At 69.4% G+C, this 110,854-nt stretch carries 116 protein-coding genes, 3 tRNA genes and 1 pseudogene (1 of these 120 running past the window's edge); 86 read left to right on the top strand and 34 right to left on the bottom strand.

The genetic code is table 11. From position 1 onward, the window contains the following. Positions 1 to 267: 267 nt before the first annotated feature. The 22 genes from BN1701_RS24215 (at position 268) to BN1701_RS24110 (ending at position 20,056) form a co-directional block, all read left to right on the top strand. On the top strand, positions 268 to 1,779 hold the full coding sequence (locus BN1701_RS24215) for an AMP-binding protein (RefSeq protein ID WP_054052497.1): 1,512 nt from the start codon (positions 268 to 270) through the stop codon (positions 1,777 to 1,779). A gap of 14 nt (positions 1,780 to 1,793) precedes the next feature. Continuing rightward, positions 1,794 to 2,009, top strand: coding sequence for a glutaredoxin family protein (locus tag BN1701_RS24210; RefSeq protein ID WP_054052496.1), 216 nt, complete (start codon positions 1,794 to 1,796; stop codon positions 2,007 to 2,009). A gap of 59 nt (positions 2,010 to 2,068) precedes the next feature. Beyond that, entirely contained in the window at positions 2,069 to 3,592 is a 1,524-nt protein-coding gene (locus tag BN1701_RS24205) for a molybdopterin-dependent oxidoreductase (RefSeq protein ID WP_231949688.1), read from the top strand. Between the two features lie 73 nt (positions 3,593 to 3,665). Then, entirely contained in the window at positions 3,666 to 3,980 is a 315-nt protein-coding gene (locus BN1701_RS24200) for a Fic/DOC family N-terminal domain-containing protein (RefSeq protein ID WP_054052494.1), read from the top strand. A 137-nt stretch (positions 3,981 to 4,117) separates the two neighbouring features. Then, complete coding sequence (locus tag BN1701_RS24195; protein ID WP_054052492.1) at positions 4,118 to 4,918, top strand: redox-sensing transcriptional repressor Rex; 801 nt, start codon at positions 4,118 to 4,120, stop codon at positions 4,916 to 4,918. Beyond that, positions 4,915 to 6,228 carry a glutamyl-tRNA reductase gene (locus tag BN1701_RS24190; protein ID WP_054052490.1) on the top strand — a complete coding sequence of 438 codons (1,314 nt, stop codon included), beginning with the start codon at positions 4,915 to 4,917 and terminating at the stop codon, positions 6,226 to 6,228. Before BN1701_RS24195 ends, BN1701_RS24190 begins: the two co-directional genes overlap by 4 nt. Continuing rightward, positions 6,228 to 7,163: a hydroxymethylbilane synthase gene (gene hemC, locus BN1701_RS24185; RefSeq protein WP_054052488.1), complete on the top strand. Its 936-nt coding sequence runs from the start codon at positions 6,228 to 6,230 to the stop codon at positions 7,161 to 7,163. The genes BN1701_RS24190 and hemC overlap by 1 nt, the downstream gene beginning before the upstream one ends. Positions 7,164 to 7,183: 20 nt before the next feature. Further along, complete coding sequence (locus BN1701_RS24180) at positions 7,184 to 8,716, top strand: bifunctional uroporphyrinogen-III C-methyltransferase/uroporphyrinogen-III synthase (protein WP_054052486.1); 1,533 nt, start codon at positions 7,184 to 7,186, stop codon at positions 8,714 to 8,716. 60 nt (positions 8,717 to 8,776) lie between these two features. Continuing rightward, entirely contained in the window at positions 8,777 to 9,748 is a 972-nt protein-coding gene (gene hemB, locus BN1701_RS24175) for a porphobilinogen synthase (RefSeq protein WP_054052483.1), read from the top strand. Continuing rightward, positions 9,736 to 10,149, top strand: a complete 414-nt coding sequence (locus BN1701_RS24170; RefSeq protein WP_054052482.1) for a hypothetical protein — start codon at positions 9,736 to 9,738, stop codon at positions 10,147 to 10,149. The genes hemB and BN1701_RS24170 overlap by 13 nt, the downstream gene beginning before the upstream one ends. Positions 10,150 to 10,348: 199 nt before the next feature. Then, a complete protein-coding gene (locus BN1701_RS24165) occupies positions 10,349 to 10,852 on the top strand; it encodes a hypothetical protein (RefSeq protein ID WP_157368194.1) in 504 nt (167 codons plus the stop codon). Next, positions 10,849 to 11,295 (top strand): hypothetical protein, encoded by a 447-nt coding sequence (locus BN1701_RS24160; RefSeq protein ID WP_054052479.1) that lies wholly within the window; start codon positions 10,849 to 10,851, stop codon positions 11,293 to 11,295. The genes BN1701_RS24165 and BN1701_RS24160 overlap by 4 nt, the downstream gene beginning before the upstream one ends. A gap of 36 nt (positions 11,296 to 11,331) precedes the next feature. After that, a complete protein-coding gene (locus tag BN1701_RS24155) occupies positions 11,332 to 11,856 on the top strand; it encodes a hypothetical protein (protein ID WP_054052477.1) in 525 nt (174 codons plus the stop codon). Positions 11,857 to 11,923: 67 nt separating this feature from the next. Further along, a complete protein-coding gene (locus BN1701_RS24150) occupies positions 11,924 to 12,307 on the top strand; it encodes a hypothetical protein (protein ID WP_157368193.1) in 384 nt (127 codons plus the stop codon). A gap of 4 nt (positions 12,308 to 12,311) precedes the next feature. Next, positions 12,312 to 12,623: a hypothetical protein gene (locus BN1701_RS24145; protein WP_054052473.1), complete on the top strand. Its 312-nt coding sequence runs from the start codon at positions 12,312 to 12,314 to the stop codon at positions 12,621 to 12,623. 28 nt (positions 12,624 to 12,651) lie between these two features. After that, a complete protein-coding gene (gene hemL, locus BN1701_RS24140; protein WP_054052471.1) occupies positions 12,652 to 13,974 on the top strand; it encodes a glutamate-1-semialdehyde 2,1-aminomutase in 1,323 nt (440 codons plus the stop codon). Positions 13,975 to 13,994: 20 nt separating this feature from the next. Then, the gene (locus BN1701_RS24135; protein WP_054056092.1) at positions 13,995 to 14,600 is read left to right on the top strand and encodes a histidine phosphatase family protein; all 606 of its coding nucleotides are present in this window, start codon (positions 13,995 to 13,997) and stop codon (positions 14,598 to 14,600) included. Then, positions 14,597 to 15,172, top strand: a complete 576-nt coding sequence (locus BN1701_RS24130; RefSeq protein ID WP_054052469.1) for a TlpA disulfide reductase family protein — start codon at positions 14,597 to 14,599, stop codon at positions 15,170 to 15,172. The genes BN1701_RS24135 and BN1701_RS24130 overlap by 4 nt, the downstream gene beginning before the upstream one ends. A 74-nt stretch (positions 15,173 to 15,246) precedes the next feature. After that, entirely contained in the window at positions 15,247 to 16,017 is a 771-nt protein-coding gene (locus tag BN1701_RS24125) for a cytochrome c biogenesis CcdA family protein (protein ID WP_054052467.1), read from the top strand. 38 nt (positions 16,018 to 16,055) lie between these two features. Next, positions 16,056 to 17,549, top strand: coding sequence for a cytochrome c biogenesis protein ResB (locus tag BN1701_RS24120; RefSeq protein ID WP_082860415.1), 1,494 nt, complete (start codon positions 16,056 to 16,058; stop codon positions 17,547 to 17,549). Further along, positions 17,549 to 18,487: a c-type cytochrome biogenesis protein CcsB gene (ccsB, locus tag BN1701_RS24115; protein ID WP_054052464.1), complete on the top strand. Its 939-nt coding sequence runs from the start codon at positions 17,549 to 17,551 to the stop codon at positions 18,485 to 18,487. Before BN1701_RS24120 ends, ccsB begins: the two co-directional genes overlap by 1 nt. Positions 18,488 to 18,601: 114 nt before the next feature. Next, positions 18,602 to 20,056: a MinD/ParA family protein gene (locus BN1701_RS24110; RefSeq protein WP_054052462.1), complete on the top strand. Its 1,455-nt coding sequence runs from the start codon at positions 18,602 to 18,604 to the stop codon at positions 20,054 to 20,056. A gap of 28 nt (positions 20,057 to 20,084) precedes the next feature. Here the strand turns inward: BN1701_RS24110 and BN1701_RS24105 are convergent, their stop codons facing one another. Beyond that, positions 20,085 to 20,408 carry a hypothetical protein gene (locus tag BN1701_RS24105; protein ID WP_231949687.1) on the bottom strand — a complete coding sequence of 108 codons (324 nt, stop codon included), beginning with the start codon at positions 20,406 to 20,408 and terminating at the stop codon, positions 20,085 to 20,087. Between the two features lie 635 nt (positions 20,409 to 21,043). Here BN1701_RS24105 and BN1701_RS24100 point away from each other — a divergent pair. Beyond that, the gene (locus BN1701_RS24100) at positions 21,044 to 21,919 is read left to right on the top strand and encodes a helix-turn-helix transcriptional regulator (protein ID WP_067520870.1); all 876 of its coding nucleotides are present in this window, start codon (positions 21,044 to 21,046) and stop codon (positions 21,917 to 21,919) included. Continuing rightward, entirely contained in the window at positions 21,885 to 22,067 is a 183-nt protein-coding gene (locus BN1701_RS38320; RefSeq protein WP_082860021.1) for a DUF397 domain-containing protein, read from the top strand. Before BN1701_RS24100 ends, BN1701_RS38320 begins: the two co-directional genes overlap by 35 nt. Before the next feature lie 147 nt (positions 22,068 to 22,214). Here BN1701_RS38320 and BN1701_RS24095 read toward each other — a convergent pair whose 3' ends face one another. From BN1701_RS24095 to BN1701_RS24080, 4 genes are all read right to left on the bottom strand, one after another. Beyond that, complete coding sequence (locus BN1701_RS24095) at positions 22,215 to 22,796, bottom strand: hypothetical protein (protein ID WP_054052460.1); 582 nt, start codon at positions 22,794 to 22,796, stop codon at positions 22,215 to 22,217. A 5-nt stretch (positions 22,797 to 22,801) separates the two neighbouring features. After that, a complete protein-coding gene (locus BN1701_RS24090; protein WP_157368192.1) occupies positions 22,802 to 23,377 on the bottom strand; it encodes a NucA/NucB deoxyribonuclease domain-containing protein in 576 nt (191 codons plus the stop codon). A 152-nt stretch (positions 23,378 to 23,529) separates the two neighbouring features. Continuing rightward, on the bottom strand, positions 23,530 to 23,712 hold the full coding sequence (locus tag BN1701_RS24085) for a hypothetical protein (RefSeq protein WP_054052456.1): 183 nt from the start codon (positions 23,710 to 23,712) through the stop codon (positions 23,530 to 23,532). A gap of 53 nt (positions 23,713 to 23,765) precedes the next feature. Then, positions 23,766 to 23,981 (bottom strand): BldC family transcriptional regulator, encoded by a 216-nt coding sequence (locus BN1701_RS24080; protein ID WP_172803305.1) that lies wholly within the window; start codon positions 23,979 to 23,981, stop codon positions 23,766 to 23,768. Between the two features lie 153 nt (positions 23,982 to 24,134). On the opposite strand from BN1701_RS24080, the gene BN1701_RS24075 reads away from it, so the two are divergent. From BN1701_RS24075 to BN1701_RS24020, 12 genes are all read left to right on the top strand, one after another. Continuing rightward, positions 24,135 to 24,602, top strand: coding sequence for an Lrp/AsnC family transcriptional regulator (locus BN1701_RS24075; protein ID WP_054052454.1), 468 nt, complete (start codon positions 24,135 to 24,137; stop codon positions 24,600 to 24,602). Beyond that, the gene (locus BN1701_RS24070; RefSeq protein ID WP_054052452.1) at positions 24,592 to 24,885 is read left to right on the top strand and encodes a DUF4229 domain-containing protein; all 294 of its coding nucleotides are present in this window, start codon (positions 24,592 to 24,594) and stop codon (positions 24,883 to 24,885) included. Before BN1701_RS24075 ends, BN1701_RS24070 begins: the two co-directional genes overlap by 11 nt. Further along, positions 24,885 to 25,238 carry a DUF1304 domain-containing protein gene (locus BN1701_RS24065; protein WP_054052450.1) on the top strand — a complete coding sequence of 118 codons (354 nt, stop codon included), beginning with the start codon at positions 24,885 to 24,887 and terminating at the stop codon, positions 25,236 to 25,238. Before BN1701_RS24070 ends, BN1701_RS24065 begins: the two co-directional genes overlap by 1 nt. Further along, positions 25,235 to 26,335: a PLP-dependent cysteine synthase family protein gene (locus BN1701_RS24060; protein WP_054052448.1), complete on the top strand. Its 1,101-nt coding sequence runs from the start codon at positions 25,235 to 25,237 to the stop codon at positions 26,333 to 26,335. The genes BN1701_RS24065 and BN1701_RS24060 overlap by 4 nt, the downstream gene beginning before the upstream one ends. Before the next feature lie 12 nt (positions 26,336 to 26,347). After that, on the top strand, positions 26,348 to 26,542 hold the full coding sequence (locus tag BN1701_RS24055; protein ID WP_054052446.1) for a hypothetical protein: 195 nt from the start codon (positions 26,348 to 26,350) through the stop codon (positions 26,540 to 26,542). Positions 26,543 to 27,105: 563 nt separating this feature from the next. Further along, positions 27,106 to 28,107 (top strand): ABC transporter substrate-binding protein, encoded by a 1,002-nt coding sequence (locus BN1701_RS24050; protein WP_231949686.1) that lies wholly within the window; start codon positions 27,106 to 27,108, stop codon positions 28,105 to 28,107. Continuing rightward, a complete protein-coding gene (locus BN1701_RS24045; RefSeq protein ID WP_082860019.1) occupies positions 28,104 to 28,976 on the top strand; it encodes an ABC transporter permease in 873 nt (290 codons plus the stop codon). Before BN1701_RS24050 ends, BN1701_RS24045 begins: the two co-directional genes overlap by 4 nt. Continuing rightward, the gene (locus BN1701_RS24040) at positions 28,964 to 29,779 is read left to right on the top strand and encodes an ABC transporter ATP-binding protein (protein ID WP_054052442.1); all 816 of its coding nucleotides are present in this window, start codon (positions 28,964 to 28,966) and stop codon (positions 29,777 to 29,779) included. The genes BN1701_RS24045 and BN1701_RS24040 overlap by 13 nt, the downstream gene beginning before the upstream one ends. Then, complete coding sequence (locus BN1701_RS24035; protein ID WP_082860018.1) at positions 29,776 to 32,649, top strand: nitrate- and nitrite sensing domain-containing protein; 2,874 nt, start codon at positions 29,776 to 29,778, stop codon at positions 32,647 to 32,649. The genes BN1701_RS24040 and BN1701_RS24035 overlap by 4 nt, the downstream gene beginning before the upstream one ends. Continuing rightward, complete coding sequence (locus BN1701_RS24030) at positions 32,646 to 33,077, top strand: roadblock/LC7 domain-containing protein (RefSeq protein ID WP_054052440.1); 432 nt, start codon at positions 32,646 to 32,648, stop codon at positions 33,075 to 33,077. The genes BN1701_RS24035 and BN1701_RS24030 overlap by 4 nt, the downstream gene beginning before the upstream one ends. Before the next feature lie 34 nt (positions 33,078 to 33,111). Further along, positions 33,112 to 33,423 (top strand): DUF742 domain-containing protein, encoded by a 312-nt coding sequence (locus BN1701_RS24025; RefSeq protein ID WP_054056086.1) that lies wholly within the window; start codon positions 33,112 to 33,114, stop codon positions 33,421 to 33,423. Further along, a complete protein-coding gene (locus BN1701_RS24020; RefSeq protein WP_054052439.1) occupies positions 33,401 to 33,994 on the top strand; it encodes an ATP/GTP-binding protein in 594 nt (197 codons plus the stop codon). The genes BN1701_RS24025 and BN1701_RS24020 overlap by 23 nt, the downstream gene beginning before the upstream one ends. On the opposite strand, the gene BN1701_RS34610 is transcribed toward BN1701_RS24020, so the two are convergent. The 5 genes from BN1701_RS34610 to BN1701_RS24000 all read right to left on the bottom strand — a co-directional run bounded on the left by BN1701_RS34610 (position 33,991) and on the right by BN1701_RS24000 (position 37,335). After that, positions 33,991 to 34,191, bottom strand: coding sequence for a DUF397 domain-containing protein (locus tag BN1701_RS34610; protein WP_082860017.1), 201 nt, complete (start codon positions 34,189 to 34,191; stop codon positions 33,991 to 33,993). The genes BN1701_RS24020 and BN1701_RS34610 overlap by 4 nt on opposite strands. Further along, a complete protein-coding gene (locus BN1701_RS24015; RefSeq protein WP_157368190.1) occupies positions 34,188 to 34,382 on the bottom strand; it encodes a DUF397 domain-containing protein in 195 nt (64 codons plus the stop codon). Before BN1701_RS24015 ends, BN1701_RS34610 begins: the two co-directional genes overlap by 4 nt. After that, the gene (locus BN1701_RS24010; protein WP_082860016.1) at positions 34,348 to 35,247 is read right to left on the bottom strand and encodes a helix-turn-helix transcriptional regulator; all 900 of its coding nucleotides are present in this window, start codon (positions 35,245 to 35,247) and stop codon (positions 34,348 to 34,350) included. Before BN1701_RS24010 ends, BN1701_RS24015 begins: the two co-directional genes overlap by 35 nt. 75 nt (positions 35,248 to 35,322) lie before the next feature. Then, complete coding sequence (locus tag BN1701_RS24005) at positions 35,323 to 36,195, bottom strand: 1,4-dihydroxy-2-naphthoate polyprenyltransferase (protein WP_054052434.1); 873 nt, start codon at positions 36,193 to 36,195, stop codon at positions 35,323 to 35,325. A 24-nt stretch (positions 36,196 to 36,219) separates the two neighbouring features. After that, entirely contained in the window at positions 36,220 to 37,335 is a 1,116-nt protein-coding gene (locus tag BN1701_RS24000) for an FAD-dependent monooxygenase (protein ID WP_054052432.1), read from the bottom strand. Between the two features lie 240 nt (positions 37,336 to 37,575). Here BN1701_RS24000 and BN1701_RS23995 point away from each other — a divergent pair, with 240 nt between their 5' ends. Continuing rightward, positions 37,576 to 40,863 (top strand): carbohydrate binding domain-containing protein, encoded by a 3,288-nt coding sequence (locus BN1701_RS23995; RefSeq protein WP_082860015.1) that lies wholly within the window; start codon positions 37,576 to 37,578, stop codon positions 40,861 to 40,863. A gap of 70 nt (positions 40,864 to 40,933) precedes the next feature. Here the strand turns inward: BN1701_RS23995 and BN1701_RS23990 are convergent, their stop codons facing one another. The 3 genes from BN1701_RS23990 to menE all read right to left on the bottom strand — a co-directional run bounded on the left by BN1701_RS23990 (position 40,934) and on the right by menE (position 43,452). Continuing rightward, complete coding sequence (locus tag BN1701_RS23990; RefSeq protein ID WP_054052429.1) at positions 40,934 to 41,779, bottom strand: carbohydrate kinase family protein; 846 nt, start codon at positions 41,777 to 41,779, stop codon at positions 40,934 to 40,936. A gap of 63 nt (positions 41,780 to 41,842) precedes the next feature. After that, positions 41,843 to 42,292, bottom strand: coding sequence for a YdeI/OmpD-associated family protein (locus tag BN1701_RS23985; protein ID WP_054056084.1), 450 nt, complete (start codon positions 42,290 to 42,292; stop codon positions 41,843 to 41,845). Positions 42,293 to 42,333: 41 nt separating this feature from the next. Then, positions 42,334 to 43,452: an o-succinylbenzoate--CoA ligase gene (gene menE, locus BN1701_RS23980; protein ID WP_054052427.1), complete on the bottom strand. Its 1,119-nt coding sequence runs from the start codon at positions 43,450 to 43,452 to the stop codon at positions 42,334 to 42,336. Positions 43,453 to 43,494: 42 nt separating this feature from the next. On the opposite strand from menE, the gene BN1701_RS23975 reads away from it, so the two are divergent. Then, the gene (locus tag BN1701_RS23975; protein WP_054052425.1) at positions 43,495 to 44,355 is read left to right on the top strand and encodes an arylamine N-acetyltransferase; all 861 of its coding nucleotides are present in this window, start codon (positions 43,495 to 43,497) and stop codon (positions 44,353 to 44,355) included. A gap of 158 nt (positions 44,356 to 44,513) precedes the next feature. Here BN1701_RS23975 and BN1701_RS23970 read toward each other — a convergent pair whose 3' ends face one another. Continuing rightward, complete coding sequence (locus tag BN1701_RS23970; protein ID WP_054052423.1) at positions 44,514 to 45,425, bottom strand: 1,4-dihydroxy-2-naphthoyl-CoA synthase; 912 nt, start codon at positions 45,423 to 45,425, stop codon at positions 44,514 to 44,516. 71 nt (positions 45,426 to 45,496) lie between these two features. Here BN1701_RS23970 and BN1701_RS23965 point away from each other — a divergent pair, with 71 nt between their 5' ends. Then, positions 45,497 to 46,813, top strand: a complete 1,317-nt coding sequence (locus BN1701_RS23965) for a hypothetical protein (protein ID WP_054052421.1) — start codon at positions 45,497 to 45,499, stop codon at positions 46,811 to 46,813. A 94-nt stretch (positions 46,814 to 46,907) separates the two neighbouring features. After that, positions 46,908 to 48,584, top strand: coding sequence for a 2-succinyl-5-enolpyruvyl-6-hydroxy-3-cyclohexene-1-carboxylic-acid synthase (menD, locus tag BN1701_RS23960; RefSeq protein WP_054052419.1), 1,677 nt, complete (start codon positions 46,908 to 46,910; stop codon positions 48,582 to 48,584). A gap of 83 nt (positions 48,585 to 48,667) precedes the next feature. On the opposite strand, the gene BN1701_RS23955 is transcribed toward menD, so the two are convergent. After that, positions 48,668 to 49,801 carry an alpha/beta hydrolase family protein gene (locus tag BN1701_RS23955; RefSeq protein ID WP_369800600.1) on the bottom strand — a complete coding sequence of 378 codons (1,134 nt, stop codon included), beginning with the start codon at positions 49,799 to 49,801 and terminating at the stop codon, positions 48,668 to 48,670. A gap of 146 nt (positions 49,802 to 49,947) precedes the next feature. Here BN1701_RS23955 and BN1701_RS23950 point away from each other — a divergent pair, with 146 nt between their 5' ends. Genes BN1701_RS23950 through paaE form a run of 6 tightly spaced genes read left to right on the top strand, consistent with a single transcriptional unit; the run spans position 49,948 to position 54,164 of the window. Then, positions 49,948 to 50,403, top strand: a complete 456-nt coding sequence (locus BN1701_RS23950; protein ID WP_067520866.1) for a DUF3592 domain-containing protein — start codon at positions 49,948 to 49,950, stop codon at positions 50,401 to 50,403. A gap of 42 nt (positions 50,404 to 50,445) precedes the next feature. Beyond that, the gene (paaA, locus tag BN1701_RS23945; protein WP_054052416.1) at positions 50,446 to 51,369 is read left to right on the top strand and encodes a 1,2-phenylacetyl-CoA epoxidase subunit PaaA; all 924 of its coding nucleotides are present in this window, start codon (positions 50,446 to 50,448) and stop codon (positions 51,367 to 51,369) included. Next, a complete protein-coding gene (paaB, locus tag BN1701_RS23940) occupies positions 51,366 to 51,653 on the top strand; it encodes a 1,2-phenylacetyl-CoA epoxidase subunit PaaB (RefSeq protein WP_054052414.1) in 288 nt (95 codons plus the stop codon). Before paaA ends, paaB begins: the two co-directional genes overlap by 4 nt. Beyond that, a complete protein-coding gene (gene paaC, locus BN1701_RS23935; RefSeq protein ID WP_054052412.1) occupies positions 51,650 to 52,528 on the top strand; it encodes a 1,2-phenylacetyl-CoA epoxidase subunit PaaC in 879 nt (292 codons plus the stop codon). The genes paaB and paaC overlap by 4 nt, the downstream gene beginning before the upstream one ends. Positions 52,529 to 52,584: 56 nt before the next feature. Continuing rightward, positions 52,585 to 53,088: a 1,2-phenylacetyl-CoA epoxidase subunit PaaD gene (paaD, locus tag BN1701_RS23930; protein ID WP_054056082.1), complete on the top strand. Its 504-nt coding sequence runs from the start codon at positions 52,585 to 52,587 to the stop codon at positions 53,086 to 53,088. A gap of 11 nt (positions 53,089 to 53,099) precedes the next feature. Further along, entirely contained in the window at positions 53,100 to 54,164 is a 1,065-nt protein-coding gene (paaE, locus tag BN1701_RS23925) for a 1,2-phenylacetyl-CoA epoxidase subunit PaaE (protein ID WP_082860411.1), read from the top strand. Between the two features lie 106 nt (positions 54,165 to 54,270). On the opposite strand, the gene BN1701_RS35965 is transcribed toward paaE, so the two are convergent. The 5 genes and pseudogenes from BN1701_RS35965 to BN1701_RS23905 form a co-directional block, all read right to left on the bottom strand. Continuing rightward, positions 54,271 to 55,125 (bottom strand): IS3 family transposase, encoded by an 855-nt coding sequence (locus BN1701_RS35965; RefSeq protein ID WP_054048734.1) that lies wholly within the window; start codon positions 55,123 to 55,125, stop codon positions 54,271 to 54,273. Beyond that, positions 55,122 to 55,493, bottom strand: a complete 372-nt coding sequence (locus BN1701_RS37535) for a helix-turn-helix domain-containing protein (protein WP_231949588.1) — start codon at positions 55,491 to 55,493, stop codon at positions 55,122 to 55,124. Before BN1701_RS37535 ends, BN1701_RS35965 begins: the two co-directional genes overlap by 4 nt. Before the next feature lie 24 nt (positions 55,494 to 55,517). Next, positions 55,518 to 55,616: pseudogene (locus BN1701_RS38315) on the bottom strand (hypothetical protein); the annotation flags it as partial. Positions 55,617 to 55,868: 252 nt separating this feature from the next. Continuing rightward, complete coding sequence (locus BN1701_RS23910; protein WP_054052409.1) at positions 55,869 to 56,213, bottom strand: hypothetical protein; 345 nt, start codon at positions 56,211 to 56,213, stop codon at positions 55,869 to 55,871. Positions 56,214 to 56,289: 76 nt separating this feature from the next. Further along, entirely contained in the window at positions 56,290 to 57,123 is an 834-nt protein-coding gene (locus BN1701_RS23905) for an inositol monophosphatase (RefSeq protein WP_054052407.1), read from the bottom strand. Between the two features lie 177 nt (positions 57,124 to 57,300). Here BN1701_RS23905 and BN1701_RS23900 point away from each other — a divergent pair, with 177 nt between their 5' ends. Genes BN1701_RS23900 through BN1701_RS23890 form a run of 3 tightly spaced genes read left to right on the top strand, consistent with a single transcriptional unit; the run spans position 57,301 to position 60,240 of the window. Then, entirely contained in the window at positions 57,301 to 58,422 is a 1,122-nt protein-coding gene (locus BN1701_RS23900) for a glycosyltransferase family 1 protein (protein ID WP_054052405.1), read from the top strand. Then, positions 58,422 to 59,531: a glycosyltransferase gene (locus BN1701_RS23895; RefSeq protein WP_054052403.1), complete on the top strand. Its 1,110-nt coding sequence runs from the start codon at positions 58,422 to 58,424 to the stop codon at positions 59,529 to 59,531. The genes BN1701_RS23900 and BN1701_RS23895 overlap by 1 nt, the downstream gene beginning before the upstream one ends. 22 nt (positions 59,532 to 59,553) lie before the next feature. Next, the gene (locus BN1701_RS23890; RefSeq protein WP_054052401.1) at positions 59,554 to 60,240 is read left to right on the top strand and encodes a demethylmenaquinone methyltransferase; all 687 of its coding nucleotides are present in this window, start codon (positions 59,554 to 59,556) and stop codon (positions 60,238 to 60,240) included. Here the strand turns inward: BN1701_RS23890 and BN1701_RS23885 are convergent. Together BN1701_RS23885 and BN1701_RS23880 are read right to left on the bottom strand one after the other, a co-directional pair. After that, positions 60,237 to 60,956 carry a DUF4328 domain-containing protein gene (locus BN1701_RS23885; protein ID WP_054052400.1) on the bottom strand — a complete coding sequence of 240 codons (720 nt, stop codon included), beginning with the start codon at positions 60,954 to 60,956 and terminating at the stop codon, positions 60,237 to 60,239. The genes BN1701_RS23890 and BN1701_RS23885 overlap by 4 nt on opposite strands. A gap of 59 nt (positions 60,957 to 61,015) precedes the next feature. After that, positions 61,016 to 61,747: a DUF4328 domain-containing protein gene (locus BN1701_RS23880; protein ID WP_082860014.1), complete on the bottom strand. Its 732-nt coding sequence runs from the start codon at positions 61,745 to 61,747 to the stop codon at positions 61,016 to 61,018. Positions 61,748 to 61,862: 115 nt separating this feature from the next. Here BN1701_RS23880 and BN1701_RS23875 point away from each other — a divergent pair, with 115 nt between their 5' ends. From BN1701_RS23875 to nuoN, 18 genes are all read left to right on the top strand, one after another. After that, on the top strand, positions 61,863 to 63,164 hold the full coding sequence (locus BN1701_RS23875; protein ID WP_054052390.1) for a geranylgeranyl reductase family protein: 1,302 nt from the start codon (positions 61,863 to 61,865) through the stop codon (positions 63,162 to 63,164). A 66-nt stretch (positions 63,165 to 63,230) separates the two neighbouring features. Further along, positions 63,231 to 64,091 carry a helix-turn-helix domain-containing protein gene (locus BN1701_RS23870; protein WP_197672137.1) on the top strand — a complete coding sequence of 287 codons (861 nt, stop codon included), beginning with the start codon at positions 63,231 to 63,233 and terminating at the stop codon, positions 64,089 to 64,091. A gap of 259 nt (positions 64,092 to 64,350) precedes the next feature. Next, the gene (locus BN1701_RS23865; RefSeq protein WP_197672136.1) at positions 64,351 to 64,791 is read left to right on the top strand and encodes a hypothetical protein; all 441 of its coding nucleotides are present in this window, start codon (positions 64,351 to 64,353) and stop codon (positions 64,789 to 64,791) included. Between the two features lie 9 nt (positions 64,792 to 64,800). Then, positions 64,801 to 65,556, top strand: a complete 756-nt coding sequence (locus BN1701_RS23860) for a phosphotransferase (RefSeq protein ID WP_157368188.1) — start codon at positions 64,801 to 64,803, stop codon at positions 65,554 to 65,556. A 393-nt stretch (positions 65,557 to 65,949) separates the two neighbouring features. Then, complete coding sequence (locus BN1701_RS23855; RefSeq protein ID WP_054056080.1) at positions 65,950 to 66,348, top strand: NADH-quinone oxidoreductase subunit A; 399 nt, start codon at positions 65,950 to 65,952, stop codon at positions 66,346 to 66,348. Between the two features lie 21 nt (positions 66,349 to 66,369). After that, positions 66,370 to 66,924 carry an NADH-quinone oxidoreductase subunit B family protein gene (locus BN1701_RS23850; protein WP_054052382.1) on the top strand — a complete coding sequence of 185 codons (555 nt, stop codon included), beginning with the start codon at positions 66,370 to 66,372 and terminating at the stop codon, positions 66,922 to 66,924. 4 nt (positions 66,925 to 66,928) lie between these two features. Beyond that, a complete protein-coding gene (locus BN1701_RS23845; RefSeq protein ID WP_054052381.1) occupies positions 66,929 to 67,687 on the top strand; it encodes an NADH-quinone oxidoreductase subunit C in 759 nt (252 codons plus the stop codon). After that, positions 67,684 to 69,009, top strand: a complete 1,326-nt coding sequence (locus BN1701_RS23840; protein WP_054052378.1) for an NADH-quinone oxidoreductase subunit D — start codon at positions 67,684 to 67,686, stop codon at positions 69,007 to 69,009. Before BN1701_RS23845 ends, BN1701_RS23840 begins: the two co-directional genes overlap by 4 nt. Next, positions 69,006 to 69,773, top strand: a complete 768-nt coding sequence (nuoE, locus tag BN1701_RS23835) for an NADH-quinone oxidoreductase subunit NuoE (RefSeq protein WP_054052376.1) — start codon at positions 69,006 to 69,008, stop codon at positions 69,771 to 69,773. Before BN1701_RS23840 ends, nuoE begins: the two co-directional genes overlap by 4 nt. Then, positions 69,770 to 71,074, top strand: coding sequence for an NADH-quinone oxidoreductase subunit NuoF (gene nuoF / locus BN1701_RS23830; RefSeq protein ID WP_054052374.1), 1,305 nt, complete (start codon positions 69,770 to 69,772; stop codon positions 71,072 to 71,074). Before nuoE ends, nuoF begins: the two co-directional genes overlap by 4 nt. Beyond that, positions 71,071 to 73,503 carry an NADH-quinone oxidoreductase subunit G gene (locus tag BN1701_RS23825; RefSeq protein WP_054052372.1) on the top strand — a complete coding sequence of 811 codons (2,433 nt, stop codon included), beginning with the start codon at positions 71,071 to 71,073 and terminating at the stop codon, positions 73,501 to 73,503. Before nuoF ends, BN1701_RS23825 begins: the two co-directional genes overlap by 4 nt. Next, positions 73,500 to 74,795 carry an NADH-quinone oxidoreductase subunit NuoH gene (nuoH, locus tag BN1701_RS23820; RefSeq protein WP_054052370.1) on the top strand — a complete coding sequence of 432 codons (1,296 nt, stop codon included), beginning with the start codon at positions 73,500 to 73,502 and terminating at the stop codon, positions 74,793 to 74,795. Before BN1701_RS23825 ends, nuoH begins: the two co-directional genes overlap by 4 nt. Beyond that, complete coding sequence (nuoI, locus tag BN1701_RS23815; protein WP_054052368.1) at positions 74,792 to 75,337, top strand: NADH-quinone oxidoreductase subunit NuoI; 546 nt, start codon at positions 74,792 to 74,794, stop codon at positions 75,335 to 75,337. Before nuoH ends, nuoI begins: the two co-directional genes overlap by 4 nt. A 5-nt stretch (positions 75,338 to 75,342) precedes the next feature. After that, complete coding sequence (locus BN1701_RS23810) at positions 75,343 to 76,176, top strand: NADH-quinone oxidoreductase subunit J (RefSeq protein ID WP_067521334.1); 834 nt, start codon at positions 75,343 to 75,345, stop codon at positions 76,174 to 76,176. Then, positions 76,173 to 76,472: an NADH-quinone oxidoreductase subunit NuoK gene (gene nuoK, locus BN1701_RS23805; protein ID WP_054052366.1), complete on the top strand. Its 300-nt coding sequence runs from the start codon at positions 76,173 to 76,175 to the stop codon at positions 76,470 to 76,472. Before BN1701_RS23810 ends, nuoK begins: the two co-directional genes overlap by 4 nt. A 9-nt stretch (positions 76,473 to 76,481) precedes the next feature. After that, the gene (nuoL, locus tag BN1701_RS23800) at positions 76,482 to 78,443 is read left to right on the top strand and encodes an NADH-quinone oxidoreductase subunit L (protein WP_369800598.1); all 1,962 of its coding nucleotides are present in this window, start codon (positions 76,482 to 76,484) and stop codon (positions 78,441 to 78,443) included. Positions 78,444 to 78,507: 64 nt separating this feature from the next. Further along, the gene (locus tag BN1701_RS23795) at positions 78,508 to 80,148 is read left to right on the top strand and encodes an NADH-quinone oxidoreductase subunit M (RefSeq protein WP_054052364.1); all 1,641 of its coding nucleotides are present in this window, start codon (positions 78,508 to 78,510) and stop codon (positions 80,146 to 80,148) included. Beyond that, positions 80,148 to 81,728, top strand: coding sequence for an NADH-quinone oxidoreductase subunit NuoN (nuoN, locus tag BN1701_RS23790; protein ID WP_054052362.1), 1,581 nt, complete (start codon positions 80,148 to 80,150; stop codon positions 81,726 to 81,728). Before BN1701_RS23795 ends, nuoN begins: the two co-directional genes overlap by 1 nt. A gap of 63 nt (positions 81,729 to 81,791) precedes the next feature. Here the strand turns inward: nuoN and BN1701_RS23785 are convergent, their stop codons facing one another. Then, positions 81,792 to 82,652 carry a hypothetical protein gene (locus BN1701_RS23785; protein ID WP_054052360.1) on the bottom strand — a complete coding sequence of 287 codons (861 nt, stop codon included), beginning with the start codon at positions 82,650 to 82,652 and terminating at the stop codon, positions 81,792 to 81,794. 219 nt (positions 82,653 to 82,871) lie between these two features. Here BN1701_RS23785 and BN1701_RS23780 point away from each other — a divergent pair, with 219 nt between their 5' ends. The 5 genes from BN1701_RS23780 (at position 82,872) to BN1701_RS23765 (ending at position 88,557) form a co-directional block, all read left to right on the top strand. Further along, positions 82,872 to 83,843 (top strand): polyprenyl synthetase family protein, encoded by a 972-nt coding sequence (locus BN1701_RS23780; protein WP_054056077.1) that lies wholly within the window; start codon positions 82,872 to 82,874, stop codon positions 83,841 to 83,843. 155 nt (positions 83,844 to 83,998) lie between these two features. Then, entirely contained in the window at positions 83,999 to 85,654 is a 1,656-nt protein-coding gene (locus BN1701_RS36935; RefSeq protein WP_054052359.1) for a hypothetical protein, read from the top strand. 207 nt (positions 85,655 to 85,861) lie between these two features. Then, a complete protein-coding gene (locus tag BN1701_RS23770; RefSeq protein ID WP_082860013.1) occupies positions 85,862 to 87,034 on the top strand; it encodes an OmpA family protein in 1,173 nt (390 codons plus the stop codon). Between the two features lie 10 nt (positions 87,035 to 87,044). After that, positions 87,045 to 87,224 carry a hypothetical protein gene (locus BN1701_RS35960; protein WP_157368186.1) on the top strand — a complete coding sequence of 60 codons (180 nt, stop codon included), beginning with the start codon at positions 87,045 to 87,047 and terminating at the stop codon, positions 87,222 to 87,224. A gap of 10 nt (positions 87,225 to 87,234) precedes the next feature. Next, positions 87,235 to 88,557: a LapA family protein gene (locus BN1701_RS23765; RefSeq protein WP_054052355.1), complete on the top strand. Its 1,323-nt coding sequence runs from the start codon at positions 87,235 to 87,237 to the stop codon at positions 88,555 to 88,557. Positions 88,558 to 88,620: 63 nt separating this feature from the next. Here the strand turns inward: BN1701_RS23765 and BN1701_RS37905 are convergent, their stop codons facing one another. From BN1701_RS37905 to BN1701_RS23740, 5 genes are all read right to left on the bottom strand, one after another. Beyond that, positions 88,621 to 91,167, bottom strand: a complete 2,547-nt coding sequence (locus tag BN1701_RS37905; protein WP_054052353.1) for an alpha-N-acetylglucosaminidase TIM-barrel domain-containing protein — start codon at positions 91,165 to 91,167, stop codon at positions 88,621 to 88,623. 264 nt (positions 91,168 to 91,431) lie between these two features. After that, complete coding sequence (locus tag BN1701_RS23755) at positions 91,432 to 92,490, bottom strand: 2-oxoacid:ferredoxin oxidoreductase subunit beta (protein WP_054052351.1); 1,059 nt, start codon at positions 92,488 to 92,490, stop codon at positions 91,432 to 91,434. After that, a complete protein-coding gene (locus BN1701_RS23750) occupies positions 92,487 to 94,385 on the bottom strand; it encodes a 2-oxoacid:acceptor oxidoreductase subunit alpha (RefSeq protein WP_054052349.1) in 1,899 nt (632 codons plus the stop codon). The genes BN1701_RS23755 and BN1701_RS23750 overlap by 4 nt, the downstream gene beginning before the upstream one ends. Before the next feature lie 310 nt (positions 94,386 to 94,695). After that, positions 94,696 to 95,457, bottom strand: coding sequence for an enoyl-CoA hydratase (locus BN1701_RS23745; protein ID WP_054052347.1), 762 nt, complete (start codon positions 95,455 to 95,457; stop codon positions 94,696 to 94,698). Between the two features lie 11 nt (positions 95,458 to 95,468). Then, on the bottom strand, positions 95,469 to 95,918 hold the full coding sequence (locus BN1701_RS23740; protein WP_054056076.1) for an Lrp/AsnC family transcriptional regulator: 450 nt from the start codon (positions 95,916 to 95,918) through the stop codon (positions 95,469 to 95,471). Between the two features lie 74 nt (positions 95,919 to 95,992). Between BN1701_RS23740 and ddaH the strand changes: the two genes are divergently transcribed. Then, positions 95,993 to 96,859, top strand: coding sequence for a dimethylargininase (gene ddaH, locus BN1701_RS23735; protein WP_369800597.1), 867 nt, complete (start codon positions 95,993 to 95,995; stop codon positions 96,857 to 96,859). Positions 96,860 to 97,079: 220 nt separating this feature from the next. Here ddaH and BN1701_RS37900 read toward each other — a convergent pair whose 3' ends face one another. Then, on the bottom strand, positions 97,080 to 97,205 hold the full coding sequence (locus tag BN1701_RS37900) for a hypothetical protein (protein ID WP_255364649.1): 126 nt from the start codon (positions 97,203 to 97,205) through the stop codon (positions 97,080 to 97,082). Positions 97,206 to 97,224: 19 nt separating this feature from the next. On the opposite strand from BN1701_RS37900, the gene BN1701_RS23730 reads away from it, so the two are divergent. Together BN1701_RS23730 and htpX are read left to right on the top strand one after the other, a co-directional pair. Continuing rightward, positions 97,225 to 98,013, top strand: coding sequence for a siderophore-interacting protein (locus BN1701_RS23730; RefSeq protein ID WP_067520863.1), 789 nt, complete (start codon positions 97,225 to 97,227; stop codon positions 98,011 to 98,013). Between the two features lie 69 nt (positions 98,014 to 98,082). Then, complete coding sequence (htpX, locus tag BN1701_RS23725; protein WP_054052340.1) at positions 98,083 to 98,931, top strand: zinc metalloprotease HtpX; 849 nt, start codon at positions 98,083 to 98,085, stop codon at positions 98,929 to 98,931. A 111-nt stretch (positions 98,932 to 99,042) separates the two neighbouring features. Here the strand turns inward: htpX and rfbA are convergent, their stop codons facing one another. Beyond that, positions 99,043 to 99,924 carry a glucose-1-phosphate thymidylyltransferase RfbA gene (gene rfbA, locus BN1701_RS23720; protein WP_054052337.1) on the bottom strand — a complete coding sequence of 294 codons (882 nt, stop codon included), beginning with the start codon at positions 99,922 to 99,924 and terminating at the stop codon, positions 99,043 to 99,045. 96 nt (positions 99,925 to 100,020) lie between these two features. After that, positions 100,021 to 100,512, bottom strand: a complete 492-nt coding sequence (locus tag BN1701_RS23715; protein ID WP_054052336.1) for a YajQ family cyclic di-GMP-binding protein — start codon at positions 100,510 to 100,512, stop codon at positions 100,021 to 100,023. A gap of 132 nt (positions 100,513 to 100,644) precedes the next feature. Here BN1701_RS23715 and BN1701_RS23710 point away from each other — a divergent pair. Together BN1701_RS23710 and BN1701_RS23705 are read left to right on the top strand one after the other, a co-directional pair. Continuing rightward, a tRNA-Tyr gene (locus BN1701_RS23710) sits at positions 100,645 to 100,725 on the top strand. A gap of 687 nt (positions 100,726 to 101,412) precedes the next feature. After that, the gene (locus tag BN1701_RS23705) at positions 101,413 to 101,982 is read left to right on the top strand and encodes a hypothetical protein (protein ID WP_054052334.1); all 570 of its coding nucleotides are present in this window, start codon (positions 101,413 to 101,415) and stop codon (positions 101,980 to 101,982) included. Positions 101,983 to 102,038: 56 nt separating this feature from the next. Here the strand turns inward: BN1701_RS23705 and BN1701_RS23700 are convergent, their stop codons facing one another. Then, positions 102,039 to 103,238, bottom strand: coding sequence for a hypothetical protein (locus BN1701_RS23700; protein ID WP_054052333.1), 1,200 nt, complete (start codon positions 103,236 to 103,238; stop codon positions 102,039 to 102,041). After that, positions 103,235 to 103,756: a sigma-70 family RNA polymerase sigma factor gene (locus BN1701_RS23695; protein WP_054052332.1), complete on the bottom strand. Its 522-nt coding sequence runs from the start codon at positions 103,754 to 103,756 to the stop codon at positions 103,235 to 103,237. Before BN1701_RS23695 ends, BN1701_RS23700 begins: the two co-directional genes overlap by 4 nt. A 125-nt stretch (positions 103,757 to 103,881) precedes the next feature. Here BN1701_RS23695 and BN1701_RS23690 point away from each other — a divergent pair, with 125 nt between their 5' ends. After that, positions 103,882 to 104,865 carry a winged helix DNA-binding domain-containing protein gene (locus BN1701_RS23690; protein ID WP_054052329.1) on the top strand — a complete coding sequence of 328 codons (984 nt, stop codon included), beginning with the start codon at positions 103,882 to 103,884 and terminating at the stop codon, positions 104,863 to 104,865. Here BN1701_RS23690 and BN1701_RS35955 read toward each other — a convergent pair. After that, the gene (locus BN1701_RS35955) at positions 104,842 to 105,777 is read right to left on the bottom strand and encodes a GNAT family N-acetyltransferase (protein WP_054052327.1); all 936 of its coding nucleotides are present in this window, start codon (positions 105,775 to 105,777) and stop codon (positions 104,842 to 104,844) included. The two genes, BN1701_RS23690 and BN1701_RS35955, sit on opposite strands and share 24 nt — an antisense overlap. A 266-nt stretch (positions 105,778 to 106,043) precedes the next feature. Here BN1701_RS35955 and BN1701_RS23680 point away from each other — a divergent pair, with 266 nt between their 5' ends. From BN1701_RS23680 to BN1701_RS23645, 8 genes are all read left to right on the top strand, one after another. After that, the gene (locus BN1701_RS23680; RefSeq protein WP_054052325.1) at positions 106,044 to 108,716 is read left to right on the top strand and encodes a bifunctional diguanylate cyclase/phosphodiesterase; all 2,673 of its coding nucleotides are present in this window, start codon (positions 106,044 to 106,046) and stop codon (positions 108,714 to 108,716) included. A gap of 64 nt (positions 108,717 to 108,780) precedes the next feature. Continuing rightward, positions 108,781 to 108,853, top strand: a tRNA-Thr gene (locus BN1701_RS23675). 85 nt (positions 108,854 to 108,938) lie between these two features. Then, positions 108,939 to 109,011, top strand: a tRNA-Met gene (locus tag BN1701_RS23670). Positions 109,012 to 109,089: 78 nt separating this feature from the next. Then, positions 109,090 to 109,254 (top strand): 50S ribosomal protein L33, encoded by a 165-nt coding sequence (gene rpmG / locus BN1701_RS23665; protein ID WP_054052323.1) that lies wholly within the window; start codon positions 109,090 to 109,092, stop codon positions 109,252 to 109,254. A 77-nt stretch (positions 109,255 to 109,331) separates the two neighbouring features. Then, entirely contained in the window at positions 109,332 to 109,790 is a 459-nt protein-coding gene (locus BN1701_RS23660; RefSeq protein WP_054056074.1) for a MaoC family dehydratase N-terminal domain-containing protein, read from the top strand. Continuing rightward, positions 109,787 to 110,185, top strand: a complete 399-nt coding sequence (locus BN1701_RS23655; RefSeq protein WP_054052321.1) for a MaoC/PaaZ C-terminal domain-containing protein — start codon at positions 109,787 to 109,789, stop codon at positions 110,183 to 110,185. The genes BN1701_RS23660 and BN1701_RS23655 overlap by 4 nt, the downstream gene beginning before the upstream one ends. A 103-nt stretch (positions 110,186 to 110,288) precedes the next feature. Next, positions 110,289 to 110,504 (top strand): hypothetical protein, encoded by a 216-nt coding sequence (locus tag BN1701_RS23650; RefSeq protein ID WP_054052319.1) that lies wholly within the window; start codon positions 110,289 to 110,291, stop codon positions 110,502 to 110,504. 62 nt (positions 110,505 to 110,566) lie between these two features. Then, positions 110,567 to 110,854, top strand: partial view of a PLP-dependent aminotransferase family protein gene (locus tag BN1701_RS23645; protein WP_054052318.1) — the 5' end (the start) only. 819 nt of this gene lie beyond the right edge of the window; 288 of the gene's 1,107 nt are visible here — the first part of the coding sequence; the start codon lies at positions 110,567 to 110,569; the stop codon falls past the right edge of the window.

Raw genomic sequence — 110,854 nt, 5'->3', positions numbered from 1 at the left:
GCCCGGTCCCCTGCGGGACGGGCTTCTGGCACGGCCGGGGCCCGGCTCGGTCGCGTCGGACGGGTCATCAAGCAGCCGCACACTCCTCATCACGGTAGATCGCCGAACAGTCAGGAACCGCTAAGTCGTTGTTACTTTCTAGTAGGTATTGGCTGAAAGTCCAAGGATGAGACGTAGTGGGTAGTTAACCGTGACGTTGGTGATCCGTGCCACACTGCGTTTCCCTGTGATTTATCCCTTGGTTCCCCGCGAGATGAGGTCGAAAACATGACCAGAACGCAGACCGGCACGGTCGCGGACCTGGTGTCGCAAGCCTGCGAGAAGGTACCCCGACACCTCGCCTTGGTCGACGTTTCGGCCGCGCGTTCACTCACTTGGCAGCAGGTGCAGTCGCAGGTAGACCGGTGTGCGGCGGCTTTCGCCGAGGCCGGGGTTGCCCCCGGCGACCGGGTCGCGCTGCGGCTGCCCAACACCGCCGACGCGGTCGTCTCCCTCTTCGGCGTGCTGCGCGCGGGCGGGGTCGTGGTGCCGGTCGGGCTCGACGCCGCGCCGCGGGAGATCGAACGTGTTCTCGCTCACAGCGGGGCCAGGTTTACCGTCGGCGATCTGGCGTCCACTGAGGTCATCGCGCTGGCCACGCCCGACCCGGACGGGCCGGAGGTCGCGCCGCCCGCCCAGACCTGGGGCGGGGAGGACTTGGCCGTCCTCGCCTCCACCTCCGGCACCGGCGGCACCCCGCGCGGAGTGATGCTGTCGCACCGGGCGCTGCTGGCCAACGTCGAGCAGTGCGCCGCGCTGAAACCAGCGCCGGTCACCGCGGCAGACCGCGTGCTGCTCACGGTGCCCCTCTCCCACGCCTACGGCCTGTCCGGCCTGTGGCAAGTGGCCTCGGCGGGCGCTACTGCTGTCCTGCTGGACAAGTTCGGCGTCGACCGGGCCCTCGACGCCTGTGCCGAGCACCGGGTCACCAACGTCATCGGCGTGCCCGCGATGTACCAGGCCTTCGCCGCCGCGGGCGCCGACCGGCTCGGCGACGCGTTGGCCACGGTCCGGCTGTGCACGTCCGGCGCGGCCCCGCTGGACGCCGCGACGCTGGCCCTGTTCCGGCAGGAGACCGGGCTGGCCATCTTCGAGGGCTACGGCCTGACCGAGACCGGCCCCGTGCTCACCTCGACGCTGGTCGGGGGCACCGTCAAGGCGGGCTCGGTCGGCCGCGCGATCCCCGGCGTCGAGTTGCGGCTGGTCGACAGCGACGGCCTGCCGGTCGCCACGCTCACTGACCCCGACGAGTTCGCCGCCGACCTCACCGATGAGGCCACCGACACCGGTCTGGTCGCCGCGCGCGGGGCCAACCTGTTCAGCGGCTACTGGCCAGACGGCGACCACGGCCCCGACGCCGACGGCTGGTTTCGCACCGGCGACGTCGGCTACTTCGATGACGAAGGCGACCTGTACCTGGTCGACCGGGCCAACGACCTGATCATCGTCAACGGCTTCAACGTCTACCCGCACGAGGTCGAGGCCGTGGTCGCCGAACTGGCCGAGGTCGCCGAGGTGGCGGCGGTCGGGATGCCCGACGAGCGGACCGGCGAGCACGTCAAGGTCGTCGTGGTCCTGCGCCAAGGCGCCGAGCTGACCGACGCCGCCCTGCGCGCGCACTGCGCGGAGCGGCTGGCCAGGTTCAAGATCCCGGCCACGGTCGAGTTCGTCGAGTCGCTGCCGCACTCGGTCATGGGCAAGCTCCGGCGCGCGAGCCTGCGGGGTACCGTTCGGCCGTGACCAGGGTGACGGTGATGACCAGGCAGGGCTGTCACGCGTGCGAGGTGGCCGAGGCCGACGTCGAGCGCATCTGCGCCGACCTGGGCATCGGCTGGGACGCCGCCGACGTCGACAGCGACCCGGAACTGCGCGCCGAGTACGGCGACCGGGTCCCGGTGATCCTGGTCGACGGTGCCGAGCACGGGTACTGGAAGGTCGAGGAGGCCCGGCTTCGGGCCGCGCTGACGTAAGACTTCCGTAGCAGGCGAAACCGTTCCATCCGCGCGGTCCGCAGGTTCGAATAGCAGGTGTGGACAACACCTTGAGCAGGCGGACAGCGGCGCTGATCGGCGTACTGGCGGTGGCTTCGGCGTTGGCGGCGGGCCACCTCGTCGCCGGGTTCGTCGGGCCGAACGCCTCACCTTTCCTCGCCGTGGGCAACTCGGCGATCGATCTGACGCCGCACCCGCTCAAGGACTTCGCCATCCGGACGTTCGGCGTCTACGACAAGCTCGTGCTGCTCGGCGGCATGGCGGCGACGCTGGTGGCCGTCGCGGTCGTCGCGGGCCTGCTGTCGCGGCGCAAGCCGTGGCCGGGCCAGGCGCTCGCGGTGGGGCTCGGGCTGCTGGCCGTCGTCGCGGTGTTCAACCGGCCCGACCTGGGCCAGCTCGCCCTGCTCGCCCCGGTGGTCAGCCTGATCGCGGGCGTTGGCGTGTTCACGTGGCTGCACGGCCTAGCGTCGGCCCCGCGCGACCCGGCCGACGAACTCTCGCGCCGGTCCTTCCTGATCACCTCGGCGGGCGTGGCGGTCGGCGCCGGGGTGTTCGGCGGCTTCGGCCAGTTCTTGTCCGGCCGCGTCGACGTCGAGGGCTCCCGCGCCGCGGTCGGCAAGCTGACGCCGAGCAGCCCGGCCCCCGCGGTCCCCGCCACCGCCGACTTCGCCGGGGCCGGGACGCCGAAGTTCATCACCAGCAACCGCGACTTCTACCGGATCGACACCGCGCTGACCGTGCCCCGCGTGCGCGCCGAGGACTGGCGGCTGCGGCTGCACGGCATGGTCGACACCGAGCTGACCTTCGACTACGGCGACATCCGAAACCGGCCGCTGGTCGAGAAGACCATCACCATGACCTGCGTGTCCAACGAGGTCGGCGGCCCGTACATCTCCACCGCCACCTTCATCGGCGTGCCGATGCGCGACCTGCTCGACGAGGCGGGCATCCGCCCCGGCGCCGACCAACTGTTCTCCACCAGCATCGACGGCTGGACCTGCGCCACCCCACTGGCGGACCTGCGCGACCCGAAGCGCGGCGCGCTGTTGGCGATCGGCATGAACGGAGAGCCCCTGCCGGTCGAGCACGGCTTCCCGGCCCGCGTCGTCGTCCCCGGTCTCTACGGCTACGTCTCGGCGACCAAATGGGTCACCGACATGGAGGTCATCAGGAAGGGTGAGAAGACCTTCTACTGGGAGGACCGCGGCTGGGCCAGCGAGGCGCCGATCAAGGTCCAGTCCCGCATCGACGCACCCGCGGGCTTCGCCACCGTGCCCGCCGGGAAGGTGACCATCGCCGGGATCGCCTGGGCCCAGAACGTCGGCATCGACAAGGTCGAGGTCCGCGTCGACGGCGGCGAATGGCGTACGGCCACGTTGGCGACCGAGGTCAACGACCAGACCTGGCGGATGTGGAAGGTCGAGATGGACCTGCCTTCCGGCGGCCACCGCGCCGAGGTCCGCGCCACCAACCGCCGCGGTGAGACCCAGACCGACAAGCGCGTCCCCCCGATCCCCGACGGTGCGACGGGCTGGCACTCGACCCAGTTCACCGTGGCCTGACAAACCTTGCATGCGCGAGCGCTCCATTAAAGGATATGCCGTTAACCTTTGATGGAGCGCTAACGCTGTCGAAGTGCGTGTTCGCGATCTGTCCTCGAACCCGGTGTCGGCGAGTCACGAGGGACTGGCCAGGTTCCTGCTGCGGTCGGAGGCGATCGCGTCATCGAAGATCGAAGGACTGCGGGTGTCGGCGCAGCAGATCGCACTCGCCGAACTCGCGCAGACAGACGACTCAGTGGTCAAGGGCTTGAGCGCGAACGCGCAACTCGTGGCGAACAACATCACAGCCCTCCGAGGGGCGACAACCGAAGTGGCGAGGCGGCCCGACTCGCCAACCGCATGCCAGGAGATGAGTCGGCCCCGATGTGGGGCGACTGTTGGGGCATGACTCAAGGCTGCGACCGCCCACCGCGCGCGGGTCGAAGTGTGGGGTACGTCAAGTGCCTGGCCAGCGACTTTGTGCACGCGTTCACAAGCGGTACCGTGTTCACATCCCGGAGACGAAATCTGTCGAGGAGTACCAGCGTGGCGGCACAGCGAGGCCAGCGGAACGGGGTCGGCGACACCCCGCCCGCCCCGACAGCCGCCGAGCTCACCACCCCCATCCCGCGTGTCGTGGCCGAAGTGCCCGCCGCGCGGGAGCGGGCGCGGGCCATCCCTGAGGCGGCGGTCGCGCGGCTGGCGGTCTACCTGCGCGTGCTCTCCGGCATGCAGGACGGCGGCGTGGGCTCGGTCTCCAGCGAGGAACTGTCCGCCGCCGCCGGGGTCAACTCGGCGAAGCTGCGCAAGGACCTCTCCTACATCGGCTCCTACGGCACCCGCGGCGTCGGGTACGAGGTGGCCGTCCTTATCGAGGAGATCGAGCGGATCCTGGGCCTGACCAGGAAACAGAGCGTCGCGGTCGTCGGAATCGGTAACCTCGGACATGCCCTCGCCAACTATGGCGGGTTCCCCGGACGAGGTTTCCCCGTGACCGCATTGTTCGACGTCGACCCCGACCTCATCGGCGTGCCCGTCGGCGGGCTGCCGGTGGAGCACATCGACGACATCCCGACCATCTGCGCCGAGCGCGAGGTGTCCATCGGGGTCATCGCGACACCCCCGCCCGCGGCCCAGGCGGTCTGCGACCGTTTGGTCGAAGCGGGTGTTCAGTGCATCCTGAACTTCGCCCCCGTCGTGCTGCAGGTCCCCGACCATGTCGAGGTCCGCAAGGTCGACCTCGCGGTCGAGCTGCAGGTGCTCTCCTTCCACGTGGCTCGCCGGGCGGACAACGCCGCGGCCATCGAGTCGCTCAACGGACAGGTGAACGGGGTGATCGTGTCGTGAGTATTTTGGCGATCGGCATGTCGCACCACACCGCTGACCTGCGGGTTCTTGAGCAGGTGACCGTCGCCGCCGTCGACGTGCCCAAGGTGCTCGACGAGCTCCTTGCCTGTCCGAACGTCTCCGAGGCGCTGCTGGTCTCCACCTGCAACCGGGTCGAGGTCTACGCCGTCGTCGAGGCGTTCCACGCCGGACTGACCGACGTCGTCGGCGTGCTGGCCCGGCACTCGGGCCACCCGGTCGCCGACCTGCACGACCACCTCTACGTGCACTACGCCGCGGCCGCCGCGCAGCACCTGTTCACCGTGGCCGCCGGGCTCGACTCGATGGTCGTCGGCGAACCACAGATCCTCGGCCAGGTCCGCGCGTCCTACAACGTCGCCCGCGAGCTGGGCACCGTCGGCCGGACCCTGCACGAGCTGGTCCAGCAGGCGCTGCGCATCGGCAAGCGGGTGCACACCGACACCGGCCTCGACCAGGCGGGCGGCTCGGTGGTCACCGAGGCGCTGGCCGACGCCGAGCACGTCCTCGACGGGCTCGCCGGTCGCTCCGCGCTGATCGTCGGCGCGGGATCCATGGGCGGGCTGGCCGCCGCGGCGCTGCGTCGGGCGGGCATCGGCGAGGTCGTCATCGCCAACCGAACCGAGGCCAACGGCGCGCGCCTGGCCGCGTCCCTCACCGAGCAGGGCGTCCCCGCCAGCTCGGTCGGCCTCAACGACCTGCACGACCGGATCTCCGCCGCCGACATCGTCGTGGCCTGCACGGGCGCGGTCGGCGCGGTCATCCCCATCGACGCGGTGGTCGCCCGGCCCGCCGACCGGCCGCTGGTGATCTGCGACCTCGGTCTCCCGCGCGACGTCGCTGACGGTGTCGCCGATGTCGCGGGCGTGCGCGTGGTCGACCTCGACAGCCTGCAGCGCAGGCTCGCCGAGGCGCCCAGCGGCATCGACACCCGCCGCGCGGCCGAGATCGTCGCCGAGGAAGTCCGCGCCTACCTGGCCGCCCAGCGCTCCGCGGGCGTCACCCCCACGGTGACCGCCCTGCGCAAGCGCGCCGCCGAGGTCGTCGACGCCGAGCTGCTGCGCCTGGACGCGCGGCTGCCCGACCTCGACGCCCCGGTCCGCGACGAGCTGGCCCGCACGGTCCGCCGCGTCGTCGACAAACTCCTGCACACGCCCACGGTCCGGGTGAAGGAACTCGCCTCCGGACCCGAGGGCTCCGGCTACGCCGAAGCGCTGCGCGAGCTGTTCGCGCTCGACCCGCAGACGCCCGCGGCCGTGAGCTCCCTGGATCACCTGGACGGTGGAATGTGATGCCCCGGACGATTCGCATCGGCACGCGCGGCAGCGCCCTCGCCCTGGCGCAGACCGGCACCATCGCCGACGCGCTGGAGCGGGCCGGGGCGTTGGTGCAGATCATCACGGTCTCCACGCCCGGCGACCGCTCGTCGGCCCCGATCCCCGAGATCGGCGTCGGCGTGTTCACCTCCGCGCTGCGTGACGCGCTTGCCAACGGCGAGATCGACGTGGCCGTGCACTCCTACAAGGACCTGCCGACCGCGCCCGACCCGCGGCTGTCGATGGCGGCCGTCCCGCTCAGGGCGGACCCGCGCGACGCGCTGATCGCCCGCGACGGCCTCACCCTGGGCGAGCTGCCGCCCGGCTCGACCATCGGCACCGGCTCGCCGCGCCGTGCCGCGCAGCTCAACGCCTTGGGCCTCGGCTGGGACATCGTCCCGATCCGGGGCAACGTGGACACTCGCATCGCGATGGTCACCGACGGCAAGCTCGACGCCGTCGTGCTGGCGCGCGCCGGTCTGGCCCGCCTGGGCCGCACCGACGAGATCACCGAGACACTCGACCCGATCCAGATGCTGCCCGCACCCGCACAGGGCGCGCTGGCCATCGAGTGCCGGGTCGACGACGTCGACGTGGAACACCTTCTTCAGTCCACTGTGGATGACGAACACACCAGGGCCGCCGCGGCCGCCGAGCGCGCCATGCTGGCCGCGCTCGAAGCGGGCTGCAGCGCGCCGATCGGTGCTTTGGCCGATGTCGTCGAGGACTTCGACGCTGATGACAAGGTGGTCTTCCGCCTGTCACTGCGCGGGGTCGCGGCGACGCCCGACGGGGACATCCTCCGTGCGTCGGCCGTCGGAGACCTGACCGCAGGAGAGCAGCTCGGTCGTGCGCTGGCCGCCGAACTGCTGGAACTCGGGGCCGGAGTGCTCTCCGGTCCCGAGGCGTAGTTGATGGGAAGTGGCCTGACATGACCACCCGTGCACGAAAGTCCCCCGGCCGCGTCGCGTTCGTGGGATCCGGACCCGGCGACGCCGGCCTGCTCACCGTGCGGGCGAAAGAGCTGATCGAGCGCGCTGAGCTCGTGGTGACCGACCCGGACGTCCCGTCCGGCGTGCTGGCGTTCGCCGCCGAGGACGCCGAGGTTCGCCCGGCCGTCGGCGAGCCCGCCGACGTGGCCAAGGACCTGGTGACCGAGGCGAAAGCCGGTCGCGTCGTGGTCAGACTGGTCGCGGGCGACCCGCTGACGCACTCCGCGGTCGTCGCCGAGGCGCAGGCCGTGGCACGGACCACCGCGGTGTTCGACGTGGTTCCCGGAGTCTCCGCCGCCACCGCCGTCCCGGCGTACGCGGGCATCGCGCTCGGCTCCACGCACACCGAGGTCGACGTGCGCGGCGACATCGACTGGGCGGGTCTGGCGGGCGTGCCCGGCCCGATCGTGCTGCACGCGACGTCGAGCCACCTCGCTGAGGCGGCCTCCGCGCTGGTCGAGCACGGCCTGGCCCCGCAGACCCCGGTCGCGGTGACCGCCGACGGCACCGGCTCCAGCCAGCGCACCATCGACACCACCCTGGCCACGCTGGCCGCCGATGCGGGCGAGGTGTCCGGCCACCTGGTGGTGACCGTGGGCGCCGCCGTCGCGGCGCGCTCCAAGCTGTCGTGGTGGGAGTCGCGGGCGCTCTACGGCTGGCGGGTCCTGGTGCCGCGCACCAAGGACCAGGCCGGTGAGATGAGCGACCGCCTGCACATGCACGGCGCGATCCCGTCTGAGGTGCCGACGATCTCCGTGGAGCCGCCGCGCAGCCCGGCGCAGATGGAGCGCTCGGTCAAGGGCCTGGTCGACGGCCGCTACCAGTGGGTGATCTTCACCTCGACCAACGCCGTGCGCGCGGTCTGGGAGAAGTTCGCCGAGTTCGGCCTCGACGCCCGCGCGTTCTCCGGCGTGAAGATCGCCTGTGTCGGCGAGTCGACCGCGGAGAAGGTGCGCTCGTTCGGCATCAACCCAGAGCTGGTCCCGTCCGGCGAGCAGTCCAGCGAGGGCCTGCTGGCCGACTTCCCGCCGTACGACGACATCCTCGACCCAGTCGAGCGGGTGCTGCTGCCGCGCGCCGACATCGCCACCGAGACCCTCGCCGCCGGTCTGCGCGACCGCGGCTGGGAGATCGACGACGTGACGGCGTACCGCACCGTTCGGGCGGCCCCGCCGCCCGCCGACACCCGCGAGATGATCAAGACCGGCGGCTTCGACGCGGTGTGCTTCACCTCGTCGTCGACCGTGCGGAACCTGGTCGGCATCGCGGGCAAGCCGCACACCCGGACCCTGGTGGCCTGCATCGGCCCCAAGACCGCCGAGACAGCCCGCGAGTTCGGCCTCCGGGTCGATGTCCAGCCGGAGAACGCGACCGTGCCCGCGCTGGTCGACGCCTTGGCCGAGCACGCGGCCAGGCTTCGTGCCGAAGGCGCGCTTCCGCCGCCGCGCAAGACCAAGCGCGCGCGGCGTTAATCCTCCAGCGGGCGGTGTGCTTCGGCACGCCGCCCGCTCTTGTTTCGTCGGGAGTCATCGATGTTCCCCACCCACCGGCCGCGCAGACTGCGCACCACGCCCGCGATGCGGCGCCTGGTCAGTGAGACGGCCGTGCGCCCCAACCAGCTCGTGCTGCCTATGTTCGTCAAGGAGGGCGCGGTCGAGCCGGTGCCGGTGGCGAGCATGCCCGGCGTCGTCCAGCACTCTCGCGACTCGCTGCGCAAAGCCGCGGTCGAGGCCGTCCAGGCAGGCGTCGGCGGCATCATGCTGTTCGGCATCCCGACGGTTCGGGACGCGGTCGGCTCCGGCGGTATCGACCCCGACGGCGTGCTGAACCTGGCGCTGCGCGACCTGCGTTCGGAACTCGGCGACGACACCGTGCTCATGTCGGACCTGTGCCTCGACGAGTTCACCGACCACGGCCACTGCGGCGTGCTCGACGAGCGCGGCAACGTCGACAACGACGCGACCCTGGCCGTGTACGCGGAGATGGCCGTCGCCCAGGCCGACGCGGGCGCGCACCTGGTGGGCCCCAGCGGCATGATGGACGGCCAGGTCGCCGTCGTGCGCGAGGCGCTCGACAGCGCGGGCCACCTGGACACCGGAATCCTGGCCTACTCCGCCAAGTACGCCTCGGCCTTCTTCGGCCCGTTCCGCGAGGCCGTCGAGTCGCAGCTCACCGGCGACCGGATGACCTACCAGCAGGACCCGGCCAACGTGCGCGAGGCGCTGCGCGAGGCCACTTTGGACCTGACCGAGGGCGCCGACCTCGTCATGGTCAAGCCCGCCCTGGCCTACCTCGACGTGATCCGCGCGGTCCGCGAGATCGCCGACGTGCCGGTGGCGGCCTACCAGGTCTCCGGCGAGTACGCGATGATCGAGGCCGCCGCGGCCAACGGCTGGCTGGACCGCCGCCGCACCATCCTGGAGACCCTGACCTCGATCCGCCGCGCGGGCGCCGACGTGATCCTCACCTACTGGGCCGCCGAGGCCGCCGGATGGCTGGACTGACCTGCGAACACTGCGACACGCCGGTGGCCGTGCTGCTGGCGCTGCACCTGCGCGGCGTCCCGCACGGGGAGTCGGGGCACAACACGGTCCATGACTACCGCGACATCCACGCCTGCGAAGGCGGCCACGGCTGGCTCAAGGTGTTCTCCCACGACTGCTTCCACCTGCCGTGGGACGAGGAATGGGACATGGCGTGGTCATGGGAGCTGACCGAGGGCTCCCTGGACGTGCTGCGGTCGGGGTTCGCCGAGTGCCCGGACTGGCTCGACCCGGACTGCGTGTGCCCGGCGCACGTGGGGCTGCGGGACCGGTGGGGCTGGAACGGCCACAAGCCCGGCGTCACCACGGTCGCGATCCGCCTGATCGACGACCTCCCCAAGTTCGTCGACGCCCAGCGATAGTGCTGTGCCCACGAACGTTGCCGGGCTCTCGACGGCCCAGCTTCCCGCTGGCCGCACCGCCGAAACGCCCAACTACACCCAGTACGAGCGGCGTTCCGGCGGCACGCCCTGCGGAAACCTGGATCCGCCGATAGCCCGACAACGCTCATGGACACAGCACTGATCAGACGTGGCCATCGCGGCCTTGTATGGTCGCGCCGTGACTAGCGACGAGTCCAAGCCCGAGCCCCCGGTCATGCCCACCGCCGACGAGGCGACGGCGGCCGGGGAGAACCGCGTCGACGCACCTGGGGTGGTGCGGGCGGCGTTCTGGGTGTGGGTGGCCGCCGGGGTCGCCGGAGTGATCGGGTCGGTGTTGTTCTTCGCGCTGCGGTCGCGGTTGATCGCCGAAACGCTCAAGCAGCGGCCCGAGCTCAGCCAGGCCGAGCTGGAGCGGACCGCGACCGGGCTGTCCTGGTGGCTGCTGCTCGGGTCGATCATGTTCCTCGGCTTCTTCGTCCTGCTGGCCCACAAGGCCCGCGGCGGCACGCGCAAGGCGCGCACGCTGCTGGTCACGGTGGGCGTGTTCGCGGCGATGTTCCAGTACACGATCGGCCGGGTCGGCATCCTCGGCCTGGTCAGCGCGCTGTTGATCGTCGTGGCGCTAGGCATGCTCTACATGCCCAAGTCGCGGGCGTTCTTCAAGGTGAGCGACGAGCGATGACCGGCGAACCGGTCCTCTACGCCGAGCCGGGGTCGACCTGGTGGCCGGTGCTGTGGGGACCGGTCTTCGCCGCCATCGGGGCCGCCCTCGAACTGGGCACCGGGCCGGTGCACTGGGTCGCGTGGACGGTCGTCGCGGTGGGGCTGGCGGGGCTCGCCGCCGGGTGGGTCAACGCGCGCCGTCGGGTGTGTTCGGTGGAGCTGACCGCGCGCACCCTTCGGCAGGGTTCCGAGACGTTGGCCGTCGAGCGGATCGCCGGTGTCGCCGAGGAGATCCCGGACGCGGGCGCGCGGGCGCTCGGCGGTGGCTGGACCGCGCCGCGCAAGACCGATGAGGTGCCGTTGGTGCTCGACGACGGGACCACCGTCCTGGCGTGGGCCCGCGACGGCGCCGCGCTGCGGTCCACTCTGACTAGCCTGGTCGAGTCAAGCCCGCCGTCCTGACGTGCGGGGACCTGGCGCCGGGCTTACCGTCGGATCATGTCGACACCCGGACCGTACCCCAGCTACCCGGACGGACCGTTCGAGCCGCCGCGGGCGGCTCCGAACCGCCCGCCGTCGGTCGATCGGTCGTTCCAGCTGTGGCTGGCCAACGGCGTACTCGGCCTGATCGGGTTCATCCTCGTCCTCACCGTTGGCAAGGACACCTTCCGCGATGAGGTCGTCAAGACCCTGCGCGAGGGCGGCACGGCTTACACAGACGCCGATATCGACGCCGCTCTCACCATCGGCCTCGCGTTCGCGGGCATCGTCGCGGCGATCTTCTTCGGCCTTTATCTGCTGTTCGCGTTCAAGATGCGCGCGGGCCGCAACTGGGCGCGGGTCGTGTTGGCAGTCCTCGGTGGCCTCGCCCTGCTGCTCAACATCATCGGGCTTGCCGGCGGCGGCAACATGATCGAAACGATCGTCACGATCGTCCAGATCGCCCTGATCGGCGGCGCCGTGTACTACATGTTCACCAAGGAATCGGCTGAATACTTCGACGCCGTCAAGCGCCACCCCTAGCCTCCCCCATGACACCGGGTGATCTTCCCCAAGTAACACGACCCGCCCCGGCGGCTACTTAACTTCCGTGAGCGTCCCCTTACCTGTCCACCGGCCGCGAGCGGTCAATGGCGCCTTCGCGGGCGCGTTGACGGGGTCCGCGCTGGCCGCGCTGCTGCTCGGTGTGTCCGACCGCGATCTCGGCTACCTCGGCCTCGGCGCCGCGGTCTCGGCCCTGGTGTCGGTCGTGCTCGCGTTCCCCATGCGCACGGGCAAGGCGTGGGCCAGGGTCGCGCTGTTCGTCTCGGCCCTGGTCGGGGCGCTGTGCGCGCCCGCCGTGGCCAACTCGACCGGCTCGGCGCTCACCTTCGCCGTCGGCGGCGCGCTGGTGCTGGCGTGGGCGGTGGTGGTCTGCCTGCTGGCCCGCTCGGACGTCCGTGAGTACACGGTGCTGCAGGGCATGAGAAGCTGACCGAATGACCGACGTCGTGACCGAGGACACCGACCTGGCCTGGCCCGCGCGTGAGGGCGCGGTCAACCAGCCGCGCCGGGCCGTCTTCGCCGCTGTCGACGTCGTCGTCGCCGGGCTGCTCGGCTGGCTCGCGGTGTGGATGTGGGGGCAGGGCATCGATGTGGTCGGCGTGGTGCGCGACCGCCCTGACCTGGTCGTCGACCGGTTCCAGGGGCAGTGGATCGGCGGCTCGGTGGCGGTGGCCACGCTCGGGTTGATCCTGATTCTCGACGCGGTGCGGCAGCTCGTGCTGGCGGTGCGCTCCCGCTCGCGGTGATCGCGGCGCGGTTTGAAACACTGGTGCGGTGACTTCCGAGGTCAGCCAGGCACACGTCAGCAGCTCGGCCGCGTTGTTCGACCGGGCCAAAGCCGTCATCCCCGGCGGGGTCAACTCGCCGGTCCGCGCGTTCAACGCCGTCGGCGGCACGCCGCGGTTCATGGTCAGCGGCACCGGTCCCTACCTGTTCGACGCCGACGACAACCGCTATGTCGACCTGGTCTGCTCGTGGGGCCCGATGATCCTGGGCCACGCGCACCCGGCCGTGGTGGAGGCCGTGCGCCGCACCGTGGGCGCCGGGCTGTCCTTCGGCACGCCGACCGCCGGTGAGGTCGACCTCGCCGAGGAGATCATCGCCAGGGTCGCGCCGGTCGAGCAGGTCCGGCTGGTCAACTCCGGCACCGAGGCCACGATGAGCGCGATCCGCCTGGCCCGCGGGTTCACCGGGCGCAGCCGAATCGTCAAGTTCGCGGGCTGCTACCACGGCCACGTCGACGCGCTGCTCGCCGAGGCGGGCTCCGGTGTGGCCACCCTTGGCCTGCCCACGACGCCCGGCGTCACGGGCGCGCAGGCCGAGGACACGATCGTGCTGCCCTACAACGACCTCGACGCCGTGCGTGCCACGTTCGCCGAGCACGGCTCGACGATCGCCGCGGTGATCACCGAGGCGGCGGCGGGCAACATGGGCGCGGTCGCCCCGGTAGACGGGTTCAACGCGGGCCTGCGCGAGATCACCCGCGAGTACGGCGCGCTGCTCGTCATGGACGAGGTGATGACCGGCTTCCGAGTGTCGGCCTCGGGCTGGTTCGGGCTGGAGGGTGTCGCGGGCGACCTCTACACCTTCGGCAAGGTCATGTCCGGCGGCCTGCCCGCCGCGGCCTTCGGCGGCCGGGCCGACGTGATGGCGTCGCTGGCCCCGGTCGGGCCGGTCTACCAGGCCGGGACGCTGTCGGGGAACCCCGTCGCGGTCGCCGCCGGGCTCGCGACCCTCCGCGCCGCTGACGCGTCGGTCTACGCGGCCCTCGACGCCAACGCCAAGCGACTCGGCGCGCTGTTCACCGAGGCGCTGACCGCGGCGAGCGTGCCGCACCGGGTGCAATTCGCCGGGAACCTGGTCAGCGTGTTCTTCACCGAAGACGAGGTCATCGACTACGCGGGCGCCAAGGCCGCGCAGACCTGGCGCTTCCCTCCGTTCTTCCACGCCCTGCTCGACCACGGCGTCTACGCCCCGCCCAGCGCGTTCGAGGCGTGGTTCGTCAGCGCCGCCCTGGACGAGGCCGCGTTCGCCGAGATCGAGGCCGCCATGGGACCCGCGGCCGCCGCCGCTGCCGCCGCCAAGGAGCCGTCGTGAGCAAGACGATCGTCCACCTGATGCGCCACGGCGAGGTCCACAACCCGACCGGCATCCTCTACGGCAGGCTCGCGGGCTTCCGCCTGTCCTCGACCGGCGAGCGCCAAGCCCTGACCGTCGCCGAGCACCTGCGCGACAACGACATCGTCCACGTCGTGGCCTCACCGATGGAGCGCGCGCAGCAGACCGCGACCCCGATCGCGGCGTCGCACCGCCTGGAACTGGCCACCGACGACCGGCTCATCGAGGCGGCCAACGTCTTCGAGGGCAAGAAGGTCTCGGTGGGCGACGGCGCGCTGAAGTCGCCTGCCAACTGGCCCCACCTGCGCGACCCCTTCACCCCGTCCTGGGGCGAGCCGTACCTGGAGATCGCCCACCGCATGCTCGCCGCGGTCTACCGCGCCCGCGCGGCGGCGGAGGGCCACGAGGCGGTGTGCGTGTCGCACCAGCTGCCGGTGTGGACGATCCGGCGGTACCTGGAGGGCAAGCGGCTCTGGCACAACCCGGCGTACCGGCAGTGCTCGCTGGCCTCGCTCACCAGCCTGGTCTTCGATGACGAGGAACTCGTCGCCATCCGCTACGCCGAACCCGCGGGCACCAGCGACCCGAAGGCCACGGGCGCATGAGGACCCTCCTGCTCGCGGTCGCGTTCGTGCTCCTCGCAGGCTGCTCGACGGGCAAGGACGCGGTCGCGTCGGGCACGGAGTTCGTGTTCGTCTCCCCGAACGGCAAGACCGAGATCGAATACCCGGTCGCCGAACGCAAGGTCCTGCCCGAGGTGTCGGGCGAGGACCTGTCCGACGACGCCAAGACGATCAAGCTGTCGGACTACCGGGGCAAGGTCGTCGTGCTCAACGTCTGGGGCCAGTGGTGCGGCCCCTGCCGGACCGAGGCCCCTGAACTGCAGAAACTCCAGGACGAGTACGGCTCGCGGGGGGTGCAGGTACTGGGGATCGCCGTCCGGGAGGTCAGCAAGGCCGACCCACGGGACTTCATGAAGGACCGCGGCCTCACCTACCCGTCGATCTACGACCCACCCGGCCGCAGCCTGCTGCCGCTGAAGGGCTACCCGCGCTCGGTCGTCCCGGCCACCTTCGTGATCGACAAAGAGGGCCGGGTGGCGGCGGCGTACCTGCGGGACCTCCTGGCCGCCGACCTGACCCCGGTGATCGACAGGCTGCTCGCCGAATCGAAGTGAGCGGCGGTGTGAGCCGGACCGCATAGCTGACGGCCGCTCGCATAGACCGGATACCCACTGCCTACCCTGATCGGGTGGATCCCACCGCGCTCGCCACGTCCGGGCCGCTGTTGCTGGCGGCCGGTGTCGCGCTGCTCGCCGGGATGATCTCCTTCGCGTCCCCCTGCGTGGTCCCGCTCGTTCCCGGCTACCTCGCCTACCTCGCCGCCCTCGTCGGCGCCGACGCGCCGGCGGTGAGCACCGATGAGGACCGCAAGCAAGGCCGTTACCGCGTCCTCGGCGCCGTGGCCCTGTTCGTCCTCGGGTTCACCGTCGTCTTCGCGGCGGGCGTGGGCAGTCTGGTGTGGCTGGCCGACGCGCTGCTCATCAACCAGGAACTGCTGCAGCGCATCGGCGGGGTACTCACCATCGCGATGGCGCTGGTCTTCATCGGGCTCGTGCCCGCACTGCAGAAGGACCTCCGCCCGCACAAGGTTCCTCGGATGGGCCTGGCGGGCGCCCCGATCCTCGGCGGCATCTTCGGCCTGGGCTGGACGCCGTGCCTGGGGCCGACGCTCACCGGTGTGCTGTCCATGGCCGCGTCGACCGGCGGCAGCGCGGCCCGCGGCTACCTGCTGGTCCTGGTCTACTGCCTCGGCCTCGGTGTGCCGTTCCTGCTCATCGCGGTGGGCGTGCGCTGGGCGGTCAAGGCATCCGGGTGGCTGCGGACCCACGGCCGCACGATCCAGCTCGCGGGCGGCGCGCTGCTCCTGGTCGTCGGGATCATGCTGGTCACCGGCCTGTGGGCGGACGCGGTGGGCTGGCTGCGCAACGCCGTCGTCAACGATGTGAAGCTGCCGCTGTGACCGCATTCCTGCGCAACACCTGGCGCGGCCTGACGTCGATGCGGACAGCGCTCATCCTGCTGTTCCTGCTCGCCCTGGCCGCGATGCCCGGCGCCCTGTTGCCGCAGCGGTCGCTCAACCCGCCGAACGTCACCGCCTACATCGCCAGTCATGGCTGGTGGGGCACGCTGCTGGACCGGATGCAGTTCTTCGACGTCTACGGCAGCGTCTGGTTCTCGGCGATCTACCTGATGCTGTTCATCTCACTGGTCGGCTGCCTGCTGCCGCGCACGTTCGAGTACGCCAAGGCCCTGCGCGCCCAGCCCGTGCTCACCCCGCGCAACCTCGCCCGGCTGCCCCACCACGAGACCGCCACCCAGGTCGACACCCCCGCCGACGTGATGGCAAGGGCGCGCGCCCGGCTGCGCGGCTGGCGGCTGGTCGAGCGCGAGGAGGCCGACGGCGCGCGGAGCCTCAGCGCCGAGCGCGGCTACCTGCGCGAGACCGGCAACCTGATCTTCCACTTCGCCATGCTCGGCCTGATCGTCGCGCTGGCGCTGGGCAAGATGTTCAACTACGAGGGCCAGGTCATCGTCAAGGCCGACGGCTCCGAGTTCTGCAACTCGGGCACCCTCAACTACGACTCGTTCCGGCCCGGCCTGCGTGTCGACGGCACCGACCTGAGCCCCTTCTGCGTGCGGGTCAACGACTTCAAGGCCAACTACCTGCCCACCGGCCAGGCCGACAGCTTCACCGCCAAGATCGACTACCAGGCGGACGACGACCTGGCGACCAACACCTGGCGGCCCTACGACCTGGAAGTCAACTCGCCGCTGCGCACCGCGGGCGACCGGGTCTACCTGCTCGGCCACGGCTACGCGCCGACCTTCACCGTCACCTGGCCCAACGGCGAGCAGCGTCCGCAGACCATCCAGTGGCGCCCGGTCGACAACCTGACCCTGCTCTCCGAGGGCGCGGTCAAGTTCGACCCGCCGGGCGTGACCGACTCCGAGGAGCGTCGCAAGCGCCAGCTCGTGGTCACCGGCCTGCTCGCGCCGACCGCGCTGATGCACGACAAGCTGCTGACCTCCGGCTTCCCCGACCTGCGCGACCCGGCCGTCGCCGTCGACGTGCTGCGCGGGGACTCCGGGCTGGACTCCGGGCGCGGCCAGTCGATCTTCGGCATCGACCAGTCGATGGTCGACAGCGGCAGGCTGACCAAGGTGGCCAGGGAGAACCTCAAGCCGGGTGAGGCCATCACCCTCGACGACGGCACGAAGATCCGGTTCGACGGAGTCGAGCGCTGGGTGTCGCTGCAGGTCTCCCACGACCCGACTCAGCTCTGGGTCCTCGTCAGCTCGGTCTTCATGATCTTGGGCCTCGGCGCCTCGCTGACGGTGAAGCGGCGCAGGCTGTGGGTGCGTGCGGCCCCTCAGGACGAGGGTCGTACCGTGGTCGAGGTCGGCGGCTTGGCCCGAACCGACCAGGCGGGATACGGCGAGGAGTTCCGGACGGTCGCCGCCGAATTGCTCAGTCCCAGGAGGGGTACCTGATGCCGGTCAACGAGACGCTGTCGACCTACAGCGACTGGACCTACAGCGCCGCAGCGCTCGTCTATGTCTTCGCGATGATCGGCTACGCCGTCGAGCAGGCGTTCAACCGCGCGGCGAAGAAGTCCGAGGCCAGGGAACTGGTCGGCGCGGGCGCACCGGTCATCGGCCTGATCGAGCAGCCCCCCGGCCGCGACAAGCCCGAGCGCTTCGGCCGGGGCGCCGTCGCGCTGACCGCGCTCGGCGCGCTGCTGCACCTGTCGGCCCTGGTCCTGCGCGGCGTGGCGACCCACCGCGCGCCCTGGGGCAACATGTACGAGTACGGCATGGCCGTCACGCTCGTCGCGGTCACCACGTGGATCGTGCTGATGACCAAGTTCGACGTGCGCAGGCTCGGCGTGTTCGTGCTCACCCCGATCGTGATCCTGATGTTCCTCGGCGGCACGGTCCTCTACACCGACGCCGCGCCGGTCCAGCCCGCGCTGCAGTCGTACTGGCTGATCGTGCACGTCTCGGCCGCCATCATCTCCAGCGGCCTGTTCCTGATCCCCGGCGTGGTCAGCGTGCTGTACCTGATGCGCACCCGGCACGACGCGAACCCGGCGAAGTTCGCCAGGTTCGGCCCCAAGCTCCCCGACGCGGACACCCTCGACCGGCTCGCCTACCGCACCACCATCTTCGCCTTCCCGATCTACACCTTCGGCATCATCTGCGGCGCGATCTGGGCCGAGGCGGCATGGGGCCGGTTCTGGGGCTGGGACCCCAAGGAGACCGTCGCGTTCGTCGCGTGGGTCGTCTACGCGGGCTATCTGCACTCGCGGGCGACCGCGGGCTGGCGGGGCACCCGGGCCGCGGTGATCAACACGGTCGGCTTCGCGATCGTCGTGTTCAACCTGTTCTTCATCAACTTGGTGATCGCGGGCATGCACTCATACGCGTAGGCGCCGGACTCGCAGGACCGCGCCTAGTGCCCCTCACCTGCGGTTGCTCATGCGAAGTGCGTTACGGTCGCGCTTGAGGGATTCAGCGGTCTGGGTGCAGGAGGAGTCGCGCGGGTGACTGGACGTCGAGAAGAGTCAGACCTGGCCTGGCGGCCACCTGCCGACACCTCCGATGCCGACTTCGGGCCCGCTCCGGAGAAGGATGTGTCCCACCTGGAAGAGGAGGCCGTCACGGACTCGACCCGCCACCCCGACCCCGCCTCATCCGGCCCCCACCACGACCCCGCGGCGCTCTCCGGCCCGCACCAGGTCGGCGGCGGCCAGTCCGGCCCGCACGCGGTCAACCCGAACCAGTCGGGCCCGTATTCGGTGAACCCTGGCCAGTCGGGTCCGCACGCGGTGAATCCCGGTCAGTCGGGTCCGCACGCGGTGAATCCCGGCCAGTCGGGCCCGTATTCGGTGAACCCCGGTCAGTCGGGTCCGCATGCCGTGAACCCCGGTCAGTCGGGTCCGCATGCCGTGACACCAGGTCAGTCGGGTCCGCACCCGGTGAACCCCGGGCCGTACGGGCAGCCGGGATACGGCCAGCAATACGGCCACCCGCAGGGCCAGCCGCAGCCCGGCCACCCCCAGCGCGGCCCTCAGGCCGCCGAGCAGCCGCACGACCTGTCCTCGGCCCGCCTGCTCAAGCAGGCCAAGCGCGCCCCGCAGTCGGGCTGGCGCAAGGCCGTGTACGTCGCCAGCGGCCACCTGATCAACGTCGGTGAGAGCCCGGCCGACGTCCGCAGGCGTGAGCTGATCGCCAGGGTCAACCAGCCCCTGCGCGGCTGCTACAAGATCGCCATGCTCAGCCTCAAGGGCGGCGTCGGCAAGACCACCACGACTACCACCCTGGGCAGCACGTTCTCGTCGCTGCGCGGCGACCGGGTGATCGCGGTGGACGCCAACCCCGACCGCGGCACCCTGAGCCAGAAGATCCCCCTTGAGACCACCGCGACCGTCCGCCACCTCCTGCGCGACGCCGACCGCATTCGCCGCTACAGCGATATCCGCGCGTACACCTCGCAGGGGCCGTCCCGGCTGGAGGTGCTCGCCAGCGAGCAGGACCCGGCCGTGTCGGAGGCCTTCAGCGAGGCCGACTACCGGCGCACCGTGGCGTTGCTGGAGCACTTCTACAACATCGTGCTCACCGACTGCGGCACCGGCCTGATGCACTCGGCGATGAAGGGCGTTCTCGACATCGCCGACTCACTGGTGATCGTCTCATCCGGTTCCGTAGACGGCGCCCGAAGCGCTTCGGCCACGCTGGACTGGCTGGACGCGCACGGGTATCGCGATCTGGTCGCCCGATCGGTTGCTGTGATCAACTCGGTGCGGCCCAAGTCGGGTTCGGTCGACCTGGACAAGTTGGCCGCGCACTTCGGTTCTCGGTGCCGGGCGGTGTGCCGGATTCCGTTCGACCCACACCTGGAAGAGGGCGCGGAGATCGAGCTGGACCGGTTGGCCCCGGAGACCCGGATCGCCCTACTGGAACTGGCCGCCACCGTGGCCGACGACTTCCCCCGCTGACACCTGTCACACTCGTGCGCCGCGCCGCTCACCATGCGCTGCCCACGGCCGGGAGGGTGGCCGCGCGCAGCCGAGCACCTTCCGGGGACGCGGAGTGCGACATGCAGCGCTCGCACGGCATCCCGCCCAGCCCAGGCAACACCTCCGCGACCCCCGGAGCGACGGTGAATCCGCACAGCGCGGGCAACACCGCAGGCGGTGTCCCAATGGCCTGCGGCACCGGAGCGGCCACCAGGTGCACCATTCGCTGGGTTTCGCGCACCCCTGGCCCCGATCGCAGGCGCACCAACAACAAGGGCGCCGTTTGCGCGTCGCCGGTCATCGGCTGCCCCGGCACAGCCACCGTGTCCACCAACGCTCATGACGCTCCGGCGCACTCGGCCGAGAAGGCTGTCCCCACGCAAATACGAACCGGCCACACGTCGGACACGGTGGACGCGGCGCGCAGTGCGAGGACGCAGGCGTCACCGAGGCGCCACACACCGCCCCGAACACACCCGAAGGGTTGGTCGCGAACTCCTCGTCCCGCACCGCGTGATCCAGCCTGTCCAGGCAGGTCAACCACAACACCGGGGGCCTTGTCCCCGCCCGACCGCTCATGACCTACCCCGCCGATCGCGGAGATCCCTGCGGATATCGCGCACGGTCAACCTGATCACCAACACCGCCGCGACTCCCAGAATCACCACCGTCCACACCGACCCGCTCACGACGCACCCACTGGATCGGGCGCTGGCGTGGTGTTCATGTTTGTTGTCCTTCCCCTTGTTTTCGCCGCAGCGCCCAACGGACCGTTTGGCGCAAGAGGTGACCTCGGAGAATGAGGCCGCTGCGGCGAGGTTGGCTACCTGGTAATTTCGGCCTGATACCAGAAGGTTCCGACAACATGGCAACTATCGCAATCGTGTTGCGCTAGGCACAACGGGTGATGGTTTCATCGGTCGCGGTGACACTAGGCTGTTACCGCCAGGACAACACGAGGACGACATGGGAAAGAGGACGCCCAAGGCGCTGGCGCTGGGCAACGCGCTTCGGCAGGCGCGGTTGGAGAAGGGGTTCACCTTGCGGGATTTCGCCGGACAGATTCAGCGTGATCCTGGTGTGCTGTCTCGGTGGGAGACGGGTGACCGGATTCCGCGACCCGAACAGGTGGCCCAGATCCTGACCTCCCTGGGCGTCGCCGGGGAACAGTACGACGACGTGATGACCTTGGTGTACGGGACAGATGAGCCGCAGTGGGTGGCCACGACGCTGCCCGAGCAACGGCAACAGTTGGCCGCCTACATCGAATTCGAGCAGAGCGCACAGAAGATCACCGAGATCACGCCGCTGATGATTCCCGGACTTCTACAGACGACCGACCACGTGCGGGCGATCATGACAGCCGGGGGCGTTCCGCCCGTCGACATCCCTACCCGAATCGCCGTTCGCGCGGGCCGCCGAGAGGTCATCACGCGACCCAACCCGGCTCGACTGCTCGCGCTGGTCGGCCAGGCCGCGCTGTACCAGAACATCGGCGGACACTCAGGGATGCTCGCGCAGTTGCATCACCTGGTGGAGGTGAACCGGCTTCCCAACGTTGACGTGCGGATAGTGCCGTTCGGCGTCGGCTGGCACCCCGGACTGGAAGGCGCATTCAACCTCATCGAGTCTGACAACGCCCCGGCAGTCGTGTTTCTCGACACTCGACGTTCGACCCTGTGGCTGCACAAGGAAGTCGATGTGAACGCGTACAAGCAGGCTGCGGAAATGGTGGCGCGGGTCGCGCTGGACGCCGAGGAATCCATGCGACTCATTACCGATTTGATACAGAGAATGGAGAACAGAGATGTCCTTCCCGGACACCCCGACAACCTGGCGTAAGTCGAGCCGCAGCCAGTCCGGCGCAACGTGCGTCGAGCTACATCGCACCATGGGGGAAGTTCGCGACTCCAAGAATCCGAACGGACCGACGATAAACGCGAACATGGCCGCGCTCGTTCGCCTCATCCACGTAGGCGAATTCAACTAGGTCAGCTTTGTCGCGACCGTCCCGTCTAGGGTACGCGGCCAACAGCTCGACCACGGCGGGATCTCTCAGGCGATCCGACCGAGGGATTTGGCCCAGACCGATGCCCCGCGCCGACAACTCGCCCGATTGACGAGCCGCCTGCGCACGTCACGAGGGTGTGACGGTCGTCTTGGCGGGCTTCGTGAACCACTCTTCGGCGATGTCGACTCGCATGACCTTGCCTGCGAGCGAGAGCGCGGTCGTGGTGATCGCACCCGGACGCCATTCGGCGGTGTGCGCCCATTCAGGAACGATGCCACCGACGTCGGTACCGTTGATCATCAATGTCGGCTCGAAATCGGCCAGGGTGTGTCCGTCGGCGGTGTGGATGATGACGGTTCGACCTTGCCCTCCACGATAGACCGTGAAGAACTGGCCTTTCTTGGCGTTGCGGGCGACGTCGAGCGCGGCCCATCCGTTGTTCTCGATCGCGATGACGACGGTTTCCTTGTCGACGCGGTCGTTGGCGACGTGGATTCGGGCGATCGCGGTGAGAGTACGCACGCGGTCAGGCGATGTGCCGTCGTGCATGTTGAAGGATTCCTCGAATGTCATCATGTCGCAGTCGCTCGGGTCGCCGCCGTAGAGAGCGATGACGTCGTCTTCGTTCACCCCGTCGGCGATGGTGAGGGTGAATCCGCCGTAGACGGCCTGGTCGTTGATCCAGGAGTAGCGGTTAGAGTCGACCATCGGTGTCATCCCTTGTATGCGTCCCTGGCGATGTCGTGCGGATTGAGGATGACCACAAGGAATTGATCGCCATCGGCCATCTTGTTCACGTAGTAGAACGTGTTCATCGTTTCCCCCTGGCTGTTGTTCTCATTCTCGGGCACCTCTTCGACTCTCGCCCCCTTTCCGCCTTCGCCTGTTGTCGCCATAGGGTACTCGTCCAGGCTTGTCCGACTGAAGGCTCGCGCACGCCCGGAGAGCGCGGCGGCGCGGTTGGCGTCCGCATTCGCGCGCATAAGAGTCAACAACGCGGGTTTACCCGCCGACCACGCGATACTGATGTTGCGCGCGATATACGGCGTGGCCTTCGCGTCGATCGGCAGCACCGGCAACTCGCCACACCGACGATCCCGTTTGATCACGGTAGGCGTGCATTCCTCCAGTCGGTGTCTCCACGGCTCGGGCACGGCCATCCCGTTGGGAGCGCCTGCGAACAGTTCGACCACGGCGGGGATCTCGCTGACGATCCCACCAATGACCGGAATGCCGACCACCGCGTCGCGCACCGGAGGAACCTGCGTCACGACGACCACCACGACCACCGCCGTGATGACCTTGGATCTGATCCCTGTCCGAGTCCGCGAGCCCATCGACAAACCCCCAGGTTGTCAGGTGAGTCGAACCTGTCACTCTGAGTATCGCAGAGATCGCCGACAGTTCCCAGGGTGGCGCCAGGAGGCCACCTGGGTCGAAGTCAGGCCGGGGGCTCGTCCTCCGGACGGGGCTTCTTCTGGTCCAGCTTGCGCAGGAAGTCCGGGTCGTCGTCCGGCGCCAACGTGGTCCGGCGGGACGGGACCTGCGCGGCTTGGGGACCGAACGCACGCCAGAGGAGGACCGCGACCGTGAGAGCGCCGACCACGGCGAGTAGGTAGATCATCGAGGCACCTCCGAAACAACCACTGAGATGTTCGAGGTTAGCCGGTTTGTCCGTTACATGGGTGTTGACTGGTCGCCTGCTTCGGTGGTCAGTTCGGCCAGCAGGGCCTTGACCTCCGATTCGCGGAAGCGGCGGTGGCCGCCCGGGGTGCGGATGGAGCCGATGCGGCCCGCTGTCGCCCAGCGGGTGACGGTCTTGGGGTCGACCCGGAACAGGGCCGCGACTTCCCCTGGGGTCAGCAGCCGCTCTCCGACGTGCCCAATGGTCACCTTCGCCGCCTCCTTGGCCGAAAATCCGCCTGAACCAGGAGCATCGTGGCATCTCGCCCTTCGAGTACTCGAACGGTTGGGTGATGGTAAAGAGGTAGTAAGGGACAAAACGGCCGGTTCGGACACGTACCGCACTCGTCGTACGCTTTGGCCGTGGACACCGTCGATCGTCGAATTATCGCTGCCTTGCGCACCAATGGCCGGGTTACCTACGCCGATCTAGGCAGGCAGGTGGGGTTGTCGGCGTCGGCGGTGCACGAGCGGGTCGGCAAGCTGGAGACCGCCGGGGTGATCACCGGCTACCACGCGGTGGTCGACCCGAGGGCCGTCGGCCTTGGCGTCACGGCCCTGGTGTCGATCCACCCGACCGACACCGCCGACGACGAGGACGTCGCCGACGCGCTGGGCGAGCTGCATGAGGTCGAGTCCTGCTACCGGGTGGCCGGGGACGAGTCGTTCGTCGTCAAGGTCCGGGTGGCCACGGTCGACGACCTGGAGCGCGCGCTGAGTCGCCTGCGTCGGATCAAGGGCGTGGCCAGGACCCGCTCGACGGTGGTGCTCTCGACCCGGTTCGAGGGCAGGCCGAACACCGTCGACGAGGAGCGCGGGCATGCCGAGTAACGTCCAGGACGTGCAGGAACACAAGCACCTGGGCCGCGACATCGCCCTCTACACCGCCGCGCGGGTGGCCATTGTGGCGGCCGTCACGGGCGCGCTGGCGTTGTTCGACATTCCGCTGCTCGTGGCGCTGGCCATCGGCATCGTGGTGGGCTTCCCGCTCGGGCTGCTGCTGTTCCGCGGCCTCAACGAGCGGGTCACCGCGGGCCTGGCCGAGCGCTACGCCGACCGCGACCGGCTGCGCGCCGAGCTGCGCGGGGACACCGAACCGGATGAGGAGAAGTAGTGGCCGTCGCCGCCGCGGTGCTGGTCGGGCTGGTCGCCCTGATCCACATCTACATCCTGGTGCTGGAGATGTTCCTGTGGAAGACCCCGCGTGGGCGGGCCGCGTTCGGCACGACCAAGGAGTTCGCTGCGGAGTCGGCGACCCTGGCGGCCAACCAGGGCCTCTACAACGGCTTCCTCGCCGCGGGCCTGATCTACGGCCTGGTCGCCGACTCGACACCCTTCCAGGTGTTCTTCCTGATCTGCGTGGCCGTGGCGGGCCTCTACGGCGCGGCGACGGTGTCCAAGCGGATCCTGTTCGTCCAGACCGTCCCGGCCGCGTTCGCCCTGCTGACGGTGCTGCTCGCGCGATGACCGCGACCGATCGCCGCGGCGCGCGGACCCGGGCCTGGGTCTGCCAGGCCATCCGGATCATCGAGGCCGACGCGAACCGCAGCGCCGACACCCACCTGCTGCCCTTCCCGCTGCCGGTCGACTGGAACGTCCAGCTCTACCTCAAGGACGAGTCAACCCACCCGACCGGCTCGCTCAAGCACCGCCTCGCGCGGTCGCTGTTCCTCTACGCCCTGTGCAACGGCTGGATCGTCGACGGCACCCCGGTCATCGAGGCCTCCAGCGGCTCCACCGCGGTCTCCGAGGCGTACTTCGCCCGGATGCTCGGCCTGCCGTTCATCGCGGTCATGCCGCGTACGACCAGCCCGGAGAAGGTCGAGCTGATCGAGCGGCAGGGCGGCCGCTGCCACTTCGTCGACGAGCCCGGCCAGATCTACGCCGAGTCCCGCAGGCTGGCCGACGAGCTCGACGGGCACTACATCGACCAGTTCACCCACGCCGAGCGGGCCACCGACTGGCGCGGCAACAACAACATCGCCGAGTCGATCTTCGAGCAGATGGCCATGGAGCCGCACCCCGAGCCCGCGTGGGTCGTCGTCGGCGCGGGCACCGGCGGGACCAGCGCCACCATCGGCCGCTTTATCCGCTATCGCGCCCTACAGACCCGCCTGGCCGTGGTCGATCCCGAGCACTCGGTCTTCTTCGACGCCTGGCGCGACGGCGAGCCAGGGCTGACCGGCAGCCGCGGCTCGCGGATCGAGGGGATCGGCAGGCCGCGGGTCGAGCCGTCTTTCCTCGGCACCGTGATCGACCAGATGATCAAGGTGCCGGACGCCGCGTCGATCGCCGCGGTCCGGATGGCCGAGCGGGTCACCGGGCGCCGGGTCGGCGGGTCCACCGGCACCAACCTGTGGGGCGCGCTGCGGCTCGTCGGCGAGCTGCGGGCGGCCGGGGAGTCGGGCAGCGTGGTGACGCTGCTCTGCGACGGCGGCGAGCGCTACTCCCACACCTACTTCGACGACGCGTGGCTGGCCGCCCAGGACCTCGACATCGAGCCGCACCTCGCCGTCCTGGACGAGTTCTTCGCCACCGGGCTGTGGCCCGCGGGCGCGCTGTAAACCGGAGGGCGCATGGACGAGACGTGGAAGAGCGAGCGGCTGCTGGCCGCCGAGGCCCAACTCGACGCCGCGCTGGCGAGCCTGGCCGCGGCCGAGGCGAAGGTCGCCGAAGCCGGTGCGACCTCCGACACCACTGAGCCGGACACCCGGCACCGTGACGATGACGACGAGTCCGGCTACACCGTGCGCAGACACGACGCCTGGTAGTCGAGCCGTCTCCCCGGGTGGGGGTATTTCGGCGAAAGTGGAACTAGCGTGAAATTCCAGGTGGCCCGCACCCCCCGACTGCGCAAGCGGTGAGACGCTATTAGCGAGAACTTTGCGGGCCGGTAATCCGCTTAGGCTATTCGGAGTAATATTGTAGTGATCTGCGCGACAATTGCATTGAGTAACATACGGTCTAGTCCATTACTCCGATCAGGTGATATCGGTATCCCGCTATCCAGGGTCGGCGGCGGGTCCCGTTATGGTCTGGCGCGCAGGGTTGTGCCAGGTCAGGTGGAGGGCGTGTTCGATGTCGGGGTTCGGCGACGCGGGGAGTGCGGCCTCCGCGCTCCGGGGGAGCGCGCGGACGAACGCGACAACGGTCCGGTCGTCACCCAACGGGGAGGGGAGTCCCCAGCGGCCTGGAAATGGGTGGTCCAGCGGCGGCGAAAGTCGACGAAGAACCAATACCCGCGTTTTCCACGAGATATCTCCCGGGTAACCGGAGAAATTCTCAGAACCGCAGCACCGTTCTCCCATCCTCGTCCCCCAGGAGTACGACAGTGGTGTCTCGCCCGCTCACGAGACTGTTCGCCGCCATCGCATGCGTTGTGGCGGTCGTCGGTGTCACCTCGGCCTGTTCGTCCAGCACCGCCGCATCCGGGACAAAGGTCACGCTCGGATTCAGCGCTTGGCCCGGCTGGTTCCCGTGGCAGGTCGCCCAGGAACAAGGGTTGTTCGCCAAGAACGGCGTCAACGTGGACTTGAAGTACTTCGACAGCTACACCGACAGCCTCAACGCCCTGTCGACCGGCGCGATCGACGCCAACAGCCAGACCCTCAACGACACGCTCGCCTCCGTCAGCGGTGGAGCACAGCAAAAGATCGTCCTGGTGAACGACAACTCCACCGGAAATGACAAGATCATCGCCGCGGAGGGCATCACCAGCGTCGCGGGTCTGAAGGGCAAGAAGGTGGCGGTCGAGCAGGGCACGGTGGACCACTACCTGCTGCTGCTCGCGCTCGCCGAGGCCAAGCTGACCGAGAAGGACATCGAACTCGTTCCGATGGCCACCGACGCCGCCGCCGCAGCGTTCGCCGCGGGCCAGGTCGACGCGGTCGGCGCGTTCGCGCCGTTCACCACCACCGCGCTCGAGCGCAAGGGCAGCACCGCCATCGCCACCTCCGCGGAGTTCCCCGGCGCCATCCCCGACCACCTGGTGTTCACGGCCGACTTCGTCAAGGACCACCCCAAGGAGGTCCAGGCGCTGGTCACCACCTGGTTCGAAACGGTGAAGTGGATCAAGGACAACAAGGACAAGGCCGTGGAGATCATGGCCAAGCGCGGCGGCGTGAGCGCTGACGACTACAAGTCCTACGACGCGGGCACGACGATCTTCACCCGCCAACAGAACCTGGACGCCTTCACCCCCGGCACCACCCCGGCGCACCTGAACCACCAGGCCGACCGGATCATCGACTTCATGCTTGAGACCGGCCTGGTCGGCGAGCGGCCGAAGATCGATGGGCTGCTCGATGATCAGTTCGTGAAGTCGGTCAAGGAGTGAGTCAGCTGCTGGAGACCGACGCCCACCCCTCCCGGCCCGGCCGGGAGGGGTGGGCGCCGTTGCCGCGCAGGCCCAAGCCACGCCGTACCTCCGCGCTGCTCACCATCCGCACGTCCATCTCGAACCGGTCCACCTTGGCGCTGGGCGTCGTGTCGCTGGCGCTGCCCGTGATCGTGTGGGTCGCGGTGTGGGCGTTGGGCGTGGTGCCGGGCAAGTTCCTGCCGTCACCGGCATCGGTGCTCGACGCGGGCCTGGAGATGGCCAAGTCGGGCGAGCTGTTCACCGACCTGTGGGCCACCGTGCAGCGGGTGCTGCTCGGGTTCGGTCTCGCGGTGCTGGTCTCGGTGCCGCTCGGCCTCGTGATGGGCACGTTCGCGGCCGGGCAGGCGCTGTTCGGCCCGGTGATCAGCGTGCTGCGGTATCTGCCCGCGAGCGCGTTCATCCCGCTGCTGATCATCTGGCTGGGCATCGGGGAGCCGTCGAAGGTCCTGCTCCTGTTCATCGCCACGGTCTTCTTCAACACGCTGATGACCGCGGACGCGGTGCGCCGGGTACCGCGCGCGATGATCGACGTCTCCTACACGCTCGGCGCCCGCCGCGGCGAGGTGCTGCGCAAGGTGATCGTGCCGTACTCGCTGCCTGGCATGCTCGACGCGATCCGGGTCAACGCCGCCGCGGCGTGGAACTTCGTGGTCGTGGCCGAACTGATCGCCGCGACCGAGGGCCTCGGCTACCGGATCGTGCGCGCCCAGCGGTTCACGCAGACGGACAAGATCTTCGCGGTGCTCATCGTGATCGGAATCGCGGGCGTGACGTTCGACGTCATGATCCGCTTGCTGCGGGACAGGGTGGGCAGATGGTCGATGTGACTCCGCTGGCGGGGACGCTGGTTATGCGCGGGGTGAGCAAGGACTTCCGGGAGCGCGGCCGGACGGTGCGCGCCCTGGAAGGGGTCGACCTCCGGGTGGAACCGGGTGAGTTCGTGTGTGTCGTCGGCGCCAGCGGGTCGGGAAAGTCGACGCTGCTGGCCATGGTCGCGGGGCTGCGGACGCCGACCGAGGGCACGATCACCCTCGATGACGCGCCGGTCGACGGGCCTGGTCCCGACCGCGGGCTGGTCCCGCAGGCCGGGACCCTGTATCCGTGGCGCACCGTCGAGCGCAACGTCGCCTTCGGCCTGGAACTGCTCAAGGTCGACGCGGCCGAGCGCGCCCGCAGGGTCGACTGGTACCTCGCCGAGACCGGCCTGACCGACCTGCGCGACGCCTTGCCTCGCCAGCTCTCCGGCGGCCAGCAGCAGCGCGTGGCCATCGCGCGCGCGTTGGTCTGCGAACCCGAGGTGCTCCTGCTCGACGAGCCGTTCGGCGCGCTCGACGTGCAGACCAAGGAAGACATGCAGGTGCTCATCCGGCAGGTGTGGCAGGACACCGGGAAGACCGTGCTCATGGTCACCCACGACGTCGAGGAAGCGGTCTTCCTCGGTACCCGGGTCGTGGTCCTGGCCTGCGACCCCGGTCGGATCGCCGCCGACCTCGCCGTCGACCTGCCCGCCGACCGGGACCTCTCGGTCAAGCGCACCCCCGAATTCCTGGCCCTGCGCGCGTCCATCGAGGACCTCGTCCGGGCCCAACACAACGCGCACACGGCCCGCGCGACGGCAGGTGACCGATGATTCTCAGCAGGCTAGGCATCCGGGGCAAGCTCAATGTGCTGCTCCTGGTGCCGCTCACGGCGGTGCTCGTCGTGGCCGTCCCGTGGGTGATGGGCCAGATCGACACCGCACGGTCCTCCCGCAGCACCGCCGACGTCGCGGGCCACGCGCGCGACTTCAGTGGGCTGGTGTGGGAGTTGCAGCGCGAGCGGCTGCTCACCGCGGCCTATCTGGCGAACCCGGAGGCGGACAACACCGACCTGGTCCGCCAGCACCGCACCGTCGACGACGCGGCCAACACCGCGATGGGCGTGCTGGGCGCGGACGGTTCCGACGAGCTGGCCTCCGCCCTGGTCCGCATCGGCTCGCTGCGCGAGCTGCGGCAGAACGCGCTGCGCCACGGTGTCTCCGCCGACGCCGTCGCCCGTACCTACCACGCGGTCATCGGCGCGGTGATCGACGGACTGCGGCTGGTCCTGCAGTCCGACACCGACGCCGAGGGCACCCGCCAGCTCACCGTGCTGGACTCGCTGCTGCGCGCCAACGAGGAGGGCGAGCTGCGCGGCATGGCGTTCATCGCCGCCGCCATCGACCCGACCACCGGCCAGGTCCTGGTGGACAACGCGACCGCCCAGTCGCGGATGCTGACCGAGCGGTTCGTCGAGCAGGCCGACGCCGTGCACGCGGGTCTCGTGGTCGAGGTCGCCCAGGGTGAGGCGGCGCGCAAGGTCGACACGCTGGCGGGCAGGCTGCCCGTCGACGCGAGCGCCCGACCGGACTTCGTCTCCGACGCGCTGGAGGCCGTGCGGGAGCAGTCGCGACTGCGGCGCGGCGTGCAGGACCAGGTCACGGCCCAGGTCACCAAGGCCGCGGCGGACCGGGCGTCCGGCGCGCAGGCGTCCGCGTGGACGGTCGGGGTCGGCGCGGCGCTGCTGTTCGCGCTGGTCGCGTTCCTGGCCCTGCGGGTCAGCCGCTCCATCGCCGACCCGCTGCGCAGGCTCACCAACGCCGCTGTGTTGATCGCCGACCTCGCCGAGAACGAACTGGTCCGGGTCGCCGACACCGAGGAGGCCGAGGACCAGGCCCCGCAGTTCGCCGAGATCGAGGTGGTCTCCAGCGACGAGGTCGGCCAGCTCGCCGCGGCGTTCAACCGCGTGCAGTCGACCGCGTCGGCGCTGGTCGAGCGGCAGGCGGTCACCCGGCGCAACGTCGGCCTGATGTTCGCCAACGTCGCCCAGCGCACCCAGAACCTGGTCGGCAGGCAGATGGCCCTTGTCGACGAACTCGAGCGCGACGAGCAGGACGTGCGCCTGCTCGAACGGCTCTACCGGCTCGACCACGTCTCCACCCGCCTGCGCCGCAGCGCCGACAACCTGCTGGTCGTCGCGGGCGCGCAGGAGCAGGGCAGGCTGTCGGGGCCGATCGAGCTGGCCATCGCGCTGCGCTCGGCGCTGGCCGAGATCGAGGAGTACCAGCGGGTCGACCTCGGTTCGATCGCCGACCTCACGCTGCCCGCGCCGATCGGGTCGGACCTCGTGCTGGTGTTCGCCGAGCTGATGGACAACGCGACATCGTTCTCCCCGCCGGGGGCCACGGTCGAGGTGGGCACGTCGTTCACCGCCGACGGGTCCTGTGTGGTCAGTGTCGTCGACCACGGCATCGGGATGCCCGCGCAGAAGCTGGCCGAGGAGAACCGCCGACTCGTCGAGCGCGAACGCCTCGACATCGTGCCGACCACGGTGCTCGGCCTGTTCGTGGTCGGTCGCCTGGCCCGGCGGCATTCGCTGCGGGTGCGGCTGGTCCCGACCGAGGGCGGCGGCATCACCGCGCAGGTGGTCATCGTCCCCGAGCTGTTCTCCCGGCCGGTGGAGGAGCCGCGCGACGAGCCCGGACCTCCGGTGGTTCCGGGGCTGCGCATCCCCGGCGCGGCCCCGGCGTCCGGGTTCAGCTGGTTCCCGAGTTTCGAGGGCGAGGAACCCGACTGGGCGGCGATGGGCCGCGCCGAGCCCGCCCCGGCACCCGTCCGCGCGTCCGGGCCCACGGTCCCGGACCTGGTCGCCCCGACGGTTCACCCGGCACGGGAGGGTGCGGCGCAGGACGGCCGCCAAGGCCTGCGTCGGCGGGTCGCGGGCGCCCAGCTCCCCGGTGGCGTGGTGCCTGCCCCTGAACCGACCGTGGTGGTCCCGCCGGTCCAGGCCGACGCGCCGCGGCACGACCCGGAGGCGGCCCGCGCCGCCCTCGACGCGTTCGGCTCGGCCTTCGCCCGCGCGGCGGATAGGGCGGAGAGCGCAGAGGAGACGACGCTGTTCACCACCTCCGCGGCCCGAGCCCCCGAGGGTGGCGACTCGCGGTCGGGCCTGACCCGCCGGGTCGCGGGTGCGCAGGTGCCGCCGCGGGCGGTCGTCGAGCCACCCGCTCCGCAGGCTCCGGCCAGGGCTGGGCTCAACCGCCGCGTGGCGGGTGCGCAGCTGCCGGGGACGGGCGCCCCGGAGACGCCGGGCACGGTGCCGCCGATCGAGCCGCCCCGGCCCGACCCGGAAGCCGCCCGCAAGGCCCTCGACGCGTTCGGCACCGCGTTCGCCCGCGCGGGCGGTTCGTCCACAGCGGACTCACTGGGCGGGGACCTGCGCGACGAGTCGCGGGCCGGGCTCAGCAGGCGGGTGCCCGGCGCGCACCTGGCACCCGGACTGCGCAAGGCCGGGGCCACCCCGGACGTGCGGGCCGCGCCGGTGGCCACCGAGCGGCGCGAGCGCGACCCGGAGGCGGAGCGTTCCGCCCTGGACATGTTCACTACAGGATTGGCAAGGGCGGCCAAGGCGACCGCGCTGGACGCCGCGAAGGACGGAGCCTCACGGCGTGAGGCGTATCCGAGGAGAGAGAGCAAAACATGACCAGGCCGGCACCCACGATCAGCGTAGATGCGCAGAACTTCAACTGGCTGGTCAGCAGGTTCACTCAGAACACCGCGGGCGCCATCGGGGCGATCGCCGTGTCCGCCGACGGTCTGCTGATCGCGATGTCGGCTGACCTGCAGCGGGCCAACGCGGACAGGCTGGCGGCCATCTCGTCGGCGATGCTCGGCTTGGCCAACGGCGTGTCCGACAGCCACCCGCTCGGCGCTCCCGACAAGGTCATCATCGAATTGGAGCGCGGCTACCTGCTGGTCTGCACGATCAGCATCGGGTGCTCGCTAGGGGTGCTCGCGACCAAGCAGGCCAGCTTAGGCACCATCGCCTACGAGATGGCGATGTTCGCCAACCGGGCCAGCGCGGTGCTGACCCCGCAACTCATCGAGGAACTCAAGAACAGTGTCGGATAGCGATCCGGACGTGTCGCTGCTGCGCCCGTACCTGATGACGTCGGGACGCACGCAGCCGGTCGACGACACCCTGGAGATCGAGGCGCAGGTCATGTCCAGCCGCCTCGGCGCCGCGGCCCACCGCGACCTCGCGTTCGAACGGCGCGAGATCATCACCTTGTGCCGCACCACCATGTCCGTCGCGGAGGTCGCCGCCTCCCTCGGATTGCACATCGGCGTAGCGCGAGTACTCGTCGCCGACCTCGCGGCGCTTGGATACGTCGAAGTCCGGCGGCCGGGAACCCGGCTCGCCCAGGACCTCAGCATGATTGAAAGGGTCATTCGTGGACTCGAAGCCATTCGCTGAACCCAGCGGGCGGCCGCCCACCCCCGTCAAGATCGTCATAGCGGGCGGCTTCGGCGTCGGCAAGACGACCGCGGTCGCGTCGATCTCCGAGATCTCGCCCCTGACGACGGAAGCGGCCATCACCTCGGTCGGCGCCGAGATCGACCGGGCGGCCCAGGTCCCCGCGAAGACCACCACGACGGTGGCCATGGACTTCGGCTGCATCACCATCGACGAAGAGGTCAAGCTGTACCTGTTCGGCACCCCCGGCCAGGACCGCTTCGGCTTCATGTGGGGCGACCTGGTGCGCGGGGCCTTGGGTGCGCTGGTCATTGTGGACACTCGCCGGATCGATGATTGTTATCCGGCGGTGGACTACTTCGAGAAGGCAGGCTTACCGTTCGTCGTAGGCGTGAACAAGTTCGACGGTTCGCTGGCGCATGATCCGGCGGACATCCGGTGGGCGTTGGCGGTGGCCGATGACGTGCCCTTGGTCATCTTCGACGCCCGCGACAAGCTCTCCGTCCGGGATGCCCTGTTGGCCGTGCTCCGCAATACCTTCGCCCGCGCCCGCCAGGCAGCGGTCAGCTAGCCAGGACTGTTGTCGCCTACTTCGTGCGCGGAGTAGGCGACGAACACACGCCAAGCGGCCGGTTGGATGGAGAGGGCCGGTCCGTTGGTGTTCTTGGAGTCGCGAATGCCGGCGTGGTCGGTGCTGAGCGAGACTTCGACGCAATCGCCTTGGGGTACGTGACTAAAGCTGCTTTTGCGCCACTGTCCGCGCGTCATCGCGGATCGGATGTCGTGCGAACGGAGTGGGCGACCAAGGCCGCCCAGGCGGCCGGGTTGATGGAGAGGGCCGGTCCGCAGGCGTTCTTGGAGTCGCGAATGCCCGCGTCGTCAGTGCCGAGCGAGACTTCGACGCACGAGCCCTGCGGCACATCGCTATAGCTGCTCTTGCGCCACCTTCCACGTGTCATCCCAGCTGCCTTCCGACCGGTCGTACTCATCGGCCAAGCTGGCGATGAGCGCCCGCGATTCTCCCGCATCGAGGGCAATGCCGGCTAGCTCACGGTTGAGCTTCAGGAAGGGGGCGACGTACTTGGGTTCTTCGAGGAAAACACCGCCGAACGGTCCGTCCAGGTATGCCAGGGTCGGGCACCGGTCGTAGGCGAGCAGTTGGAACGGGCCTCCGAACAGAGCGAGTTCGCGCGCTTTGGCGGGCACGATTCGGATCGAGATGTTCCACCGGTCGGCGAAGAACAGCATGGCCAGCAGCTGCTCGGCCATGATCCGGTAGTCGCCGACCTCCAGCTTCAGCGCGCGTTCCTGGATGAAGAACGTGAACTTGGCCGGGTTGTTCCGGAACATCACGTGCTGTCGTGCCAGCCTTGTCTGAATCAACGCCGTTCGGCCCTCGTCCGGCATGTCCACGCGAGCGAACAGGGCTCGGACGTAGGGCTCGGTCTGCAGGAGGCCGGGAATCAGTTCGGATTCGTAGATCACCGTCTTGCTGGCGCGGGACTCGTGGAAGATGAACGAACGCAGCGAGTCGCTCATCCATCGGTCGTGCGGTGAGAGCCAATAGCCGCGGTACTCGGTGGTCTCTCGACAGACGTCGATGGCGCGGAGGACATCCTTCGGGCTCGCGCCGCAGGCCGCCATGTAGTGGACCACCTCGCTCTCCGAAGTCGCCCCGCGTACGCCGGTCTCGATGCGGTGCAGGCTTGTCAGGTTGCGGCCGATGCGCTCGCCGAGTTCGCGCATGGTCAGACCCGCCGCCTCGCGGTAGGTGCGCAGCAGCTCGCCCAATTCGCGCGTGCTGGCCCGATTCCGTGCTCCCATTGGGCCAACAATAGGCAGGAAGACGCTACGTAGCGGGCAGTCTCGCTGGAGTCCACCCCATCGCGCTAGCAGTTCCTAACCGTGGAACAAGCCGAGCGCGAGTGCCGTCACGACCGCCCACAGCAGCATCCCCAGCCCTGTCGCCTGCAACACGGGAATCAGGCCAGGCCCGGTCTGCTTCCCCAAAACCCGTTTCACCGCAGGCACAACCGGCCCCACCGCCACCAGTCCAACCACTGCCCACGGCGTATCTAGAGTCAGAGCCAGGCTCACCAAGAACGGAACAGCCACCAGCGACGCATAAAGCACCCGAGTCCGTGCCTCACCCAGCCGAACCGCCAGCGTCAGCTTCCCCGCGACCCGATCCGTCGGCACGTCCCGCAGATTGTTGGCCACCAACACCGCCGCCGAGAAACACCCCATGGCGACCGCACCAAGCAGCCCGACCCATGTGACCCGCTCAGCCTGCACGTACTGCGTCCCCAACACCGCCACCAGACCGAAGAACAAGAACACCGCGATCTCGCCGAGACCCGAGTACCCGTAAGGCTTGTCGCCGCCCGTGTAGTACCAAGCCCCCGCGATGCACACAGCTCCGACCGCCAGCAGCCACCACTGTCCACTGGCGACAACCAACGCCAACCCCGCGAGCGCGCCCACGAAGAAGCAGATGAAGGCGGCGAGGCGGACCGAGGACGGCGTGGCCACCCCCGATCCGACCAGTCGCAGCGGGCCGACCCGGTTGTCGTCGGTGCCGCGGATGCCGTCGGAGTAGTCGTTGGCGTAGTTCACCCCGACCTGCAACGACAGGGCGACAACCAGCGCGAGCAGGGACTTCCACCAGGAGAACGCGCCCATGGCCGCGCCCGATCCGACCAGGACCGGGGCGACCGAGTTCGGCAGCGTGCGCACTCGCGCGCCCTGGATCCACTCCGCGACTGTTGCCATGGGCCTATCTTGGTCGATGGCCGACTACCGCCGCGTGCCGTAGTCCTTCAGTGTGATGCCCGACGCGGCGGCGGCCACGGCTTCGGGGGCGGGCGGGCCGCCGGGGTTGGCGGTGGCAAGGGCCTGGTTCTGCTCGACGTAGGTCCGCAGCTCCCGCTCGTAGGCGTCGAACGCGGTCGTCGGGTCGGCCTTGGCGAGTTCGCCCGCGAGGACGTACGCCCCGACCAGCGCGGCACTTGTCCCCTGCCCCGACAGCGGCGCCGGGCAGTACCCAGCGTCGCCGACGAGTCCGACGCGGCCCTTCGACCAGCGGTCCATCTTGATCTGGCTCATCGCGTCGAAGTAGAAGTCCGGCGCCGCCCACATGGCCTTCACGATCTGCGGCGTCTCCCAACCTGCGTCGCCAACGCGCTCCTCGACGATCCGCTTCTGCGCGTCGAGGTCGCGGTGGTCGAAGTCGAGCACGTCGGACTCGAACCCGAGCATGCCACGCGTGACCGTGCCGCCGCGGGCGTTGTAGACCATCGCCATGAGGTTGTCGCCGTGCAGCATGGTCTGCCAGTCCTCGATGCCGAGGTGGTTGTCCATGGAGAAGATCGCGAGATAGACGCCGAGGTGGCTGCGGAACTTCGCCTCGTCGCCGAACACCAGCTTGCGCACCCGCGAGTGCAGCCCGTCGGCCCCGATGACCAGGTCGTACCGGCGCGGCGGCGCGTTCTCGAAGGTGACGAGGACGCCTTCGGGGTCCTGTTCGAGGGCGGTGATGGTGTCGTCGAACAGGTACTTGGTGTCGTCGGTCAGCCGGTTGAGGATCGACACCAGGTCGTCGCGCATGATCTCGACGTCGGGGCTGTCGATGAGGCCGCCGGTGAGGGTCTCCTCGGTGGTGGACATGAGTTCGTTGCCGTCGCGGTCGACCACGGTCATCCCGCGCATGCCTGTCTTGGCGGCCTTGATCTCCGCGAGCACCCCCATGCGCTCGACCACGTCGAGCGCGGCGCCGCGGATGTCGACGGCCTGACCGCCTAAGCGGGGTTCTGGCGCGCGTTCGACGATCGTCGTCTTGAAGCCGTGCCGGTTCAGCCAGTAGGCGAGCGTGGCGCCCGCGATGCCGCTGCCGGAGATGAGAACGGTTGGCATGGTGGAGATCCCCCTCTGTGTATGTCGTACGCAATAACCATACACAGATCTTGGGGTCGGGGTCCACCTCGGACATCAACGACCCAGAGCGTGGCGCGACTCCCGGCCGACCCCAGCCTTGCAAGCTCTTGCGAAAGATTGGTCAATTCGGGCTCTCGGGCCGTTTACAGTCTCGTGACCTCGGGTCTAGTCTGCAAAGAATTGCAGGTCCTTGCGCAAGGACGCGTGACGGGAGCAGTGATGCGAGGAAGATCGCGACAACTGGCCGCCTTACTCGTGGCAGCGGGGCTGGCCGCGGCCACCTGGGCCGCGCCGAGCGGTTCCGCCGGGGACTCGATACCCATACCGGCCGTCGTGCCGGTCGCAGCCGAGACCACGACCGTTTTCTACCGCCTGCCGTCCGGCTGGCCGGTCGCCAATCTGCACTACCAGCCGAGCAATGGGCCGTGGACCGCCGTGCCGGGCGAACGCATGGAAGCGGCGTGCGCGGGCTGGGTGCGCCGGACCGTCGCGCTCGGCACCGCCACTGGCCTTGTCGCCGTGTTCAACAACGGCTCGGGCACCTGGGACAACAACAACGGGCGGAACTACAGCCTGGGCACGGGCGACGTCACGGTCGCCGCCGGAGTCGTGGGCACCGGCGACCCCTGCGGACCCCCACCGCCTGCCGAGAACGCAGAGGTCTACTACTTCACCAAGACCCGAAATTGGACCACCACCAACATCCACTACCAGCCCACGGGCGGTGCTTGGACCACCGTGCCCGGCGTGCGAATGGAGCAAGTCTGCGCGGACTGGGCCCGCGCGTCGGTCAACCTGGGCACGGCCACCAGCCTGAAAGCCGCGTTCAACAACGGTTCTGGCCAGTGGGACAACAACAGCAACGCCAACTACACCATCGGCACCGGCCGCAGCACCGTCAAAGACGGCGTGGTCACCGCGGCCGCGGCCGACCCCTGCGGACCCCCACCGCCGACCGAGGACGCCGAGGTCTACTACTTCACCAAGACCCGCGCCTGGACCACCACCCACATCCATTACCAGCCCACCGGTGGCGCTTGGACCACGGTGCCGGGCCTGCGAATGGAGCAAGTCTGCGCGGACTGGGCCCGCGCGTCGGTCGATCTGGGCACGGCCACCAGTCTGAAAGCCGCGTTCAACAACGGTTCTGGCCAGTGGGACAACAACAATAACGCCAACTACACCATCGGCACCGGCCGCAGCACCGTCAAAGACGGCGTGGTCACCGCGGCCGCCGAAGACCCCTGCGGACCCCCACCGCCGCCGGACACGACCGCGCCGAGCGTGCCGACCAACCTGACGGCCACGGCGTCCGGGCTCACCGTCGCGCTGATGTGGACCGCCGCCACCGACAACGTCGCGGTCGCGGGCTACGAGATCACCCGAACCGGCGGCGAGTTGGGCACCGTCGTGCGCAACACCGGCTCAGTGGGCTTCACCGACGGCCCGCTGACCGCGAACACGACCTACACCTACACCCTCAAGGCCTACGACGCGGCGGGCAACAAGTCCGCCGCCACCACGTCCGTCGCGGTGACCACGGGCGACGCGCCGCCCCCACCGACTGGCGGCACCCCGTTGGGTGGCGATCCGCGCGAGGACTCGATCTACTTCGTGATGACCGCCCGCTTCAACGACGGCGTCCCGGCCAACAACCGGGGCGGCAGCCAGCACACCCGCTCCGGCAACGCGGCCAACAACGACCCGATGTTCCGCGGCGACTTCCAGGGCCTGGTCGACAAGCTCGACTACATCAAGGGCCTCGGCTTCTCCGCGGTGTGGATCACCCCGGTCGTGCTCAACCGCTCGGACTACGACTTCCACGGCTACCACGGCTGGGACTTCTACCGCGTCGACCCGCGTCTGGAGACACCCGGCGCGACCTATCAGGACCTGATCAACACCGCGCACGCCAAGGGCATGAAGATCTACCAGGACGTCGTCTACAACCACAGTTCCCGCTGGGGCGCGAAGGGCCTGTTCCAGGCGAAGGTGTTCGGCGTCCGCGACAACCAGTGGTCCTGGTACTACGACCAGCCGGTGCAGGGCTTCGAGTACGACGGCCTGACCATCGATCCGACCACCGGCAAGTCGTACTACAACGGCGATCTGTGGTCGACCACCGAACCGACTGGCAACACGTGCGTCGACTGGGGCAAACCCACCCAGTTCTCGAGCCCGGAGGGGCACCGGATCTACAGCTGCCAGTGGCCAAGCCCCACCTCGGGCATGTTCCCCGCCCAGCTTTACCACCGCTGCTGGATCGGCAACTGGGAGGGCGAGGACTCGCGGTCGTGTTGGCTGCACGAGGATCTGGCCGACTTCAACACCGAGAACCCGATCGTGCAGAAGTACCTGATCGACGCCTACAACCGGTTCATCGACATGGGTGTGGACGGCTTCCGGGTGGACACCGCCGTGCACATCCCGAGGGTGACGTGGAACCGCCGGTTCCTGCCCGCGATCCAGCAGCACGCCACCGCGAAGTTCGGCGACAAGGGCCGCGACTTCTTGGTCTTCGGCGAGGTCGCCGCGTTCGTCAACGACAAGTGGAACCGAGGCTCGGTCAACCACTCGGCGCAGTTCTTCACTTGGAAGGAGCGCCGCGAGTACAGCGCCGACGACGCCACCGCCGCGCTGGAGCAGTACGAGTTCGAGCAGGGGCAGGGCCCGGCCGCGCAGCCGACGAGCCGCAACGCGTTCCTCGACGGCAACACCTACCACGCCCCGGACCACTCGAAGTTCTCCGGCATGAACATCATCGACATGCGCATGCACATGAACTTCGGTGACGCGAACAACGCGTTCTGGAACGCCAAGGACTCCGACGACTCCACCAACGACGCCACCTACAACGTGACCTACGTGGACTCGCACGACTTTGGGCCGAACAAGTCCAGCGTGCGGTACTCGGGCGGCACGGACGCGTGGGCGGAGAACATGAGTCTGATGTGGACGTTCCGGGGCATCCCGACGCTGTACTACGGCTCGGAGATCGAGTTCCAGGCGGGCAAGCCGATCGACTGCGGACCGACGTGCCCGTTGGCCACCACCGGGCGGGCCTACTACGGCGACCAGATCGCGGGGCAGATCACCGCCTCGGACTTCGGCGTGGTGTCGTCCGCGTCCGGCATGGTCGCGACCACGATGCAGAAGCCGCTGGTCAAGCACGTGCAGCGGCTCAATCAGATCCGCAGGGCGGTGCCCGCGCTGCAGAAGGGCCAGTACTCGACCGACGGCGTCTCCGGCGGCATGGCGTTCAAGCGCCGCTACACGGCCGGGTCGGTGGACAGCTTCGCGTTGATCACCGTCTCCGGGTCGGCGACGTTCAGCGGCATCCCCAACGGCACCTACCGCGACGTGGTCACCGGTGACACGAGGGTCGTCACCGGCGGCAGCCTGACCGCGTCGGTGGGCGGCAAGGGCAACCTGCGGGTGTACGTGCTGGACCTTCCCGGCAACCCCGCGCCGGGCAAGGTCGGCGTCGACGGGACGTACCTGAAGTGAGTTCCGGCGGGCGGGCGTGTTCTCCGCACTGCCCGCCCGCCGGTTCCTTGCAAACTCTTTCTGCAAGCCGTCATTTCTCCGGCGCCAGGTTCGGTGAGCCCAGGCAGCGGGCGGCCTGATCGGCCCCGGCGGCCATCGCCGCGGGCACGTCCGCGCCCGCGAGGTGGGCGATCAGGAAGCCGGAGAAGAACGCGTCCCCGGCGCCGTTGGTGTCCACGATCTTCTCGATCGGCACGGCGGGGACGCGGTGGACGGCGCCATCGGCCACGCCCAGCGCGCCGTCGGCCCCGAGCGTCGCCACCGCGGGCTTGTCGAGCGAGGTCAAGAACCGCAGCAACGCGCTCTCGCCCACGAAGCCGTCGTTGTTGAGGAACACGTGGTCGGCGGCTTCCACGAAGTCGCGGTGGAAGTCCGCCACACCGTCGTAGTCGTGCAGGTCGCACCACACCGGCACCCCGGCCTCCCACGCGGCGGCGAGCAACGGCCGGGCGTGGTCGGCGAGGTCGATCACCGCCGCGTCGGCCGCGGCGAGTGCCGCCGCCGCCCGCTCGTCGTGCCTGATGGCGCGCGGTCGCGGCACCTCAAGGTAGATCGACACCCGCCCACCGTGCGGGTCCATCAGGTTGAGGTGCTGCTCGGTGGCGCCGTCGGCCACCTCGGCGATCACCTCCACCCCGGCCCGCGCGAGCACGTCGAGCACCGCCCGCCCGGCAGCGTCGTCGCCCACCACGGTCCGCACCGTGACGTCCGCGCCGAGCGAGGCCAGGTTCAACGCCTTGCCCGCGGAAGTGCCGCCGACCGCCATCCGGTGCCCCGACGCGAACACGGTGTGCGGCCGAGCCTCGGGCAAGCGGTCCAGGAACACCAGCCGGTTCCACGACACCGGGCCTGCGACGAACACCTTTGGCTTTCGCATACCTCCATTGTGGAGCATGATCATCGAAAGGACAGCGATGATCGGACGAACCGGCCGTCGCGTTCAGCGGGCCTGGCCCGCGCGAAGCATCGTGATCGACTTCTCGACCCGGGCGGCTCGCGTCTCGACTTTCTTGGCGCTGGTCACCTGGTGGACGTGCCACGACTGTTTGCTGTGGGTCAGTGTGTCCCAGAAGTCCTTGGCTTGGGCGTCGGCGGCCAACGCGGCGGAGAGGTCGTCGGGTACCTCGATCTCCCGGGGCGCGGTGTCGAGTTCCACGTCGACGTCGAAGACCTGCCCGGCTTCGATGCCTGCCGCGGCCCGCCGTTCGGCGCTCACTCCCAGGAGGAACCGGCCGCCCATCTTGGCGATCGAGGTTCGGAACGTGAAGCCGTTGACCGTGGCGGACACCTTGGGGTGGCCGCCCCCGCCGAGGCTTTCAACAACCTGCTCGGGCACCTCGAAACCCGCGGCGGTCTTGCCGGTCGACTCCAACTCGGCACGAAATCTCATGGCGGATCCCTTCTGAGGGATGAACGTCGGTTGGCACGACACTAGGCGGGGAACAGGCGTTCCACCGCCAGCCGGTCAACCTTCCCCGGCCCGGTCAACGGCAGTTCATCCACCACCGCGATCACCTTCGGCACCGCCGCGGGTCCCAGCGCCTCCCGAACCGCCGCCCGCAGCGACTCCGCGTTCGCCCACCCGTCGGACCCGACCGCCACCGCCGCCGCGACTCGCTGGCCCCACTCCGGGTCCGGCAGCCCGAGCACGCAGGCGTCGGTGACGCGCGGCTGCGCGGTCAGCACCCGCTCCACCGCGGCCGCCACGACCTTCACGCCGCCAGTGTTGATCACGTCGTCCAGCCTGCCGAGGACCCGCAGCGCACCGCCTTCCAGCGTCCCCGTGTCCGACGTCCGGAACCAACCATCCACAAAGGACTCCGCGGTGCCCGCCGGGTCAAGTCGATAACCGTGGGCGAGCATCGGCCCGCGCAGCGAGATCACGCCGTCGACCACCCGCACGCCGACCCCGGACAGCGGTGCGCCGGCGTACACGCATCCGCCCGCCGTCTCCGACATCCCATACGTGGTCACGATGCGTGCCCCCGAGCGCTCCATGATCTCCGGGGACACCGCCGCCCCGCCGACCAGCACCGCGTCGAAGGAGCGCAGGGCGGCCAGCGCGTCGCCGCCGTCGTTGACGATTCGGGTGAGCTGGGTCGGCACCAGCGAGGTGTAGACCGGCCCGATGGAGCCCAGCGCGTCCGACGCGGCCTCCACAAAGGCGCGTGGGCGGAAGTTCTTCGCTTGCAGCACAACAGGTTCCGTACCCGCGAGGATCGAGCGGACCAGCACCTGGATTCCCGCGATGTGATACGTGGGCATCGCCAGCAGCCACACGCCAGGCCCGCCAAGCCGCTCGTGGGTCGCCGTCGCCGACGCGCGCAGAGCCGACGCGGACAGCAGAACTCCCTTGGGTGTCCCCGTCGAACCGGACGTCCGCACGACCAGCGCCGTGTCCGGTTCGACCGGTTCGTCGAGGCCCATCCCGTCCGCTGTCTGATCAGGACCGAGGGGCAGCACCGCCGGGCCGGAGCCGTCGAGCGCCGCGCGCAGGGCACGGATCAGCTCGGGGACCGTGTCCGTATCGAGAACTCGAAGGCGGTGCATACGCATAGTGTCTCCCACCGGGGCATGCCCTAGCCTCTGCCAATGGCGAAACCCTGGGTGCGACAGGTGAACGAACCGCTGCGCGACGCGTACTTGGCGCGTCTGGGCTGGCGTTCGGTGCCGCCACCCACGCTGGAGACGCTCAGCGCTCTGCACCGCGCGCAAGTCGAGCGCGTTCCTTATGAGACGGTGTGGATCGCCCTCGGCGAGGCCCGCACCATCGATCCGATCGACTCCGTGCGCTACCTGGCGCGCGGGCGCGGCGGCTACTGCTACCACCTCAACGGCGCCCTCGGCGCGCTGCTCGACTGGCTCGGGTTCGACGTGCACTGGCGGGTCGGCGGCGTCCAGGGCACCGCCGAGCACCCGCGCGGGGCCACCGGCAACCACCTCGTCCTGGAGGTCCACGGCCTGGACGACGCGGTGTGGCTGGTCGACACCGGCCTCGGCGACGGGCTGTACGAGCCCGTGCCCCTGGTCGAGAGCGCCTTCACCCACGCGCCGTACGACTTCGCGCTGCGGCCGTCGGAGACCGGGTGGCGGTTCGACCATGACCCGCAGGGGTCATTCCTCGGCATGGACTTCGCCCCGGCGGAGGCGGCGGTCGAGGACTTCACCGCCGAGCACGAGCGGCTGTCGACCTCGTCCGAGTCCGGCTTCGTCCGAGTCGTGACGGCCGCCCGGCGCGACGCCGACAGCCTCAGCGAGCTGCGCGGACGGGTCCTCACCACCACCGACAAGTCCGGCCGGGACAAGACCATGCTCGACACCAGGGCCGACTACTTCGACCTGCTCGCCGACACCTTCCGGCTCCCGCTGCACGACGTCTCCGCCGACCGCAAGGCCGCCTTGTGGGAGCGTGTGAGCGCCGACCACGAGGCGTACCTGGCAACGCGCGCTTAGGCGCGTCCTGTGGATCACGGCAGGCGCTATCCGCGCCCGCGCGGCCCCTGGACGCACCGCGGGAACGGCCACGGACAACCAGTACGCGACCGTCCCCGCGGCACGCCCAGGAACCACGCGGATCACGAATCCCACCTGCCGTGATCCACAGGACCCGCCTAGTAGTAATAAGGAAAGCGCGACCAGTCCGGGTCGCGCTTCTCCAGGAACGAGTCGCGGCCCTCGACGGCCTCGTCGGTCATGTAGGCCAACCGGGTGGTCTCGCCCGCGAAGATCTGCTGGCCAACGAGCCCGTCGTCGATGGCGTTGAACGCGTACTTGAGCATCCGCTGCGCCGTCGGCGACTTGCCGTTGATCTCCCGCGCCCACTCCAGGGCGGTCGCTTCCAGCTCCGCGTGTGGCACCGCCTGGTTGACCGCGCCCATCTTGACCATGTCCTCGGCGGTGTACGTGCGGCCGAGGAAGAAGATCTCGCGGGCGAACTTCTGGCCGACCTGGCGGGCCAGGTAGGCCGAGCCGAATCCGCCGTCGAAGCTGCCGACGTCGGCGTCGGTCTGCTTGAAGCGGGCGTGCTCGGTGCTGGCCAGGGTCAGGTCGCAGGTCACGTGCAGGCTGTGCCCCCCGCCCGCCGCCCAGCCAGGGACCACGGCGATGACGACCTTGGGCATGAACCGGATCAGCCGCTGGCACTCCAGGATGTGCAGGCGGCCCGCGCGGGCGGGGTCGACTGTCTCGGCGGTCTCGCCGCTGGCGTACTGGTAGCCCGTGCGGCCGCGAATGCGCTGGTCACCGCCGCTGCAGAAGGCCCAGCCGCCGTCCTTGGCCGACGGGCCGTTGCCGGTGAGCAGCACGCAGCCCACATCGGAGCTCATCCGCGCGTGGTCGAGTGCGCGATACAGCTCGTCCACCGTGTGCGGGCGGAAGGCGTTTCGGACCTCGGGCCGGTCGAACGCGATCCGGACGGCTCCGGTGTCCACGGCGCGGTGGTAGGTGATGTCGGTGAAGTCGAACCCGTCGATCTCGCGCCACTGCGCCGGGTCGAACAACTCGGATACCTCGCGGTCAGCCACGCGCCGAGCATGCCGGCGGACCTGTGGACAGTCGTTCGCGGGGTTGGGGGTCGGCGTGTAAAGCTGGGCTGGTGCACGACCTGGACTCGGCTCTGGAAGTGATTCGCAGGCGGGACGACACCGCCGCGAAACACGCGCACGCCCTCTGGCAGGTGATGCGCGCGACCGCGGCGCACCCGACCAAGGTCACCCGCTACGAGGTCCAGCAGATGGTGTGGGGCACGCTTCCGCTGGCCGCCCGCCGCCCCGACGGCGCCGACGCCTTCGCCGACGTCCACGACACGTGCGCGGCCTTCGCCGAACTGCTCGACCTGCTCGGCCACACCGGCTACGCCGACCTGTGCCGCGGCGAGATCACCCGCGCCATCCTCGACGCCGAGGACGCCCGCTACCGGGTCCTGGTCGAGCAGGCGTGGCGGGCCTCGGGCGTCCATCCGCCCAACACGCCCACGCTGACCTGGTCAGACCGCGCGGGCGACGTCGAACAGGCGCTGCGCGCGGCGGCGGGCCGGATGCTGGAGGAGGCCATCGACGCGGGCACCCTGCGGTCCGACGGCGACGACGAGTCCGATCGGGTCGAGCTGGTCATGCGGCTGCTGATGAGCCCGGAGACCGACGGCACGGACACCTGGTTCGGCAAGCTCCTCGATGAGCGGCTCGACTCGTGGACCCGCGGCCGGGGCAGCCAGACCCGCCGCGAGCTGCTGGTCCGGCTGCGCCCGGACGTCCGCCGCGCCCCCGATGCCGAGGGCCACGACCTGCCCGCGCTGGAGAGCCTGCTCGACGCGTGCCGCGGCCCCGGAGTCCGGCTGACCGACCACGGCTACCTGCCCACCGACCTCGTCGCCGACCTGGCCGCGATCATGCCCGCGTGCCGCGAGAACCCGTCAACCGGCCGCGGCGAGTCCCGCTGGCCCCCGGTCCGGCTGCTCCGCGAACTGGCCTCCGACCTTGGCCTGGTCGAACGCGACAACCGCAGGCTCCGGCTGACCGACCGCGGCGCCACCGTCGTCGACGACCCGGACGCGCTGCTGATGGCCGTCGGCGAGGGCATCGTCGCGCTCGACCGGCCCGCGCTGGCGGTGATCCAGGAGGTCACCTTCGCCGCGCTGCTGCTGGAGGACCGGATGTCCCCCGACCGGATCTTCGGCAAGATCACCTATGTGCTGGGCGAGGAACAGTGGACCGATCCGAACGGTGCCCCCTTGGGCGCCGCCCACGCCGAGAAGGTCGGCTCCTGGCTCCTGCGCAGACTCCGCACCCTGGACGCGCTCGACGCCGACTGGACCGCGCGCCGGGTCGGCCTCACCGAGGCGGGCGTGTCCATCGCCCGCTGGGCCCTGCGCACCCGCGTCCTGTTCCCCCAACGCACCCTGGCGATCCCATGACCGCGCGCCCGGCCCACGTGCGACAGCGAGCGGCCGCGCTTGCCGGTGACCGCGTGGCCGCCGTTCCCTCCGATCAAACCCGAAGGGTCGCCTGGTGAACCCGTCCACCGCGATGGCCACCGTCATCGTCGACGAGTTGATCCGCAACGACATCCGCCACGTCGTCCTCTGTCCCGGCTCCCGCGACGCCGCGCTGTTGCTCGCGCTGCACAAGGCCGAAGGTCGGATCACCCTGCATGTCCGCGTGGACGAGCGGTCCGCCGCGTTCCTCGCGCTCGGGCTCGGCCGGGCCACCGGCAGGCCGGCGGCTGTCGTCTGCACCTCCGGCACCGCCGTCGCCAATCTGCACCCGGCGGTCCTCGAAGCCCACCACTCCGGCGTCGGCCTGCTCCTGCTCACCGCCGACCGCCCCCCGGAGCTGCACGGCACCGGCGCCAACCAGACCATCGACCAGCGCAACATCTTCGGCAGCTCCGCCGTCGCGGTCGACTTCCCGGTCGCCGAGGCGCGCGCCGGGCTCAACCCGGTGTGGCGGGGGCTGGTGTGCCGCGGGGTTGCCCGCGCCGAGACCGGTCGCCCGGTCCAGCTCAACATCCCGTTCCGCGAACCCTTGGTGCCGACCGACGTCGCCCCCTGGCCCGACAGCCTCGACGGCCGCCCCGACGGTGCCCGCTGGACCACCTCGTCGGCCGCGCGAACGGTCCCCGGCAACCGCGTCGACTTCCCGCTGCCCGCCCGGTCCCTCATGGTCGTCGGCAGCGGCGACCCGGCCCGCGCGCTGGCGGCGGCCGGGGTCGCGGCGAAGGTGGGCTGGCCCGTCATCGCCGAGCCCGTCGGCGCCGCGGCGGCCGTGGTGAGCGGCGCCCACGTCCTGCGCCGGGGGCCGCTCCTGCTGGGCGGCGGCGCCCTCCCCGAACACCTCCGGCCGGACGCCGTCATCGTCGTCGGCCGCCCGACCCTGTCGCGCGGGGTGCGCGGGCTGATGGACCGAGTGGCGGTGTACGGCATCGGCGACCATCCACAGTGGACAGATCCGCAGTATGTGGCCACCCACGTGCGCGGCTGGCTGGACGAGGACGACCTCGCCCACGTAACCGACCACGACCCGGCCTGGCTCGCGGGCTGGCGCACCGCCGAGGAAGCCGCCGCCGACGCCGTCGACACCGTGCTCGACCAGCACGGCTGGCCCACCGGCGCCCACATCGCCCGCGACCTGGTCGCCGCCCTGCCCACCGGCGCCACCCTCTTCCTCGGCTCCTCCAACCCGGTCCGCGACGTCGACATCGCCGCCGACCCCCGCGCCGACCTCACCATCCACGCCAACCGCGGCGTCGCGGGCATCGACGGCAACGTCTCCACCGCCGCGGGCATCGCCATCGGCTCGGCCACCCCGACCTACGCCCTGGTCGGCGACCTGACGTTCCTGCACGACCTCAACGCCCTGCTCATCGGCCCCGCCGAACAGCGCCCCGACCTCACCGTCGTAGTCCTGAACGACGACGGCGGCGGCATCTTCTCCCTGCTCGAACAGGGCGCCCCCGAACACGCCACCAGCTTCGAGCGAGTCTTCGGCACCCCCCATGGCGCTGACCTCGCCCGACTCTGCGCGGGCTTCCACGTCCCCCACACCCTCGCCGACTCCCCGACGACGTTCGAGAAGGCACTGTCTCCGGCTCCCGGCCTACGGGTGATCGAGGTCCGCACCGACCGAAGCCATTTGCGCGCGACCCACGCCCGCCTCCGCGACGCGGTGGCTGAAGCGGTCGGCTAGTGACGGCGGCCGACCACGGTGACCGCATTACGCGCCGTCACCAGATAGGCGACCAATCGTAGAGGTTCGGGGAGGCGGAACAGTCACTCGATGAAGCGGGCCTGCGGGTGGCAGGGCGAATCACCGTCGAACAGGCCCCGGTCGCGGCCCTTGAGGTGCAGGTCGAAATACGCGGCCAGGTAGTCGTGCTGAACTGCCAGCGACGCCGCCGGGTTGATCGTTCCGACCAGTAGGTCCCGCCGAGCCTGCTCGATGAGGTCATCGAGTTGAGGGACAGCGAACTGCAGGTCGGTGAAGCTGTAGTGCGTGCTGTCGTCGAGGTGCAGGTCCCGCTTCCACCCGCGCTGGCTCGGCCAGAAGTCCACCCAGGTCGGATCGGTCGGGTCCACGTGTGAGTGCTCCCTGTCGCCCACGAAGTCGGCGCCCACCAGCAGGAACGGCCGGTCCAAGCCCTGAACGACCTTGCCCGGCAAACCCGGGCCGTAGCCCATCGTCCCGTCCAGGTTCACCCCGGCGTCGATGCGGCTGTCGTGGACCATCGTCTCGCCCGCCGTGTAGCCGCCGTAGGAGTGCCCGACCATCCCGACTCTGGACAGGTCGACCCCGCGCTCGCCCAGTTCGGTGAGCACGAACCGGGTGTCGGCGACCCTGGCGTCGATCGCGGTCTTCTTGTCGGCGAGGTCGCCCTGGTCGGCGACGGCGAATTCGATCCGTCCGCCGGGGAACTCTACGGCCGCCGACTCGTAGGTGTGTGACATCGACACCACGACGTACCCGCGGCTGGCCAGGTCGTCGGCCAGGCCCGCGTGCATTTCGCGCAGGGAGCCGAAGCCGTGGGAGAACAGCACCATGGGCCACCGGCCGGGCCGTGTCTCGACGCCCTCCCGCGCCTGTCGCCGCGTCGCCTTCCAGTCGACCGAGCCGGGTGCGACACCGAGGAAGTCGGGGCTGGCGGCGATCATGTCGACCACGCCCGCGATGCCGGGAGTCATCCAGGGCGCGCGCCTGCCGCCCGGACGCTCGGTCGGGTAGCTGACGCTGACCATCACCTCGCGCCGCCGGTCGGGTTTCCACGGGTCGGCGCGCGCGGGGTCGACCAAGTGGAGTTCGGTCGCGCCGACCGGATAAGGGCCGGTCAGTGCGGGCATGGTGATCCGCACGCCGGTCTGGGCCTGGGCTGGTACCGCGGTGACCAGCGTGGCCGCGACCGCGGTCACGACCGCCAGTCTGTGCATTGTGGACATTCGATTCGCCTCCCGGTCGACTGCCGCAATGCTCTCGGCGCGTGGGCGCCGGGCGCGTCAGCCTTCGGGCTGAGCCGAAGATCCTCCTGAGGTCGCAGGAGGTGGTTTACCCTCGACGGGTGAACCTGACCCTGCGGGCCCGCCGGATCGCCGCGATCGTGCTACTCGGGGTGGCGGTGACGGTGACCCTGCTCGGGGTCCTGCTGATGATCGCCGCAGGCACCGAGGACGCGGCCATCGAGGGCCACACCGGGCGGGCCGACGCCGACGTCGTCAGCGTCACCGCCGGTCGCACCCTGGTTCGCTTCCACACTCCCGACGGCGGCGAGCACCTGCCCAGCGTCGGGGTGCTCTACCCGGATCAGCTCGAAGAAGGCCAGGTCGTCCGGGTCGAGTACGACACCCGCAACCCCGACCTCGTGCGCGTCGCGGGCCGGGGCGCCACCCTCACCATCCTGCCCGTCGTGACCACCCTGCTCGCGGTCTGGGCGGTGGTGTCCGCGCTGGTCTGGTGGCTGCGCAAGCCCGGCCCTCTGCACCTGCGCAAGCTGCGACCGCGCAGGATCGCGGTGTAACACCTCTCTGCAAATTCGGCGTCCAGGTGTAACATCTATCGGGTGGACCTGGAACGCGAGTTCGAACGCGTCGTCGCGGCCGACCATCGGATCGAGCCGCGCGACTGGATGCCCGACGGCTACCGCCGCACGCTGATTCGCCAGATCGCCCAGCACGCGCACTCCGAGATCATCGGGATGCAGCCGGAGGGCAACTGGATCAGCCGCGCGCCCAGCCTGCGGCGCAAGGCGATCCTGCTGGCCAAGGTGCAGGACGAGGCTGGACACGGCCTCTACCTCTACGCCGCCACCGAGACCCTCGGCGCCGACCGCGAGGACCTCACCACCAAGCTCATCGAGGGCAAGCAGAAGTACTCCTCGATCTTCAACTACCCCACCCTGACCTTCGCCGACGTCGGCGTCATCGGCTGGCTGGTCGACGGCGCCGCGATCTGCAACCAGGTGCCGCTGTGCCGTACGTCGTACGGCCCGTACGCGCGCGCCATGATCAGGGTCTGCAAGGAAGAGTCGTTCCACCAGCGTCAGGGCTATGAGCTGCTGATGACCATGATGCGCGGCACCGACGCGCAGAAGGCCATGGTCCAGGACGCCGTCGACCGCTGGTGGTGGCCCGCGCTGATGATGTTCGGGCCGTCGGACGCCGAGTCGTCCAACACCGAGCAGTCGATGGTCTGGCGGATCAAGCGGCACACCAACGACGAGCTGCGCCAGCGGTTCGTCGACATGTCGGTGCCGCAGGCCGAGAAGCTCGGCGTCACCTTCCCCGATCCGAAGATCGCCTGGAACGCCGACCGCGGCCACCACGACTTCGGCGAGATCGACTGGGACGAGTTCTGGCGGGTCGTCAAGGGCGATGGCCCGTGCAACGCCGAGCGCGTCGAGAACCGGCGCAAGGCCCACGAGGACGGCGCGTGGGTCCGCGAGGCCGCGGCCGCGTACGCCGCGAAGAAGGAGCAGGTGGCATGACCAGGTCTTCGTGGCCGCTCTACGAGGTCTTCGTGCGCGGCAAGCGCGGGCTCAACCACGTCCACGTCGGGTCGCTGCACGCGCCCGACGACGAGATGGCCGTGCGCAACGCCCGCGACCTCTACACCCGGCGCAACGAGGGCGTGAGCATCTGGGTGGTCCGTGCGGACGCGATCACCGCGTCGAGCCCGGACGAGAAGGACCCGTTCTTCGCGCCCGCCGGCGACAAGGTCTACCGGCACCCGACGTTCTATGACATTCCGCAGGATGTGCCGCACCTATGAGTTTCGATAACGCATACGAGTCGCTGATCGAAGGCGGCGAGGAGAAGCACTGGGCCTTCGGTACCGGCTTCGCTGACGCCTTGGCCGGGGTCAACCGGGAGATCCCGGACGTCGACCACGCCGACCTCGCCACCTACTGCCTGATGCTCGGCGATGACGCACTCGTCTACGCCCAGCGACTCGCCGAGTGGTGTGCACGCGCGCCGGAGCTGGAGGAGGACGTCGCGCTGGCCAACATCGCGCTTGATCTGCTCGGCCAAGCCCGCATGCTGCTGTCCCGCGCGGGCGAGATCCAGGGCACCGACGAGGACACCCTGGCCTACCTGCGCGACGAAACCGAGTTCCGCAACGTCCGGCTCGCCGAGATCGACTGCGGCCCCGGCCCCGGCGGCGACTTCGCCACCACGATCGCGCGCCTGCTGGTCTTCGCGACCTGGCGGCTGGCCCTGCTCGACGCGCTGACCGGCTCGGCCGACCCGGTGATCGCCGCGGTCGCCGCCAAGGGCGTCAAGGAGGTCGCCTACCACCGCGACCACGCCGCCCAGTGGGTCCTGCGGCTGGCGGGCGGTACGGACTACTCGCGCGAGCGGATGGTCGCAGGCCTGGCCAAGGTGTGGCCGCTGCTCGATGAGCTGTTCACTCCGCACCCGATCGAATCACGGCTGGTCGAGGCCGGTGTCGCGGTCGACCCGGCCCAGCTCCGGTCCGAAGTGGACAGCATCCTGGACATCGTCCTCGGCGCCGCTGACTTGGTCCGACCGGAGGTCTCGCGGTGGCCGGGGACTGGTCGCGACGGCGTGCACACCGAGGAACTGGGTCCGCTGCTGGCCGAGATGCAGCAGGTCGCGCGGGCGTTGCCGGGAGCGGTCTGGTGAGCGAGCTTGCGAGCGAGCCCATTGACACAGTGCGCCCGCGAGCGGTGGCCCGGAGCCTGCGAGGGCGCGCCAACCTCGCGCAGCAGGTCGCCGAATCGGTGCTCGATCCCGAGCTCCCGGTGCTGACCCTGGCCGACCTCGGCGTGCTGCGCGAGGTCCGCCAGGACGACGACCGGGTGGTCGTGACCATCACGCCCACCTATTCGGGCTGCCCCGCCCTCGACGAGATGCGGGCCGACCTGCACACCAAGCTCACCGAGGCGGGCTACGCCAAGGTCGAGATCCGCACCGCGCTGCACCCGGCGTGGACCACCGACTGGATCAGCGAGGACGGCCTGCGCAAGCTCGCCGACCACGGCATCGCCCCGCCCCAGCGCCTCGGCCCCCGCGCCGTCGGCCCGATCCCGCTCAACCTGGCTCCGCCCGCGCGCCGGGTGGCGTGCCCGCGCTGCGGCTCCGCGCGCACGACCGAGCTGTCCCGGTTCGGCTCCACCGCGTGCAAGGCGCTGCGCCGCTGCGAGGACTGCCGCGAACCGTTCGAACAAGTCAAGGAGATCTAGTGACGGCCGCCATGACCCGCCGGTCGACCTTCCACGCGCTGCCCGTGGCGCGGGTCGACCGACTCTGTGACGACGCCGTCGCGGTCACCCTCGACGTGCCCGCCGAACTGGCCGACGAGTTCGCCTTCCGCGCCGGGCAGTACCTGACCCTGCGCCAGACCGTCGACGGACACGAGGAACGGCGCTCGTACTCGATCTGCGCCCCGGTCGGCGCGGCCCCGCGGATCGGGGTACGCCGGGTCGAGGGCGGGCTGTTCTCCAGCCAACTGGTCGACTCGCTGGCACCGGGCGACGTGCTGGAAGTCCTTGCCCCGCTGGGGAACTTCACCCCCGACCTGGCGGTGTCCGGCCACCACGCGTTCGTCGCGGCGGGGTCCGGCATCACGCCCGTACTGTCCATTGTGGGCACTGTGCTGGCCGACCCGGACAGCCGGGTCACGCTGGTCTATGGCAACCGGCGGTCGGACACGGTGATGTTCGCCGAGGAACTGTCGGACCTCAAAGACCGCTACCAGACCCGGCTGCAGCTGGTGCACGTGCTCTCCCGCGAACCCGGCGACGTGGAACTGTTCTCCGGCAGAATCGACGCCGAGCGGTTCGCCGCTCTGTGCGACCGGGTCGTGCCCGCGCAGGACGTCGACCACTGGTGGCTGTGCGGCCCGTTCGGACTGGTCCAGGACGCTTTCCAGGTCCTCAAGGAGCGAGGCGTCGGCGCCGACCGGATCCACCGCGAACTGTTCTATGTGGACGAACCGCCGCCGGAGCCCAAGCGAGCCGAGGACCGGCTGACCGGCGGGCCGACCGCGGCGGTCACGATCGTCCTGGACGGCCGCGAGACCACCCTGCCCCTGCCTTACGACACCCCCATCCTCGACGCGGCCCAGCGGGTCCGCGCGGATCTCCCGTTCGCTTGCAAGGGCGGGGTGTGCGGCACGTGCCGGGCCAAGGTCGTCACCGGCACGGTCGAGATGCGCCGCAACTACGCGCTGGAACAGCACGAACTCGACGCGGGCTTCGTCCTGACCTGCCAGGGTCTCCCGGTCACCGAAACCGTCACGGTCGACTTCGACGCCTAGCCCGCCACCATCCGGGGACGGCCAGGCCCGCCCAAGCCCGCACGGAACGCAAGGGGCCCAACAGAAACTGAACCGCTCCCCGGAAGTTGGACTGCGTAAGTAAAGGTTAGGGCGCGAGGGCCTGGGCTCGGTATTCGACCGGGCTCAGGCCCTTCAGCGTGGTGGAGATGCGGGTGTTGTTGTACCAGTCGAGGTACTCGTCCAGGGCTGTGGTGAACTCCTCGACGGTGCCGAACGTGTCATGGTTGAACATTTCCTCCTTGAGGTGGCCGAAGAAGTTCTCGGCGAGTGAGTTGTCCAGGCAGTTGGCTCGCCGGGACATCGACTGCGGCAGACCCGCGTCGGCCAGCAGCGCGCGCCAGGAGGCGTGTTGGTACTGGAAGCCCTGGTCGGAGTGCACCAGCGGTGTGGCCCCGGCGTTCAGGGTGGCGATGGCCTCGCGCAGCGAGGAGTTCGTCAGTTCCAGCGACGGGGACGGGCCGTGGGTGTAGGCGATGACGGATCGGTCGAACAGGTCGATCACCGGTGACAGGTAGATCTTGCGGTCCGCGATGCGGAACTCGGTGACGTCGGTGACCCACTTCGTGTCGGGGGCCTGGGCGCTGAACTGGCGGTTCAGCACGTTCTCGGCGACCGTGCCTGCCTGCCCGAGCCAGGACCGATACCGCCGCGGCCGCCGCACCTTGCAGACCAGGCCCAGGGTGTTCATCAGCTTGAGCACGGTCTTCTTGGCCACCCGCCGGCCCTGGCGGGCCAGCACGAGGTGAATCCGCCGATGCCCGTATCGGCCACGAGCCTGCTCGAACGCCTCGGTGATCGCGGCCTTGAGACCCGCGTGCGGATCGGGGCGCGACAGCCGGGCCTGCTGGTAGAAGAACGTCGACCGGGCCACACCGGCGACCTCCAGCAGCACCGGCAGCGGATAGTCGGCCTTGAGAGTGGCGATGACCTGGGTTTTCACCCTCGCCCCTGCTCCCTCAAGGCCCGCAATTTTTTTAGGTAGGCCACCTCCGCGGACAGCCGCAGGTTCTCCCGCCGCAACCGCTCCAGCTCGCTTGGCGCCGGCGCGGGCGATCGCGTGTCACCGGCGGGCGGCCGCCCTTTCGGCTTGGGCCGCAACGCTTCGGCGCCCTCACGCCGATACAGCCGCACCCAGTTCTCGACCAGCTTGGGCGAGGACAGGTCATGCTCGCGCGCGAGCTCGATCGCGGTCGCCTCACCGCTGACGAACCGCCGCACCACATCGAGCTTGAACTCGAACGTGAACGACCGCTTGCCCGGCACCATCACCAGCGCCCCCGCGCCTCGCAGCCTCCAACGATCATGCAAGCGTCCCACCGCGTCCGGGGACACACCCAGCCGGGTCGCGACCGCGCCTCTGCCATACCCGGCCTCGAACAACGCGACAGCAGCCTCCCGCTGCCGCTCCGACAACGAACTACCTGGATACACCAAACCGCTCCCCGGAAGACGGAACTGGATTACCAGTCCAACTTCCGGGGAGCAGTTCAAACGGCCTGTTTGGGTGGTTCGCCTTGATTTGGGGTGAATGGGCCTAAACTTTCGGCGCGGGTGGGCTTCACCTGGCCCACCTTTTAGACCCGCGCAGGCCCATTCGAGGGGCCCCAAATCAAGGCGAATCACCCAAACAGGCGCCCCACCCCAAGCAGGCCGTTCTGTCGATCACGCGCAAATCGGCACCGCCTAGAGCCATGCCGCGACCCCGAGAACGACCGCGTCAGCAGCCAACAGCACCGTCGCCGCGAGGAAGAACGAACGCGGCCGATCCGGCGCTTTCAGCTCGGCAGGCCTGGTCGCCTTGGCTGGGAATAGATCGCCCCAGCCGCGGGCGTGCTCGTCGACATACCGGTCCACGTCCTGCCTCGCGATGCTGAACCCAATGTACGCCCGGCCCAGCCAGGCCGCACAGACCAGGGCGAAGATCGCCAAGCCGCCGAGACCGCCCGCCGAGTAGACCGTCACGTGCTCTTGGCGCTCGAACTCCTGGCGCCTGCGGAACGGCGCGGGGGTCGTTCTCGAACTCGACAAGCCCCCGAGCCTCGTTCAGGGTGGGTCCGACTTGCTCCATGGGCTCGCCGTCGACGTCCACAGCGCGGCTGTTACCTCAGCCGATCGCCGTCTCCTGCCACCAGCCGAGGACCTGGTCGGCCACCCCCGGAGCCGCCACCAGCAGGCCGTCCACCGGGAGCGGGTCATCCTCCCCATGCCGGTCCAGCACCGCCGCCCCCGACTCGATGGCCAGCGCGACCGAGCCCGCCACGTCCCACTCGTGGTAGCTGTGCAGCACCGCCGCCGCCGCGTGGCCCAGTGCCACCTGGGCGATCGCCAGCGCCGCCGAACCCAGCACCCGGACCCCCGCGTGCGCCAGCGCCGCCCGTTCGATGAAGCCGCCCATCCCGGGCCACGGACCGTTGCGGGCCAACTCCGTGCAGACGATCGCCCCCGCCGTGGAAGTCCGGTCGGTCAGCGACACCCGCACCCCGTTCGCCCGCGCGCCCCGGCCGCGCGCCGCGGCGTAGATCTGGCCGCGGTAGGGGTCGGCCACGACTCCGACGACCGGGCCCTCGGCGTCGACCAAGGCCAGGCTGTAGGCGCACCAGGGGACCCCGGCGACGTAGTTGGCCGTCCCGTCGACCGGGTCGACCACCCATCGGTACTCGGCCTCGTCGGCGCCGACGTCGGCGCCGAACTCCTCGCCGATCACGGGGATGCCGGGGAACTCGGCGGTCAGCACCCGGCGGGTGTGGCGTTCCAGGGTGCGGTCGGTGTCGGTCACCCAGTCGAACGGCGAGTCCTTCACCCCGGGCCTCGCCCCACGTCCGGCTGTCGCGGTGATGACATCCGTGGCGTCGTTCGCGAGGCGTCCCGCCACCTCAAGGGCTCGGGACAGCAAGCCGGGATTGACCGGCTTGCGGGGACGAGAGGACAAGAGCGTCATGCCAACCTAGAGTGACCACCCCGGGTGTCCGCGACACGACGCCGAGATGTCCTCTTGACGAGGATGAGACCAAGGTTGGTCGCCTCGGCGGTACCCCCCTCTTGTTCCGGTGTAGTTCGCCAGACGGTCACACGACCTACTACTTCAGGGTAAAGGCCGGGTGCGACGTTTCCACCCGTGCGCGTAGCGATCGTGACCGAGAGCTTTTTGCCGCAGGTCAACGGTGTCACCAACTCCGTCCTGCGGGTAGTCGAGCACCTCCACCAGCGTGGCCACCAGGCGATGGTCGTCGCGCCCGGCGCCGGGCCGGACCACTACCTGCACGCGAGTGTGCGCAGGGTCAGAGCGGTGGACCTACCGGTCATCACCTCCCTGCCGATCGGGGTGCCGACGCCGAAGATCCTGACGGACCTGGCCGAGTTCGACCCGGACGTGGTCCACCTCGCCTCCCCGTTCGTCTTGGGCGCGGGCGGACTCTGGGCGGCCAGACGCCTCGGCGTGCCGACCGTGGCGGTCTACCAGACCGACGTGGCCGGGTTCGCCGCGTCCTACGGCCTGAGCCGGGGCTCGCGGGCGGCGTGGCGGTGGATCCGCCGCATCCACGCCAACTCCGACCGCACCCTGGCGCCGTCCAGCGCGTCTGTGCGCGACCTGACCGAGCACGGCATCCCCCGCGTGCACCGCTGGGGCCGCGGCGTCGACACCCGGCGGTTCGCCCCCGAGCACGTCGACCGCGCCCTGCGCGCCGAGTTGGCGCCCAACGGTGAGCTGCTGGTCGGCTATGTCGGCAGGCTCGCGCCGGAGAAGCAGGTGCAGCACCTCGCGGTGCTCAACGACCTGCCCGGCGTGCGGGTCGTCGTGGTCGGCGACGGTCCTGACCTGGCGAGCCTGCGCGAGAAGATGCCCACCGCGGCGTTCCTCGGCTTCCGCGGCGGTGCCGAGCTGGCCGCGGCCTACGCCAGCCTCGACGTGTTCGTCCACACCGGCCCGCACGAGACCTTCTGCCAGACCGTCCAGGAGGCGATGGCCTCCGGGCTGCCGGTGCTAGCCCCCGACGCGGGCGGTCCGCGCGACCTTGTCGATCACGGTCGCACGGGGTTCCTGCTCGACCCGAACCGCTTCGGGGTAGAACTTCGCCCGACCGTCGAGCGGATGGCCGACGCGCTGCTGCGTCGCCGGATGGGCGCGGCCGCGCGAGCGGACGTGCAAGGCCGCACCTGGGGTGCGGTCTGCGAGGAACTGCTCGGACACTACGACGAGGTCGCGCTAGGAAGACGGCGGCGGCCCAAGGCGGCTTAGTGCGCATCGTCCAACTCGCCAACTTCTACGGACCGCGCTCAGGCGGGCTGCGCACCGCGCTGCACCACCTGGGCGCGGGGTACGTCGCCGCCGGGCACGAGGTCACCCTTGTGGTCCCCGGCCGTGCGCGCGACGACGAACTGTTGCCCTCCGGGGTCCGGCGGATCACCCTGCCCGCGCCCTGCATCCCCGGCACCGGCGGCTACCGCGCCGTCGACCCGGTGCGGGTGAAGGCCCTGATGCCACACCTGCGGCCAGACCGGCTGGAGGTCTCCGACCGGCTCACCCTGCGCGGGATGGGCGCGTGGGCGTGGAGCAACGGCGTGCCGAGCGTGGTGATCTCCCACGAGCGGCTCGACCGGCTGCTGGAGCAGTTCCTGCTGCCCGCGCCGGTGGCTCGCCGCTTCGCCGACTTCGCCAACCGCCGGATGGCCGCCTCCTACGACACGGTGGTGTGCACCACGGCGTTCGCGCGCGGCGAGTTCGACCGCATCGGCGCGGCCAACGTGCTCCGGGTGCCGTTGGGGGTCGACTTGGCCACCTTCGCCCCGACCCGACACGACGGCGCGCTGCGCTCGACGCTGGCCCAGGGCGCGGAGGCGCTGCTGGTGCACTGCGGTCGGCTCTCGCCGGAGAAGCACGTCGAACGTAGCGTCGACGCGCTCGCCGAACTGCACGGCGCGGGCCACCGGGTCCGGCTGGTCGTCGCGGGCGACGGCCCCCGCATGTCCGCGCTGCGGCGGCGGGCGGTGGGGCTGCCGGTGACCTTCCTCGGCTTCGTCGCCGACCGCTCCGACGTGGCCAGCCTGCTGGCCACCGCCGACGTGTCGCTGGCCCCCGGTCCACATGAGACATTCGGGCTGGCGGCGCTGGAGGCGCTGGCCTCCGGCACGCCGGTCGTGGTCTCCCAGTCCTCCGCGCTGGGCGAACTGGTCCAGCCGGACTGCGGCGCCGCGGTGTCCGACCACGCCCCGGCCTTCGCGGGCGCGGTCGAGGGACTGCTGTCGGTCCCCGAGCGCGACCGGCGCGCGGCGGCGCGGGCGCGGGCCGAGCAGTTCGACTGGCCGACGTCGGTGCGGGGAATGCTGACCGCGCTGAGCCTCAACTGAGGGGTTCTCGTACGCTTCGGCCATGGCTCGCGCCGGTTTGGACAAGGATCCGCACGACATCGCCGAGATGTTCGACGGGGTCGCCAAGGGATATGACCGGACCAACTCGGTCATGACCCTCGGCTTCGACCGGCGATGGCGCGAACAGACCCGCAGGGTCCTCGACGCGGTGCCGGGGGAGAAGGTCCTCGACCTCGCCGCCGGGACCGCGGTGTCCACCGTCGAGTACGCCCGCTCCGGCGCGTGGTGCGTCGCCGCCGACTTCTCCCAGGAGATGCTGCGCGGCGGCAAGCGGCGCCCGGTGCCCAAGGTCGCCGCCGACGCCTTTCACCTGCCGTTCGCCACCGGCTCGTTCGACGCGGTGACCGTGTCCTTCGGCCTGCGCAACATGAACGACACGGTGGCCGCGCTCAAGGAGATGGCCCGGGTGACCAGGCCGGGCGGCCGCCTGGTGATCTGCGAGGTCGCCCAGCCACCGTGGCGCCCGCTGCGCTGGCTGTACCACAACACGGTGCTGCGCGGCCTGCCCTTGGTGACCCGGCCGTTCTCGTCGAACGCCGAGGCCTACCGCTACCTGGCCGAGTCGATGCGCGACTGGCACGACCAGCGCACCGTCGCCGAGATGATCGCCGCCGCGGGCTGGGGCGAGGTCGAGTGGCTCAACCTCACCTTCGGCGTCGTGGCCCTCCACCGAGCGGTAAAGAATTAGCGGACCGCGACCTGGTTCGTCTGCCAGCGATCGATCCGCCACATGATCGCCAGCGCGAACACGGCCGCCAGGCCCGCCAGCCCACCGCTCACCGCGTTGGCGATGAGCACCTGCTCGAACGCCTTCTCGGTGCTCTCGTCGGCGAGGAAGTTCACCGCGTAGAGGTCGACGGCGTTCATCGCGAGGAACAGACCCCACCACACACTGACCGTCTTGCTCGGCGGCACGTCCCGCAGGTCGGCGCCGCGGGCGGGCACGTCCGGCCTGCTGGCCCGCCACACGTCACCCACCACCATCTGCGGCCACCACAGGTTCGCCACCGGCACGAACCACCCGAACACCGCCCACCGAATCCGCAACCGCTGCGGCGCGTCACACATCCGCGCCGAGTTCACCCGGGCCCGCCACAGCCACGCGATGAACGCGATCCCGGACAGCGTCAACCCCGCCAACCATCCCCATGACAGGTATTCGGCGTTGCGCTCAGCGGTGTCGAGCTGCTCCGCGGTGACCGTCGGAATCGCCGACAGGGCGTCACGGACCAGGAAATACGAGCGCCACGCCTGCCAGAACGCCAACCCGGCGACGGCCGCGGTGATCAGGATCAACAACGAGGCGACGAACCGCGCGGCTCGCGCGGGCCGGATGAGCGGCCGCTCGTCGGGCAGCACTCTGGCGATGCCGTAGGCGGGGGTGTCGTCGTCGGGATCGGTCATCGCTCGTGGGCCTCCTTGGCTCACCCGGTGATCGCTGGTTCGGCTGAGCCCGTTTCAGGTTACGACGCGGGTACGCGGGCGAGTTCCTGCCATTGGACGATCTGGCGCATGACCAGGATCACCAGGACCCCGGCCGCCGCCATCAGGGTCAACGAGATGGTCTCCGCCACCGCCAAGGCCTGGAACTGCTCGATCGTCGGGTTTTCCGCGTCGAGCAGCTGGGGTGCCACGAACCGGTCGATCGCGAGGCCGGTCGCCATACAGCCCCACCACAGGGCGACCAGTCCGCTGCCGGGGACGAACTTCAGCTCGTCGAGACCGTCCGACCGCAAGTCCACCAGTCGCCGCCGGGTATCCGGGTTGCTGGCCTTCCAGATGTCGGACACGACCTGGAACGGGAACCACAGGTTCACGATCGGGACGAACCACGCGCCGATCAGCCAGCGGCGGGAGCGGCGGTGCTCGGCGTCACAGAGGATCTCCGAGTTCTTGCGGGCGCGGTAGAGCCAGGTGATGAAGATGACGCCCGAGATCGCGAGGGCGAACAGGTAGATCAGGGTGAGCCGGACGATGCGGTCGTCGGCGGCATACAGGTCGAACGCGCTCACCCCTGGGTCGTTCCACAGGAAGCGCTGGGCCAGGAAATACGAGTCCCACGTCGCCCAGGCGACGATCAGCGCCATCACTGTCGTGGCCGCGACAAGGACCGCCGAGACGACGCTCCACGCGCGTATCGGCAGCAGCGTGATGCGGCGGATAGGCGGGTCGTAGGGCATGGCGGGCACAGACATGTTTCTCCCCCAGGAGACGGACCGGTGAGTCCGCGAGATATCGGACACGGCGGGTGTTCCGTTTCACCCCTCTAGACTCGGGGGCAAGAACGTGAAGGCTTTCACAAGGAGCGCGATGAGCACTTCGATCAGCCGCCGCCGGGCGGGCGAGGACGCCGAGGTCATCGTGGTGGGCGCCGGGCCCGCCGGATCCACCGCGGCGACCTACCTGGCCAGGGCCGGGCTTGACGTGCTGCTCCTGGAGAAGGGCACCTTCCCGCGCGAGAAGGTCTGCGGCGACGGGCTCACCCCGCGTGGGGTCAAGCAGCTCATCGATCTGGGGATCGACACCCGCGAAGAGGCGGGCTGGCTGCACAACAAGGGCCTGCGCGTCGTCGGCGGTGGGGTCACCCTCGAACTCGACTGGCCCGACCTGGCGTCGTTCCCGCCTTACGGCGTGGTCCGGCCCCGCCAGGACTTCGACGAGATGCTCGCCCGCACCGCCCAGCGCGCGGGTGCTCGGCTCACCGAGGAGACCACGGTCACCGGCGCGGTCACCGACGAGCGCACCGGCCGGGTGGTCGGCGTCGAGGCGAAGGTGGGCAAGGAGAAGACCCCGGTCACCTACCGCGCCCCGATCGTGCTGGCCTGCGACGGCGTCTCCGCGCGGCTGGCGCTGTCGGTCGGGCTGGAGAAGATCGACAGCAGGCCGATGGGCGTCGCCGTCCGCCGCTACTACGCCAGCCCGCGCAGCAAGGACGACTACCTGGAGTCCCACCTGGAGCTGTGGGACAGGTCCGACCCCGCCAACCCCGTGCTGCTGCCCGGCTACGGCTGGATCTTCGGCATGGGCGACGGCACGGTCAACGTCGGCCTGGGCATCCTGTCGACGTCGAAGGCGTTCGGCAGCACCGACTACCGCAAGCTCATGCGGTCCTGGTTGGACGGCACCCCCGAGGAGTGGGGCTTCCGCGAACACAACGCCATCGGCAAGGTCGGCGGCGCCGCGCTGCCGATGGGCTTCAACCGCACCCCGCACTACCGCCCCGGCCTGCTGCTCGTCGGCGACGCGGGCGGGCTGGTCAACCCGTTCAACGGCGAAGGCATCGGCTACGCGATGGAGTCGGCCAGGCTCGCCGCCGAGTGCGTCGTGCAGGCCATGGCCCGCGCCGAGGGACCCGCGCGGGAGAAGGCCCTGCACGGCTACCCGGTCGCGCTGCGGGAGGCGCTGGGCAGCTACTACCGGCTGGGCAACATCTTCTCCAAGCTCATCGGCAACCCCGCGGTGATGCGTGCGGCCACCAAGTACGGCCTACCTCGCAAGACGATGATGAAGCTCGTCCTCAAGCTCCTCGCAGGCCTCTACGACCCCAAGGATGGCGACGCTTTCGACCGCGTGATCACCGCGGCCACCCGCATCGCCCCGACGGTCCGGTGAATGGCCCCGGGATTGGCCCCTACGGATCGGCTCCCGAACTGGCACCGTGACCGCCAAGATGGATAGGTGAGTTCAAACGCCGTCGGAGCGCTGGTCCGTGAGCTGCGAACGTCCTTGGGGTGGTCGCAGGCGCGACTGGCTGACGAGTTGTGCGAAGCCTCTGGACACGCGACCGCGACCAGGGAGGACGTGTCCCGGTGGGAGCGGGGGAAACGAACTCCCGGGCCGTATTGGTTGGCACAGTTGGCGGCGGTCCTCGAAGTGCCCCGTCAGGTGCTGGAGGGAGCGAAAGTGGATCGCCGTGCTTTCATCAGCTCATTAGCCGCCACGGCGATAGCTCCTGTCATCGCGTCCGATCTCATAGCTCACGGATTCGATGCGGCGCTCAGAGGTGGCGGCCCGGACATCGAGGCATGGCGAGACCGATTGGCGACCTACGGCACCGACTATATGACCGAAGGCGCAGCGGAGATACAGCGCAGGCTAGCGGGCGACCTCGTGGTCGCACAGCAGCAATTGGATTCATCTCGGATGTGGGAGATCGTCGCCAAGCTGATGACTCTCTTCGCGAAGACATTCCCCGGCGCGGACGGCTCAAAGGCGGTCACCTGGTATCGGAACGCTGTAATCGCAGCGGACCGCTCCGAGAACATCGATACCAGGGTGTGGGTTCGCGGCAGGGCCGCAATCGCGTTGGGTTATGAAGGAGCGTCGCTCGGGATCGCCGACATGTTCGCCGAACAGGCGCTCCAGATCAGCGACAAGCCGTCAATCGGGCTGCTGAACGCCGTCATGGGAAAGGCACATGCCGCTGCCCTTCGTGGGGATTTCGGCGCGGCGCGGGAATTGCTCGCCGAAGGGCGCAGGGTCTTCGACAAGACTGGGAGTGATGATGGTGCGTGCGGGGGACCGCGACGGCGGGGTTGAGCACGGTGAGGCCGCTCTTGCCGCGTTGCCCCCTGAACGACACAGTCTGACCCTGCGAATGCTGATGGACGAGATTCGGGCCGCATAGCGGATGGCCCCTGCGGCGGCTCTGGGCTCGCGGAGCCTCTCTTCGTAATTTTCATGGTCAGAGCGGATCCATCCGTTCGACAATGGATTGAGTGGGAGGTCGACCATGGGAGCGGTGCAGACAAGTGTTTGGGTGGAAGATTTGGCGGCTGTTCGTCGCGGACCGGGTGTGATGACCATGGCCGCCGTGCTCGCCACCGCCGAACCTCGCCAGTTGATCGATGGGGCACTGTTCGATCGGCTTGTCTCCCGGATCACCGAGGATGAGCTGTTGTCGGCCGACCTGGCGACGAGGGTGCTCGAACAAACCCTTGTCTTCCTGAAGGCATGCGCGGACAACCCCGATGTCCTGCTGTCGCCGTCCAAAGCCGTGGACGGTGGATGGCACACGTTCGTCCTGCACACCTACGAGTACGCGTGCTTCTGTGAAGCTGTCGCAGGCCGGTTCGTTCACCACAACCCGATTCGTACCGACGACATCCGGACGGGTGAGGCGTTGGAGCGGACGATGGTCGCTCTGCGCGCGACCGGATACCGGGTCGATGAGGAACTGTGGAGAGTCGATGCCGCGGACTGCAACCAGTGTCACGCGGGTTGCTATGACAGTCCCTAGGCTCATTTCGTGCGAGTCACGTGGAATCAACTGCCGCCCGCGGTTCGTGATGTGATCGACCGCAGGACAGGTGGAGTGGTCTCCTCGGCCCCGGTGTCTGGTGGGGCCGCGGAGATCGCTTTGGCCCTGACCACCCGGTCTGGGCGCGTGTTCGTCAAGGGTGCGCGGGGCGAGCGGGCCATGATCGAAGGTCGAGTCCAGCCTTACTTGCCCGTGATCGCGCCCCGGATGCTCTGGCAGGAGACCATCGAATCCTGGTTCATCCTCGCGTTCGAGCACGTCGACGGACGGCATGTCAGTCTCGCGCCGAGTTCATCCGATCTTGGGCGGGTTGCCGACGCGGCGCATCGGATCTCGCTTGTTCGGTGTCCTGACCTGCCGGTGCTCCCGGTGGAAAACAGGTGGGCTCGGTTCGCGACCCCGGAGTCACTGGCCTTGCTGCGCGGCGACTTCCTCGTACACACGGACCTCACCCCGGAGAACTTCCTCGTGGCGAGTGATCAGACGTGGGTGGTGGACTGGGGATGGCCGAGCGTCGGAGCACCATGGCTAGACACGGTCACGCTGGTCGTGCGCCTGATCCAATCGGGTCACGATCCGGCTGAAGCTGAGGAATGGGCGCAGCACATACCGGCGTGGCGGGATGCCCCGCGTGCAGGCGTCCGTGCGTATGCCGAGATTCGAGCGGCCGTCGCGGAACGGAACGCAGCCCCGATTCGCGACGCGTGGCTGGCCTATCGAACCTGGCTCTCAACCGTCCGGTAACAAAAGGTCAGCCCGCGCCAGCGGGCTGTTGTCGTGCAGGCTGTTCGCGAGTTCGTGGAACAGCCAGCTGAACCAATCCCGCACTACCGTCCAGTAACAAGGATTCGCTTCCGCTAGCGGGCTGTTAGCGCTGGTCAAGGCCCTTTCAGTACGTCTGTCGTGGACATCACTTGTTCACGGAGAGTTGCCAAGGGGGCCGAGTTTCGCGCTGTGAGCCAGGTCCTAGACTGCCCCTGATTACTTGTGAAGCCCTTCACAGCCGAGCGGTCTCGCTTGTGAATGTTTTCACAAACGTCACCCGAATTAGTTAGGTCGCCCTAACCGATTTGGGTGTGACCGAGGACCCATAGGGTTCCGGCCGTGAGCGGCGGGGAAAGGACAGCGGCGGTGTCGATGCTCCAAGCACAAACAGCGGACGTGTCGTCGGGACTGGGGATCTACTTCCCGTTGGTCGTGATGTTCGTCCTGGCCGCGGGCTTCGCGGTGTTCTCCGCGCTGCTCGGTCCGCTGCTCGGCCCGAGTCGCTACAACCGGGCCAAGTTCGAGGCATACGAGTGCGGCATCGAGCCGTCCCCGCAGCCCGTCGTCGGCGGCGGCCGGGTGCCGGTGGCCTACTACCTCACGGCGATGCTGTTCATCCTGTTCGACATCGAAATGGTGTTCCTCTACCCGTTCGCGGTCTCGGCGGACGCCCTCGGCCTGTTCGGCCTGGTGGAGATCTTCTTGTTCATCGCGACAGTCGGCTTCGCGTACGCCTATGTGTGGCGGCGCGGCGGCCTCGACTGGAACTGACGGGGGAAGGAGGCAGACGTCATGGGTATCGAGGAGAAGCTTCCCAACGGAATCATGTTGGCCAGCCTGGAAAAGCTGGTCAACTGGGGCCGCAAGAACTCCCTGTGGCCTGCCACGTTCGGCCTGGCCTGCTGTGCCATCGAGATGATGACCACCGGTGGTCCGCGCTATGACATCGCACGCTTCGGCATGGAGGCCTTCCGCGCCTCCCCGCGCCAGGCCGACCTGATGATCGTCGCGGGCCGGGTCACCAACAAGATGGCCCCGGTGCTGCGCCAGATCTACGACCAGATGGCCGAGCCGCGCTGGGTGCTGGCGATGGGCGTGTGTGCCTCGTCCGGCGGCATGTTCAACAACTACGCCGTCGTCCAGGGTGTCGACCACATCGTGCCGGTCGACATGTACCTGCCCGGCTGTCCGCCGCGCCCGGAGATGCTGCTCGACGCGATCCTCAAGCTGCACGCCAAGATCCAGGACGAGCCGATCAACGCCACGCGCGCGGCGATCCGCGCGGCCAGTGGCGAGCGCACCGAGCTGATCGCGTCCTCCATCAAGTACGCGCCGAAGAAGAAGTAGAAACATGGCTGACGAACCCACCACAGGCGGCGAAGGCTCCAGCGCTCCCGAGCCCGGCCAGGAACCCGACACCACCCTGGCCGCACCCGCCGACCACCAAGAGCCGGTCGTCGCCGGCAAGGCCCGGACCGGCATGTTCCAGGTCGAGGGCACCGGCGACACCTCCGGCTTCGGCGGCTTGGTCCTCCCGGTCTACAGCCCGGCCCCGGCCGAGCGCCCCTACGGCGGCTGGTTCGACGAGCTGGCCGACGACCTCGGCGCCGCCATGGCCACCCGGCAGATCCCGGCCACCGCGATCCAGCAGGTCACCGTCGACCGCGGCGAGATCACCTTCTACGTCGCCCGCGAGCACCTGCTCGCCCTGTGCTGGACGCTGCGCGACGAGCCCGCCCTGCGCTTCGAGCTGTGCAGCTCGGTGTCCGGTGTGGACTACGGCGTGGACATTCCGCAACGCCTGCACTCCGTCTACCACCTGACGTCGATGACGTTCCGCCGCCGCATCCGGCTGGAGGTGGCCCTCGACATCGAGGACCCGCACGTGCCCTCCGTGGTCGAGGTCTACCCGACCGCCGACTGGCAGGAACGCGAGGCCTGGGACATGTTCGGCATCGTCTACGACGGACACCCGGCGCTGACCCGGATCCTCATGCCGGACGACTGGGACGGCCACCCGCAGCGCAAGGACTACCCGCTCGGCGGGATTCCCGTGGAGTACAAGGGCGCGGAGATTCCTCCGCCGGACCAGCGGAGGTCGTACTCGTGACCACCAGCGACGACACAGCGACGGTCGCCGAGTCCAGGGAGACCACCGAGGGCCGCGTCTACACGGTCACCGGCGGCGACTGGGACACCGTGCTCGATGACGCGATCCACGACGAGCGCATCATCATCAACCTGGGCCCGCAGCACCCGTCGACGCACGGCGTGCTGCGCCTGGTCCTCGAACTCGAGGGCGAGACGGTCACCCAGGCCCGCTCGGTGATCGGCTACCTGCACACCGGCATCGAGAAGAACTGCGAATACCGCACCTGGACCCAGGGCGTCACCTTCGTGACCCGCATGGACTACCTGGCGCCGCTGTCCAACGAGGCCGCCTACTGCATGGCGATCGAGAAGCTCCTCGGCATCGAGGCGCCGCGCCGCGCGCAGGTCATCCGGGTCATGCTGCTGGAGCTCAACCGGATCGGCTCGCACCTGGTCGCGCTGGCCACCGGCGGCATGGAGCTTGGCTCCCTGACGGCGATGACCGCGGGCTTCCGCGAGCGCGAGGAAGTCCTGCACCTGCTGGAGCACCTGACCGGCCTGCGGATGAACCACGCGTTCATCCGTCCCGGCGGTCTCGCGCAGGACCTCCCGGCGGACTACCACCAGAAGACCGTCGACTTCCTCAAGGTCATGGACTCGCGGCTGCCGGACTACGACAAGCTGCTGACCGGCCAGCCGATCTGGAAGAACCGCCTCATCGGCATCGGCTACCTGCCGGTCGACGCGTGCCTCGCGCTCGGCATCACCGGCCCGATCCTGCGTTCGGCGGGCCTGGCCTGGGACCTGCGCAAGACCGAGCCGTACCTGGGCTACGAGGAGTACGACTTCGAGGTCCCGACCTCGACCGCGGCCGACGCGTACGCGCGCTACCTGCTGCGGGTGGAGGAGATGCACCAGTCGCTCAAGATCGTCGCCCAGTGCCTCAAGAAGCTGGAGCCGGGCCCGGTCATGGTCGAGGACCAGAAGATCGCCTGGCCCGCGAAGCTCAGCATCGGCAACGACGGCATGGGCAACTCCACCGCGCACGTCGCCAAGATCATGGGTCAGTCGATGGAGTCGCTGATCCACCACTTCAAGCTGGTCACCGAGGGCTTCAAGGTCCCGGCGGGCCAGGTGTACGTGCCGGTGGAGTCCCCGCGCGGCGAACTGGGTTACCACCTGGTCTCCGACGGCGGCACCCGCCCGCTGCGCGTGCACGTGCGCGAACCAAGTTTCGTCAACCTGCAGGCGATGCCCGCCATGTCCGAGGGCAGCATGGTCGCCGACGTGATCGCGGCCGTCGCCTCGATCGACCCCGTGATGGGAGGGTGTGACCGATGAGCGCCGAAGCCGTCGAGGTCACCGCCGAGTCCACAGCGGACGGTGCCGTGTTCGGTGCCGACACCGTCGAGAAGGCGCAAGCGATCATCGCGCGCTACCCCCAGTCGCGGTCGGCGCTGCTGCCGATGCTGCACCTGGTGCAGTCGGTCGAGGGCAAGGTCAGCCAGGCGGGCATCGAGTTCTGCGCCGGCCTGCTCGACCTGTCCGCCGCCGAGGTCAGCGCGGTCGCGACGTTCTACACCATGTACAAGCGCAAGACCTGCGGCGAGCACCTCGTCAGCGTCTGCACCAACACCTTGTGCGCGGTGCTGGGCGGCGACGAGATCTACAAGACGCTCGGCGAGCACCTGGGCGCCGACGGCAAACGCCTCGGTCACAACGAGACCGCGGGGGAGCCGGGGGCGCCTGGCTCGATCACGCTGGAGCACGCCGAGTGCCTGGCCGCCTGCGACCTCGGCCCGGTCATCCAGGTCAACTACGAGTTCTTCGACAACCAGACCCCCGAGTCGGCTGTCACGCTGGTGAACGCCCTGCGCTCCGGCGAGAAGCCGCAGCCGACCCGCGGCGCCCCGCTGCGCGACTTCCGCACCGCGGAGCTGGAGCTGGCCGGGTTCTTCCCGGAGGACGACGCCGACTATCGCGCCACTGTGGACGGTCCGTCCGCCGCCGTGGAGACGCTGCGCGGCGCGAAACTCGCCGAGGAGAGCGGCTGGACCGCTCCGGCGATGCCGAACCCGCCGCTGCCGGAGGTTCCCGCGAAATGAGTTCCCCCAACAAGCCCGCGCCGGTCACCCCGGTGCTCACCAAGCGCTGGCTGTCCCCGCTGTCGTGGTCGATCAAGACCTATGAGCAGCTCGAGGGCTACACCGCGCTGCGCAAGGCGCTCGCGGGCACGCCTGAGCAGCTCGTCCAGCTGGTGAAGGACTCCGGCCTGCGCGGCCGCGGTGGCGCGGGTTTCCCCGCGGGCATCAAATGGTCGTTCATGCCGCCCAACGAGGACAAGCCGCACTACCTGGTGATCAACGCCGACGAGGGCGAGCCGGGCACGTGCAAGGACATCCCGCTGATGATGGCCGACCCGCACTCGCTGATCGAGGGCTGCATCATCGCCTCGTACGCGATGCGGTCGCACCACTGCTTCATCTATGTGCGCGGCGAGGCCCTGCACTGCATCCGCCGCCTCAACGCGGCGGTTCGCGAGGCGCACGCCGCTGGCTACCTCGGCAAGGACATCCTCGGCTCCGGGTTCGACCTGGAGATCACCGTGCACGCGGGCGCGGGCGCCTACATCTGCGGTGAGGAGACCGCGCTGCTCGACTCGCTGGAGGGCCGCCGCGGCCAGCCGCGACTCAAGCCGCCGTTCCCCGCAGCAGCCGGTCTCTACGCCGCGCCGACCACGGTGAACAACGTCGAGACCATCGCCAGCGTGCCGTTCATCGTCAACGGCGGCTCCGACTGGTTCCGCACGATGGGCACCGAGAAGTCCCCCGGCCCCAAGATCTACTCGATCTCCGGGCACGTGGAGAAGCCGGGCCAGTACGAGGCCCCGTTGGGCACCACGCTGCGGGAACTCCTCGAACTCGCGGGCGGCATGAAGGACGGCGTCCCGCTGAAGTTCTGGACCCCGGGTGGCTCGTCCACGCCGATGTTCACCGCCGAACACCTCGACGTCCCCCTGGACTTCGAAGGCGCGGCGGAAGCCGGTTCGATGCTGGGCACGACCGCGGTCATGGTCTTCAACGAGACCGTGTCCGTGCCGTGGGCGGTCATGAAGTGGACGCAGTTCTACGAGCACGAGTCCTGCGGCAAGTGCACCCCGTGCCGCGAGGGCACCTACTGGCTCACCGGCATCCTGGAGCGGATGAACGCGGGCGAGGGCACGCCGTCGGACATCGACACGCTGCTCGACATCTGCGACAACATCCTCGGCCGGTCGTTCTGCGCGCTCGGTGACGGCGCGGTCAGCCCGATCACCAGCGGCATCAAGTACTTCCGCGACGAATTCCTGGCCCTGTGCGAGAAGAACAGGGTCGGCGCGCACGCACTGGCAGGAGCGCACTCATGACCATCGCGCCCGAGAACGCGGTCGAGAAAGCCCCCGTTCCCGAAGGGCACGTGCGGCTGACCATCGACGGTGCCGAGGTGATCGCGCCCAAGGGCGAACTGATCATCCGCACCGCCGAGCGGCTGGGCATCCAGATCCCCCGGTTCTGCGACCACCCGCTGCTCGAACCCGCCGGTGCCTGCCGCCAGTGCCTCGTCGAGGTCGAGATGGGCGGACGGCCCATGCCGAAGCCGCAGGCCTCGTGCACGATGACCGTCGGCGACGACATGGTGGTCAAGACCCAGCTCAGCTCCCCGGTCGCCGACAAGGCGCAGCAGGGTGTGATGGAGCTGCTGCTCATCAACCACCCGCTCGACTGCCCGATCTGCGACAAGGGCGGCGAATGCCCCCTGCAGAACCAGGCGATGTCGAACGGCCGCACGGACTCGCGCTTCCACGAGACCAAGCGGACCTTCCCGAAGCCACTGGCGATCAGCACCCAGGTGCTCCTCGACCGCGAGCGCTGCGTGCTCTGCCAGCGCTGCACCCGGTTCTCGGCGCAGATCGCGGGCGACCCGTTCATCGAACTGCTCGAACGCGGCGCCCAGCAACAGATCGGCATCGCCGAGGAGAAGCCCTTCCAGAGCTACTTCTCCGGCAACACCATCCAGATCTGCCCGGTCGGCGCGCTGACCAGCGCGGCCTACCGGTTCCGGTCCCGCCCGTTCGACCTGGTGTCCACCCCGAGCGTGTGCGAACACTGCTCGTCGGGCTGCGCCGAGCGCACCGACTCGCGCCGCGGCAAGGTCACCCGCAAGCTCGCGGGTGACGACCCCGAGGTCAACGAGGAGTGGATCTGCGACAAGGGCCGCTTCGCCTTCCGCTACGCCACCGCCGCCGACCGGATCACCCGGCCGATGGTGCGCGACGCGAAGACCGGTGAGCTCGTCGAGACCAGCTGGACCGACGCGCTGCAGCTCGCGGCCGATGGTCTGGCCAAGGCGGTCGCGGGCAAGGGTGCCGCGGTGCTCACCGGCGGTCGCCTGACCGTCGAGGACGCCTACGCCTACGCCAAGTTCGCCCGCATCGCGCTGCGCACCAACGACATCGACTTCCGCGCCCGTCCGCACTCCGCCGAGGAACTCGACTTCCTCGCGTCCACTGTGGTCGGGACGACGCCGGAGACCGGCGTCACCTTCAAGGGCATCGAGAAGGCCCCCGCTGTTCTCTGCGTGGCCTTCGAACCGGAAGAGGAAGCCCCGATCGTGTTCCTGCGGCTGCGCAAGGCGGCACGCAAGGGCAAGACCAAGGTCTTCCACATCGGACAGTGGACCAGCCCGAGCGTCGAGAAGACCTTCGGCACCCTGCTCGCCACCGCGCCCGGCGGCGAGGCGGCGGCCCTGGACGGTCTGGCCGAGCACGCCCCCGACGTCACGTCCGCGTTGTCCGCTGAAGGGGCGGTGATCCTGGTCGGCGAGCGTGCCGCGCAGGTCCCCGGCCTGCTCAGCGCCGCGCTGCGGTTGGCGGCGTCGACCAGCGCCAAGCTCGCGTGGATCCCGCGCCGCGCCGGTGAGCGCGGCGCGCTCGACACGGGTGCGGCGCCCACGCTGCTGCCCGGTGGCCGCCTGGTCACCGACGCCGCCGCGCGCGCCGAGGTCGAGCAGGCGTGGGGCCTGGCGCCCGGCGCACTGCCCACCCAGCCCGGCCGCGACGGCGACGCGATCATCGCCGCCGCCGCGAACGGTCGGCTCGACGCGCTGGTCGTCGGCGGTGTCGACCCGCTCGACCTGACCGACCCGGCGCTGGCCGAGCGCGCGCTCGACACGGCGGGCTTCGTGGTCAGCCTCGAACTCCGGCACAGCGCGGTCACCGCGAAGGCCGACGTCGTCCTGCCCATCGCGCCGTCGGTGGAGAAGGCGGGCAGCTACCTGAACTGGGAGGGCCGCCGACGCGAGTTCGTCAGCACCCTCGAAGGCACGGGCGCGATGTCAGACGGCCGGGTCCTGGACTCGCTGGCCGTGGAGATGGACGTCGACCTGTTCACCCAGACCCCGGCCGCATCGGCCGCGGACCTGGCCCGCCTGCCGGTCGTGGTCCGCACGGGCACGGCGCCGACCGCGACCCCGGTCGCGGGCAACGGCTCGGTCCGGCTGGCGACCTGGCGGATGCTGCTCGACAACGGCTCGCTGCAGGACGACGAGCCGAACCTGGCGGGCACCGCCCGCCCGGTCGTGGCCCGCCTGTCGAGCAAGACCGCGTCTGACAACGGGGTCACCGACACCGTCAAGGTCAGCACCGACCGCGGCACGATCACCGTGCCGGTCGAGGTCGCCGACCTGCCCGACGGCGTGGTCTGGCTGCCCGGCAACTCCGGCGAGTCCGCTGTCCGCGCCGTTCTCGGCGCAGGCCACGGCAGTCCGGTCGCCATCGCACCTGGAGGGAACGCATGACCAGGGCCCAACTCCTGGCCGACGACCCGATCTGGCTCATCCTGATCAAGGCCGTCGTGCTGCTGCTGCTCGGCGCGGTCGCGACCATGGCGATGATCATTCTGGAGCGCAAGATCGTCGCCAGGATGCAGCACCGCCCCGGCCCCAACCGGGTCGGTCCGAACGGCTGGTTCCAGTCCATCGCGGACGCGATCAAGCTGCCGTTCAAGGAACAGATCATCCCCGACACGGCCGACCGGAAGGTCTACTTCCTGGCGCCGATCATCTCGGTGATCCCCGCGTTCCTGGCCTTCACCGTCATCCCGTTCGGCCCCGAGGTCTCGATCTTCGGCGAGCGCACGGTGTTGCAGCTGGTCGACCTGCCGGTCGGCGTGCTCGTGGTGCTGGCCTGCTCCTCGCTGGGCGTCTACGGCATCGTGCTCGCGGGTTGGGCCTCCGGCTCGCCGTACCCGCTGCTCGGCGGTCTGCGCTCGGCGGCCCAGGTGATCTCCTACGAGATCGCGATGGGGCTGTCGATCGTCGCGGTCATCCTCTACACCGGGTCGCTGTCCACCGGTGACATCGTCGACGCGCAATCCACCGGCTGGTATTTCTACCTGTTGATCCCGAGCTTCCTCATCTACTGCATCTCCATGGTCGGCGAGACCAACCGAGCCCCCTTCGACCTCCCCGAGGCCGAGTCGGAGCTGGTCGGCGGCTTCCACACCGAGTACAGCTCGATGAAGTTCGCCCTGTTCTTCCTCGCCGAGTACGTCAACATGGTCATCGTCTCCGCGTTCTGCACCACGCTGTTCCTCGGCGGGTACATGGCGCCGTGGCCCATCTCGGCCATCGGCGACAACATGTTCAATACCGGCTGGTGGCCGCTGCTGTGGTTCTTCGGCAAGACATGGATCCTGCTGTTCGTCTTCATCTGGCTGCGCGGCACGCTGCCCCGCCTGCGCTACGACCAGTTCATGCGACTGGGCTGGAAGATCCTGGTCCCGGCGAACCTGGTCTGGATCGTGCTCGTGGTGGCGCTGCGGGCGTTCCGCAACGAGGCTGAGATCTCTCCGCAGACGATCCTGATCGCGGGCGGTGTCGTGCTGGTGCTGCTCATCGGGCTCAGCTTCCTGCTGCCCGAGCGCAAGATCGACCGCGACGAGGGCCGCGTGCCGGTCACCGGCGGCGGCTACCCGATCCCGCCGCTGGACCTGTCGATCCCGGACAAGAACGCCAAGCCCGCGAGGGTCCGCCGGGCCGCGCGGCGTGAACACGCCGCCGTGGCCGCGGGTGAGAGGGAAGCAGAATGAGCGTCTTCGATCCCTTGAAGGGCTTCGGAGTGACCTTCTCTACGATGTTCAAGAAGGTCGTCACCGAGGAGTACCCGGAGGCCGGTGCCCCGGCCGCGCCGCGCTACCACGGCCGCCACCAGCTCAACCGGCACCCGGACGGGCTGGAGAAGTGCGTCGGCTGCGAGCTGTGCGCCTGGGCGTGCCCGGCCGACGCGATCTTCGTCGAGGGCGGCGACAACACCGAGGACGCGCGCTACTCCCCGGGCGAGCGCTACGGCGCCGACTACCAGATCAACTACCTGCGCTGCATCGGCTGCGGCCTGTGCATCGAGGCGTGCCCGACCCGGTCGCTGACCATGCTCAACGACTACGAGCTGGCCGACGACGACCGGCAGCGGCTGATCTTCACCAAGGAGCAGCTGCTCGCGCCGCTGCTGCCGGGCATGGAGCAGCCACCGCACCCGATGTACCTCGGTGACAGCGAGCAGGACTACTACGTCAACGCTCCGTTCCTGGCCCGCAAGCACGGCTACCCGGACGCGGTCGGGGAGGAAAAGTGAGCGCGATGCTCATGGCGGCCCAAGAGGTCGCGAACCAGGTGTCGCTCGGCGAGGCGGTCACCTTCTGGGTCCTCGGTCCGCTCGCGCTGGCGGGCGGCCTCGGCATGGTGTTCGCGCGCAACGCGGTGCACTCGGCGCTGTTCCTGGTGCTGACGATGCTCAGCCTTGGCGCGCTCTACATGGTGCAGCAGGCGCCGTTCCTCGGCTTCGTGCAGATCATCGTCTACACCGGCGCGATCATGATGCTGTTCCTGTTCGTGCTGATGCTCGTCGGCCGCGACTCGTCGGACTCGGTGGTCGAGGTGCTGCGCGGGCAGCGGCTGTGGGCGGGCGCGCTCGGCGTCGGCCTCGCCGTGCTGATGGTCGCCGCGGTCGCGCGGTCGCTGACCTCGGCCCGCGCGGTCGGGCTCACCGGTGAGCAGGCCAACGGCGGCAAGGGCAACGTCTACAACATCGGCTACGAGATCTTCACCGACTACCTGTTCCCCTTCGAGCTGACCTCGGCGCTGCTGATCGTCGCCGCGGTCGGCGCGATGATCCTCGGCTACGTCGACCGGCACCAGAAGGGCCGCAAGACGCAGAAGGAACTGGTCGAGGCCCGCTTCCGCGGCGAGCACGACCGGCCTTCGCCGCTGCCCGGCCCCGGCGTGTTCGCCACGTCGAACTCGGTGGCCACCCCGGCGCTGCTGCCGGACGGCTCGGTCGCCCCGGAGTCGCTGTCGCGGCTCATCGAGGCCACCGCGTCGGAGAAGCTCGACGAGGAGCGCAAGGCGGTGGCGGGTCTGCTGCCCGGCCCGGACGCGCGTTCGCTCGCGCCCGGTAAGGAGGACAAGGCATGACGCCGTCGTACTACTTGCTGCTCTCCGCGCTGCTGTTCACCATCGGCGCCGTCGGCGTCTTGGTGCGCCGCAACGCCATCGTCGTGTTCATGTGCATCGAGCTGATGCTCAACGCCGTGAACCTGACGCTGGTGACCTTCTCGCGGATGAACGGCTCGCTGGACGGGCAGGTGATGGCCTTCTTCGTGATGGTCGTGGCCGCCGCGGAGGTCGTGGTCGGCCTGGCGATCATCATGTCGATCTTCCGCACCCGCCGGACCGCGTCGGTCGACGACGCCAACCTGCTGAAGTACTAGGGAGACTCGGTGACGGGAACGATCAACCTCGCTGCTGAGGTGCAGCAGGCAGGCGGCGCCGCGAGTGCCGCCTGGCTGCTGCTCCTCCTCCCTGCCTTGGGCGCGGCCGTGCTGCTGCTCGGCGGGCGGCGCACCGACAAGTGGGGCCACCTGCTGGGCTGCGCGACGGTCATCGCCGCGTTCGCCTACGGCCTGGTCCTCTTCCTGGACAGCACGTCGCTGGCAGCCGACGACCGGATGCAGAACCTGCACCTGTTCGACTGGATCCAGGCGGGCGCGCTCAACATCGACTTCGGCCTGCGGCTCGACCCGCTGTCGCTGACGTTCGTGCTGCTGATCACCGGTGTGGGCGCGCTGATCCACATCTACTCGATCGGCTACATGAACGCCGACGCCGACCGCCGCCGCTTCTTCGGCTTCCTGAACCTGTTCATCGCGGCCATGCTCCTGCTGGTCCTCGGCAACTCGTTCGTGACGCTGTACTTCGGCTGGGAAGGCGTCGGTCTCGCCTCCTACCTGCTCATCGGCTGGTACCAGGGCAAGGACTTCGCGGCCACCGCGGCCAAGAAGGCGTTCATCATGAACCGGGTCGGCGACGTCGGCCTGGCCCTGGCGATCTTCCTGATGTTCAAGACGATGGGCAGCACCCAGTTCGACGTGGTCTTCGACAAGATCGGCGAGCAGTCGACCGGCACCGTCGTGGCCATCGGCATCCTGCTGCTGCTCGGCGCCTGCGGTAAGTCCGGCCAGTTCCCGCTCCAGGCCTGGTTGCCTGACGCGATGGCCGGTCCGACGCCGGTCTCCGCACTGATCCACGCCGCGACCATGGTGACCGCGGGCGTCTACCTCATCGCCCGCTCCAGCCCGATCTACTCGCTGCCGCAGGCCGAGGACGCGCGCTTCGTCGTGATGATCATCGGTGCGCTGACGCTGCTGATCGGTTGTGTCATCGGCTGCGCGTACGACGACTTCAAGAAGGTGCTGGCCTACTCGACGGTCAGCCAGATCGGCTACATGATCCTGGCCGTCGGCCTCGGCCCGGCCGGGTACGCGCTGGGCATAATGCACCTGCTGACCCACGGCTTCTTCAAGGCCGGGCTCTTCCTCGGCGCCGGTTCGGTCATGCACGGCATGAACGATGAGGGCGACATCCGGCGGATGGGCGGCCTGGCGAAGAAGATGCCGGTCACCTTCATCACCTGGACGCTGGGCTACCTCGCGCTGGTCGGCTTCCCGTTCCTGTCCGGCTACTTCTCCAAGGACGCGATCATCGCCGCTGCCTTCGGCGAGCACGGCTGGCGCGGCTGGGTCTTCGGCGGCGTCGCGCTCTTCGGCGCCGGGCTGACCGCGTTCTACATGACGCGCCTGCTGATCCTGGTGTTCCTCGGCAAGCCCCGCTACGAGAACCTCAAGAGCGAGGACGGCCGCGACTACCACCCGCACGAGTCCGGTGCCACGATGACCATCCCGATGATCATCCTGGCCGTCGGCTCGGTCGGCATCGGCGCCTTCCTGGCGCTGGGCGACCGGCTCGCGGGCTGGCTGGAGCCGACCGTGGGCCCGCTGGCCGAGACCCACGGCCCGCTCTCGCACGGCATGATCGCGATCCTCACGGTGGCCATCTCCGCGCTCGGCGCGGTGATCGCGTTCCTGATCTTCGGCCGCGGCGAGCAGCCGGTGACCAGGCCCGCGCGGGTGTCGTTCCCGGTTCGCGCCGCGCGCGCCGAGCTCTACGGCAACCACCTCAACGAGGCCCTGGTCGGCAAGCCGGGCATCTGGCTGTCGCGGGCGCTGGTCTACGTCGACAACCGCGGCGTGGACGGCCTGGTCAACGGCATCGCCGCCGCGCTCGGCGGTAGCTCGGGTCGCCTGCGTCGCACGCAGACCGGCTTCGTGCGGTCGTACGCACTGACCATGCTCGGCGGCTCGATCCTGGTAGTGGCAGCGATGTTGATGGTGAGGTTCGCATGACCTCTCAAGTTCTCGTGGCTCGATTCTGGTCGTCGCAGCACTGTGTCAATTGGGTGAGGTTCGCATGACCCCCGGTGTGTCCCAGGACGGTTCCTGGGTCCTGATGGTCCTGCTCCTGCTGCCGCTGGTCGGCGCCGGAGTGGTGATGGCCCTGCGGGCCAACGCCAAGCTCGCCAAGCAGACCGCGCTCGCGTTCTCGCTCGCCGAGTTCGCGATGGCCGCCTGCGCGTGGGCCAAGTACGACGCCGACGGCGCGCGGCTGCAGCAGTCGTTCTCCTTCGACTGGATCCCCGCCTTCGGCGTGCACATCTCCTTCGCCGTGGACGGCATCGCGCTGCTGATGATCGCCGCCATCGCGGTGCTGATCCCGCTGGTGATCGGCGCGGGCTGGGTGGACAAGCTGCCCGAGGGCCGCACCGCGGGCGGGTTCTTCGCGCTGATCCTGCTGGAGCAGGCGCTCACGATCGGCGTGTTCGCCGCGACCGACGTGTTCCTGTTCTACGTGCTCTTCGAGATCATGCTGATCCCGATGTACTTCCTGATCGGCTCCTTCGGCGGGGCCAACCGGCAGTACGCGGCGGTCAAGTTCTTCCTGTACTCGTTCCTCGGCGGCCTGATCATGCTGGCTTCGGTGATCGCCTGCTACGTCATGGCGGGCGACGAACTGGGCCAGGGCACCTTCGACTGGGCCACCCTGGTCCAGGTCGTTTCCGACGCGCCGCTGAGCACGCAGATCTGGCTGTTCCTCGGCTTCTTCGCCGCGTTCGCGATCAAGGCGCCGCTGGTCCCGCTGCACACCTGGCTGCCCGACGCCACCGCGGAGGCGCCCATCGGCGTGGCGGTGCTGCTCGTCGGCATCCTGGACAAGGTCGGCACCTTCGGCTTCCTGCGCTACCTGCTGCCGATGTTCCCCGCCGCCAGCGTGGAACTCGCGCCGCTGGTGCTGGTGATGGCCATCGCGGGCGTGGTCTACGGGTCGATCCTGGCCACCGGGCAGACCGACATGAAGCGGTTCGTCGCCTACGTGTCGATCGCCCACTTCGGCTTCATCGCGCTGGGCATCTTCTCGTTCAGCTCGCAGTCGCTGACCGGCTCGGTCACCTACATGCTCAACCACAGCATCGCCACCGGCATGCTGATCCTGGTCATCGGCATGGTGATCGCCCGCGGCGGCAGCACCCGCATCGCCGACTACGGCGGCATGTCGAAGCTGACCCCGGTGCTGGCGGGCATGCTGCTGATCGCCGGTCTGAGCACGCTGTCGCTGCCCGGCACCAACTCGTTCATCAGCGAGTTCCTGGTGCTCATCGGCTCGTACCCGAACCGGCCGGTGTTCACCATCATCGCCACCGTCGGCATGGTCTTCGCCGCGATCTACGTTCTCTGGCTCTACCAGCGGATCATGACCGGCCCCTTGCGCGGCAACGCTCTCGTCGCCGAAGAACCGCTTGCGGGTTCGAGCATTGATACAGCGGCCGGTGGTTCGGGCACAGTGCTGGCCCCCGAGGTCGGCGCCAAGAAGGCGATCTTCGATCTGGACGGCAGGGAGAAGCTGGTGCTCGCGCCGCTGCTTCTGCTGATCATCGGTCTGGGCGTGTACCCGAAGCCGGTACTCGACGTCGTGAACCCCACCGTGGGCGCCACGATGTGTGAGGCGGCCCTGGTCGACCCGGTTCCCGCAGAAAGGCCAGTGCAGTGTCGGTAATGACTTCGGTCCTCCTGCTCGCCCAGGAAGCGCCCGCGCAGCCCGCCAAGGTCCAGGCGCCGCCGGTCAGCACGATCTGGCCGATCCTGATCGTGCTCGGCGCGGCGTGTGTCGGCGTGCTGTTCGAGGCGTTCCTGCCCCGGCACCAGCGCTGGCCCGCGCAGGTAGTGCTGACCCTGGGCACCCTCGCGGCGGCGGGCGTGGCGCTGGCCGTCCTGGTCAACGACTTGCCCGCGGGCGGTGAGCTGGCCATGTTCGGCACGCTCGCCATCGACCGCCCGGCGCTGTTCCTCTGGGGCACGCTGCTGGCGCTGTCACTCGGCGCGGTCCTGATGATCGCCGACCGTTCCGTCGAACCCGGCGGCGCGTTCGTGGCCACCGCGGCGATCCGGCCCGGCACCATCCAGGACCGGGCCCAGGTCACCGCGACCGGCATGCAGACCGAGGTCTTCCCGCTGACGCTGTTCGCGCTCGGCGGCATGATGATCTTCTGCGCGGCCAACGACCTGCTGACGATGTTCATCGCGCTGGAAGTGCTGTCGCTGCCGCTGTACCTGATGTGCGGCCTGGCCCGTCGTCGCCGCCTGCTGTCGCAGGAGTCGGCGGTCAAGTACTTCCTGCTCGGCGCGTTCGCCTCGGCGTTCTTCCTCTACGGCCTCGCACTGCTCTACGGCTACGCCGGTTCGGTTCGCCTGGCCGACATCGCCGCCGCGGCGGCGGGCACCGACCGCTCCGACACGCTGCTGTTCGGCGGCATGGGCCTGCTCGTCGTCGGTCTGCTGTTCAAGGCGTCCGTCGGCCCGTTCCACACCTGGACCCCGGACGTCTACCAGGGCGCCCCGACCCCGGTCACCGCGTTCATGGCCGCCTGCACCAAGGTCGCCGCGTTCGGCGGAATCCTGCGCGTGCTGCAGGTCGCCTTCGAGGCGACAAGCTGGGAGTGGCGCAGCGTCCTGTCGGGCGTGGCGATCGTATCCATGATCATCGGCGCGGTGCTGGGCCTGACCCAGACCGACGTCAAACGGATGATCGCGTACTCGTCGGTCGCCCACGCCGGCTTCCTGCTCATCGGTTCCATCGCGCTGACCGAGAAGGGCCTGTCCGGCACGCTGTTCTACCTGCTGACCTACGGCTTCACCACGCTGGCCGCGTTCGGCGTGATCAGCCTGGTCCGCGACTCCTCCGGCGAGGCGACGCACCTGTCGCAGTGGGCGGGCCTGGCCAAGCGCTCGCCACTGGTCGCGGGCGTGTTCACCTTCATCCTGCTGGCACTGGCGGGTATCCCGCTGACCAGCGGATTCGTCGGCAAGTTCGTCGTCTTCGAGGCCGCCATCGCCGACGGGATGGCGCCGCTGGTGGTCATCGCGCTCATCGCCTCGGCGGTCGCCGCGTTCTTCTACCTGCGGGTGATCGTCCTGATGTACTTCAGCGAGCCCGCCGCGGACGGCCCGACCGTCACCGTCCCCGGTGCGTTCACCACCGCCGCCATCACCCTCGGCGTCGTGGTCACCCTGGTCCTCGGCATCGCCCCCGCCTTCGCCCTCGACTGGGCCGCGGGCGGCGCGTTCGCCGTCAGGTAAGCGTTTCTGGCTCGACGAATGGCGTCCGGCTCAGGCCGGGCGCCATTCGCTTTGTCGGCCAACTCAGCCGATGGCCCGCGGCGGTTCCGCGATCAACGCCTCGATGCTTTCCTCGTTGACACTGAGGCAGCCGTACAAGCTGACCGTGAAGGTCTTGTCGCTGACGATCAGCTGGTGCCCCTCCCGGTCGGCCACCCAGCCGCCGTCGGGCCCCCGCACGTGCTGCCACCCCACACCCAGGAGCAGCTCGCGCGCCTGTTTCGGGGTGAGCGGCGTGTCGCCGGTGACCTTGAAGGTCGCACCCCACCAGCCAATACACGGCTCCCAGCGCCCGGTCGCGGTGCTGCCGCCCAGAGCGGTCCGGACTTCCCGGCCGAGCGACTCCGCGCGTGCCTTGGCGGCGGCCACGTCCGAAGCGTCGGGCAGCGCGGCCCGGCGGTTCACCTCGACCACCACCGTGACCGCGACCGCCGCGACCGCCACCACCGCCGTCGCCCATTGGGCCCAGCGCGGCACCTCGGTCCGCAATGCCACCGCCGTCCACACCAGCGCGGCCAGATACACCGCCACGGCGAGCCAGCCGACCGCGTCGAGCGTCCACAGCGCGTCCTGGTACCGCGCGCCCTCGCCGGTCAGCAGGATCGCGATGGGGAGCGGCTCGCGGGCGGAACCGGTCTCGTCGGCGACGCACGCGCCCGCCACCACCAGCGCCGCCGCCGCGACCATGAACGGCACCGCCGCCCGCCGGGCGAGCCGCTCCCGGCCGCGCACGGAGCCCGCAAGGAGCGTCGCCGTCCCGGCGATGAACGGGCCGACGACCGACACGACGAACACCATGAAGAGGTATCCAGGCCCGATCACCCGGAACGCGAAGAACATCACGAGCGCCGCGATCTGGATCACCAGATTCGCGCTCGTCCGCATGAGCACATCATCAGCGCATGTTCGACAACGGCAAGCCGCATTGTCCGAATGGTTATGTCCGAACATGAGTTGGACCACGTTAGGGCCTGAACAGGTATTCCCCGAGCGTGTGGACATACCACGCCCAGTAGGCTCGATAGCATCACCGACCCTGCCGACCAGGAGCGCCGCGACGTGACAGACAGCGAGAACACGGCCATCTCCGAGGTGCCATCGTCGATGGGACTCGATGACGCCGACCCGGCGCTGGTGGCCGCCGTCGTCGACGGGCTCGGCAAGGTCGAAGCGCTGCTGCGCACCGTCGTGCACAGTGATGTCGACTTCGTCGACCAGGCCGCGCTGCACCTGGTCAAGGCCGGCGGCAAGCGTTTTCGCCCGCTGTTCACCCTGCTCGGCGCTCAGTTCAACGGCGGCAGCACCGACCAGGTGGTCGCCGCGGCCGCCGCGGTCGAGCTGGTGCACTTGGCCACGCTCTACCACGACGACGTCATGGACGAGGCCACCATGCGCCGCGGTGACGCCAGCGCCAACGCCCGGTGGAGCAACTCCATCGCCATCCTCACCGGCGACTTCCTCTTCGCCCACGCCTCCATGCTCGTGGCCGACCTCGGCCCGACCGCCACCCGCGTCATCGCCGAGACGATGCGCGAACTGGTCACCGGGCAGATGCGCGAGACCGTCGGCCCGCGCGACAGCGACCCGGTCGAGCACTACCTCTCGGTGATCGCGCAGAAGACCGGCTCGCTCATCGCCACCGCGGGCCGCTTCGGCGCGATGTTCTCCGGCGCCACCTCCGACCAGACCGCCGCGCTGGTCCGCTTCGGCGAGATCATCGGCGCCGCGTTCCAGATCTCCGACGACGTCATCGACATCGCCTCTCCCGCCGCCGAGTCCGGCAAGACCCCCGGCACCGACCTACGCGAGGGCATTCGCACCCTGCCGATGCTCTACGCGCTGGCCGACGGCGGCGACCCGCGCCTCGACGAACTGCTCGCAGGCCCGATCAGCGACGACGACGATGTCGAGGACGCTCTCACCCGGCTGCGCAAGTCGCCCGGTCTCGACCGCGCCCGCGCCACCCTCGACGATTACGCCACTTCGGCCTACGCCGAATTGCTGTCACTGCCCGAATGCGCCGCGCGATCGGCATTGGAACTGTTGACACGTTATGTAGTCGCCCGTACTCGATAAGGCACCAATGTCGCGTTACAGCCACTCCAAACTGTGATGTGTCAGGGAAATTCGCCGGACTGTGCCAGTCCCTCACCCGACCGCAGTAGCCTCCCCTAGGCTTGAGCGACGGTTTGACGCGCCACGCGGGCGCGACCGGGAGGGAGAAGTGGCAGATGCCGTTCTTCGGTCAGGTGTGGCTGTGGAGCCTCGCCGGATTCCTGGTCGGCGCGCTGCTGTGCTGGATCCTCATCGCCAACCCCGCGCGCAAGCGCATCGTCGACCTGCAGAGCAGGCTCGCGGCCGCCCGCAGGCGTGAAGCCGCGGTCGAAGCCGACCGGCGCGCCTACAACGAGCCAGAGGACGACTTCGACCGTCCCGTTGGCCGCGACTACCAGCCGGTTCCCGCGCTCGTGCCCGGCTTCGCCGACGACGAGCCCGCTGACCTGCGCACCCACAGCCCCGCCCCCGAGCGGGACTTCTTCGGCGACGCCGACCGCGCCGACCGCGATGACCGCGACGACCACCGCGATTTCTTCGCCGACGCCCACCGTGACGATCAGCGGGACGACCGCGAAGAGCACGGTGACTTCTTCGCCGACGCACAGCGCGATGATCAGCGCGCCGAGCGGGACGACCGCGAAGACGAGCGCCACGAAGACGCGTTCGACCAGGCCGAGTTCGCCGCCGAGCACGCCCGCCTCGACCACCCGGAGACCTTCGACCGGGACGAGGAGCAGCTCGCCGACACACCCGCCGAGGAACCCCGGCACATGGGGTCGCTCGACGGCCGCCTGCTCGGCGCCGAACCGGCGCTGACCCCGGCCGAGACCACCCAGTACATCCCCGCCGCCCGCGTGGGTGAGCCCGCCGACGAGCCAACCGGCGATTGGTTCGCCGACCCCGCTCCCGACGAGCACCTGGTCGACGACCTGGCCGACGCGGACGATCCCGTGCTCGACCGGCCCGCCGACGGCGGCACGATCTTCACCCAGCACACCACCCCGATCCCCGCCGAGCTGATCCGCCAGCTTGACGCGGGCGACCGCGGAAGCGCCGACGACGCCCTCGTCGACGACCTCGCCACCGAGGCCGACGAGGAGCCCGCACAGTACGAGCCGGAGCCGGTCGCCGAGGCCACCCAGTACCTGCGCCACGAGCCGGAGCCGGTCGCGGAGGCCGCCCAGTTCGACCGCGAGGAACCGGAGCCCGCCGACGCCACCCTGTTCGTCCGCACCGAACCCGTCGCCGAGGCGACGCAGTTCGTCCGCGTGCCACCCGTCGCCGAGCCGGAACCCGAGGTCCCCGCCGCCGCGTTCGGGGTCGATTCCGTCAAGGAGCCGACCGTGGCCTACGCCCAGCCCTCGAGCGCGCTGCCCAAGCGCATCCCCGCGAAGCCGGGCGGCCGCTTCCCGTTCGGGATCCAGACCACCACCCCGGCCCAGCCCGAGCCGATGCCCGCCGCCTCGGTGGAGACCCCAGCGGTGACGCAGGCCGACCGCGAACGCTCGCTGTTCGAGCCGGTCCGCTCGGCCGAGGAGGCCGAGTCCGCCGCCTCCCTGCCGCCGCCCCGCGCGCGCCGCTCCCGCACGGCGTTGAAGCAGGCGCCCACCGGCATCGACCCGTTCGTCCCGCCGGGGCCGTTCGGCCCGGGATCGGCGCTGCCCCTGCCCGGCGGCTCCTCGCCGTCGAGCGAGTACACGATCAAGGCGAGTGTGACGGCGCTGCGCTACTGCGCCCCGGAGTCGCCCCGGTTCGACCGGACGATCGCCGAGGTCTGGTTCCGCAGCGTGGCCGAGGCCGAGCGGGTCGGGTTCCGCCCGCTGGCCTGACGCAGGTCCGAACGGGTGGTTTCGTTCCGAGGCTCAACGGTCACTGACAGGCGAACACTGCGTTAATGGCCCACACATGGGGGAGTTATCCGCTCACGCCAAGTGGCGGTGATCCATTTCCGGTGATACAAGACACCCTGCGTCCTTTCGGGCGCACGAGGTCGTTCAAGTGGGCGGCCGGAGGTGCTTGTCCCGTTCGGAGCGGCCATGCCAAGTTCCGTAGCAGAATCGCTCAAGCCCGGTGAGACCCTGGTCCGCCGGACTGAGACGACCACATATGAACGTCGCGGCGGCTGGCTGCCATGGCTTCTCGGCTTGTTGCTGATCCCGGCGCTGCTCGCGCTGCTGGCCAGCTTCACATCGTGGGGTGAACGCGACGCCGTCCAAGACGATCTCGGCGCGAAATCGCTGGCCGCGCTGAGCGCCGCGGGCATCCCTGGGGCCAAGGTCAACATGGACGGTGTCGTCGCCAACGTCTCCGACGTGCCCGCCGACAAGGTCGACGCCGCCCGCGCGGCGGTCGAGGACGTCAGCGGCGTCTGGTCGGCCAACGTCACCGGGTCCGGCGGCTCCGGTTCCGGCGCCACACCACCCGCGCCCGCGAGCGCCAACCCGTCGGCCAGTGTCGTGCCCCCGGCCGCGAGTTCTGGCCCGCTCGGCTTCGAACTCAAGAACGGCCAGGTCGTCCTCACCGGCAACGTCCCGGATGAGGCCGCCCGGCAGGCGCTGGTCGCCGCGGCCACCCAGGTCGCTGGTGGCCGCCCGGTCGTCAACAATCTCGCAGTCGCCCCCGGAGCCACGCTCCCGGCCGCCCCGGCCGACCTGGCCAAGGCCGTCGTCCTACTGGGCACCGCGCCCGGCGACCGCGGCGTCAAGTGGGACGGAAACACGATCACGTTGACCGGCTCGGTGCCGACCGAGGCCGACAAGGCCGCCGCCACGCAGGCCGTGGCCGCAGCCGCCCCTGGCGTGAAGTTCGACAACCAGCTGACCGTCGCCGCCCCGGCGCCCGCGCCCGCGGTCGACAAAGCCGCGCTGCAGAAGCAGATCAACGACCTGCTCGCGGCCCAGGGCATCACGTTCCAGCCCAACTCGAGCACACTCACCGGCCCCGGCGCCGCGACGCTGCAGAAGATCGCGCCGCTGCTGGCGGGCAAGGACGTCTCGCTGGAGGTCTCCGGCCACATCGCCGACGTCGCCAACAGCCTCGACGGCCAGCAGCTCAGCGAGCAGCGCGCGGCGGCGGTCAAGGCTCAGCTCGCCCAGCTCGGGGTGCCCGCCGACAAGATGACCGCCAAGGGCTTCGGCGCGAGCAAACCGTTGCCGGGCAACGCCCCCAGCGCGCCCGCCAACCGCCGCGTCGAGATCACTGTTATCTAGGAGACGAGCCATGACTTATCTATTCGGGCAGGTGTGGCTCTGGATGCTGGTGGCGTTCCCGGCCGGGGCGCTGGTGGTGTGGCTGCTGGACCGCGTGTTCCGCAAGCCCAGGGTCGAGGTATTCGAGGACCGCTTCATGGACGCGGACCGCGGCAAGAGCCAGGCGGCGAACCGCCTTGCGATCATCTAGGAGGCGTGCCATGAGTTACCTGTTCGGCCAGATCTGGGTCTGGCTGCTGATCTCCTTCCTGTTGGGCGCGCTGGTCACCTGGCTGGTCCTGCGGGCCTCCCACAAACCAAAGGTCAGGGTCAGCGAGGAGCGGTTCACCGGCCCCGAGCTCAAGGCCAAGGAGCCCAAGGTCAAGAAGCGCACCGCCCCCGCGCGTGCGCAGGACTCGGCCCTGGGCACCCTCGACGACGACGAGCGCACCCAGGCCCTGCGCCCGGGCGACGAGTTCATCGACGAGACCCCCACCACCCGCATCCCGGTCCAGACCGAGACCGGCGCGGTATCCGGCACCGAGTCCGGCGCTGAGCCCGTAGCCGCATCCGGCGCGGCGTCCGGCACCGAGTCCGGCACCGAGTCCGGCACCCTGTCGGGCTCGCTGAGCGACGAAGCGCCCACCACCGCCCTTGGTGTCGGGGCGGTCGGCGCGGTCGCCGCGTCGAAGGATTTCGGCGCGGACTCGCCGACCGAACCCGACGCCGCCGCCGAGTCCGCCGATGGTGGCTCGTCGTGGTCCTCGGAGCCTCCGTCCTCGGACTCGTCGGAACCGCTGTCCGCTATCTCCGCGGACGCTGACGCTCCCGCCATCGAACCTTTCGGCGCGGGTTCGGCTCGTCCGCTGGCAGGTGGTGCGGCGCCGTCGAGCGAGTACACGGTCAAGGGCAACGAGGACTCGATGCTTTACCACACAACGGATTCGCCGTACTACGGTCGAACCATCGCTGAGGTCTGGTTCAAGACTCCGGCCGATGCGGAGCGTGCGGGATTCTCTCCGTGGAATCGGCAGAAGGCTCCGCAGGCTCTGGTCGCTCCGACTTGGGAGGCCGGTGCTTACGCCAATTCGGCCAAACCGAAGGCTGACGGGTCCGCGCCCGCTCCGGAATTCACCGTCAAGGGCAACGTGGACTCGATGCTGTTCCACACCGAGGAGTCCGCGTTCTACTCGGTGACCATCGCTGAAGTGTGGTTCCGGACCGCGGAGGACGCTGAGCAGGCCGGCTTCTCGCCGTGGAACCGGGTCGGTGGAGCGGAGCGTGGTGAGACTGCTGTGCCACAGCAGGCGGTCGCGCTTGAGGTTGGGCCGCACGGACCGAACTCGGCCAAGCCGAAGGCCGACGGTTCCGCGCCGTCCGGGGAGTACACGGTGAAGGGGAACGCGGATTCGATGCTGTTCCACACCACGGACTCGCCGTACTACACGCGGACGAAGGCCGAGGTCTGGTTCAAGGCCGCCGCGGATGCCGAGAAAGCGGGATTCACCGCGTGGAACCGGCGTCGGAGCGAGAAGTCTAGGTAGGAACCGCCGCGACAGGGCCGCCATCCGAAATGGGTGGCGGCCCTGTCGTCATTGCTCAGGCTGTCAGGCTGGGACCGTCCAGCGCTGGTTCACCCCGGCACTGCAGCTCCACAGCAGCAGTCTGGTCCCGTTCGCGGTTCCGCTCGCCTCGGCGTCGAGGCACAACCCCGACTTGCCGTTGCGCAGCGTTCCGTCCGGGTGGGCGGTCCACTGCTGCGCCAGGGAGCCGTTGCAGCCGTAGACCTGCACGACGGTGCCGTTGACAGTGCCGCCGCCACGGGCGTCCAGGCACAGGCCCAGGGCCCTGATCGACTTGTCCCCGGGGATCTCCCAGGTCTGCGCCGCGGTCTGGTTGCAGACATAGAGTTGCGTGGCCGTGCCCGGGGTCGCGCTGCCGTCGGTGACGTCGACGCACTTGCCGCCGATGCCGGTGATCGGGCCGACCATCCGGGGCAACGCCGTGTTGACCTCCGTGGCCAGTGCGTACGGGTCGCCGGTGGGCGTGTTCGAGTAGGTCTTGGTCTCGCGGTTCCAGGCGTCCTCGACGGCGAACCAGTTGATCCCCGCCGGGGCGGTGTTGTTCACCAGTGCGGTGTCGAGGCTGTCGAGGTACTTGGTCCAGCGCATCGTGTAGAAGTCGGCGACCAGGCCGGACAGCTCGCGGTTGGCGTAGTCGTGCAGCGCGTTGTCGCTGGTGCCCCACGTGGTCATGATCGACCGGGCGTCGTACTCCAGCGCCGTCTTCTCCGCCGCCGTCGTGCCCCACGCCTTGGCGTCGCGCAGCCACGGGCCGAGCAGTGAGTTCTTGTCGCTGGCCAGGAGCCGGTCGAGCAGATTCATGTCGGACTTCCATTCCGCGGCGAGTGCGCGGAACTTGGTGAGGTCCTTAGCGTCGTAAGCCAACTTGATGGCGGGCAGCAGGGCGCGGCTGCGGTTGGCCAGTGCTTGACGCGCGGTCTGCACCAGGTCGTATTTGTAGGCGTTGGTCGAGCGCAGGGCGGGGGCGACGGCCAGCAACTCGGTCAGCGCCCGGCGCACGGTGACCGCGTTGTAGCGCATCGCGCCGGGCGACCAACTCGCGGCCCTGGTCACGGTCAGGCTGGGGCGGGCGGCGAACAGGCTGTCCTGCGGCTCGGTCGAGCTGCCCGAGGGCATGCTGTACGGGCCGCGCCGCAGTTGGTCCCACGCGGCGGCGGCGCGGGTGTCGGTGCCCGCGTAGCGACGGGCGGCGTAGTCGGCGAACCAGGCGGTATGGTCGATCGGGCCGGTGCGCCAGGCCAGTTCGGCGAACAGCTCGAAGGTGGCCGGGTCGGTTCCGGTCCCCTCTGGCAGGTAGGCGATGCCCTTGAGCGCGCTGTTGGGCTTGGTGCGCCACTGGTCGAACCGGGTCGCCCACACGGCGGAGTTGGCGCCGATGGAGGTGTGGCCGCCGAAGTTGGGGATGGTGCCGAACGCGTAGGGTGCGCCCTTCCACTGGGTGTCGCGGTCGGTGTTGTCGAACTTGTCGGACAGACCGTCCACAATGAACAGTCTGTTGTGGTCGACGTTGTCGATGATCTCCACCGGCGGGTTGCTCTGCCAGCCGAGCAGGACCCAGATGGCGCCGGGACGCGCGGTGTCGAGCGCGGTGAACACGGCGCGGGCCGCGTCGCCGACCGGGACGTCACCGGGGTCGCCGCCCTCGTGCAGCAGATCCATCTTGTACATCGACGTGGTGCCGACCGTCGCGGCCTGGTGCCGGAAGAAAGCCTCGGCGACCCGGCCGAACATGACGTTGCGCGGGTCGAGCCAGTCCGGGCGGTCGAAGAAGCCGTACCAGGTGCCCTGCGGGACCACCCGACCCGTGGGGTTCTTGGCCACGAAGTTCGGCGGGACGGTGCCGAAGAAGCCGGGCAGGACCGGGGTCATGCCCAGGGCCTTGGTGTGGTCGACGATCTTCTTGCCCATCGCGGCGCGGGCGGTGATCAGCTGCTCGGACACCGGGCCCGGGAAGCCTGCCATGTTCTGCATCAGCCACCACGGCTGGCGCGACGGGCTCGGGATCCAGGACTGCAGTTCGGCCTTGCTGTAGCCGAACTCCTGCAGCGCGCCGTAGTACGCCGCGTCCGCACCCATTTGGACGAAGATCTCGTTGAAGCCGTGCAGGGCGAGCAGGTCGACCTGGCGCTGGAAGGTCGTCCAGTCGCGGTAGGCGCCGGAGTAGCCGTCGTCGGTGTCGTTGAGGGCGAACCGGTGGGCCACGGTCGCGGACTTGGTGATGGTGGCGGCCGGGGCGGGCAGGGTGGCGGGCAGCCGGGACAGGCTGTCACCGGGCCACCCAATGTCCACTTTGGCCACATATTTGAGGTACCAGCCGACACCGGCGAGCAGCACCGCGGGACTGGTGCCCGAAACCTTGACGGCGCCAGGGGTACCGGAGATGGAGTAGTAGTCGCCGCTCGACGGCTTGGGCACGGCCGTGAACGAGAACTGGGACGAGTGCGTGGGGACAAGGCGGGTCAGGGCGGCGGTGGCGGGGGCTGAGTCGAACGCCTCCGCCGCGGTCGCTTGGGTCGTGGGAAGGCCCACAAAGACGACGACTGACGCAAGTACGGCGACAAGACGACGCATGGAACACCTCGCTACCAGAAGGTTAGTAACGGACGGTTCGATATTCGGCCGCGCGGATGCGGTTGTCAAGGATTCGGAAATATGTTTGTTAGACACCCGAAACACGCATAATCGATCAGTCCCGGCCCGGTGGCAACCTGAAGCGGCGAGTCGCCCCGACTGCGGAGCGCGCTGCGGCCCGGGGCGAGCGCGCGGACCGATCCCCGACAAAGCGAAGGGCCGCCACCCGGCGTTCGGGTGGCGGCCCTTCGGAGGTATGTGGAATCAGGGCTGGACGGTCCAGGTGTCCTTGCCGTGCATCAGTGACCGTAGGTCAGCAGGCTTGGCTGCCTTCGCCTGGTCGACCTGGGCCCGTGCCAGGTCGTCGTAAGTCTCACGGCGGACCGAGCGGAAGACCCCGGTCACCGTGTGGCTCAGGTCCTGGGTGGACAGGCGGGACAGGGCGAACGCGTATGACGGGTCCTGGATGTGGGCGTCGTGGACGACCAAGGCGTCCTCGCCGACCTCGCTGACCTTGGCCACGTCCAGTGACCCGAAGCCCGACTTGATCACGCCGAACTCGCCCTCGACGCCGAAGCGGATCGGCTTGCCGTGTTCGAGGTTGATGATCCGACGCTCGGCTTCGCCCGGTTCCTTGAGCACGTCGAACGCGCCGTCGTTGAAGATCGGGCAGTTCTGGTAGATCTCGACGAGGGCCGAGCCGCGGTGTTCGGCGGCCTGGCGGAGGACCTCGGTGAGGCCCTTCTTGTCCGAGTCGAGCGCGCGGCCGACGAAGGTGGCCTCCGAGCCCAGCGCGAGCGACACCGGGTTGAACGGGTGGTCCAGCGAGCCCATCGGGGTCGACTTGGTGACCTTCCCCGGCTCCGACGTCGGCGAGTACTGCCCCTTGGTGAGTCCGTAGATCCGGTTGTTGAACAGCAGGATCTTCAGGTTCACGTTGCGGCGCAGCGTGTGGATCAGGTGGTTGCCGCCGATGGACAGCGAGTCGCCGTCGCCGGTGACGACCCAGACCGACAGGTCCGGGCGGGTGGTGGCCAGGCCGGTGGCGATGGCCGGGGCGCGGCCGTGGATCGAGTGCATCCCGTAGGTGTTCATGTAGTACGGGAAGCGCGAGGAACAGCCGATGCCGGAGACGAAGACGATGTTCTCCCGCTTGAGGCCCAGCGACGGCAGGAACGACTGGACGGCGTTGAGGACGATGTAGTCCCCGCAGCCTGGGCACCAGCGCACTTCCTGGTCGGACTTGTAGTCCTTGGCCTTCTGCGGCTCATCGGTGGTGGGCACACCCGCGAGGCCGGGCAGCCCAAGATCAATCGCGGTCATGCGTCGACCCCTTTCACGATGTCCGTGAGGACGTTCTGCAGTTCCTCGGCCATGAACGGCAGGCCCGCGACCTTGGTGTAGCTGATCACGTCGACCAGGTAGCGGCCGCGCAGCAGCAGCGACAGCTGGCCGAGGTTCATCTCCGGCACCACGACCTTGTCGTAGGACCGCAGGACCTCGCCGAGGTTGGCCGGGAACGGGTTCAGGTGGCGCAGGTGCGCTTGGGCGACCGCGTGGCCGAGCTTGCGCACCCGACGTGCCGCGGCGCCGATCGGGCCGTACGAGGAGCCCCAGCCCAGGACCAGCACGCGGGCCTTGCCGGACGGGTCGTCGACCTCCAGGTCGGGCACGTCGATGCCGTCGATCTTGGCCTGACGCACCCGGACCATCTTGTCGTGGTTGTCCGGGTCGTAAGAGATGTTGCCGGTGCCGTCCTGCTTCTCCAGGCCGCCGATGCGGTGCTGGAGCCCGGCGGTGCCCGGCAGGGCCCACGCCCGCGCCAGCGTCTCCGGGTCGCGCAGGTAGGGCCAGAACTCGCCGGAGCCGTCCGGGGCGTTGGGCTCGGTGGCGAACTCGACCGACAGGTCGGGCAGTGTGTCGAGCTCGGGGATCAGCCACGGCTCGGAGCCGTTGGCGATCGCGCCGTCGGACAGCAGCAGCACCGGCGTGCGGTACTTCAGCGCGATCCGGGTGGCCTCGACGGCGGCGGCGAAGCAGTCGGCCGGCGACTGCGGGGCGATGATCGGCACCGGGCATTCGCCGTTGCGGCCGTACATCGCCTGCAGCAGGTCGGCCTGCTCGGTCTTGGTCGGCAGACCGGTCGACGGCCCGCCGCGCTGGACGTCGACGACCAGCAGCGGCAGCTCGGTCATCACGCCGAGGCCGATGGTCTCCGACTTCAGCGCCACCCCGGGGCCGGACGTGCTGGTCACGCCGAGCGCGCCGCCGTAGGAGGCGCCCAGGGCCGCGCAGATGCCCGCGATCTCGTCCTCGGCCTGGAACGTGGTGATGCCGAACTGCTTGTACTTGCTCAGCTCGTGCAGGATGTCCGAGGCTGGCGTGATGGGGTAGGTGCCCAGCAGCACCGGCAGCTTCGACTGCACGCCCGCCGCCACGATGCCGTAGGCGAGCGCGGTGTTGCCGGTGATCTGGCGGTAGGTGCCCGCGGGGAGCGCGGCGGGGGCGACCTCGTAGGTGACCGCGAAGGCCTCGGTGGTCTCGCCGTAGTAGAAGCCCGCGCGGAACGCCAGCACGTTGGCCTCGGCGATGTCGGGCTTGCGGGCGAACTTCTCCCGCAGGAACGCCTCGGTGCCCTCGGTCGGCCGGTGGTACATCCACGACAGCAGCCCGAGCGCGAACATGTTCTTGCAGCGCTCGGCGTCCTTCTTGCCGAGGCCCGTGTCGGCGAGCGCGGTCTGCGTGATCGTGGCCATCGCGACCTGGTGCACCTGGTAGGCGGCCAGCGACTCGTCCTCGAGCGGGTTCGTCTCGTAGCCGACCTTCGTCAGGTTGCGCTTGACGAACTCGTCGGTGTTGACGATCAGCGTGCCACCGGCGGGCAGGTCGGCGATGTTGGCCTTGAGCGCGGCCGGGTTCATCGCGACGAGCACGTCGGGGCGGTCGCCGGGGGTCAGGATGTCGTAGTCGGCGAAGTGCACCTGGAAGCTGGAGACGCCGGGGATCGTGCCCTGAGGGGCGCGGATCTCGGCGGGGAAGTTCGGCATCGTCGACAGGTCGTTGCCGAACGCGGCCGCCTCGGAGGTGAATCGGTCGCCGGTGAGCTGCATGCCGTCGCCGGAGTCGCCCGCGAAGCGGATGACGACCCGGTCGAGCTTCACCCCGGTCGGTCGCGTCGACCCGTTCCCGGTCACTCCGCCGTCCACACTAGTGCTCATGAACCCTCTCTCCTGACAAGGTTCGCCGTCCGTCGGCCGTGCTCGCCGATCACCTTCGAGGGTAACCTTCCGCCCTCGCCTGCATTGGCTCGCGATTGCTCAACCGACCTGGTCGTCGACCACGTCCACCTTTCAAAAGTAGGCATCGGAAGGCGCAACACCTCCGCAACGCGCTACACGTCACAGTCCCGCGACGATGACGGCGGGACGAGTATCCACAACCCGGCCCCCAAGTCCCACATATAACTGTAACTCGGGGTTACAGTTTCCCAGAATGTGGGTACATTTGTTCCGTCGTGTGGTCTGGGTCTCAGGCCTGGCCCGAAATCCGGGCCTTCATCTGCTCCAACAGCCGCTCGAACTCCGGCGAGTCCATCGAGGCCACCTGCGCCACCAACTCGGTCTCGACCGCCTCGGCGTGCTCGGTCAGGCCCGCGGTGGTCCGCATCGTCTGCTTGATGGACTTGATCAGGTCCCGCGGCCCCACCGCGGCGGGCCCGGCGAATTCCACCGCCGCGTCGACCATCGCGTCCTGTTCGCCTTCGACGGCCAGGTGGACCAGCCCCAACCGCAGCGCCTCGGCGGCGTCCGGGATCTTGCCGAACAGCGTCATCGCGGTCGCCGTCTGTGGCCCGACGATGCGCTGGAGCATCCAGGTCATGCCGCCGCCCGGGTGGATGCCGAGCTGGAGGAACCGGGCGTCGAACCGCGCCCGCGGCCCCGCGATCCGCACGTCGGCCGCCAGCGCCAGGTTCAACCCCGCGCCCACCGCCGCGCCACCCACGGCCGCGATAGTCGGCAGCGTCGAGTTCGCCACGGCGAGGAACCCGGCGTAGATCGCCCGCAGCCCCTCCTCCCGAGACTCACCCAGCAGAGTGAGGTCGGCCCCCGCGCAGAAAGCGGGCGGCGTCCCGGTGATCACGATCGCCTTGATCGCGGGATCGCCCTCACAGGCCTTCACCGCGTCCGCCAGCTCCGCGGACATAGTCAACGTCAACGCGTTGCGGCGGCCAGGAGCGTTGAGCGTGATGACACCGACGCCGTCACGGCGGTCGAGCAGAACCTCGGTCATGCCCCCGGACCCTATCCGGGCTCGGGCGCGGGCGGCCGCTCGAGGAGTGTCGACAGCACCACAGTGCTGACGGTCCGCGAAACCATGTCGACCGCCCGCAGCCGCTCGAGCGCGTCCTCAAGGTGGTGGATGTTCGCCGCCCGCAGGTGAACGATCGCATCCGCCGCGCCCGAGACGGTGTAGGCCGCGACCACCTCGGTCAGCGGTTCGAGCCGCTGCCGGATCCGGTCCGGGCTGACATTGCCCTGGCAGTGCACCTCGACGAAGGCTTCGGTGCCCCACCCCAACGCCTCCGGATTGACCACCGCGGTGAACCCGCGCAGCACCCCCGTTTCCAGCAGCCGGTCAACCCGCCGTTTCACCGCGGGTGCGGAGAGTGACACCACCTTGCCGATCTCGGCATAACTGGACCGGGCGTCCGCCACAAGCTGCGCAATGATTCGCTGATCTATGATGTCCACACGCAACATAATGCAGGTCTACGAGCAAGATTGCGACATTGTCGTATGCGAAGTCCGGCTCTACATTTCGATCCATGACGCTACTGTCCGACTCCGCGGTCGAGGTTGTGCACCCAGAGCGCGCCCCGACGACCCGCCGGTACCTCATGTGCGAACCCAGGTACTTCACGGTCGAATACGTGATCAACCCGTGGATGAACCCGGACGAACCCGTCTCCACAGACCTCGCCGTCGCGCAGTGGACGGCGCTGAAGGAGACCTACGAGACCCTCGGCCACACGGTCGAGACGATCGAACCAGCCGCGGGCCTGCCCGACATGGTCTTCTCGGCGAACTCCGGCACCGTCGTCGACGGTCGGGTGCTGGGCTCCCGCTTCCGCGCCCCCCAGCGGGCCGCCGAAGCCGACCACTTCCGCCGCTGGTTCCTCGACAACGGCTACCGCGACGTCGTGATGCCGCAGTGCATCAACGAGGCCGAGGGCGACTTCACGTGGACGGGCTCGGTCCTGCTCGCCGGGACTGGCTTCCGCACGGACCCGGGTGCCCACGCCGAGGCCCAGGAAGTCCTGGGAGTTCCGGTCGTCTCGCTGCAACTGGTGGACCCTCGGTACTACCACCTCGACGTGGCCCTGTTCGTCCTGTCGGAGGCCCGCGACGGCCGTCCGGCTGAGGTGGCGTACTACCCGGAGGCTTTCTCCGCAGGCACCCAGCGAGTCCTGTCCCGCATGTTCCCGAACGCGGTGATCGCAACCGAAGAGGACGCGGTTTGCCTCGGCCTGAACGCTGTGTCGGACGGTCGGAACGTGGTGCTGCCGGTGGAGGCGACTCGGTTGGCGGCTGAGGTGGCTCAGCGTGGATACAACCCGGTCATGGTCGACATCTCCGAACTCCGCAAGTCCGGCGGCGGCCCCAAGTGCTGCACGAACGAACTTCGGGGATAGCTCTCCGCGACGTGAGTTCGCGTATGAGAAGTGGCCACTGGTGCACAACCGGTGGCCACTTTTGCGTTCTTCAAGAGATCAGAGTGCGTCGGCGTAGTGCAGTCGGCAAAGCAGGCGCCCCATGATCGTTTAGTCATGTTATGTACAGTCCCTCTCGGGAGCCCGGATGTCGTCTGGGGGTCGGCATCCGGGCCACAGGCTTCTCCTCCCCAACAGGTGGTCACCGGCACGCCGAGATCACCACCCAGTCCGTCTCCCACCCATCGCCCCGATCCGCCAGCAGCGACCGGTCCGCGAGCCGCTGAGCGGCCGTCTCCAGGCCCTCAAGACCAGTGCGCAGCGCCATGAGCGAACAATAAACACCGATGAACGCCAATTCCGATACCCCGACCCGCAGGCGCTCCCGCAAACCGGAGACCCGCCTGTGGCGCGTGCCCGTCGTCCGGGTCGAGCGGGTCAGCCCGCACATGGCCAGGGTGACCGTGAGCGACGAGTCCCTGGCGAGCCTCGCCGGGGCGAGCACCGACACCAACGTGATGCTCTACTTCTACCCCGAGGACGTCACCCTCCCCGAGCCGCTGACGCTGGAGGCCGCGCGTGGGCTCTGGTCCCAGGTCCGGCCGCTGACCAGGACATACACCGTCCGCAGGCACGATCCGGCGACCAATGAGGTCGACTTCGACTTCGTCCTGCACGGCGACTCCGGACCGGCGTCGGCGTGGGCCGAGCGCGCCGCCGTGGGGGATGAGCTGATCTTCGTCGGGCCCTCGCCCGCCTATCAGCCCGACCCCGCTGCCGACTGGTACCTGCTGGCGGGCGACGAGACCGCGATCCCGGCGATCGGGCAGATCCTGGCCGCGCTGCCCGCCGACAAGCGGGTGCTGACGTTCATCGAGGTGGCCGACGCCGCCGAGGAGCAGGCGCTGGCCGGGGTGACCTGGCTGCACCGCGACGGTGTGCCGCCCGGGGAGAGTCCCGTCCTTGTCGACGCGATCCGGGGCGCGGATCTGCCGGACGGGCTGCCCGAGGTGTGGATGGCGGGGGAGCGCGCGGCGATGCTGGCTGTGCGGGCTCATCTGCTCGATGAGCGCGGATATTCGCGTGGCCGCGTGCGGCCCACCACCTACTGGCGGCTGGGCGAGAGCGGCAACTGAGGAACTTCTCAGCGTCGGCGCTCGTTGGTTCTCCGGGCTGAACACAGATTTCACACGGGGAGGCGACGCGTGCACTGGCATGGCAACGGGCTCAAAACCGCCTTGCTGCTCGGCGGTATGAGTGCGCTGATCCTGCTGGTCAGCTCGCTGTTCGGGCGGACGGCGCTGCTCGTCGGCTGCGTCGTCGCGGTGCTGATGAGCACCTACGCCTACGTCAACTCCGACAAGCACGCGCTGCGGGCCATGCACGCGCGGCCGGTGTCGCAGGCCGAACACCCTGCGCTGTACCGGATCGTGCGGGAACTGGCCACGGCCGCGCGCCAACCGATGCCGCGCCTGTATGTCAGCGTCACCAGGGCACCCAACGCGTTCGCCACCGGACGCAACCCGCGCAACGCGGCGATCTGCTGCACCACGGGCCTGCTCGACCTGCTCGACGAACGCGAGCTGCGCGGCGTCCTCGGGCACGAACTTGCCCACGTCTACAACCGCGACATCCTCATCTCCTGCGTCGCGGGTGCGCTGGCGGGGGCGGTGAGCATGATCGCGGGGATCGCCATGATCACCGGCGTCTTCGGCGACGATGACGACGACAACCCGATCGCCCTGCTCGCGGTGGCGGTGCTGGGCCCGGTCGCCGCCGGTATCGTGCGGATGGCGGTCAGCCGGTCCCGCGAGTACCAGGCCGACGAGTCCGGCGCCCGCCTCACCGGTGACCCGCTGGGCCTGGCGCTGGCGCTGCGGAAGCTCGACGAGGGGACCAGGGCCGCGCCGCTGCCCGCCGAGCCCGCGCTGGTCGCCCAGTCGCACCTGATGATCGCCAACCCGTTCCGCCCCGGCGCGGCCATGGCCCGCAGATTCGCCACCCACCCGCCGATGGCCGAGCGAATCGCCCGCCTGGAGCGAATGGCGGCCTGACCGCCCCTCGCTCAGCCCCAAGCCTTGCGTCCTCGGTCGGGGCTGGGCCGATTGTTCAACAAGAGAATTGTTCAACGAGGGGATCGTTCGACGATTCCCGGCGCCGGAAGGTCAGCCTGTCGCGCCCGCCGCCTTCGCCACGGCCATCACGTACTCGCCGTAGCCGGACTTGGCCAGCCGCTCGCCCAGCGCGTAGGCCTGGTCCGGGGTGATGAACCCGCCTTCGAGCGCGATCTCCTCCAGACACGCCAGCCGCACGCCGGTGCGGTGTTCGAGCACCTGCACGAACTGCCCCGCCTCCAACAGCGAGTCGTGCGTACCGGTGTCGAGCCAGGCGAAGCCCCGCCCGAGGTCGAGCAGCTTGGCCCGGCCCTGGCGCAGGTACTCCAGATTGACGTCGGTGATCTCCAGCTCGCCGCGGGCCGACGGGGTCAGACCCTTGGCGATCTTGACCACGTCGTTGTCGTAGAAGTAGAGCCCGGTGATCGCCCGGTTCGACTTCGGCAGCGCGGGCTTCTCCTCGATCGACACCAGCCTGCCATCGGCGTCGACCTCGCCAACGCCGTAACGCTGGGGGTCCTTGACCCGGTAGCCGAACAGCACGGCGCCGTCGAGCTCGGCGACGGTGTCGTGCAGCTGCTTGGGGAAGCTCTGCCCGGAGAAGATGTTGTCGCCGAGGATGAGCGCGACCTGGTCGTCGCCGATGAACTCCTCGCCGATGATGAACGCCTCGGCCAGGCCGTTGGGCTCAGGCTGCTCGGCGTAGCTGAACCGGCAGCCGAACTGGGTGCCGTCGCCGAGCAGGCGCTCGAAGTTCGGCAGGTCGACCGGCGTGGAGATGATCAGGATGTCCCGGATCCCGGCCAGCATCAGCACCGACAGCGGGTAGTAGATCATCGGTTTGTCGTACACCGGGAGCAGCTGCTTGGACACCGCCTGGGTGATCGGGTGCAGCCGGGTCCCGCTTCCTCCGGCGAGGACGATGCCCTTCATCGTGGCTCCTGTCGTTTCGTGTGTCATCGGTTCCGGGCCACGATCGTTGCGGTCGGCGCGGCGGGTGTGAGCAAGTCGCCCACACCCGCCCGCGGCCTACCGGTAATTGGTGAACTGCAGCGCGATGCCGAAGTCGCCGCCCTTGAGCAGGACGATGACGTCCTGCAGGTGGTCCTTCTTCTTGCCGGTGACGCGCAGCTGGTCGCCCTGGATCTGCGCCTGGACGCCCTTGGGGCCCTCGTCGCGGATCTTCTTGGCGATCTCCTTGGCCTTCTCCGAGGAGATCCCCTGCACCAGCGTGCCGGTGACTTTGTAGACCTTCCCGGAGAGCGCGGGCTCGCCGACGTCGAACGCCTTCTGCGAGATGTTCCGCTTGATCAGTTTCTCCTTGAACACCTCGATCGCCGCGGCACAGCGCTCCTCGGTGTCGGCTTGGAAGCTGATCGCCTCCTCGCCGCTCCAGCTCACCTCCGCCCCGGTGTTGCGGAAGTCGAACCGCGTGGACAACTCCTTCGCGGCCTGATTGAGCGCGTTGTCCACCTCCTGCCGGTCAACCTTGCTCACCACGTCGAAAGACGGGTCCGCCACGTGTCTCGCACCTCCACATCGAGGGTCCTGGTCGGCCAGGATGCTACCGCCGCCCGTGGGTGGGGGTACCGATTGGAACCCACTGGCGGGCATTGGGTATGGTTCCTCCCGTCCAGCCGAGCTGGACGACCCGGCGGGTTGCCCGAGCGGCCAATGGGAGCGGACTGTAAATCCGTCGCGAAAGCTACAGAGGTTCGAATCCTCTACCCGCCACAATCTGGTTTGACCAGCATAAACAACTGAACACGAGATCGTCCGCACGACCTGGGATGATCACTGGATGCGGCTTTGGGTGCGAACTTCGCGCTCAGGGCCGTTTCTGTTTGCGCCGAGGCCGTCGAGGCGGCGTTGGCGGTCGACCGGATGATCTCCGACGTGTCAGCGGTGCCGGGGGTGGGTCAACAGTTGATTCAAAGCAATAGGGCTGAATTAAGGCGGGCCCGGCCGCATCCCTGCAAATGCGGCCGGACCCGATACCCCCCGTCGCGCGCGAGGGCAGCGCGCGGGGGGTCGGTCCGCCGGGTCAGGCCCGGCGGAAAACTGTGTTCGGTGGGCCTTGTCGTGGAAATTCAATGAATTGTTCGGACCACGGCCCGGTGGGGCACGATGCGGTGCGGTGAATGGGGGGCCGGGAGTCCTCCCCGTGGCGGCGTTCACCAGCGGTCCCGCCACCGACGACCCGTCCAAGCGGTGGTGGGACCGTACTCCGGATGTTCACTGAATATGCCGGATGCGCGACCTGGTTGCTCCCTTCGGAGCGCCTGCCTGCTGCCATTTGTCGCACTTTTCTGGTCATCGGAGGGCGGTGACCTACTGTCACCCGAAAGATGGACGTGGACCAGCGTGGTCAGTGACTAACTTTCCATTCCTGACTCCGGGAGGGACGTTGTGGGAATAACGATGAAGACGGCCAGAACGAAGCGATATCTGATCGCGGTCATGTCCATGTTGACGATTGTGGTGTCGGCTCCCCAAGCCATTGCCGACGTTAGAGACGAACCGAAGTCGCCGCGCGACGTCTCGGCAACCAAGACCTCCCAGCGGCCCGACCCGTCGGCGCCGCGGATGGATCTGCTGCCCGACGACGGGAAGGACCGGCCGCGCGACTCCCCCGTCAGCGCCATGGCCGTGACGGCGTCCTACCTGCCGTTCAACTTCTCCTACAGCTTCTCGACCAGCCTGACGTCGCGGACCTTCTGGCCGTCGACCGGCGGCTCGGTCTGTGTGAACCTGCGCGGCACCGGCAGTACCGATCCGCTGTACTGGACCAAGCAGCTCAAGGTCGACATCTACGACGCCTACCCGTATCCGGACGCCAAGATCGGGCCGACGGTCCGGTACAGCCTCGACGGGTGGTACTACGGCTACTGCTGGTATGGGCTCAACCCGTACCACGAGCACTATTTCCGCCTGAGCAAGGACTGGGGCCCCGCGACGATCTGGGGCGACGGCTGGGCGGCACCGTACTAGCGCGTTCCGGTGGGGGTGGGGCGCCTGCTCCGCCCCCACCGGTGTCGTGTTCGCGCTCATCGGTTCCGCACCCGCATCGCCACGACGGTGGTCGTCGGATCGACCGTCCGCTCCACCCGTGAGCCGTCCGCGGCGACCTTGGCCACCTCGACCTTCAGGTCGCCGTCGACAAGCACGATCCGGTTCGTCGGCCGGACCTCTCCTGGCCCGCTCAGCTCGAAGTGTGTCGCGCCGTCGCGCTCGACCAGCCGCACCGGATGCTTGGTCAACGCTGTTTGCAGGTCGCCGACCCGATAGAACTCGCTCAAGCGGGTGTCCACGGTCCCGTCCGTGCCCGTGATCACGCCGACCAGGCCGTTGACGGTCACGATCAGATCCCCATCCTGAACGTCGCCGCCGACCTTGACCGTGTTCCCCACCGTCGACAGTGAGACCGGGATGATGTTCGCCTCATAGACCCCGGCGGCGAAGTTCACCGTCGTCATCGGCGTGCCGGGGACCTCGATGACGGTGTTCCACGCCGCGATCCCGCTGTGGGCCTCGAACCACGCGACGCCGTCCGGGGCCAGTGGCGGGGTCTCGGCCATGGCGTCGTCCTCGGCAGAGGACCGGTACTTGACCTCGGTGACCCCTGGCTCGGCCAGGATGAAGCCCAGACCGCCGCCCCCGCGCAACTCGTCGTCGTCCGAGTTGACCGTGGCGTTAAGGAATCCGATCGCGCGCTGGCCTCGGCCGATCAGTGTCGTCGCGCGGACCGAGAGCCGAGCGCTGTCCACGTTCTGGTCTGTGCTGATCTTGCTGGTCACGAACGCGACCCGGCTGTGCACCCGGTCGACCGGGGACACCAAGGCCACGACCACGAGGCTCGCCGTCCGGGAGACCCGCTTGCCCGCGTACACAGGGTGCACCGGGCCGGTCGGCGGCGTCGGTCCCCCGCGCCACGCCTGCTCGGCCCGCTGGAGCAGATCCGTGTCCGTCGCCAGGTCGCCGCGCAGTGGCCAGTTGACCACCAGGTCGGCGGCGACGATCTGGTCGGGCTCGGCCTGTCGCCAGCTCACCACGAACGCCCCGGCGACCGCGATCAGGACCACGGCCAGCGCCGCCACCATCTGAATCCGGTGCTGGCGCTGTTCGCGCCTGCGGGTGTGCACCCGCCGCAGCATCCTGTCGACCTGGTCGGTGTGCGCCCGCACACCCACGGCCCCCAGTTCGTGGCGGAGCCGGGTCACGGTGCGGTTCTGCTCGTCCGCGATCATGCCCCCCTCCTTCCCGGCGAGGCGACCGCGTCCGCGGCCAATTCCCCCGCCTTCCACGTCTGCCTGACCTTGGCCAGACCTCGGCTGGTCAGCGACTTGATGGTGCCGACCGAACACCCCAGTTCGACCGCGGCCTGGGCCTCGGTCAGGTCGAGCACGAATCGCGCGACGACAGCGGCGCGCTGTCGCGGCGGCAGTGTCTGAAGAACCGCGAGGACGTGTTCGCGGGCCACCACGGCACCGGAGAAGTCCTCGAGGTCCAGCTGTTCGGCGATCTCGTCGAGCGTGACCACGGTCTTGCGCTTGGCCGACCGCAAAAACTCGTTGTAGATCGCTTTACGCGCGTAGGCGACCGCGTTGTCCGCGGGCACCTTGCGCCACCGGCGCAGGCAGCGCACCAGCGCCTCCTGCAGGATCTCCTCGGCGTCCCACCGTCGCCCGGTGAGCATCACGGCATAGCGCAAGAGCTGGTCGTACCGCTCCCGGACGAACCCGTCGAAGTCGAGTTCGTCCTGCATGCCGTCACCCCCAGTCGCTAACCGATTTCAATCCCGAACACCCCCTAGACCGCCAGGCGGGCGGAAAAGGTTGCCACGGTCGCCGAACTTTTCCTGATGAATCGGCGCGGCGCTACCGTTTGAGCATGGATTCGCTGGTGGCGCGCACTGTGTCGCAGGGTTTAGCCGGTGCTCGACCGGTGTCGGTGGCCGACTCGGTGCGCCGGGTGGTCGGCCTGCAGGCGCAGGACGTGCGGGCAAACCGGCTCGCCGTGCGGGCCAGGACCGACGGGCTCACCCGGGCCGACGTCGACGCCGCGGTCGCCGACGGGACCGTGGTCCGCACCTGGGCGATGCGCGGCACCCTGCACATGCTCGCCGCCGAGGACGCGGGCTGGGTCGTGGCCCTGCTCGGCCCCCGCTTCGCCCACGGTCTGCGCGGCCGCCGCGCCCAGTTGGGCTTGACCGACGACATCTGCGCGCGCGGCGCCGACGTGATCGCCGAAGCCGCGAAGACGCCGAAGTCACGTGCCGAGTTGGTCGATGCGCTGGCCGCCGAAGGCATCGAGATCGATCCGAAGACCCAGGCACCCGCACACCTCATCGGGTACGCCGCGCTGACCGGCGTCATCCGCCGCGGCCCGGATCGGTCCGACGACGAGCCCACCTATGTCCGGTTGGAGGAGTCGCCGACCCTCGACGAGGCGAAAGCGCTTGCGCGGCTGGCCGAGCGCTACGTCGTCGGCCACGCCCCGGCCACGGCCGAGGACTTCGCCGCCTGGTCGGGCCTCCCGCTGGGCAAGGCACGCGCGGCGTTCACCGGCGCCGAGCCGAACCACCAGGACCCAGGTCGGGTCGTCCGCCTGGTCGGGCACTTCGACGCCTACCTGCTCGGCTACCGCGACCGGACCCTCGCCGTTCCCGCCGCATACGCCAAACGCATCCAGGCGGGTGGCGGGTTCGTCATGCCCGCGGTCCTGGTGGACGGCCGCGCGGTGGCGACGTGGCGGCGCGCGCGGGGCCGGATCGAGATCGAGCCCTTCGGCACCCTTCCCAAGGGCATCGAGGGCGCGATCGACCAGGAGATCGCCGACATCGCCCGCTTCCTATCTGACGACCGGTCGGCGTAGCCACATCGTCCACAGTGGACGGTAGCCGAGCGAGTACCAGAACGGCGTCGACCTCGGGTTGGGCAAGGCGTGGTGCAGCAGCGTCACCGGCAGGCCCGCCGCGTCGATCATCGAGTGCGCATGGGCCGCCAGCGCCGCCCCGACACCGCCGCCGCGGTCGTCCTCGGCCACCCCGAGGCAGGCCAGATAGGCCGTCGACGGGGCCGCGACGTACCGCTTTGCCCAGTCCGCGGTCGGCGGGAGCTGGAAGTGCACGACGCCGACCACCCGGCCCGCGCGCTCGGCCAGCCAGACCGACGGCGCGGGCTGGCCCAACAGGAAGGCGAGCTGGTTGCGCAGCGCTTCCTCGGTGTCCTCGCGCGGGGTCACCTTTCCGAACGGCGCGTCATAGCGCACCACCGTCATGTTCAGCTCGGTCGCGATGTCGAGGTCGCCCGGCTCGGCGGGCCGGATTCGCAGGTCCGGGTCGCCCGCGAGGCCTGCCCGGCCCGCTTTGCGCACGGCGACGACGCTGCACGGCACGAATCCCCGGTGGATCAGCGCCGACACCGCCTCAGTGTCGCGGCTCGGCAGCTCGACCACCGCGGCGGCGTCGAGGTCGCCGGGGGTGACCGCGGCGGTGATCCGTTCCGCCCACCGGTCGAGCAGCTCGCCCAGGGTGGCGGCGCGGTCGTCGCCCGCCAGCCGGACCTCCAGGTTGTGCCTGCGGTCGGGCTCCCAGGTGCGCGACGCCATCCCCGGCGCGGACTCCTGGAACCACGCGGCCGCCTCGCCGGCGTCGGCCGTCAACCGGACGCCGACCCCGGCCAGCGGCGGCGGCGCGGGCAGCAGCGGGTCGGCGGCGGCGAGGCGGGCGGCGTGCGCGGCGGCGATGGCTGGCGAGTCCACCCCGCCATCCAAGCGCACCGCCATGTGGGTTGATGGTTCATCCAACAGAGTGATGTCGGTGCCGTTCTTGATCGCGAACAGTGATCATGTTCCGGCGCATGGGCGCATGTCAGACGTCTTACGGTGAACTGTTAACCAGCTTGTCACCCCATATCTCACGATGGCTGCGGGTAACTAGCACACGTGACCCTTTCGCCTGATCGGGGTACAGTCAGCGGGCCGTCGGGGGACTCGCCATGTGCGGGAGACACCAATCTGGCCCGCGTGCGCGGCCGTGGCGAGGAGGTTGCATGCCGGACCACCCAGACGCGCCCGAGTTGGCGTCGTCGCCCGGGGCGACCCCAGAGAGCCCCGAGAATCCCTCCTGGCTTGTCGAGGACCCGGCGCCCAATCGGCGGTTCCTCGTCTTCTCGCTCCTGGTGCTCGTCTCCGCGGTGGTCTCGGCAGGCCTGGTGTCGTGGTGGCTGCCGTCCAACCCGCGCCCGCAGCTGATCTGGATCGGTCTGCTGCTCGCCATGGGCTTCCTGGTCGCCGAGCAGCTCGCGATCAACGTCGATGTGCGCGGCGGCGTGTCGTGGTCGATCTCCTTCTGCGAGATCCCGCTGGTCATCGGCCTGTTCGTGGCCCCGTTCGAGGTCGTGCTCGCCGCCCACCTGGTTGCGGGCGTCGGCACGCTGCTGGTCCGCAGGGTGCACGACAGGATCCTCTACAACGCGGGCGCGATGATCTTCGAGATCGCCTGCGCCTTCGCCACCGCCGCCGCCATCAACCAGGCGCTCGGCGGATTCGGGCCGTCCTGGGCGGGTGTGATCACCGGGGCCCTGGTCGCCCCGCTGTCCAGCACCCTGCTCGCGCTGGTGTGTGTGCGCGTCCTCGGCCGCCGGATGCGGGTCGGCGCCGCGGTGCGCCTGGTGCTGCGCACGCTGGTGCTGGGCATGGTCAACGCCTCGGCGGCAGTCATCGGCTATCAGGTCGCGGTGCACGCCGAGTCCGGCTGGCCGCTGCTCGTCCTGGCCTTCGGCGGGCTCTCCGCCCTCTATCTCGCCTATTCCGGCATGCTGCGCGAGCAGCGCGACCTGGAGGCGCTGTCCGAGGTCAGCCTCATCGTGGCCCGCGCAGGCCACCAGGCCGCGGCCAAGCCGTCCCTCGGCGTCAGCGACGCGACCGAGGTCACTGAGGTCGTCGGCGACGACGAGTGGCAGGTCATCGCCGACCGGATCAAGGACCAGCTCGGCGCGGCCAGGGTGGTGCTGCGGCTGCGGTTCGACGCCCAGCGCCCGCTGCACACCGTGGTCTCCGGCGAGGACCTCCCTATCGACATGCACGCCGTGGACGCCACCGGATCCCGCGCCGACGCCCTGCTGCGGCTGCCCGGCGGCCAGGTCCGGCACTTCCGCCGGGGCGACGCCGCCCCGGAGATCCGCCACGCGCTCATGCGCCGCGGTGCCGACGAGGCCCTGGTCGTCCCACTGCGCAGCGGCACGCACCTGCTCGGCATCGTCGAGGCGCACGACAAGCTCTCCCGCTGGCGCGGCTTCGGCAGGCCCGACGTGCGGCTCATCGGCACCATGGCCAGCCACCTGGCCACCGCCATGGACAACCGCAGGCTGCTGGCCACTCTGCGCCACGACGCCTACCACGACCCGCTGACCGGCCTGCTCAACCGACTCGGCTTCCGTCGCGCGGCGGGCGAGCCGCTGCGTAGGCACCCCGAGTCGGTCGTGCTGCGGATCGACCTCGACATCCTCGCCACCGTCTCCGACGCCCTCGGCTACGCCTGGAGCGACCGGATGGTCGTGGCCGCGGGCCGCCGCCTGCGCGACGCGATGGGTTCCGACGTCGCCATCGCCCGGTTGGAGGGCGGCGCGTTCGCCGTGCTGCTGGTCGACACCGACGACGCGCAAGCCCACGCGACCGCCGAGCGGCTGCGCGCGATCCTGGCGGCGCCCTACCCGGTCGATCGGCTCACTGTCGAGGCCAACTCCGTTGTTGGCTACTCGATGCCGCAGTCGGTAGACGGCGAGTCCCGCTCGGTCGAGCTGGACGTCGACGCGCTGCTGCAGCGGGCCGACGTCGCCCTGCGCGCCGCGCGGACCAGCGGCGAGCACGTGCGCGCCTACCTGCCCACCATGGGACAGATCTTCCTGCGCCGCTTCCAGCTGGTCACCCAGTTCCGGCAGGCGCTGGAGACCGGCCAGGTCAAGGTCCACTACCAGCCCAAGGTCGCGCTGCCCAGCCGCCAGGTCCTCGGCGTCGAGGCGCTGGTGCGCTGGCGGCACCCCGAGTTCGGCAAGCTCGACCCCGACGAGTTCGTCCCCGCCGTCGAGGCCGCGGGCCTGGTCGACGCGCTGACCGGGTTCGTGATGGACCAGGCGCTGATCCGGGTGCGCAAGTGGATGGACCGCGGGCTGCGGATCTCCGCGGCGGTCAACCTGTCGGTGCGCAGCCTCGACGACGCCGCGTTCCCCGACCGGGTCGCCGCGGCCCTGGCCAAGCACGGCGTGCCGCCGGAGCTGCTCACCCTGGAGCTGACCGAGTCCGGCGTCATGGCCGACCCGCAGCGGGCCTTGCCGGTGCTGCGCAGGCTGCACGCGCAGGGCGTGGTGCTGGCCGTGGACGACTTCGGCACCGGCTACTCGTCGCTGGCCTACCTGCGCCAGCTGCCGGTGGACGAGGTGAAGATCGACAAGAGCTTCGTGCTCGGCATGGGCACCGACCTCGGCGACCTCGCCGTGGTGCGCTCGATCGTCGAGCTGGGTCACTCGCTGGGTCTGACCGTGGTCGCCGAGGGCGTCGAGGAGGATGTCGCCCGCGACCAACTCGCTGCGATGGGCTGCGACGTCGCGCAGGGCTATCTGATCTCCCGGCCGCTGTCGGAAAGCAGACTCGAAGCGTGGTTGCAAGCGCGAACCACGCAGGCCAAAGGCTTGCGTGACGAGACCGTGCTGACCTTGCTCTCCTAAGCCCACCCCCCGTTTTGGAGCTGGCGGCGAGGCTGTGTAAAGTTACGCCCGTCCCCAGGGACAGGCCCCTTTAGCTCAGTCGGCAGAGCGTCTCCATGGTAAGGAGAAGGTCTACGGTTCGATTCCGTAAAGGGGCTCGGCAGATCGGCCGCGAGGCACCGGAAATATCTGCGGTGTCGCGCGGCTTGATCCATGTCAAGCAGTACCAACGGCAGTAACCCAAGCGGTGTAGCTCAGTCGGTAGAGCAAGCGACTCATAATCGCTGTGTCGCCGGTTCAAGTCCGGCCATCGCTACGCAGATCCCAACCGGGGCAAGCCCCCGGACTCCCGTCCTTGGTGGTCGGGTTCTCTGGTCATGTAAGGAAGGTTGTTGTGGCTTCTACTGACGTGCGGCCGAAGATCACGCTCGCGTGTGAGACTTGCAAGCACCGCAACTACATCACCAAGAAGAACCGGCGCAACGACCCGGATCGCCTTGAGATGAAGAAGTTCTGCCCGAACTGCAAGACGCACCAGCTGCACAAGGAAACCCGCTGACGCCTGCGTCAGTGCGCGCGTGAGGCCGTCCCAGGTGCTGGGGCGGCCTTCGCTGTGTGTTGGGTAGGTTGTTCGCCGTGGCACTGGACCAGTCGTTTGTGGGACGCGCGTACCCGCCGTCCGAGATCTATGAGGTCAGCCGGGCGAAGATCCGGGAGTTCGCCGAGGCGATCGGGGACACCAACCCGGTCTACCTCGACCCCGAGGCGGCCCGTGCGGCCGGGTATGTGGACGTGACGGCCCCGCCGACGTTCACCACGATCATCAACCTGGCGGCGATCAACTCGATCGTCTCCGACCCCGAACTCGGCCTCGACTACTCGCGCATGGTCCACGGCGACCAGAGCTTCGAGTTCCACCGCCCGGTCGTGGCCGGTGACCGGCTTGTAGTGCACGCCTACGTCGACAACATCATGAGTCGGGCCGGGAACGACTTCATCACCCTGCGCGCCGAGATCAGCGCCGAGGGCGGCGAGCCCGTGGTGACCGCCAAGGCGCAGCTGGTGGTCCGCGACGCCGAGGAGGAGCAGGCATGACCAGCGTCGGCGACGAGCTGCCCACCATCGAGGTGACGATCACCCGCGCGGACCTGGTCCGCTACGCGGGGGCCGCGCTCGACTTCAACCCGATTCACTGGAACGAGCGGTTCGCCCGCGAGGTCGGACTACCCGACGTGATCGCCCACGGCATGCTCACGATGGCCGTCGCGGGCCGCGTCGCCACCGACCTCGGTGGCGAGATCGTCAGCTACAGCGCCCGCTTCACCCGGCCCATCGTGGTGCCCGACGACGACAAGGGTGCGGTCGTCGAGGTCAGCGGCAAGATCGGCGCGATCAACGACGACGGGACGCTGCGGATCGACCTTGTCGCGAAGTTCGACGGGAAGACCGTGCTCGGCAAGCCGGTCGCCGTCGTCCGCCCGCGTTCATAGGTTGTTCGAGGAAACGTCACTGGACACCATTGCGGTGACCTCCATTCGGGTGCAGGCTGGGCACGCTAAGTGATCGCAATCACCTGATCCGAAGGACGTTTCCGTGGCTGTGAACCTGAACAAGCTCGTCGACAAGGCCTACGAGGACAAGAGTCTGGCCGAGCTGCTCGACGCGCCCCCGTCGGCGCTGGAAGGCCTGACCGCCAAGCACGACGAACTGCTCGCCGAGCTGGGCATCAAGTCGGTCGGCGACCTCGCCAAGTGGAAGTACGCCGAGCGCGCCTCCGCGATCGCCGCCCTGGCCCCGTTCCAGGCCTGAGCCGTCGACGCGCGGGGAGCCCCCGAAAGGCTCCCCGCGCGCGGTTCATCTAGATTTCACGCGTGACGGCCAACGAACTCATCTCCTTCGCCCGTGGCGCCCCTTCTCTCGACATCATCGATGTCGACGGCCTCAAGGCCGCCGCGGACGCCGCACTCACCACCGACCCCGGCGGCGCGCTCGGCTACGGCACCGCTGTCGGCTACCCCCCGCTGCGCAAGTTCCTCGCCGACCTGCACGGCGTGCCGGTCGAGCAGGTGCTGGTCACCAATGGCTCGATGCAGGCCGACGCGTTCCTGTTCGACGAGCTCGTCGTGGCCGGTCAGCCGGTCATCGTCGAGAAGCCGACG

The organism is Alloactinosynnema sp. L-07, assembly GCF_900070365.1.
GTDB lineage: Bacteria > Actinomycetota > Actinomycetes > Mycobacteriales > Pseudonocardiaceae > Actinokineospora.
The sequence above is the reverse complement of the archived record's forward strand: the minus strand, read 5'-3'. Positions and strand labels throughout refer to the sequence as shown.

Excerpts from the sequence above, each read along its gene's own strand:
- BN1701_RS38320 (WP_082860021.1), top strand. The coding sequence starts at position 21,885 with ATGTCCTTCCCGGACACCCCGACAACCTGGCGTAAGTCGAGCCGCAGC.
- BN1701_RS23850 (WP_054052382.1), top strand. The coding sequence starts at position 66,370 with ATGGGTATCGAGGAGAAGCTTCCCAACGGAATCATGTTGGCCAGCCTG.
- BN1701_RS24145 (WP_054052473.1), top strand. The coding sequence starts at position 12,312 with ATGACCGACGTCGTGACCGAGGACACCGACCTGGCCTGGCCCGCGCGT.
- BN1701_RS23680 (WP_054052325.1), top strand. The coding sequence starts at position 106,044 with ATGCCGGACCACCCAGACGCGCCCGAGTTGGCGTCGTCGCCCGGGGCG.
- BN1701_RS23765 (WP_054052355.1), top strand. The coding sequence starts at position 87,235 with ATGAGTTACCTGTTCGGCCAGATCTGGGTCTGGCTGCTGATCTCCTTC.
- paaE (WP_082860411.1), top strand. The coding sequence starts at position 53,100 with ATGACCCGCCGGTCGACCTTCCACGCGCTGCCCGTGGCGCGGGTCGAC.
- BN1701_RS24035 (WP_082860018.1), top strand. The coding sequence starts at position 29,776 with ATGATTCTCAGCAGGCTAGGCATCCGGGGCAAGCTCAATGTGCTGCTC.
- BN1701_RS24170 (WP_054052482.1), top strand. The coding sequence starts at position 9,736 with ATGGCTGGACTGACCTGCGAACACTGCGACACGCCGGTGGCCGTGCTG.
- BN1701_RS24095 (WP_054052460.1), bottom strand. The coding sequence starts at position 22,796 with ATGGTCGACTCTAACCGCTACTCCTGGATCAACGACCAGGCCGTCTAC.
- BN1701_RS23695 (WP_054052332.1), bottom strand. The coding sequence starts at position 103,756 with ATGCAGGACGAACTCGACTTCGACGGGTTCGTCCGGGAGCGGTACGAC.
- BN1701_RS23700 (WP_054052333.1), bottom strand. The coding sequence starts at position 103,238 with ATGATCGCGGACGAGCAGAACCGCACCGTGACCCGGCTCCGCCACGAA.
- BN1701_RS23705 (WP_054052334.1), top strand. The coding sequence starts at position 101,413 with ATGAAGACGGCCAGAACGAAGCGATATCTGATCGCGGTCATGTCCATG.
- hemB (WP_054052483.1), top strand. The coding sequence starts at position 8,777 with ATGTTCCCCACCCACCGGCCGCGCAGACTGCGCACCACGCCCGCGATG.
- BN1701_RS24010 (WP_082860016.1), bottom strand. The coding sequence starts at position 35,247 with ATGGGAGCACGGAATCGGGCCAGCACGCGCGAATTGGGCGAGCTGCTG.
- BN1701_RS23985 (WP_054056084.1), bottom strand. The coding sequence starts at position 42,292 with ATGAGATTTCGTGCCGAGTTGGAGTCGACCGGCAAGACCGCCGCGGGT.
- nuoF (WP_054052374.1), top strand. The coding sequence starts at position 69,770 with ATGAGTTCCCCCAACAAGCCCGCGCCGGTCACCCCGGTGCTCACCAAG.
- BN1701_RS23975 (WP_054052425.1), top strand. The coding sequence starts at position 43,495 with ATGGCGAAACCCTGGGTGCGACAGGTGAACGAACCGCTGCGCGACGCG.
- BN1701_RS23655 (WP_054052321.1), top strand. The coding sequence starts at position 109,787 with ATGACCAGCGTCGGCGACGAGCTGCCCACCATCGAGGTGACGATCACC.
- ccsB (WP_054052464.1), top strand. The coding sequence starts at position 17,549 with ATGCCGGTCAACGAGACGCTGTCGACCTACAGCGACTGGACCTACAGC.
- BN1701_RS24155 (WP_054052477.1), top strand. The coding sequence starts at position 11,332 with ATGTCGACACCCGGACCGTACCCCAGCTACCCGGACGGACCGTTCGAG.
- BN1701_RS23880 (WP_082860014.1), bottom strand. The coding sequence starts at position 61,747 with ATGTCTGTGCCCGCCATGCCCTACGACCCGCCTATCCGCCGCATCACG.
- BN1701_RS24120 (WP_082860415.1), top strand. The coding sequence starts at position 16,056 with ATGCGGACAGCGCTCATCCTGCTGTTCCTGCTCGCCCTGGCCGCGATG.
- paaC (WP_054052412.1), top strand. The coding sequence starts at position 51,650 with ATGAGTTTCGATAACGCATACGAGTCGCTGATCGAAGGCGGCGAGGAG.
- BN1701_RS24070 (WP_054052452.1), top strand. The coding sequence starts at position 24,592 with ATGCCGAGTAACGTCCAGGACGTGCAGGAACACAAGCACCTGGGCCGC.
- BN1701_RS23890 (WP_054052401.1), top strand. The coding sequence starts at position 59,554 with ATGGCTCGCGCCGGTTTGGACAAGGATCCGCACGACATCGCCGAGATG.
- nuoN (WP_054052362.1), top strand. The coding sequence starts at position 80,148 with ATGACTTCGGTCCTCCTGCTCGCCCAGGAAGCGCCCGCGCAGCCCGCC.
- BN1701_RS37900 (WP_255364649.1), bottom strand. The coding sequence starts at position 97,205 with ATGGCGCTGCGCACTGGTCTTGAGGGCCTGGAGACGGCCGCTCAGCGG.
- BN1701_RS24025 (WP_054056086.1), top strand. The coding sequence starts at position 33,112 with ATGACGTCGGGACGCACGCAGCCGGTCGACGACACCCTGGAGATCGAG.
- nuoI (WP_054052368.1), top strand. The coding sequence starts at position 74,792 with ATGAGCGTCTTCGATCCCTTGAAGGGCTTCGGAGTGACCTTCTCTACG.
- menE (WP_054052427.1), bottom strand. The coding sequence starts at position 43,452 with ATGCACCGCCTTCGAGTTCTCGATACGGACACGGTCCCCGAGCTGATC.
- BN1701_RS23875 (WP_054052390.1), top strand. The coding sequence starts at position 61,863 with ATGAGCACTTCGATCAGCCGCCGCCGGGCGGGCGAGGACGCCGAGGTC.
- BN1701_RS24130 (WP_054052469.1), top strand. The coding sequence starts at position 14,597 with ATGAGGACCCTCCTGCTCGCGGTCGCGTTCGTGCTCCTCGCAGGCTGC.
- BN1701_RS23990 (WP_054052429.1), bottom strand. The coding sequence starts at position 41,779 with ATGCGAAAGCCAAAGGTGTTCGTCGCAGGCCCGGTGTCGTGGAACCGG.
- BN1701_RS24000 (WP_054052432.1), bottom strand. The coding sequence starts at position 37,335 with ATGCCAACCGTTCTCATCTCCGGCAGCGGCATCGCGGGCGCCACGCTC.
- rfbA (WP_054052337.1), bottom strand. The coding sequence starts at position 99,924 with ATGAAGGGCATCGTCCTCGCCGGAGGAAGCGGGACCCGGCTGCACCCG.
- BN1701_RS23745 (WP_054052347.1), bottom strand. The coding sequence starts at position 95,457 with ATGACCGAGGTTCTGCTCGACCGCCGTGACGGCGTCGGTGTCATCACG.
- BN1701_RS24210 (WP_054052496.1), top strand. The coding sequence starts at position 1,794 with ATGACCAGGCAGGGCTGTCACGCGTGCGAGGTGGCCGAGGCCGACGTC.
- hemC (WP_054052488.1), top strand. The coding sequence starts at position 6,228 with ATGCCCCGGACGATTCGCATCGGCACGCGCGGCAGCGCCCTCGCCCTG.
- BN1701_RS24055 (WP_054052446.1), top strand. The coding sequence starts at position 26,348 with ATGGACGAGACGTGGAAGAGCGAGCGGCTGCTGGCCGCCGAGGCCCAA.
- BN1701_RS23885 (WP_054052400.1), bottom strand. The coding sequence starts at position 60,956 with ATGACCGATCCCGACGACGACACCCCCGCCTACGGCATCGCCAGAGTG.
- BN1701_RS23730 (WP_067520863.1), top strand. The coding sequence starts at position 97,225 with ATGAACGCCAATTCCGATACCCCGACCCGCAGGCGCTCCCGCAAACCG.
- BN1701_RS24215 (WP_054052497.1), top strand. The coding sequence starts at position 268 with ATGACCAGAACGCAGACCGGCACGGTCGCGGACCTGGTGTCGCAAGCC.
- BN1701_RS24030 (WP_054052440.1), top strand. The coding sequence starts at position 32,646 with ATGACCAGGCCGGCACCCACGATCAGCGTAGATGCGCAGAACTTCAAC.
- BN1701_RS24180 (WP_054052486.1), top strand. The coding sequence starts at position 7,184 with ATGACCACCCGTGCACGAAAGTCCCCCGGCCGCGTCGCGTTCGTGGGA.
- BN1701_RS24015 (WP_157368190.1), bottom strand. The coding sequence starts at position 34,382 with ATGACACGTGGAAGGTGGCGCAAGAGCAGCTATAGCGATGTGCCGCAG.
- BN1701_RS23780 (WP_054056077.1), top strand. The coding sequence starts at position 82,872 with ATGGGACTCGATGACGCCGACCCGGCGCTGGTGGCCGCCGTCGTCGAC.
- nuoH (WP_054052370.1), top strand. The coding sequence starts at position 73,500 with ATGACCAGGGCCCAACTCCTGGCCGACGACCCGATCTGGCTCATCCTG.
- BN1701_RS23755 (WP_054052351.1), bottom strand. The coding sequence starts at position 92,490 with ATGACCGCGATTGATCTTGGGCTGCCCGGCCTCGCGGGTGTGCCCACC.
- BN1701_RS23905 (WP_054052407.1), bottom strand. The coding sequence starts at position 57,123 with ATGACGCTCTTGTCCTCTCGTCCCCGCAAGCCGGTCAATCCCGGCTTG.
- BN1701_RS35955 (WP_054052327.1), bottom strand. The coding sequence starts at position 105,777 with ATGGCGGTGCGCTTGGATGGCGGGGTGGACTCGCCAGCCATCGCCGCC.
- BN1701_RS23855 (WP_054056080.1), top strand. The coding sequence starts at position 65,950 with ATGCTCCAAGCACAAACAGCGGACGTGTCGTCGGGACTGGGGATCTAC.
- nuoK (WP_054052366.1), top strand. The coding sequence starts at position 76,173 with ATGACGCCGTCGTACTACTTGCTGCTCTCCGCGCTGCTGTTCACCATC.
- paaB (WP_054052414.1), top strand. The coding sequence starts at position 51,366 with ATGACCAGGTCTTCGTGGCCGCTCTACGAGGTCTTCGTGCGCGGCAAG.
- BN1701_RS36935 (WP_054052359.1), top strand. The coding sequence starts at position 83,999 with ATGCCGTTCTTCGGTCAGGTGTGGCTGTGGAGCCTCGCCGGATTCCTG.
- BN1701_RS23690 (WP_054052329.1), top strand. The coding sequence starts at position 103,882 with ATGGATTCGCTGGTGGCGCGCACTGTGTCGCAGGGTTTAGCCGGTGCT.
- BN1701_RS23995 (WP_082860015.1), top strand. The coding sequence starts at position 37,576 with ATGCGAGGAAGATCGCGACAACTGGCCGCCTTACTCGTGGCAGCGGGG.
- BN1701_RS35960 (WP_157368186.1), top strand. The coding sequence starts at position 87,045 with ATGACTTATCTATTCGGGCAGGTGTGGCTCTGGATGCTGGTGGCGTTC.
- BN1701_RS23865 (WP_197672136.1), top strand. The coding sequence starts at position 64,351 with ATGACCATGGCCGCCGTGCTCGCCACCGCCGAACCTCGCCAGTTGATC.
- BN1701_RS23795 (WP_054052364.1), top strand. The coding sequence starts at position 78,508 with ATGACCCCCGGTGTGTCCCAGGACGGTTCCTGGGTCCTGATGGTCCTG.
- BN1701_RS23810 (WP_067521334.1), top strand. The coding sequence starts at position 75,343 with ATGCTCATGGCGGCCCAAGAGGTCGCGAACCAGGTGTCGCTCGGCGAG.
- BN1701_RS24100 (WP_067520870.1), top strand. The coding sequence starts at position 21,044 with ATGGGAAAGAGGACGCCCAAGGCGCTGGCGCTGGGCAACGCGCTTCGG.
- BN1701_RS24085 (WP_054052456.1), bottom strand. The coding sequence starts at position 23,712 with ATGATCTACCTACTCGCCGTGGTCGGCGCTCTCACGGTCGCGGTCCTC.
- BN1701_RS24005 (WP_054052434.1), bottom strand. The coding sequence starts at position 36,195 with ATGGCAACAGTCGCGGAGTGGATCCAGGGCGCGCGAGTGCGCACGCTG.
- ddaH (WP_369800597.1), top strand. The coding sequence starts at position 95,993 with ATGACGCTACTGTCCGACTCCGCGGTCGAGGTTGTGCACCCAGAGCGC.
- BN1701_RS37905 (WP_054052353.1), bottom strand. The coding sequence starts at position 91,167 with ATGCGTCGTCTTGTCGCCGTACTTGCGTCAGTCGTCGTCTTTGTGGGC.
- BN1701_RS24040 (WP_054052442.1), top strand. The coding sequence starts at position 28,964 with ATGGTCGATGTGACTCCGCTGGCGGGGACGCTGGTTATGCGCGGGGTG.
- BN1701_RS23845 (WP_054052381.1), top strand. The coding sequence starts at position 66,929 with ATGGCTGACGAACCCACCACAGGCGGCGAAGGCTCCAGCGCTCCCGAG.
- BN1701_RS23750 (WP_054052349.1), bottom strand. The coding sequence starts at position 94,385 with ATGAGCACTAGTGTGGACGGCGGAGTGACCGGGAACGGGTCGACGCGA.
- BN1701_RS34610 (WP_082860017.1), bottom strand. The coding sequence starts at position 34,191 with ATGACGCGCGGACAGTGGCGCAAAAGCAGCTTTAGTCACGTACCCCAA.
- BN1701_RS23825 (WP_054052372.1), top strand. The coding sequence starts at position 71,071 with ATGACCATCGCGCCCGAGAACGCGGTCGAGAAAGCCCCCGTTCCCGAA.
- BN1701_RS24135 (WP_054056092.1), top strand. The coding sequence starts at position 13,995 with ATGCGCCACGGCGAGGTCCACAACCCGACCGGCATCCTCTACGGCAGG.
- BN1701_RS23770 (WP_082860013.1), top strand. The coding sequence starts at position 85,862 with ATGCCAAGTTCCGTAGCAGAATCGCTCAAGCCCGGTGAGACCCTGGTC.
- BN1701_RS23785 (WP_054052360.1), bottom strand. The coding sequence starts at position 82,652 with ATGCGGACGAGCGCGAATCTGGTGATCCAGATCGCGGCGCTCGTGATG.
- nuoE (WP_054052376.1), top strand. The coding sequence starts at position 69,006 with ATGAGCGCCGAAGCCGTCGAGGTCACCGCCGAGTCCACAGCGGACGGT.
- BN1701_RS24160 (WP_054052479.1), top strand. The coding sequence starts at position 10,849 with ATGACCGGCGAACCGGTCCTCTACGCCGAGCCGGGGTCGACCTGGTGG.
- BN1701_RS24060 (WP_054052448.1), top strand. The coding sequence starts at position 25,235 with ATGACCGCGACCGATCGCCGCGGCGCGCGGACCCGGGCCTGGGTCTGC.